The organism is Undibacterium sp. CY21W (assembly GCF_014284265.1).
Lineage (GTDB): Bacteria > Pseudomonadota > Gammaproteobacteria > Burkholderiales > Burkholderiaceae_D > Undibacterium > Undibacterium aquatile.
On the sequence record NZ_JACOGE010000004.1, the window covers coordinates 288,187 to 403,529 of the forward strand.

110 protein-coding genes and 1 tRNA gene (1 of these 111 running past the window's edge) are annotated in these 115,343 nt (G+C 50.4%); 62 read left to right on the forward strand and 49 right to left on the reverse strand.

Going from position 1 to position 115,343, the window contains the following annotated elements; all coding sequences use genetic code 11:
- The 3 genes in view from H8K29_RS11650 to ftsY are tightly spaced (at most 35 nt apart) and all read right to left on the reverse strand, a layout consistent with a single transcriptional unit that may run on beyond the window.
- A protein-coding gene (locus H8K29_RS11650; protein WP_186884470.1) for an ABC transporter permease crosses the window boundary here: on the reverse strand, positions 1-483 show its 5' portion. It extends 432 nt beyond the left edge of the window; only the first 483 of its 915 coding nucleotides appear in the window; it begins with the start codon at positions 481-483; the stop codon falls past the left edge of the window.
- Positions 484-518: 35 nt separating this feature from the next.
- Complete coding sequence (locus H8K29_RS11655; protein WP_186884471.1) at positions 519-1,193, reverse strand: cell division ATP-binding protein FtsE; 675 nt, start codon at positions 1,191-1,193, stop codon at positions 519-521.
- Positions 1,194-1,219: 26 nt separating this feature from the next.
- Positions 1,220-2,323, reverse strand: a complete 1,104-nt coding sequence (gene ftsY / locus H8K29_RS11660; RefSeq protein ID WP_186897729.1) for a signal recognition particle-docking protein FtsY — start codon at positions 2,321-2,323, stop codon at positions 1,220-1,222.
- A gap of 111 nt (positions 2,324-2,434) precedes the next feature.
- Here ftsY and rsmD point away from each other — a divergent pair, with 111 nt between their 5' ends.
- The 3 genes from rsmD to H8K29_RS11675 all read left to right on the forward strand — a co-directional run bounded on the left by rsmD (position 2,435) and on the right by H8K29_RS11675 (position 3,962).
- Positions 2,435-3,094: a 16S rRNA (guanine(966)-N(2))-methyltransferase RsmD gene (gene rsmD, locus H8K29_RS11665; protein WP_186897730.1), complete on the forward strand. Its 660-nt coding sequence runs from the start codon at positions 2,435-2,437 to the stop codon at positions 3,092-3,094.
- Between the two features lie 64 nt (positions 3,095-3,158).
- Positions 3,159-3,653: a pantetheine-phosphate adenylyltransferase gene (coaD, locus tag H8K29_RS11670; RefSeq protein ID WP_186884474.1), complete on the forward strand. Its 495-nt coding sequence runs from the start codon at positions 3,159-3,161 to the stop codon at positions 3,651-3,653.
- Positions 3,654-3,704: 51 nt separating this feature from the next.
- Complete coding sequence (locus H8K29_RS11675) at positions 3,705-3,962, forward strand: YfhL family 4Fe-4S dicluster ferredoxin (protein ID WP_186884475.1); 258 nt, start codon at positions 3,705-3,707, stop codon at positions 3,960-3,962.
- An 18-nt stretch (positions 3,963-3,980) separates the two neighbouring features.
- Here H8K29_RS11675 and H8K29_RS11680 read toward each other — a convergent pair whose 3' ends face one another.
- From H8K29_RS11680 to H8K29_RS11690, 3 genes are all read right to left on the reverse strand, one after another.
- Positions 3,981-5,111: a diguanylate cyclase gene (locus tag H8K29_RS11680; RefSeq protein ID WP_186897731.1), complete on the reverse strand. Its 1,131-nt coding sequence runs from the start codon at positions 5,109-5,111 to the stop codon at positions 3,981-3,983.
- A gap of 32 nt (positions 5,112-5,143) precedes the next feature.
- The gene (locus tag H8K29_RS11685) at positions 5,144-5,992 is read right to left on the reverse strand and encodes an MOSC domain-containing protein (protein WP_186897732.1); all 849 of its coding nucleotides are present in this window, start codon (positions 5,990-5,992) and stop codon (positions 5,144-5,146) included.
- 90 nt (positions 5,993-6,082) lie between these two features.
- Positions 6,083-7,099 carry a GlxA family transcriptional regulator gene (locus H8K29_RS11690; RefSeq protein WP_186897733.1) on the reverse strand — a complete coding sequence of 339 codons (1,017 nt, stop codon included), beginning with the start codon at positions 7,097-7,099 and terminating at the stop codon, positions 6,083-6,085.
- Positions 7,100-7,232: 133 nt separating this feature from the next.
- Between H8K29_RS11690 and H8K29_RS11695 the strand changes: the two genes are divergently transcribed.
- The gene (locus H8K29_RS11695; RefSeq protein WP_186897734.1) at positions 7,233-7,889 is read left to right on the forward strand and encodes a cysteine hydrolase family protein; all 657 of its coding nucleotides are present in this window, start codon (positions 7,233-7,235) and stop codon (positions 7,887-7,889) included.
- A gap of 92 nt (positions 7,890-7,981) precedes the next feature.
- Here H8K29_RS11695 and ychF read toward each other — a convergent pair whose 3' ends face one another.
- The 5 genes from ychF to uvrA all read right to left on the reverse strand — a co-directional run bounded on the left by ychF (position 7,982) and on the right by uvrA (position 15,286).
- On the reverse strand, positions 7,982-9,073 hold the full coding sequence (gene ychF / locus H8K29_RS11700) for a redox-regulated ATPase YchF (RefSeq protein WP_186897735.1): 1,092 nt from the start codon (positions 9,071-9,073) through the stop codon (positions 7,982-7,984).
- A 23-nt stretch (positions 9,074-9,096) separates the two neighbouring features.
- Positions 9,097-10,491 (reverse strand): MATE family efflux transporter, encoded by a 1,395-nt coding sequence (locus H8K29_RS11705; RefSeq protein ID WP_186897736.1) that lies wholly within the window; start codon positions 10,489-10,491, stop codon positions 9,097-9,099.
- A 215-nt stretch (positions 10,492-10,706) separates the two neighbouring features.
- Positions 10,707-11,819 (reverse strand): patatin-like phospholipase family protein, encoded by a 1,113-nt coding sequence (locus H8K29_RS11710; RefSeq protein ID WP_186897737.1) that lies wholly within the window; start codon positions 11,817-11,819, stop codon positions 10,707-10,709.
- A 16-nt stretch (positions 11,820-11,835) separates the two neighbouring features.
- Entirely contained in the window at positions 11,836-12,411 is a 576-nt protein-coding gene (pth, locus tag H8K29_RS11715; RefSeq protein ID WP_186897738.1) for an aminoacyl-tRNA hydrolase, read from the reverse strand.
- A gap of 7 nt (positions 12,412-12,418) precedes the next feature.
- Positions 12,419-15,286, reverse strand: a complete 2,868-nt coding sequence (uvrA, locus tag H8K29_RS11720; protein ID WP_186897831.1) for an excinuclease ABC subunit UvrA — start codon at positions 15,284-15,286, stop codon at positions 12,419-12,421.
- Positions 15,287-15,536: 250 nt separating this feature from the next.
- Here uvrA and H8K29_RS11725 point away from each other — a divergent pair, with 250 nt between their 5' ends.
- From H8K29_RS11725 to H8K29_RS11745, 5 genes are all read left to right on the forward strand, one after another.
- Positions 15,537-16,721 (forward strand): MFS transporter, encoded by a 1,185-nt coding sequence (locus H8K29_RS11725; protein ID WP_186897832.1) that lies wholly within the window; start codon positions 15,537-15,539, stop codon positions 16,719-16,721.
- Positions 16,722-16,760: 39 nt separating this feature from the next.
- Positions 16,761-17,252, forward strand: a complete 492-nt coding sequence (gene ssb / locus H8K29_RS11730) for a single-stranded DNA-binding protein (protein ID WP_186884484.1) — start codon at positions 16,761-16,763, stop codon at positions 17,250-17,252.
- Positions 17,253-17,991: 739 nt separating this feature from the next.
- Entirely contained in the window at positions 17,992-18,609 is a 618-nt protein-coding gene (locus H8K29_RS11735) for a hypothetical protein (RefSeq protein WP_186897739.1), read from the forward strand.
- A gap of 41 nt (positions 18,610-18,650) precedes the next feature.
- The gene (locus H8K29_RS11740) at positions 18,651-18,836 is read left to right on the forward strand and encodes a hypothetical protein (RefSeq protein ID WP_186897740.1); all 186 of its coding nucleotides are present in this window, start codon (positions 18,651-18,653) and stop codon (positions 18,834-18,836) included.
- Between the two features lie 492 nt (positions 18,837-19,328).
- A complete protein-coding gene (locus H8K29_RS11745) occupies positions 19,329-21,053 on the forward strand; it encodes a methyl-accepting chemotaxis protein (RefSeq protein WP_186897741.1) in 1,725 nt (574 codons plus the stop codon).
- A 139-nt stretch (positions 21,054-21,192) separates the two neighbouring features.
- Here the strand turns inward: H8K29_RS11745 and H8K29_RS11750 are convergent, their stop codons facing one another.
- Entirely contained in the window at positions 21,193-21,435 is a 243-nt protein-coding gene (locus tag H8K29_RS11750) for a DUF4148 domain-containing protein (RefSeq protein WP_186897742.1), read from the reverse strand.
- 288 nt (positions 21,436-21,723) lie between these two features.
- On the opposite strand from H8K29_RS11750, the gene H8K29_RS11755 reads away from it, so the two are divergent.
- The 6 genes from H8K29_RS11755 (at position 21,724) to H8K29_RS11780 (ending at position 30,051) form a co-directional block, all read left to right on the forward strand.
- Positions 21,724-22,653: a LysR family transcriptional regulator gene (locus tag H8K29_RS11755; protein WP_370527175.1), complete on the forward strand. Its 930-nt coding sequence runs from the start codon at positions 21,724-21,726 to the stop codon at positions 22,651-22,653.
- A 349-nt stretch (positions 22,654-23,002) separates the two neighbouring features.
- On the forward strand, positions 23,003-24,448 hold the full coding sequence (locus H8K29_RS11760; protein ID WP_186884490.1) for an efflux transporter outer membrane subunit: 1,446 nt from the start codon (positions 23,003-23,005) through the stop codon (positions 24,446-24,448).
- Positions 24,449-24,452: 4 nt separating this feature from the next.
- Positions 24,453-25,523, forward strand: coding sequence for an HlyD family secretion protein (locus H8K29_RS11765; RefSeq protein WP_186884491.1), 1,071 nt, complete (start codon positions 24,453-24,455; stop codon positions 25,521-25,523).
- Complete coding sequence (gene rbbA / locus H8K29_RS11770) at positions 25,520-28,297, forward strand: ribosome-associated ATPase/putative transporter RbbA (RefSeq protein WP_186897744.1); 2,778 nt, start codon at positions 25,520-25,522, stop codon at positions 28,295-28,297. Before H8K29_RS11765 ends, rbbA begins: the two co-directional genes overlap by 4 nt.
- A gap of 1 nt (position 28,298) precedes the next feature.
- Positions 28,299-29,426, forward strand: coding sequence for an ABC transporter permease (locus H8K29_RS11775; protein ID WP_186884492.1), 1,128 nt, complete (start codon positions 28,299-28,301; stop codon positions 29,424-29,426).
- Between the two features lie 280 nt (positions 29,427-29,706).
- Complete coding sequence (locus tag H8K29_RS11780; RefSeq protein ID WP_186897745.1) at positions 29,707-30,051, forward strand: hypothetical protein; 345 nt, start codon at positions 29,707-29,709, stop codon at positions 30,049-30,051.
- A 102-nt stretch (positions 30,052-30,153) separates the two neighbouring features.
- On the opposite strand, the gene H8K29_RS11785 is transcribed toward H8K29_RS11780, so the two are convergent.
- Together H8K29_RS11785 and H8K29_RS11790 are read right to left on the reverse strand one after the other, a co-directional pair.
- Positions 30,154-31,854 carry a methyl-accepting chemotaxis protein gene (locus H8K29_RS11785; RefSeq protein ID WP_186897746.1) on the reverse strand — a complete coding sequence of 567 codons (1,701 nt, stop codon included), beginning with the start codon at positions 31,852-31,854 and terminating at the stop codon, positions 30,154-30,156.
- Positions 31,855-32,320: 466 nt separating this feature from the next.
- Entirely contained in the window at positions 32,321-34,021 is a 1,701-nt protein-coding gene (locus H8K29_RS11790; RefSeq protein WP_186897747.1) for a methyl-accepting chemotaxis protein, read from the reverse strand.
- A gap of 304 nt (positions 34,022-34,325) precedes the next feature.
- Between H8K29_RS11790 and H8K29_RS11795 the strand changes: the two genes are divergently transcribed.
- The 27 genes from H8K29_RS11795 to tatC all read left to right on the forward strand — a co-directional run bounded on the left by H8K29_RS11795 (position 34,326) and on the right by tatC (position 58,814).
- On the forward strand, positions 34,326-35,030 hold the full coding sequence (locus tag H8K29_RS11795) for a transposase (RefSeq protein ID WP_186884496.1): 705 nt from the start codon (positions 34,326-34,328) through the stop codon (positions 35,028-35,030).
- Positions 35,031-35,214: 184 nt separating this feature from the next.
- Positions 35,215-39,903 (forward strand): glutamate synthase-related protein, encoded by a 4,689-nt coding sequence (locus H8K29_RS11800; protein WP_186897748.1) that lies wholly within the window; start codon positions 35,215-35,217, stop codon positions 39,901-39,903.
- 90 nt (positions 39,904-39,993) lie between these two features.
- Positions 39,994-41,457 (forward strand): glutamate synthase subunit beta, encoded by a 1,464-nt coding sequence (locus H8K29_RS11805; RefSeq protein ID WP_186897749.1) that lies wholly within the window; start codon positions 39,994-39,996, stop codon positions 41,455-41,457.
- Positions 41,458-41,742: 285 nt separating this feature from the next.
- On the forward strand, positions 41,743-42,546 hold the full coding sequence (locus tag H8K29_RS11810; protein ID WP_186884499.1) for an ABC transporter ATP-binding protein: 804 nt from the start codon (positions 41,743-41,745) through the stop codon (positions 42,544-42,546).
- Positions 42,543-43,313, forward strand: a complete 771-nt coding sequence (gene mlaE / locus H8K29_RS11815; RefSeq protein ID WP_222610808.1) for a lipid asymmetry maintenance ABC transporter permease subunit MlaE — start codon at positions 42,543-42,545, stop codon at positions 43,311-43,313. Before H8K29_RS11810 ends, mlaE begins: the two co-directional genes overlap by 4 nt.
- 132 nt (positions 43,314-43,445) lie before the next feature.
- Positions 43,446-43,922 (forward strand): outer membrane lipid asymmetry maintenance protein MlaD, encoded by a 477-nt coding sequence (gene mlaD / locus H8K29_RS11820; RefSeq protein ID WP_186884500.1) that lies wholly within the window; start codon positions 43,446-43,448, stop codon positions 43,920-43,922.
- Positions 43,919-44,689: a VacJ family lipoprotein gene (locus H8K29_RS11825; RefSeq protein WP_370527177.1), complete on the forward strand. Its 771-nt coding sequence runs from the start codon at positions 43,919-43,921 to the stop codon at positions 44,687-44,689. Before mlaD ends, H8K29_RS11825 begins: the two co-directional genes overlap by 4 nt.
- A gap of 109 nt (positions 44,690-44,798) precedes the next feature.
- Positions 44,799-45,452 (forward strand): phospholipid-binding protein MlaC, encoded by a 654-nt coding sequence (locus H8K29_RS11830; protein WP_186897750.1) that lies wholly within the window; start codon positions 44,799-44,801, stop codon positions 45,450-45,452.
- A 16-nt stretch (positions 45,453-45,468) separates the two neighbouring features.
- Entirely contained in the window at positions 45,469-45,747 is a 279-nt protein-coding gene (locus H8K29_RS11835; protein WP_370527183.1) for a lipid asymmetry maintenance protein MlaB, read from the forward strand.
- 149 nt (positions 45,748-45,896) lie between these two features.
- A complete protein-coding gene (locus tag H8K29_RS11840) occupies positions 45,897-46,817 on the forward strand; it encodes an ABC transporter ATP-binding protein (protein ID WP_186897751.1) in 921 nt (306 codons plus the stop codon).
- 5 nt (positions 46,818-46,822) lie between these two features.
- Positions 46,823-47,578: an ABC transporter permease gene (locus H8K29_RS11845; RefSeq protein WP_186884613.1), complete on the forward strand. Its 756-nt coding sequence runs from the start codon at positions 46,823-46,825 to the stop codon at positions 47,576-47,578.
- Between the two features lie 60 nt (positions 47,579-47,638).
- Entirely contained in the window at positions 47,639-47,875 is a 237-nt protein-coding gene (locus H8K29_RS11850) for a BolA family protein (protein ID WP_186884504.1), read from the forward strand.
- A complete protein-coding gene (gene murA / locus H8K29_RS11855; RefSeq protein ID WP_186897752.1) occupies positions 47,875-49,125 on the forward strand; it encodes a UDP-N-acetylglucosamine 1-carboxyvinyltransferase in 1,251 nt (416 codons plus the stop codon). Before H8K29_RS11850 ends, murA begins: the two co-directional genes overlap by 1 nt.
- On the forward strand, positions 49,125-49,778 hold the full coding sequence (hisG, locus tag H8K29_RS11860) for an ATP phosphoribosyltransferase (protein ID WP_186897753.1): 654 nt from the start codon (positions 49,125-49,127) through the stop codon (positions 49,776-49,778). Before murA ends, hisG begins: the two co-directional genes overlap by 1 nt.
- A gap of 15 nt (positions 49,779-49,793) precedes the next feature.
- Positions 49,794-51,116: a histidinol dehydrogenase gene (gene hisD, locus H8K29_RS11865; RefSeq protein ID WP_370527178.1), complete on the forward strand. Its 1,323-nt coding sequence runs from the start codon at positions 49,794-49,796 to the stop codon at positions 51,114-51,116.
- A gap of 21 nt (positions 51,117-51,137) precedes the next feature.
- On the forward strand, positions 51,138-51,902 hold the full coding sequence (locus H8K29_RS11870) for a site-specific DNA-methyltransferase (protein WP_186897755.1): 765 nt from the start codon (positions 51,138-51,140) through the stop codon (positions 51,900-51,902).
- 102 nt (positions 51,903-52,004) lie between these two features.
- On the forward strand, positions 52,005-53,084 hold the full coding sequence (gene hisC, locus H8K29_RS11875) for a histidinol-phosphate transaminase (RefSeq protein ID WP_186897834.1): 1,080 nt from the start codon (positions 52,005-52,007) through the stop codon (positions 53,082-53,084).
- Positions 53,081-53,698 (forward strand): imidazoleglycerol-phosphate dehydratase HisB, encoded by a 618-nt coding sequence (hisB, locus tag H8K29_RS11880; RefSeq protein ID WP_186897756.1) that lies wholly within the window; start codon positions 53,081-53,083, stop codon positions 53,696-53,698. Before hisC ends, hisB begins: the two co-directional genes overlap by 4 nt.
- A 45-nt stretch (positions 53,699-53,743) precedes the next feature.
- Positions 53,744-54,382, forward strand: coding sequence for an imidazole glycerol phosphate synthase subunit HisH (hisH, locus tag H8K29_RS11885; protein ID WP_186897757.1), 639 nt, complete (start codon positions 53,744-53,746; stop codon positions 54,380-54,382).
- A 116-nt stretch (positions 54,383-54,498) separates the two neighbouring features.
- Positions 54,499-55,293: a 1-(5-phosphoribosyl)-5-[(5-phosphoribosylamino)methylideneamino]imidazole-4-carboxamide isomerase gene (gene hisA / locus H8K29_RS11890; RefSeq protein ID WP_186897758.1), complete on the forward strand. Its 795-nt coding sequence runs from the start codon at positions 54,499-54,501 to the stop codon at positions 55,291-55,293.
- Positions 55,290-56,054 carry an imidazole glycerol phosphate synthase subunit HisF gene (gene hisF / locus H8K29_RS11895; RefSeq protein ID WP_186884512.1) on the forward strand — a complete coding sequence of 255 codons (765 nt, stop codon included), beginning with the start codon at positions 55,290-55,292 and terminating at the stop codon, positions 56,052-56,054. The genes hisA and hisF overlap by 4 nt, the downstream gene beginning before the upstream one ends.
- Positions 56,051-56,452, forward strand: coding sequence for a phosphoribosyl-AMP cyclohydrolase (gene hisI, locus H8K29_RS11900; RefSeq protein ID WP_186884513.1), 402 nt, complete (start codon positions 56,051-56,053; stop codon positions 56,450-56,452). The genes hisF and hisI overlap by 4 nt, the downstream gene beginning before the upstream one ends.
- Positions 56,449-56,796, forward strand: a complete 348-nt coding sequence (locus tag H8K29_RS11905) for a phosphoribosyl-ATP diphosphatase (RefSeq protein WP_186884514.1) — start codon at positions 56,449-56,451, stop codon at positions 56,794-56,796. The genes hisI and H8K29_RS11905 overlap by 4 nt, the downstream gene beginning before the upstream one ends.
- A gap of 56 nt (positions 56,797-56,852) precedes the next feature.
- Positions 56,853-57,224 carry a histidine triad nucleotide-binding protein gene (locus tag H8K29_RS11910; protein WP_186897759.1) on the forward strand — a complete coding sequence of 124 codons (372 nt, stop codon included), beginning with the start codon at positions 56,853-56,855 and terminating at the stop codon, positions 57,222-57,224.
- A 36-nt stretch (positions 57,225-57,260) separates the two neighbouring features.
- Positions 57,261-57,482 carry a Sec-independent protein translocase subunit TatA gene (gene tatA / locus H8K29_RS11915; protein WP_186884516.1) on the forward strand — a complete coding sequence of 74 codons (222 nt, stop codon included), beginning with the start codon at positions 57,261-57,263 and terminating at the stop codon, positions 57,480-57,482.
- Between the two features lie 33 nt (positions 57,483-57,515).
- Positions 57,516-58,007 carry a Sec-independent protein translocase protein TatB gene (gene tatB / locus H8K29_RS11920; RefSeq protein ID WP_186884517.1) on the forward strand — a complete coding sequence of 164 codons (492 nt, stop codon included), beginning with the start codon at positions 57,516-57,518 and terminating at the stop codon, positions 58,005-58,007.
- A gap of 45 nt (positions 58,008-58,052) precedes the next feature.
- On the forward strand, positions 58,053-58,814 hold the full coding sequence (tatC, locus tag H8K29_RS11925) for a twin-arginine translocase subunit TatC (RefSeq protein WP_186884518.1): 762 nt from the start codon (positions 58,053-58,055) through the stop codon (positions 58,812-58,814).
- Positions 58,815-58,844: 30 nt separating this feature from the next.
- Here tatC and H8K29_RS11930 read toward each other — a convergent pair whose 3' ends face one another.
- Positions 58,845-59,513 carry a DUF2461 domain-containing protein gene (locus H8K29_RS11930; protein WP_186897760.1) on the reverse strand — a complete coding sequence of 223 codons (669 nt, stop codon included), beginning with the start codon at positions 59,511-59,513 and terminating at the stop codon, positions 58,845-58,847.
- Between the two features lie 8 nt (positions 59,514-59,521).
- Complete coding sequence (locus tag H8K29_RS11935; RefSeq protein ID WP_186897761.1) at positions 59,522-60,688, reverse strand: Do family serine endopeptidase; 1,167 nt, start codon at positions 60,686-60,688, stop codon at positions 59,522-59,524.
- 25 nt (positions 60,689-60,713) lie between these two features.
- Between H8K29_RS11935 and H8K29_RS11940 the strand changes: the two genes are divergently transcribed.
- On the forward strand, positions 60,714-61,466 hold the full coding sequence (locus tag H8K29_RS11940; RefSeq protein ID WP_370527184.1) for a Nif3-like dinuclear metal center hexameric protein: 753 nt from the start codon (positions 60,714-60,716) through the stop codon (positions 61,464-61,466).
- A 54-nt stretch (positions 61,467-61,520) separates the two neighbouring features.
- Here H8K29_RS11940 and mscL read toward each other — a convergent pair whose 3' ends face one another.
- Entirely contained in the window at positions 61,521-61,940 is a 420-nt protein-coding gene (mscL, locus tag H8K29_RS11945) for a large conductance mechanosensitive channel protein MscL (protein ID WP_304941547.1), read from the reverse strand.
- Between the two features lie 321 nt (positions 61,941-62,261).
- On the opposite strand from mscL, the gene petA reads away from it, so the two are divergent.
- From petA to H8K29_RS11990, 9 genes are all read left to right on the forward strand, one after another.
- Positions 62,262-62,876 (forward strand): ubiquinol-cytochrome c reductase iron-sulfur subunit, encoded by a 615-nt coding sequence (gene petA / locus H8K29_RS11950; RefSeq protein ID WP_186884521.1) that lies wholly within the window; start codon positions 62,262-62,264, stop codon positions 62,874-62,876.
- Positions 62,876-64,288: a cytochrome bc complex cytochrome b subunit gene (locus H8K29_RS11955; protein ID WP_186884617.1), complete on the forward strand. Its 1,413-nt coding sequence runs from the start codon at positions 62,876-62,878 to the stop codon at positions 64,286-64,288. The genes petA and H8K29_RS11955 overlap by 1 nt, the downstream gene beginning before the upstream one ends.
- Before the next feature lie 25 nt (positions 64,289-64,313).
- The gene (locus H8K29_RS11960; protein ID WP_186897762.1) at positions 64,314-65,078 is read left to right on the forward strand and encodes a cytochrome c1; all 765 of its coding nucleotides are present in this window, start codon (positions 64,314-64,316) and stop codon (positions 65,076-65,078) included.
- A 157-nt stretch (positions 65,079-65,235) separates the two neighbouring features.
- Positions 65,236-65,847, forward strand: a complete 612-nt coding sequence (locus H8K29_RS11965; protein ID WP_186884523.1) for a glutathione S-transferase N-terminal domain-containing protein — start codon at positions 65,236-65,238, stop codon at positions 65,845-65,847.
- Positions 65,848-65,971: 124 nt separating this feature from the next.
- Positions 65,972-66,481 (forward strand): ClpXP protease specificity-enhancing factor, encoded by a 510-nt coding sequence (locus tag H8K29_RS11970; RefSeq protein WP_186897763.1) that lies wholly within the window; start codon positions 65,972-65,974, stop codon positions 66,479-66,481.
- Positions 66,482-66,539: 58 nt separating this feature from the next.
- Positions 66,540-66,615, forward strand: a tRNA-Thr gene (locus H8K29_RS11975).
- 219 nt (positions 66,616-66,834) lie between these two features.
- Positions 66,835-69,021, forward strand: a complete 2,187-nt coding sequence (locus tag H8K29_RS11980) for a S9 family peptidase (RefSeq protein WP_186897764.1) — start codon at positions 66,835-66,837, stop codon at positions 69,019-69,021.
- Between the two features lie 217 nt (positions 69,022-69,238).
- Positions 69,239-71,053, forward strand: a complete 1,815-nt coding sequence (locus H8K29_RS11985) for a PAS domain S-box protein (RefSeq protein ID WP_186897765.1) — start codon at positions 69,239-69,241, stop codon at positions 71,051-71,053.
- Positions 71,043-73,469 (forward strand): EAL domain-containing protein, encoded by a 2,427-nt coding sequence (locus H8K29_RS11990; RefSeq protein WP_186897766.1) that lies wholly within the window; start codon positions 71,043-71,045, stop codon positions 73,467-73,469. Before H8K29_RS11985 ends, H8K29_RS11990 begins: the two co-directional genes overlap by 11 nt.
- 68 nt (positions 73,470-73,537) lie before the next feature.
- Here the strand turns inward: H8K29_RS11990 and H8K29_RS11995 are convergent, their stop codons facing one another.
- From H8K29_RS11995 to H8K29_RS12050, 12 genes are all read right to left on the reverse strand, one after another.
- Positions 73,538-74,131: a UbiX family flavin prenyltransferase gene (locus H8K29_RS11995; RefSeq protein WP_186897767.1), complete on the reverse strand. Its 594-nt coding sequence runs from the start codon at positions 74,129-74,131 to the stop codon at positions 73,538-73,540.
- Positions 74,132-74,139: 8 nt separating this feature from the next.
- Positions 74,140-74,451 carry a Grx4 family monothiol glutaredoxin gene (gene grxD, locus H8K29_RS12000; protein WP_186884528.1) on the reverse strand — a complete coding sequence of 104 codons (312 nt, stop codon included), beginning with the start codon at positions 74,449-74,451 and terminating at the stop codon, positions 74,140-74,142.
- A gap of 274 nt (positions 74,452-74,725) precedes the next feature.
- Complete coding sequence (locus H8K29_RS12005) at positions 74,726-75,229, reverse strand: nuclear transport factor 2 family protein (RefSeq protein WP_186897768.1); 504 nt, start codon at positions 75,227-75,229, stop codon at positions 74,726-74,728.
- Positions 75,230-75,550: 321 nt separating this feature from the next.
- Positions 75,551-76,321, reverse strand: a complete 771-nt coding sequence (locus tag H8K29_RS12010) for a hypothetical protein (RefSeq protein ID WP_186897769.1) — start codon at positions 76,319-76,321, stop codon at positions 75,551-75,553.
- Positions 76,322-76,408: 87 nt separating this feature from the next.
- Complete coding sequence (locus H8K29_RS12015) at positions 76,409-76,651, reverse strand: hypothetical protein (RefSeq protein WP_222611471.1); 243 nt, start codon at positions 76,649-76,651, stop codon at positions 76,409-76,411.
- 151 nt (positions 76,652-76,802) lie between these two features.
- Complete coding sequence (locus H8K29_RS12020) at positions 76,803-77,288, reverse strand: hypothetical protein (protein ID WP_186897771.1); 486 nt, start codon at positions 77,286-77,288, stop codon at positions 76,803-76,805.
- Between the two features lie 99 nt (positions 77,289-77,387).
- Positions 77,388-78,002 carry a hypothetical protein gene (locus H8K29_RS12025; protein WP_186897772.1) on the reverse strand — a complete coding sequence of 205 codons (615 nt, stop codon included), beginning with the start codon at positions 78,000-78,002 and terminating at the stop codon, positions 77,388-77,390.
- 190 nt (positions 78,003-78,192) lie between these two features.
- Positions 78,193-78,528 carry a transposase gene (locus tag H8K29_RS12030; protein ID WP_186897773.1) on the reverse strand — a complete coding sequence of 112 codons (336 nt, stop codon included), beginning with the start codon at positions 78,526-78,528 and terminating at the stop codon, positions 78,193-78,195.
- 212 nt (positions 78,529-78,740) lie between these two features.
- Positions 78,741-79,316: a hypothetical protein gene (locus tag H8K29_RS12035; protein ID WP_186897774.1), complete on the reverse strand. Its 576-nt coding sequence runs from the start codon at positions 79,314-79,316 to the stop codon at positions 78,741-78,743.
- Positions 79,317-79,620: 304 nt separating this feature from the next.
- A complete protein-coding gene (locus H8K29_RS12040) occupies positions 79,621-79,875 on the reverse strand; it encodes a hypothetical protein (protein ID WP_186897775.1) in 255 nt (84 codons plus the stop codon).
- Positions 79,876-79,999: 124 nt separating this feature from the next.
- A complete protein-coding gene (locus H8K29_RS12045; RefSeq protein WP_186897776.1) occupies positions 80,000-80,440 on the reverse strand; it encodes a hypothetical protein in 441 nt (146 codons plus the stop codon).
- A 446-nt stretch (positions 80,441-80,886) separates the two neighbouring features.
- The gene (locus H8K29_RS12050; protein WP_186897777.1) at positions 80,887-83,238 is read right to left on the reverse strand and encodes a Tex family protein; all 2,352 of its coding nucleotides are present in this window, start codon (positions 83,236-83,238) and stop codon (positions 80,887-80,889) included.
- 277 nt (positions 83,239-83,515) lie between these two features.
- Between H8K29_RS12050 and H8K29_RS12055 the strand changes: the two genes are divergently transcribed.
- From H8K29_RS12055 to H8K29_RS17980, 7 genes are all read left to right on the forward strand, one after another.
- Positions 83,516-84,631, forward strand: coding sequence for a serine aminopeptidase domain-containing protein (locus H8K29_RS12055; RefSeq protein ID WP_186897778.1), 1,116 nt, complete (start codon positions 83,516-83,518; stop codon positions 84,629-84,631).
- A 263-nt stretch (positions 84,632-84,894) separates the two neighbouring features.
- Positions 84,895-86,388 (forward strand): hypothetical protein, encoded by a 1,494-nt coding sequence (locus tag H8K29_RS12060; protein ID WP_186897779.1) that lies wholly within the window; start codon positions 84,895-84,897, stop codon positions 86,386-86,388.
- 70 nt (positions 86,389-86,458) lie between these two features.
- A complete protein-coding gene (locus H8K29_RS12065) occupies positions 86,459-86,854 on the forward strand; it encodes a YcfL family protein (RefSeq protein ID WP_186884536.1) in 396 nt (131 codons plus the stop codon).
- Between the two features lie 45 nt (positions 86,855-86,899).
- On the forward strand, positions 86,900-87,514 hold the full coding sequence (lpoB, locus tag H8K29_RS12070) for a penicillin-binding protein activator LpoB (RefSeq protein WP_186897780.1): 615 nt from the start codon (positions 86,900-86,902) through the stop codon (positions 87,512-87,514).
- A 53-nt stretch (positions 87,515-87,567) separates the two neighbouring features.
- Positions 87,568-88,389 (forward strand): penicillin-binding protein activator LpoB, encoded by an 822-nt coding sequence (locus H8K29_RS12075; RefSeq protein WP_186897781.1) that lies wholly within the window; start codon positions 87,568-87,570, stop codon positions 88,387-88,389.
- Between the two features lie 311 nt (positions 88,390-88,700).
- Positions 88,701-89,153 carry a lysozyme inhibitor LprI family protein gene (locus H8K29_RS12080; RefSeq protein WP_186897782.1) on the forward strand — a complete coding sequence of 151 codons (453 nt, stop codon included), beginning with the start codon at positions 88,701-88,703 and terminating at the stop codon, positions 89,151-89,153.
- Between the two features lie 131 nt (positions 89,154-89,284).
- Positions 89,285-89,413, forward strand: coding sequence for a hypothetical protein (locus H8K29_RS17980; protein WP_255422883.1), 129 nt, complete (start codon positions 89,285-89,287; stop codon positions 89,411-89,413).
- Positions 89,414-89,503: 90 nt separating this feature from the next.
- On the opposite strand, the gene H8K29_RS12085 is transcribed toward H8K29_RS17980, so the two are convergent.
- The 19 genes from H8K29_RS12085 to H8K29_RS12175 form a co-directional block, all read right to left on the reverse strand.
- Entirely contained in the window at positions 89,504-89,917 is a 414-nt protein-coding gene (locus H8K29_RS12085; RefSeq protein WP_186897783.1) for a GNAT family N-acetyltransferase, read from the reverse strand.
- Positions 89,918-89,933: 16 nt separating this feature from the next.
- Complete coding sequence (gene prmC / locus H8K29_RS12090; RefSeq protein ID WP_186897784.1) at positions 89,934-90,761, reverse strand: peptide chain release factor N(5)-glutamine methyltransferase; 828 nt, start codon at positions 90,759-90,761, stop codon at positions 89,934-89,936.
- Positions 90,761-91,261 carry a disulfide bond formation protein B gene (locus H8K29_RS12095; RefSeq protein WP_186884542.1) on the reverse strand — a complete coding sequence of 167 codons (501 nt, stop codon included), beginning with the start codon at positions 91,259-91,261 and terminating at the stop codon, positions 90,761-90,763. The genes prmC and H8K29_RS12095 overlap by 1 nt, the downstream gene beginning before the upstream one ends.
- Positions 91,262-91,387: 126 nt before the next feature.
- On the reverse strand, positions 91,388-92,467 hold the full coding sequence (gene prfA, locus H8K29_RS12100; protein WP_186897836.1) for a peptide chain release factor 1: 1,080 nt from the start codon (positions 92,465-92,467) through the stop codon (positions 91,388-91,390).
- A 105-nt stretch (positions 92,468-92,572) separates the two neighbouring features.
- Positions 92,573-93,859, reverse strand: coding sequence for a glutamyl-tRNA reductase (gene hemA / locus H8K29_RS12105; protein WP_186897785.1), 1,287 nt, complete (start codon positions 93,857-93,859; stop codon positions 92,573-92,575).
- A 79-nt stretch (positions 93,860-93,938) separates the two neighbouring features.
- Entirely contained in the window at positions 93,939-96,347 is a 2,409-nt protein-coding gene (locus tag H8K29_RS12110) for a CHASE2 domain-containing protein (protein WP_186897786.1), read from the reverse strand.
- A gap of 10 nt (positions 96,348-96,357) precedes the next feature.
- On the reverse strand, positions 96,358-98,052 hold the full coding sequence (locus H8K29_RS12115; RefSeq protein ID WP_186897787.1) for a FecR domain-containing protein: 1,695 nt from the start codon (positions 98,050-98,052) through the stop codon (positions 96,358-96,360).
- Between the two features lie 70 nt (positions 98,053-98,122).
- The gene (locus H8K29_RS12120) at positions 98,123-98,815 is read right to left on the reverse strand and encodes a response regulator transcription factor (protein WP_186884547.1); all 693 of its coding nucleotides are present in this window, start codon (positions 98,813-98,815) and stop codon (positions 98,123-98,125) included.
- Positions 98,816-99,076: 261 nt separating this feature from the next.
- On the reverse strand, positions 99,077-99,340 hold the full coding sequence (gene minE, locus H8K29_RS12125; protein ID WP_186884548.1) for a cell division topological specificity factor MinE: 264 nt from the start codon (positions 99,338-99,340) through the stop codon (positions 99,077-99,079).
- A 2-nt stretch (positions 99,341-99,342) separates the two neighbouring features.
- Entirely contained in the window at positions 99,343-100,158 is an 816-nt protein-coding gene (gene minD, locus H8K29_RS12130; RefSeq protein ID WP_186884549.1) for a septum site-determining protein MinD, read from the reverse strand.
- A 43-nt stretch (positions 100,159-100,201) separates the two neighbouring features.
- Positions 100,202-100,948, reverse strand: coding sequence for a septum site-determining protein MinC (minC, locus tag H8K29_RS12135; RefSeq protein WP_186897788.1), 747 nt, complete (start codon positions 100,946-100,948; stop codon positions 100,202-100,204).
- Between the two features lie 280 nt (positions 100,949-101,228).
- Entirely contained in the window at positions 101,229-101,963 is a 735-nt protein-coding gene (locus H8K29_RS12140; RefSeq protein WP_186897789.1) for an ABC transporter ATP-binding protein, read from the reverse strand.
- Positions 101,960-102,796: an ABC transporter permease gene (locus H8K29_RS12145; protein ID WP_186897790.1), complete on the reverse strand. Its 837-nt coding sequence runs from the start codon at positions 102,794-102,796 to the stop codon at positions 101,960-101,962. The genes H8K29_RS12140 and H8K29_RS12145 overlap by 4 nt, the downstream gene beginning before the upstream one ends.
- A 5-nt stretch (positions 102,797-102,801) precedes the next feature.
- Complete coding sequence (locus H8K29_RS12150) at positions 102,802-103,785, reverse strand: aliphatic sulfonate ABC transporter substrate-binding protein (RefSeq protein ID WP_186897791.1); 984 nt, start codon at positions 103,783-103,785, stop codon at positions 102,802-102,804.
- A 26-nt stretch (positions 103,786-103,811) separates the two neighbouring features.
- Positions 103,812-105,203 (reverse strand): LLM class flavin-dependent oxidoreductase, encoded by a 1,392-nt coding sequence (locus H8K29_RS12155; protein WP_186897792.1) that lies wholly within the window; start codon positions 105,201-105,203, stop codon positions 103,812-103,814.
- A gap of 8 nt (positions 105,204-105,211) precedes the next feature.
- Positions 105,212-106,039 carry a MetQ/NlpA family ABC transporter substrate-binding protein gene (locus tag H8K29_RS12160; protein ID WP_186897793.1) on the reverse strand — a complete coding sequence of 276 codons (828 nt, stop codon included), beginning with the start codon at positions 106,037-106,039 and terminating at the stop codon, positions 105,212-105,214.
- Positions 106,040-106,110: 71 nt separating this feature from the next.
- Complete coding sequence (locus H8K29_RS12165) at positions 106,111-106,773, reverse strand: methionine ABC transporter permease (RefSeq protein WP_186897837.1); 663 nt, start codon at positions 106,771-106,773, stop codon at positions 106,111-106,113.
- The gene (locus tag H8K29_RS12170; protein ID WP_186897794.1) at positions 106,766-107,563 is read right to left on the reverse strand and encodes a methionine ABC transporter ATP-binding protein; all 798 of its coding nucleotides are present in this window, start codon (positions 107,561-107,563) and stop codon (positions 106,766-106,768) included. The genes H8K29_RS12165 and H8K29_RS12170 overlap by 8 nt, the downstream gene beginning before the upstream one ends.
- A gap of 13 nt (positions 107,564-107,576) precedes the next feature.
- A complete protein-coding gene (locus H8K29_RS12175; protein ID WP_186897795.1) occupies positions 107,577-108,788 on the reverse strand; it encodes an acyl-CoA dehydrogenase family protein in 1,212 nt (403 codons plus the stop codon).
- A 249-nt stretch (positions 108,789-109,037) separates the two neighbouring features.
- On the opposite strand from H8K29_RS12175, the gene H8K29_RS12180 reads away from it, so the two are divergent.
- The 3 genes from H8K29_RS12180 (at position 109,038) to H8K29_RS12190 (ending at position 114,350) form a co-directional block, all read left to right on the forward strand.
- The gene (locus tag H8K29_RS12180) at positions 109,038-110,309 is read left to right on the forward strand and encodes an O-acetylhomoserine aminocarboxypropyltransferase/cysteine synthase family protein (RefSeq protein ID WP_186897796.1); all 1,272 of its coding nucleotides are present in this window, start codon (positions 109,038-109,040) and stop codon (positions 110,307-110,309) included.
- A gap of 413 nt (positions 110,310-110,722) precedes the next feature.
- Positions 110,723-112,567, forward strand: coding sequence for a long-chain fatty acid--CoA ligase (locus tag H8K29_RS12185; protein WP_186897797.1), 1,845 nt, complete (start codon positions 110,723-110,725; stop codon positions 112,565-112,567).
- Between the two features lie 367 nt (positions 112,568-112,934).
- Positions 112,935-114,350 carry an MFS transporter gene (locus tag H8K29_RS12190; RefSeq protein ID WP_186897798.1) on the forward strand — a complete coding sequence of 472 codons (1,416 nt, stop codon included), beginning with the start codon at positions 112,935-112,937 and terminating at the stop codon, positions 114,348-114,350.
- Between the two features lie 13 nt (positions 114,351-114,363).
- On the opposite strand, the gene H8K29_RS12195 is transcribed toward H8K29_RS12190, so the two are convergent.
- Positions 114,364-115,311: a LysR family transcriptional regulator gene (locus tag H8K29_RS12195; RefSeq protein ID WP_186897799.1), complete on the reverse strand. Its 948-nt coding sequence runs from the start codon at positions 115,309-115,311 to the stop codon at positions 114,364-114,366.
- Positions 115,312-115,343 lie beyond the last annotated feature (32 nt).

Sequence of the window (115,343 nt, forward strand, 5' to 3'; positions counted from 1 at the left end):
GTCAACCTGAACCACTTCAACATCGGGCAAGGCCTGCAGTTGTTCGACCAGTTTATCGAGTTTTGCTGCATCATTATTCGATAGCGAAAGCACGTAAGCATCCGGCAGGGGATTGCCGCCCAGTGTTGATAGCACTTCTGCCAGACTCGATGCATCCTGCATCGCCGCCAGTGCTTTTTCTTTCGGCGTAAAGCTCAGTTTGCCGCTGATGTTGCTGTCTTTCAGCAGGCGCTTGATAGGTACTGACAATGCAGTTGCATTTTCACGCGCGGTGTCGGTCGTCAGAAAAATACTGATTTCCGGTTCTATCGATAACTGTGAAGAGATAGGGCGGATATTTTCAATCAGCGTGAGTCCGGCAATCGGCAGCGCCAGCGCGATGGCGACCACCAGCACATTGAAGATGAAATTTCCGGTGCCGGCGCGCAAGTGGGTGAATGCGCTTTTCAGTGCAAACAGATGTTCACGAAACCAGATGGTCATAGGGATTTCCTTGAAGGCGTAATAGCAGACGGAAGTCAGGCGGCAGCGCCTGTTGTCCATGAATCCGAGATTTGTCCATTGCTCAGATAGATCACGCGGTCGGCCTGATCCAGGAATTGCTCATCGTGACTGGATATGATGCAAGTGACGCCGGCGCTCTGGAATGCTTTCAATGCGCTCAGCACTTTGTTCGCATTGTCTCTGTCCAGAAAAGCGGTAGGTTCGTCAGCCAGAATAATTTTGGGGCGATTCACGATGGCGCGCGCAATCGCAACACGCTGCTGTTCACCACCGGAAAGCTCCAGCGGCAAGGCATTGGCTTTATCCAGCAATCCGACTTTTTCCAGTGCGACGCAGGCACGTGATTCTGCTTCACCCGAAGTAGCGCCGGTCACAATCAGTGGCAGCATGACGTTGTCGAGAACGCTGCGGTCGGTCAGTAATTTCTGATCCTGCAAAATTAATCCGAGCTTGCGGCGCAAATACGGCAGGCTGCCGGTTTTGAGTTTGCTGACATCCTGACCATTAACGATGACATGGCCGCTGGTCGGCTTTTCTATGCCTGCGATCATTTTTAATAAAGTCGATTTTCCGGCACCAGAGGGGCCCGCCAGAAAAATGAGTTCTCCATCCTGGATGGTCAGAGAGATATCGCGCAAAGCGTAGGCATCACGCGAATATTGTTTAGTGACGTTATCGAATTCGATCATGATCGTTGCACTGACTGTCTGTGATTTTAATTAAACAAGGCGTCGACGAATTCCTGCGCGTTGAATGGTTGCAGATCCTCGATCTGCTCACCGATGCCAATGAAATAGACTGGTATCGGGCGTGTCTTCGCAATTGCAGCCAGAACGCCGCCTTTTGCTGTGCCATCTAATTTGGTGATGATCAAACCGGTCAGTTGCAATGCATCGTCAAACGCCCTGACTTGTGCCAGCGCGTTTTGTCCGGTGTTGCCATCAATGATCAGCAACACTTCCTGCGGTGCGCCTTCCATGCCTTTGGCAATCACACGTTTGATCTTTTTCAGTTCTTCCATCAGATGCAATTGAGTCGGCAAACGCCCTGCGGTATCAACCATCACCACATCGGTGCCGCGCGCGCGCGCGGAGGCAACAGCGTCAAACGCCACCGCTGCCGGATCGCCGGATTCCTGCGAAATCACCGTCACATCATTGCGCTCGCCCCAGATCGATAATTGCTCGCGCGCTGCAGCACGGAAAGTATCGCCAGCCGCCAGCAACACGGACTGATGGTGAACCTGCATGTGCTTCGCGAGTTTGCCTATGGTGGTGGTTTTTCCTGCGCCGTTAACGCCGGCAATCATCATGACCAGCGGTTGATGACGACCCAGTTCCAGCGGCTTTTGCAAAGGTGTGAGCAATTCCAGCAACAACGCTTTGAGCGCTGTTTTGACTTGTTCTGCTTCGGTTAATTTTTCTTCTTTGACTTTCTTTTTCAGCGTATCGAGCAAAAACAGCGTCGCTTCGACGCCCGCGTCGGATGTCAATAAAGCCGCTTCGAGTTCGTCGTATAGCTCATCATCAATACGCGCGCCGATAAACAGCGTGGTCAGATTCGATGAGGTTTTGGCCAGACCAGCTTTCAGACGGCTCAGCCATGAACGCTTTTGTTCAGGTTGTGGCGCAGGCGCTGATACCGTTTCTACGGCTGCTGTTACTGGCGCCGCCGCAGCGAGCGGTTGTATTGCTGGTTCGGCAATTGTCTGCGGCAGCTCGGCAGGCGTAGTCGGTATTGCCGCAGAAGCAGGCGTAGCAACGACTTCTGGCGTTACTACCGGTTCTTCTTTGGGTTTTCTTTTGAAAAAACTAAACATCGGATGATTTTGTCGGAGAGGGGAAGCTGCAAACTGCTGACCCAAGTATTAGAATGCAGCCATTCTAACAGACCGCGCCGGGTAATTTGACTTACCAGTGTCATTCAACTAATGAAAACCAAGACTAAAAAACCCGTATCTCCTCAAAGAGTCGCCCATCAGGTGCGAATCATCGGCGGCCAGTGGAAGCGCAGCTTGTTAAGCGTGATTGAGGCCGATGGCCTGAGACCAACGCCAGACCGTGTCCGTGAAACGACATTTAATTGGTTGAACCATCTTTTTAACGCGAATTGGGCGCAAGTCAGTTGCCTGGACTTATTTGCCGGCAGCGGCGCGCTGGGATTTGAAGCCGCCAGCCGTGGCGCGCGTCTGGTCACGATGGTGGAGTCGCATACGCCGGCGTTCAAGCAGCTCGAACAGGTTAAAGCTAAACTCGAAGCGCATCAGTGCCAGGTGCTCAGGGGCGATGCCGGTAAAGTGATCACGAGCGCTGCGGCCGAAGGGAAAAAATTTGACCTGATCTTGCTGGACCCGCCTTTCGAACAAGGCTGGCTGGCAAAAATTTTGCCTGTTTGCCGCGAAGCGCTGAGTAATGATGGGTATGTTTACGTCGAAGCAGAATTCCCGCTCGACGAGCAAAGTAGTGACCCGGATATGCTGGAATTGCTGAGCGGATGGCAGGTGATACGGGCGGATAAAGCCGGAAGTGTGTATTTCCATATTCTGCAACGCAACATTTTGCAGCATAATGCGCACGAAAATCAGGCATAATGCCAGATCAATTTAGTGCATATCATTATGCAAACAGCGCAAATAGCGAAAATAAGGAGTCAAGATGGTCACAGCCGTTTATCCGGGAACATTTGATCCGCTGACCCGCGGTCACGAAGATCTGGTGCGTCGCGCCTCAGGTCTTTTTGATACTTTGGTGGTTGGTGTTGCCGACAGTAAAAATAAACGGCCATTTTTCTCTCTGGAAGAACGCCTGAGCATTGCGAATGAAGTGCTGGGACATTATCCGAATGTGCGGGTGGAGAGTTTTTCTGGCTTGCTCAAGGATTTCGTCAGGAAGAATGATGCCCGCGTGATCGTGCGTGGTCTGCGGGCCGTGTCGGATTTTGAGTATGAGTTTCAGATGGCAGGGATGAACCGTTATCTGTTGCCGGATGTGGAAACGCTGTTTCTGACGCCGTCTGACCAGTATCAGTTTATCTCAGGCACGATCGTGCGTGAAATCGCGATGTTTGGCGGTGATGTATCCAAGTTCGTTTTTCCTTCGGTTGATCGTTGGCTCAAGCAGAAGGTTGACGCGCTGAACGAAAGTAAATAAAGCGTTACTGCCATGCCGCAGATGCGCAGATGAAATGAAAGTGAAGTAAGTATGGCCCTGATGATTACCGACGATTGCATTAACTGCGACGTGTGTGAACCCGAATGCCCGAATGACGCGATTTTTATGGGGCCGGAGATTTATGAAATCGACCCGCATAAATGTACGGAATGTGTTGGTCACTACAAAGAACCGCAATGCAAGCAGGTTTGTCCGGTGAACTGCATTCCATTCAATCCTGAATGGCGTGAGACGCCAGCGCAGTTGCAGGCGAAATACGAACATTTACAAGCGGCACAAGTTAAATAATTTCGTTGCCGCTACCGGTTATTCGCAACGCACCTGATTTCTGCCGGAACGTTTAGCATCATACAAAGCGCGGTCGGCGCGAGAGATCATTTCTCTTGCCACCGCAGTCGCCTCACCCAGATTGTGTTTCTCCGACACGGTCGTCAATCCGATAGAAATCGTGGTGGAACAATGTCCCTTATCTGACAGTGTAAATGGTTTGCCTGCGATGCTGCGACGTATGCGTTCTGCTACCAGCATGGCGTCCTGCAGATTGGCGTTAATCAGTAAAACTACAAATTCCTCACCACCGAAACGCCCCAGCGTATCGCTGAGCCGTAATTCTGCTTTGATCCGCTTTGCCACCTCGCACAAGACATCATCACCGCCCTGATGACCATGCTGGTCATTAATTTTCTTGAAAAAATCGATGTCCAGATACATACAGGCGATGCCGTAAGACTGGCGACGGGCGCGGGCAATTTCCTCCAGCGTGCGTTGTTCGACATAGCGGCGATTACTGACATTCGTCAGTGGGTCTGTCAGACCGATATAAACGAGTCGTTCATTATTCAGAACATTTTCTAAACAGATCGCAATGATGGAACCCAGGCGCTCAATGAAATCGGTTGCCATCGTTGTCAGAAAACGCTCTGCACTGAAGCTGCCCAGATTCAGATAGCCGATCAGGCGGTTTTGCCGCACCAGCGGAATGACCGCAACGCTGGCGGGTTTTTTTGCGCAGCTGCGATATAAGTTACCGTACAGATGACCCTGATATTTGCCTAACAAAGGTTTGTAAGACAGCAGTGCTTTGGTCTGTAATTCGTGTTCGTGGCGGACAAAGAGCAGGCCGGGAAACTCTTGCAGGTCAATGCGCAGATCGTTCAGCATTTGTTGTAAATCCTGACGCGGATCGACCAGCGCGAGGGTAACGATATCAAGATCGGAAGTGTTTGCCAGTTCGCTGAAAATATAGCTGATCAGTTCTTTGAAATGACTCGCACCGATGATTTTCAATTCAAAACTCTGATGACGCGCGAGTATGCTTTGATTCCTGTGAGCCAGTTCCAGGATATCGTCGAGCTGTGTGCGGAGGGCGTGATTCTCCACCCGGAGATTTTCCAGACTTTGTGCCTGACGTCTGGCGTTCACATTGGCTCTGTCCATACTTCCTTATTTTTTTCGAGAGAATGCGGTATTCAAAACGCAATCGGCATCTCAACTTCATCGCCGACGCGTAGCACTAAACCCGCACCTTGTTCGAGGATGACGTTCATGCCAAATGTAATTTCGCCGTCAACAATCGGGTTGGCGCGATAGCTTTGTAAAATATCGACGGGGCTTGCGCCGACTTCACCCGTCAATTGATCGACCGCCGGAATCGGGCAGCGCGGGCAGGGTTTAACAGGACGCAGCTGTATGCCATTCTTCAACAGATAACTGGCAGCGTAGTCTTCCTCGAATGCCTCAACGCCATCAATGACGATGTTTGGGCGGAAGCGGTTCATGGGGACGGCCTGACGTCCTTGTGCAATGGCTCTGCGATTCAGATCTTCGAGTGAGGCCTGCGCAATCAATAGTAAAGGGTAACCATCCGCAAAGCGGGTCGGTGCCAGTGTGTCGCCGGTCCATTTGGTATTGGCGTAACGCTGTGCCTGTGGCGAGAAACGCACCAGCCGGCATCGCGTACCTAAGGCTTGGCTAAACCAGATCGCCGCTTCTTCACCGGCATCATCTGCGATGACTTCCGTTTCCCATATCTGGACAGTAATTTTTTGCGCATCGGCATTCGCTTTGAGCAAAATACTCAGCGTTGCCATCGCATCGGTATCGACGCGTAAGGTGTCACCAGCAATCGTTATCCGCAGACAGGCCATACGGGGATATTCACGTTGCGTCAGAAAAAGACCGCTCTCGTCGACCAGCATCCATTCACGGTCGCAGACCCCAGCGTAGCTCAATCCACTCGCGGTTATCACTGCTTCTGTCAGCGCAATGCCAGCACAGGATTTGATTGGATACATCGTGAGTTCGGAAATGGAGGGCATGCGGTAAATCTGAGAGTAAATGCGGTCAGGTCAAGTATTTTAATGCCTTATGGCAAAACGGGTGAGTTTAAATTGTCAATCACATCACTTTTAAGGTGCATCAGCGGTGCCACGGAATTGCAGACGATAGGCGGAGGGCGAAATTTTCAGCACTTGTGCAAAATACCGTCGCATCAGTAAGGCGGAGCCGAAACCGGCAGCGGATGCAATCTCTTCGATAGTCTGCCGGCTCGATTCCAATTGCCGTTGCGCATAGTTCAGTCTTTGATGCAGCAGCCACTTGCCAACCGTGGTTCCTGTCAGTTGCTGAAAATGACGGGTAAATGTTCTGCGACTCATCAGCGCTTTATTGGCCAGCATATCCAGCGTTTGCGTCTGATCTAAATGAATGTGCATCCAATGTAAGACTTTCCCTAAGCGGTCGTCGCTGGCAAGTACCGGTATGGGTTGTTCTATGTATTGCGCTTGCCCGCCCTGACGATGGGGGGCTACCACCAGCCTGCGTGCAACCTGATTCGCTAACCCGGCACCAAAGTAGGTGCGCAGCAGATGAAGGCAGCAATCAATACCCGCTGCGGTTCCTGCCGAGGTCGTGATTTTGTCCTGATCAACGTACAGGACATCCGGCTTGACATGGACTTGCGGATAGCGACTCGCAAACTCCTGCGCCAGTGCCCAATGGGTCGTTGCCTCGCGTTGATTCAGCAAACCCGCATCGGCTAATACGAAAGCGCCGAGGCAAAGGCCAACGATATGTGTCCCGTTTTTGTTAGCCAAGCGCAGCAATTTGATTAACTCGCCCGGCGTCGTCCGTAAATCTTCGTGCCACGATGGAATGATAATGATGTCGGCTCGCCTGAGTGTTGACAGGCCATATTTGGTTTCCAGCGTATAGCCTGCGCTGGTTCTGATTTTGTGATTTCCCGCTGTGCCCGCCTGCGAGCAGACACGTAAGCGTATTTCAGGGGTGTCAGCGTATTTATGTAGGTCACCGAATACCAGACTGGGTACCGATAAATGAAACGGGCTGATGCCATCAAACGCCAGCACACCAATCGTGAGCGGTGATGCAGCGGATTTTATTAATGTGGCAGATGGATTCGGCATGGCCTGATTGTATCTAAATATGTCAATCGGGTCACTCTGAAAAATAGCGAATTTCACGCAAAATATTCATTCACACAGCACCGCTTTTGTTGCTGATACTGAGTTGCCTCGCTTATCTGAAAAAGGAAAATATATGTCTGCTCCCGCATTAAGCCCATCCGCACCGCGCCGTGCCCTGATTGTGATTGACGTGCAGAATGAATACTTCAGTGGTCAGATGCACATCAGTTATCCCGATCCGCAATCGTCTTTGCAGCAGATAGGCAGGGCGATGGATGCTGCGCATCAGGCCGGTATTCCGATTTTCCTTATTCAGCATTCTGCGCCGGAAACTTCCCCGGTGTTTGCCCGCGGCTCCGAAACCTGGGCATTGCATGACGAGCTTATGCAACGACCGTTTGATGTGTTGATAGAAAAAAACAAGGCCAGTGCATTTAGCGAAACAACACTGGATGCGCAATTGCAGGCCTTACAGATCGACACGCTGAGCATCGTTGGCTATATGACGCATAACTGCAATGCCAGCACCGTATTTGAGGCTGCGCATCGTGGCTATCAGGTCGAAATCCTGAGCGATGCCAGCGGCTCGCTGCCGTACCGCAATGCTGCTGGCGCTGCCAGTGCGGAAGAAATCCACCGCGTATTTCAGGTGGTATTTCATTCAAATTTTGCCAGCTCCTGTACGACAGACCAGTGGTTAACTGCACTTGAGCAACAAGTCCCGCTCAGTCGCAGCAATGTCTATACATCGCACCAGGACGCAATCAGCAAACCGTCAGCAAGTCTTTAGCACTGACGCCAATAAAAAAGCGGAGCCCGGTTATGGGCTCCGCTTGATAGTGCGAAATCAGGCCTGAACAGATCTGACTTCTATCGTTCGACTCAGACGTTAAACAGGAAGTTCAGTACGTCGCCATCTTTCACAACGTATTCCTTGCCTTCGGCGCGCATTTTGCCGGCTTCTTTGGCACCAGCTTCGCCTTTGTGGGCGATGTAGTCATCAAATGCGATGGTTTGGGCGCGGATGAAGCCGCGTTCAAAATCGGTGTGAATCACACCTGCTGCTTGCGGTGCGGTGTCGCCGATGTGGATAGTCCATGCGCGGACTTCTTTAACACCTGCGGTGAAATAAGTTTGCAGGCCGAGTAATTTGTAAGCTGCGCGGATCAGACGATCGAGACCCGGTTCTTCCATACCCATATCGGCCAGGAAGTCAGCTTTGTCGGCGTCGTCCAGATCGGCAATTTCAGATTCGATCGCAGCGCAGATGGCCACGATAGGCGCATTCTGGGATGCGGCAAAGGCGGTCAGTTGATCCAGCAATGGATTATTCGTGAAGCCGTCGTCGGAGACGTTGGCGACATACATCGCAGGCTTGGCGGTGATCAGGCACAGCGGTTTGATCAGTGCCATTTCGTCGGCATCCAGACCCAGTGCGCGTACTGGCTTGGCTTCGTTCAGTGCTGGCATGATGCGTTCCAGCAAAGCGACCAGCTTGGCAGCATCTTTGTCGCCGGAACGGGCTTTTTTGTTTTCGCGGTGAATCGCTTTTTCCACGCTGCTCATATCAGCCAGCGCGAGTTCGGTCTGAATGACTTCGATGTCATCCAGCGGGCTGACTTTACCGGCAACGTGAATCACATTGTCATCTTCAAAGCAGCGTACGACGTTGACGATGGCGTCTGTTTCACGGATGTGTGCGAGGAACTGGTTGCCCAGACCTTCGCCTTTGGATGCGCCAGCGACCAGACCGGCGATATCGACAAATTCCACAATCGCATTTTGTATGCGTTCAGGTTTGACGATTTCCGACAATTGTTTCAGGCGTGGATCGGGCACTTCCACTACGCCGACGTTAGGCTCAATGGTGCAGAAAGGATAGTTTTCTGCCGGGATGCCCGCTTTAGTCAGTGCATTGAATAAGGTGGATTTGCCGACGTTAGGCAGGCCGACGATGCCGCATTGGAGACTCATAGTGTTTTGCCGATCAGATTGAATTAACCCGCTATTTTACCGGATTTGACTGCCATTCTGACCCGGATACTGCTGATACGCTGCAAATAAGCGAGTAACAGACCGCCGGCAATGGTTAATCCGAGGATCAGCCCTATCCAGAATCCTTGCGATGCCATCGGTGACGATGGCCGCCACGGCATCCATTCCGGCGCTAATCCCAGCAGGCAGCCTATCGGCAGGGCAAAACCATAAAACGCCATCAGATGAATCAGCATCGGGGTACGGGTGATTTTATAGCCACGGATCGCGCAGGATGCCGTAACCTGCGCCGCATCGGATAACTGGAAAATAGCGGCGAACAACAGCAGATCCGCCGCTAGTTTTTGCACTTCCGGGTCTGAGGTATATGCTGCCGCGATACTGTCGCGGAACACGGTAATGCCGGTTGCAGAGACAAATGAAAAGGCAAGCGAGAGGCCGACCCCGACCCAGGATACAAAGCGCGCGCGCAGCTCATCGCCTTCGCCGAGTGCCTGACCGACGCGGGTCGTCATGGCGATGCCTAAACTCATCGGCACCATGAATACCAGCGAAGAAAAGTTCAGCGCAATCTGATTCGCCGCGACTTCAATCACACCGAAACGGGCGATCAGCAAACCGACCGAGGCAAATGCCGATACTTCCGCAAAATACGTGACACCGATAGGCAGACCCAGCTTGAGCGTGGAGCGAATTTCAGCCCAGTGCGGCGGCTCGACATGCGAAAACGGATTGGTCGCACGATACGCCGGAGCGCGTCGCATCCACCAGATCATCGTACCGAACATCAACCAGATACCGACGCCGGTCGCGACCGCGCAGCCGCTGGCGCCGAGTTGCGGCAGGCCGAAATGGCCGTAGATCAGCAGCCAGTTCATGACGACATTAAACAGCAGCCCGCCTAATGCCATCACCATCACAGGCTTGGTCTGATTCAGGCTGGTGGTGTAGCCATACAAGGCGCGGTACATCGCAAAAGCAGGCATGCCTATGCTGATGATATGCACAAAGCGGCTCGCTTTTTCCTGCACTTCCGGCTGCAGTTGCAGATATGAAAATACTAATGTGGACGCATTCAGTAACAGGCAGGCGATTAAACCGACGCCAAGACCCAACCACAGCGATTGCCTGACGATATGCGGGACTCGCTCGTATTGTTCAGCGCCGACTTCATGCGAAACGACAGCATTGACCGCCATCATGATGCCCATCACCGTCACCAGCACGATAGTCCAGAGTGAAGTGCCGAGCGAGACGGCGGCCAGCTCTTCGGCATTGAAATGCCCGGTCATCGCAACGTCGGCGACACCCATGCCCACTGTGGCAAGCTGGCCGATTAAAACAGGCCAGGCAATTTGCCAGAGAGCGGCGGCTTCGGTACGGATGCGGGTTTTCATGCTGAACTTCTGTCTTTCTTGAAAGGATCAGCATCTTAACCGATCACTGTGACAGACTCAAAAAATCTGCACCAAAATTGGGATGACCGGGCCAGTTTTATTTCATCACCAAGTAAATATGCGCCGTACAGAGCATTTATCTCTTGTAAGGCGCATATTGATTGGGACTATGTATTTGAAATTCAGTTCAGCTAAGTCAGTTCAACTAAGTCAGTTCAGTGATTCAGGAGACGAACTTGTGACATGTCCGGTTGCGCGATGAAAGCAGCGAGATCATCGCGCATACGGGCGCTGTCGGCGATCGCGATTTTCCATTGCTGAACGCGCAGCGCATGATTCAGCCCGTAATGAAAGAAATCCTGACGATCCGGCAGTTTGCCGCGCGGTAACTGGCGTACAAATTCAGCCGAAGGCGAAATCATGATCACATTATCGACCCAACTGCGATGGCGGCCTTGGCCTGCACGCCGCCACGGCAGCGCTTTATCGAGCCAGCCGGGGATGATGCGATCAGTGAAATGTGGATATAACACCAGCCCGGCATCACCCTTGTCTGCATTGCTTAGTATGCGCTCGTAAGGCAGGGCCAGATGGTAATCGATCATGCCGCCATCCCAGTAGGTGCCAGCCGGTGCGCCGGGAATCTGCCTGACCGGTTCCATCACCAGCGGCAATGTGCCAGACGCCAGTAATGCGGGCGCAAGATTGTCGGTGCTTAAGTCGCACAAATGGGTAGGGAAATGATCGAATGGCTTTTCCAGCCAGGCGCTAACTGCGGCGCGATTGCCGATGACGACACGTTCTATGTGCCGCGCCAGAAAATCGCGTGACAGCAGATTGGCGAATGCGGCGCTGGCGAAACCGGCTTTCGCCTGCATCGCCGTGGTGGGCGACTGCAACAGACCACGCCCGCGATTCGTCAGTATCTGCAAATGCTGTAAAGGGTTAGTGACGATTTCATGCTCGTAGCCGCTGATGAAACGCTGCAGTAATTGCGTGATCTCTTGCGTCACCAGCGCGGCGGGTGGCTTTTCCGGATACTGTTGTTCGCAATACAGATCGGCCAGCCTTTGAAATGCCGCGACAGGATCTGCACAACTTGCCGCCGCCATGCGCCACGCACCGATGGATGCGCCGATCAGCGTGCGTTGGCGCGGTGCTGCAGGCAGCCACTCACCGAACAACCATTGATCCAGACCTTGCAGTATCAGGCCTTTGGGGCCACCGGCAGCGGCGGGAATCAGCGCGATATCTGCTGCCTGCAAGCCATTTTTCTGCAAATGTGCAAAGGCCGTTTTCCCGGCAAAAATCTGTATGGAAGAAGGCATGTCCAGGTTGTCCCGCTTACTTTGCGTTGGTATGCAGACGGGTCATCGCTTCGGCGGTCTGACCTTCGACCATCAGCGGTAACACATCTAAACTTTTTGCTATCGCTTCGTCGATCAGCGGCTGTTCTTCTTTACGCGGCCGATGCAGTACAAAATCGGCGACGCCCTGATTCAGATTCAGCGTGCGCGGATGGCCGATACCAATCCTTAGCCGCCAGTAATCCTGCGTGCCCAGCGCTGCCGTAATATCTTTGAGCCCGTTATGGCCGCCCGAAGATCCGCCTTTTTTCAGTTTGGCGACACCGGGCAGCATATCGAGTTCATCGTGCACCACCAGCACCTGATCCGGCGTGATTTTATAAAAGCGGCAGATCGCACCGACAGATTGCCCGGATCGGTTCATAAACGTTTGCGGTTCCAGCAGCCAGACTTCCTCTCCCGCAATACGTGTTTTGCCGACCAGCGCATTAAAATTTTTATCCCGCTGCAAGCTGACCCGCAGCTGATCGATCAGCCAGAAACCAGCATTGTGGCGGGTTTGTTCATACTCAGGCCCCGGATTACCGAGGCCGACAATCAGACGAATAGACATGGTGAGACTACTTCTTGCGTTTCTTTAAAAGAGGTAACAGGTATTTGCCGGTCACGCTGTCGGGATTGGCGGCAACTTGTTCCGGCGTGCCAGTGGCGATGATGCGGCCACCGCCAGCGCCGCCTTCGGGGCCCAGATCAATCAGCCAGTCAGCGGTTTTAATCACGTCCAGATTATGCTCGATGATGACCAGCGTATTGCCCTGATCGCGCAGTCTGTGTATCACTTTCAGCAACAGGGCAATATCGTGGAAATGCAGACCTGTCGTTGGTTCATCGAGTATATACAGCGTGCGGCCGGTATCACGTTTCGATAATTCCAGCGACAATTTTACGCGTTGCGCTTCACCGCCGGACAAGGTGGTCGCGCTTTGTCCGAGGCGGACATAACCCAGACCGACATCCAGCAAGGTCTGTAATTTACGCGCAATCACAGGCACAGGTTTAAAGAATTCATGCGCATCTTCGACGGTCATTTCCAGCACCTGATGGATGTTTTTTCCTTTGTACTGTACTTCCAGCGTTTCGCGGTTATAGCGCTTGCCGTGGCAAACATCGCATGGCACATACACATCCGGCAGGAAATGCATTTCGACTTTGATCACGCCGTCGCCCTGACAGGCTTCGCAGCGACCGCCCTTGACGTTGAATGAAAAACGGCCTGCGCTGTAGCCGCGTTCTTTGGCTGTTGGCACGGTCGAAAACAAATCGCGTATCGGTGTGAATAAACCGGTGTAAGTCGCCGGATTAGAACGTGGTGTGCGTCCGATAGGAGCCTGATCAACCGAGATCACTTTATCGAAATGTTCCAACCCGCTGACATGATCAAATGGTGCCGGTTCGGTTTGCGAGCCATACAGATGGCGCGCCGCGACGTGATACAGCGTGTCGTTCACCAGTGTGGATTTGCCTGAGCCAGAGACACCAGTGACGCAGGTCAGCAAACCAACCGGCAAATGCATGGTCTCATTTTTGAGATTATTGCCACGCGCACCGGCGATGACTAATTGCTTGTCCGGATGGCTTTCATGACGCTTGGCCGGTACCGAAATTTCCAGCTCACCGCTCAGGTATTTTGCGGTCAGCGAGCGTGTATTTTGCATGATGTCGTCAAGCGAACCCTGCGCGATCACTTCGCCACCATGCACGCCAGCACCGATGCCCATGTCGACCACAAAATCGGCGCAGCGTATCGCATCTTCATCATGTTCCACCACCAGCACGCTGTTACCAATGTCGCGCAGATGTTTGAGCGTGTCGATCAGTCTGTCGTTATCGCGCTGATGTAAGCCGATAGATGGTTCATCCAGTACGTACATCACGCCAGTCAGCCCGGAGCCTATTTGTGAGGCGAGACGGATGCGCTGGGCTTCACCGCCGGAGAGTGTATCGGCGCTGCGTTCGAGCGACAGATAATCGAGGCCGACGTTATTCAGGAAAGTCAGACGTGCCGTGATTTCTTTGATGATACGGTCGGCAATATCGCGTTTCGCACCGTGCAAGGTCAGATGTTCAAAGAAATGCAAAGTCTCGCGCAAAGGCATGGCGCTGATATCGTAAATTGCTTTTTCCTGTTTGCCTGTGCCAACTTTGACATTGCGTGCCTCTACCCGCAGACGCGCACCGTCACACGATGGGCATTGTTTTTCATTGATGAATTTCGCCAGCTCTTCTTTCACCGCCATCGAGTCGGTTTCACGATAGCGGCGTTGCAGGTTGGTCACCACGCCTTCAAACGTGTGCTCTTTGATGACGGTACGGCCTTTTTCGTTGATGTAGGTAAACGGTATGGTTTGTTTGCCGGAGCCGTACAAAATGATTTGCTGCGCTGATTCCGGTAATTGCTCAAACGGCGTATCAATATCAAATTCATAGAATGCCGCCAGATTTGACAGCATCTGGAAATAAAACTGATTGCGGCGATCCCAGCCTTTGACCGCGCCGCTCGCTAATGACAGATTCGGGAAAGCGACGATGCGTTTAGGATCGAAAAATTCGATATGACCCAGCCCATCACATTCCGGACACGCGCCCATAGGATTGTTGAACGAAAACAGGCGTGGTTCCAGCTCTTGCAAGGAATAGCCGCAGATAGGGCAAGCAAATTTATTCGAAAATAACTGCTCCTGCTGACTATCCATATCCACGATCAGTGCGCGGCCATTCGCAATCCGCAGGCAGGTTTCAAAAGACTCCGCCAGACGTTGCTTGATTTCTTCTTTGACTTTAACGCGATCAACGACAACATCGATCGTATGCTTTTCAGTTTTCTTCAGCTTCGGCAAATCATCGACTTCATAAATCTTTGCTTCATGCGTGCCGCTTTGCACGCGGAAACGTACGAAACCTTGCGCCTGCATTTGCTCGAACAGATCCACATGCTCGCCCTTACGGTTGGATACTACAGGTGCCAATATCATCAGCTTGGTATCTTCCGGCATTGCCAGCACGGTATCGACCATTTGCGATACCGATTGCGCGGCCAGCGGGTTTTCCGGATGATCCGGGCAATATGGCGTGCCGACGCGGGCGTACAGCAGGCGCAGATAATCGTGAATTTCGGTGACGGTACCGACGGTGGAACGCGGATTATGCGAAGTCGCTTTCTGCTCAATAGAAATCGCAGGTGACAGACCTTCGATCAGATCGACATCCGGTTTTTCCATCAGCTGCAAAAACTGCCGTGCGTAGGCCGACAGCGATTCCACATAACGACGCTGGCCTTCAGCGTACAACGTGTCAAACGCCAGCGACGATTTGCCTGAGCCCGATAAGCCAGTAATCACGACCAGCTTATTGCGCGGCAAATCGATGTTGATGTTTTTCAGGTTATGCGTACGCGCGCCGCGTACGCGGATCAGCTCGCGCTTCTGCATACGGGCAATATCGTCCGCATCGAACTCGATTTCGGCTGGTTTTGGTGCTTTAGCGGCTTTTGGTCGTGTCGTCATGGTATTTGATCTGAATTTGGGCTGAGGCAAGCAACCTGCTACTATAACGGGTTTTTGAACATTACCGCAGGCTCGTCTTTGCTTTGCGCAAATTACCTCACGTGGGCGAGTTTTTAATATGACTATGGCAACAAAATCCGATAGCACTGGTGCAATACAAAGTGAATCATCCGGGATGAGCCGCGATGAAATCCGTTCCGCCACATCATTAGCGTCGATCTTCGCCTTGCGCATGCTCGGTTTGTTTCTGATTTTGCCAGTCTTTGCGATACACGCAAAAACGCTGCCGGACGGCGATAACGCCTTGCTGGTCGGGCTGGCGATGGGGATTTATGGTCTGAGCCAGGCATTTGGTCAGATTCCATTTGGTATTGCATCGGATAAATTTGGCCGCAAACGTATCATCGTCATCGGTCTGATTTTATTTGCGGTCGGTGCGTTTGTCGCCGCATCCGCCACCACTGTCATGGGGGTTCTGATCGGCCGGGCGATTCAAGGCGCAGGTGCAATTTCTGCCGCCATTACCGCCTTGATCGCTGACTCGACACGTGACGAGCACAGAACCAAAGCGATGGCGATGGTGGGCGGCTCTATCGGCTTGACGTTTGCCTTGTCGCTGGTGATCGCCCCCTTGTTGTATCAGAGCATAGGTATGGGCGGCATTTTTGCGCTGACTGGGGTACTCTCGCTGATCGCGATAGTTGTCGTTTTGTATGTCACACCGGATGCCCCAGCCTTGCAGCACGAGCCTGTGCCCTTATCCGTTGTCTTGAAAAACCGCGAACTGATGCGCTTAAATTATGGCGTGTTTGTGCTGCATCTGTCGCAGATGGCGATGTTTGTCGTCGTACCATCAGTGTTGGTTCAGTTTCTCGATTTGCCGGTTGCGTCGCACTGGAAAATCTATTTACCGATTATGTTTGCGTCGTTTATTGCGATGCTGCCAGCGATTTTTATCGGTGAAAAATATGGCAAGATGAAACAGGTGTTTGTCGGTGCAATTGCCTTACTGTTGTTGGTGCAGCTGGGTTTCTGGCAGTTCCTGCAACAGCCTTTTGCTTTGGTCAGTTTATTGTTTGCCTTTTTTGTGGCTTTCAATATTTTAGAAGCGAGTCAGCCATCATTAGTCTCGCGTATTGCGCCGCCTGCAGCGAAAGGTGCGGCACTGGGCGTGTATAACACCTTGCAAGCGATAGGCTTGTTTTGTGGCGGCGCTGTGGGTGGGTGGATCAAACAAAATCTTAGCGGATCAAGCGTCTTCATTGTGTGCGCAATAATGACGGTGCTGTGGCTTATAATCGCGATCAACATGCCCGACATTGCTAAACGCACGAAAGCAGCGCCCGCAGTGCAGGCTTAATTAATACACATTTGAATTACAGAAAAACAGGAGAATTACATGGCATCCGTGAATAAAGTCATCATCGTCGGCAATCTTGGCCGCGACCCTGAAACACGCTACATGCCAAGTGGTGACGCGATGACCAGCATTACCGTCGCGACAACCGATAGCTGGAAAGATAAAGCGACCGGCGAAAAGAAAGAGCAGACCGAATGGCACCGCATTACCTTTTTTGGCAAGCTCGCTGAAATCGCTGGTCAGTATCTGAAAAAAGGCTCACAAGTCTACGTCGAAGGCAGCTTACGCACTCGCAAATACACAGACAAAGACGGCGTCGAAAAATATGCGACCGATATCAAGGCAGACAGCATGCAGATGCTGGGCGGTCGTCAGGGCATGGGCGGCGGCGCAGCCATGGATGACAGCGGTTACGGCGGCGGAGCACCTGCTCCCGCTCCACGCCAGGCCGCAGCGCCTGCGCCACGTCAGGCTCCAGCTTCTCGCCCGGCACCGAACTTCTCAGATATGGATGACGATATTCCGTTTTAGAGTGTACCTACGATACCAAATGTAAAGTTTTAATTTAAGGCCTTGATTTATCAAGGCTTTTTTTTATTTGCAGAGAAAAATAAATACAAATTTTTTTTATAAGATGTTTGCGATTTGATTAGCAAAAAGAAATATGTTGAATAACGATAAGTCTTTGATATATATGGAATTGTTTTCTTCAGAAATAAAGAAAATTTATATCTTTAAAAGAAATGTAAATCAATGTAATTGTTAAAAAATAATTTCTTATATTGCACTATGATTTTCACGCATTAATCCGTCTCATTTTTTGGATAAATCGTCGGAGATTGATGACTGTATCCAAAAAATCATATCGGTCGCCGGCATCGTACTCAAGGGCAATGCCGCGTAAATTGATCGTAAAAATAAGCGCTGATCTCTATTCCGGTGGTAGCGGCGTATACGCAGTGGCGACACGTGTTTCTGTCATTTGATCGCCCTTATCGATCTCTGCGACTCGATGGAAAAGAAGAGTATCCGGGTTTATTTACTCCTCGCTGGCGAACATCGTTGTTGCCAGCAATGGGTTGATCTCAATTTCAAATTTATTAGGTGAGGATTCCACATGTGGTCAGGAAATAAAACGCCGTATCTCAAGCAAAGTATTGCTCTGACACTTTTGATATGCACAACTGCTTGTGGGAATAGTTCCGGCAGTTCAGCCAATCCGGATAGCAATAACAGTAGCTCAACGGGATCGGGTTACGAGGTGGTAACGGTGACAAAACCTGAGAACCTTGCGCAGTATCGCGACTGGTATAAAAATGGGTATGACGCCTGCGTCGGTTTCGCGCAAATAAGAAATCTGCCAGTCAAGCCGTTTATTGATATTCCTGCTGATTTTATTATCGATAAAGATACATACGTCAGCGATGGAAAAAATTACTCGCATACAACGGTCAGTAGCGTCATCAAGGTCGACATGACTCCGGAAAGCGGCTGTGCCTCGTCGATCGCAAAAACGGAAACATTACGTGTTGTGAACAACGGAAACAGCTATCACATTGATGTTCAGGAAAATGGCGAGCGTGTCTCGCAGCCTGTGCAAGCAGAGATTAAAGGTGGCGAGGAAAATAGCGCAATCTATACCGATGCCAAGGTGGTCAATGGCATCCCATTGAAATGCTTGCCAGAAAATGCGACGACGCAAATTGCAGGTCAGGTTTGCATGATTGAAACTCAGGGTTCTACCAAATTTATCGGCTACGACGGTAAATACGTGGCAGGTTATGTCAGGGCATTGACTGCAAAAGATCAGTTCGGTGTCGTCATTACTGAACCGGTTTCGGTGAAAGTCAGCGCGTCCATAGACCCCAAGGTTTTCAATATCAAATAATGGCACAGTTGGCGCACAGTCGATTTCAACAAGGACAAGCCATGATGGAATTTCTGGTATTTGTCGGCGTTGCAATCAGCCTTTTTTTAGGTATCTTATATCTTGGTAAATTCCATGATATTCAGGCGAATACGATCCAGGCCGCTCGCTACGCGGCATGGGAACGGACTGTGCACGATAACGCCAACTTATCAGGATTCCTGATTCGACAGCGGCTTCTGAAGTAAAGAAATTTCAGCAATACGGATGCTAAAAAATCGGTGTGATCCGATAAAAATTTTGGCACAAATACATTGTAAAAATTTAACAAATATTTACTTAAGTTAAATCTTGTGTGCTGATGTTTTTTTATGAAAATATCAGCATATTATTCCGCCTGTTCTGGCATGAATAAATAAACATCCTGTGTTTCTTTGAATCAGTTTTTTTGGACAGAACATGCCTGCTGACAATGAACTAGTGTTCATTATTTTTTTATGTGGCAGGTTGCTCTCGCGGAAATAAATGGGGGGCGTAGCGCCGGAGTTTGCGCTAATGCATAAAAAAATGAATCTGGAATATGGTACTGAAATGAAAGACATATCCAGCTTGCACAGATAGGCACAACTTGATATCGGTCAATATCGATCGCAGTGCGTCAGTCCTAGAATTGGATATGACATGCGCAAACAGTGTGTTTGTCTGACCGATCAAATTCAACAAGAAAAAGAGTCTACATTATGAAATGGTTTAACAACTTAAAAATTGCCTCCAAGTTATTGCTGTCATTTTCGATCGCAATCGTGCTGAGCATTTTTCTCGGTGTTTTTTCCATCGTCCAGTTAAGTAAGGTCAATGAAGCTGCAACTGCGGTTGCGACTAACTGGCTGCCAAGCATACAAGTCTTGGGGCGGGTAAAAATGGCGATGGCACGCATCCGCAGTTTTGAACAACAGCATATTCTGGCAACGACGCCGGAGGATATGCAGACCGCAGAAAAAAATGCTGCAAAGCAGGTCGACGATTTGATCTCTTTACAAAAAAAATATGAGTCGCTGATCAGTGAAGAAGAAGAGAAAAAGATTTATCCGGAAGTAGCAAAAAGCATTACTGTATTTCTGGCGGAGCACACCAAGATCATTGAGTATTCTTCTAAGCGGACGAAAGAAGAAGCCATTACCCTAATGCGCGGTGAATCGACAAAGGTTTATCGTGCCATGCTGGCCGAGGTGGATAAGTTGGCAGATATCAATGATGCCGGTGCTGAGAAGTCGAGTGAATTTGCTGGAAAAACTTATAGCGATTCCAGAACCTGGATCGTCGTACTGATTATCGTGATTGCGGTTCTGTCATTTACGTTCGCTTATTGGATTGCACGCTTAATCTCAGTGAAGCTGAATGAGGCTGTGACGATTGCAAATACGATTGCAGGCGGCAATCTGAATCAGCAAATTCACGTTACTTCACAAGACGAAACAGGTCTCTTGCTGCAGGCGTTAAAAGAAATGAACGGTAGTTTGCAGAATATTGTCGGCCAGGTGCGCGATGGAACAGACACGATTGCGACGGCATCGGCGCAGATCGCCAGTGGTAATCTGGATTTGTCTTCGCGTACAGAACAACAAGCAAGCTCGCTTGAAGAAACCGCATCGTCCATGGAAGAACTGACCTCCACCGTAAAACAAAACGTGGACAATGCCCGTCAGGCCAATGTGCTTGCGGTGGCAGCTTCTGAAGTTGCGGTCAAAGGTGGTGCTGTTGTTTCGCAGGTGGTCGATACGATGGGGGCGATCGATACGTCGTCTAAGAAAATTGTCGATATCATCAGCGTTATTGACGGCATCGCTTTTCAGACAAATATTCTGGCACTGAATGCCGCCGTTGAGGCCGCGCGTGCAGGTGAGCAGGGGCGGGGTTTTGCTGTCGTTGCCAGTGAGGTGCGTAGTCTCGCACATCGCTCCGCCAGTGCTGCGAAGGAAATCAAGCAGTTGATTGATGATTCCGTTAGTAAAGTTGATACCGGTAGCCGTCTGGTGGACCAGGCTGGTGTGATGATGGAAGAAATCGTTAACAGTGTGAAACGTGTCACTGACATCATGGGAGAAATTACCTCAGCCAGTATTGAACAGGAAGCCGGAATCGAACAAATTAATCAGGCGATTACGGAAATGGATACTGTTACCCAGCAGAATGCCGCACTGGTGGAAGAGGCTGCCGCTGCTGCTGCTTCTTTACAGGATCAGGCTGCAGATCTGGCGCAAGTGGTCAGCGTGTTTCAGTTGTCCGGTGGCAGTGCTATTAATCTGAAAAACACAGTAAAAGAAGTGAGAGATGCGAAGACCCAGAGCCGCATCAGCCAGGCAAAACACGAGCCTGCATTGAAGAAAAGTAAAAAGGCGACACCACAACTGACCAGCGTAAGCGCGGCTAAACCTGTCAGAAATGATGAGTGGGAAGAGTTCTGAGTTTTAAGTTCAGAATAACGATATTAAGATAAAAAATGCACTCGACATAAAATCGAGTGCATTTTTCATTTTGGCAGAGCGCTGAGAGAGCAGGCCAGTCTGGCCATTTTTCCGGTACCGGAAAAATCATGTTCGGTGCTTATTTTTTGTCAGCTTTGGCAGTTTCTTTTTTGGCTGCGTTGGCTTTTGCTAATTCAGTTTTTTGCGCTTCGTACCAAATCATTCCTTCCATACCAACTTCTTCACCCTGAGCGCGCGCCTGCACCAGTTCAGCGACAACTTCGGCACGGGTTTTAGGGGCTGGTGTTGTTGTTTCTGCTGCAAAGACTGCACTTGTGCTGAGGCTGATCAGGCCAGCAATGAATAAATATGTCGTTTTCATTTAAGTTTCCAATTCAGTTATCAAGAGTCAAAACGCCCTATCCCTGATGCTTATGCTGCCGATAGCATTGCGGCCTACATACAACCCGGTAAAAGTGGTCTTTGAGTGTGCCGAATGACGATCTATAAGGTGGGGATCTGGCTTTGTTGAATAAGCGTATTGTGTAAAAGGCTTATTGACGGACGAAGTGTAGGCTTTTCTTTTTAATCAAAAAAGACGAGTATCGGGAATATACTATTGCTTATAGCGGAACAATAAGGGGCTTGAAAAATGGACAGGCTACAATCAATGCGCATATTTTCCAAGGTCGTTGAGTTGGGCGGATTTGCCAGAGCCGCAGTTGCTCTGGAGATGTCAAATGCCGTTGTGACCCGCTACGTCGCAGACCTTGAATCACATCTCGGTACGCGCTTATTAAACCGGACTACGCGCAAATTATCGCTGACTGAAACCGGGCATGTTTATCTCGAACGCGTCCGCCAGATTTTGGCTGATATCGAAGACGCTGATGCGATTGCTGCAACATCAGCAAAAAAGCCGAGTGGCACCTTGCGGATTTATTCGGTGCCGGGCTTTGGCGTGTCACAACTGGCCCCTTTGTTGCCACTTTTTGCAAAAAAATTCCCCGATATTATTCTGGACATCAAAATTTCTTCGCATTCTATCGATATGGTGGAAGAGGGGATTGATGTTGGTTTTTTTCTTGATTTACAAAAAATCGATAGCAGCATGATCGCCCGTCAACTGGCAGCACCGGAAGTCATGTTGTGCGCGACACCTGAATATCTGCGCGTCAACGGTACACCGCAAACTTTAGACGATATCTCTCAACATCGGTGCCTGAATTATGGCTTTGATTTTATGCGTCACAATTGGATGATTCACGAGCGGGATGCGGAAGAGTTCTCTTATCCCGGGAAATCAAAACAAGCGTTAAAGCAGATACCAGTCAATAGCCGGGTTGTTTCGAATAACACAGATATTCTCCGGGAATGCGCTCTTGCTGATATGGGCCTGGTCTTGTTGCCATCCTATTCGTTGGAAAATGATATCCGCAGCGGTCGCCTGATCCGGCTGCTTCCTGATCACTTGTTTGGTAGTGTCACTATTTTCATGGCTTACCCCAGTCGTCGTTTGCTTTCTGCAAAAGTCCGAAGTTTTATTAATTTCATTGTTGAAAAATTTCCGCACGCTGGCATGACGCAGCAGACACTTTGATCTGCCATAAAAAAATTGCATGTACCCTGAGCTTGAACAGTCTGTGAAGTGATGATTTCACTTATTATTAGTTTGGCATCCTGAAGGTAGGTGTTTTAACACTGGTGTTGTATTACTTGACTCACTTGTTAAGTCAGGGGTGATGATTTTAGTCGCCGTATGTTCAGGGTATCGTTGTCAGCGAAGTTGAACCGGTATTGATCTGAGAATCAATAGTGCGGCAGAGGGAATTTCCAATAGACGTCAGGAACAAAGGTGATGAAGTATGTTGCATGGATATCGGTATCAAAAATCCCGAAATGATCGCTCTGACGATGTATCTGCCGGACTTCTTGGGCAGCTGATATCAATGACGTCAGCGACGCTGCTGCTTGCGTTGCTGGCAGGCTGTACGTTATCTGCACCGGCACCTCAATCGTCTGCATCGCCTGTTGCTGAGGTTTATACCGAGGCACCGGCGCACGATGCAGGTATTCCTGCCACTCAGATCAGTTGGCAAACGTATTTCACTGATCCGGCTCTGCGTCATCTCATTGAGCTGGCCTTAGCCAATAATCGTGACGTGCGCAGTGCCTTGTTGCGTGTGCAGGAAATGCGCGCGGCTTACGGCATACAACGTGCAGATCGTTTGCCTACGATCGCTGGCAGTCTGGATGCGACGCGTACTGCTGTGCCCGGTGATCTGAATGTATCGGGTCGGCCGGTGGTCGGTAATCAGTTTCAGCTTGGTGTTGGCTTCAGTAGCTGGGAGATTGATTTTTGGGGGCGTGTCAGCAGTCTGAATGCGGCTGCATTAGAAACGTATCTTGCCAGCGATGCGACCCGCCGTGCGACGGCGCTGAGTCTGATCACACAAGTAGCGAACAATTATCTTGCTTTGCGCGAAACGGATGAGCGTCTGATGCTGGCACAACGCACTGTCGCGAGTCGCGCCGAATCCTTGCGTATATTTCGTCGTCGTGTCGATCTGGGGGCAACTTCCAGACTTGAACTGACGCAGGTCGAGTTGTTGTCGCAACAGGCAATGGCATTGCAGGCGCAACTCGAACATACGCGTGCGACCCAGATCAATGCATTGACCTTGTTGGTGGGGCTACCACTGCAACTGCCGCCTGCGTCCGGGCAATTCAATGCTCTGCCGCCATTACCTGAATTGAAGGCTGGGTTGCCCTCAGATCTGTTATTGCAGCGACCGGACATACTCGCTACCGAGCATGCGCTGCGAGCAGCACAAGCGAATATGGCTGTCGCCCGAGCCGCATTTTTCCCCCGAATTGCCTTAACCGCATTTGCTGGCACGGCAAGTGCTGAGTTAAACGGATTATTCAGCAGTGGCAGTCAGGCATGGACTTTTTCACCGAGCATTACCTTACCGATTTTTGACAGTGGCAGACGCGAGGCAGTTACTGAAGTCGCCCGGTTGCGGCGCGAGCAGGCTGTTGCCCATTACGAGCAAACAGTGCAGGCTGCTTTCAGGGATGTTGCTGATGCTTTAGCTGCGCGCCACTGGTTGGCAGCACAGGAAGGAATCGCGCGCGAGACCCTGAAAGTACAGGCTGAGCGTGCACGGTTGGCGAAGCTACGCTATGACCATGGTTCGGCACGCTATCTGGAAGTGTTGGATGCAGAACGTGATTTGCTGTCGAGCGAGCAGCAACTGGTACAAATACATCGCGCCAACCTTTCAGCACAGGTCGCACTTTTCGCAGCACTTGGCGGCGGCAGTCAGTTTGCTGATGAATTATCTGTGTCTATTGTCGATCCCGTATCGGTGCCCAAAAACAATCAGGAATAAACGCATGAATCCGACTATCAAAAAAATCGTCTTGCTTGTTACAGTAGTTGCCATCGTAATCACTGCCTATGTTGTTTATCAGCGCCGGAACGGGGCGGATCCTAGTGACAGCGTGGTGAGCGGTAATGGTCGTATTGAAGCGACTGAAATCGATGTCGCGACCAAGCTCGGTGGGCGGGTGCAGGAGATTCTTGTTGCCGAGGGTGAGTTTGTCAAAGCAGGGCAATTGCTGGCGCGTATGCAAATCGATAGTTTGCAGGCGCAAAGAGATGAAGCCGTAGCACGTCAGCAGCAAGCTGAATATGCGGTGAAAGGTGCCGAAGCACAGGTTGCCTTACGCGAGAGTGATTTGCAGGCGACACAGGCGTTGGTGGTGCAGCGCGAAAGTGAACTCGATGCGGCACAACGGCGACTGGCCCGCTCGGAAACCCTGTTCAAAGAAGGTGCCTCATCCGGACAGGAACTCGACGACGATCGTGCACGTGTCAGCAGTGCAGCCGCCGCTCTTGCCGCCACCAAGGCACAGGTCAGGGCGGCAAATGCAGCGGTGACAGCGGCCGTGACACAAGTCACAGGAGCGCAGTCGAGCGTCCGGGCTGCCGCCGCGACCACTGCCCGCGTCGATGTTGAACTGGCTGACAGCGAATTGAAAGCGCCGCGTGCCGGGCGGGTTCAGTATCGCGTTGCGCAGCCGGGTGAAATTCTGGGCGGTGGTGGCAAGGTGCTGAATCTGGTTGATCTCTCAGATGTCTATATGACGTTTTTTGTGCCGGAAAGCGTTGCGGGGAAAGTTGCGCTGGGCAGCGAAGTACGTATTGTTCTGGATGCGGCACCGCAGTTTGTGATTCCGGCCAAAGTGTCGTTTGTCGCCAGCACGGCGCAGTTCACTCCGAAGACCGTTGAAACTGCCAGCGAACGTCAGAAATTGATGTTTCGTGTGAAAGCGAGAATTGATCGTGATTTATTGCTCAAGTACCTGCAACAGGTAAAAACGGGTTTACCTGGCGTGGCATGGATTAAGCCAGATACGCAGGCTGCATGGCCAGCATCGCTTAATTTGAAAGCGCTGCCGTGAGCCTGTCTGCTTCAACATCAACTGTCGTGCGTGGTCAAAACCTGCGGCTGAATTACGCCAAGGTTTGTGCGCTGGATGATATTACGCTGGATATCCCAGCGAATTGTATGGTGGGGATTATTGGCCCCGATGGTGTTGGTAAATCCAGCTTGTTATCGCTGATTTCCGGCGCGCGCGCCTTGCAGTATGGGCATCTTGACGTGCTCGGCGGCGATATGGCCAGCCGTCACCATCGTGAGCAGGTCTGCCCCCGCATTGCATATATGCCGCAGGGGCTCGGTAAGAATCTTTCCCCGACTTTGTCGGTTGAAGAAAACCTGCAATTCTTTGCGAGTCTGTTTGGACATGATGCGACTGAGAGCCGTCGTCGCATTGATGAATTGACGCGCAGTACCGGCTTGTCTCCTTTTCTGGATAGGCCAGCGAGCAAATTATCCGGCGGTATGAAGCAGAAACTTGGTTTGTGTTGTGCGCTGATTCACGATCCGGATTTACTTATTCTGGATGAGCCGACTACCGGTGTCGATCCGCTGGCTCGTGCGCAGTTCTGGGATCTGATTGCGCGTATTCGCGTCAGTCGTCCGGGTATGAGTGTCATCGTTGCGACGGCGTATATGGATGAAGCGGAAGGGTTTGACTGGTTGGTGGCGATGGATGATGGTCAGGTGCTGGCGACCGGAACACCTGCCGAACTGATGCAGAAAACGGCGACCCTCTCGCTGGAGGCAGCCTTCATTGGTTTGCTGCCGGAGATCAAGCGGCGTGGACACCAGCGAGTCGAAATCCCGCCGCTGACGATGGCCGACAGCGCTGCTGTCGCAATTGAGGCACAAAATCTGACGATGCGTTTTGGTGATTTTGTGGCGGTTGACCATGTCAGTTTTCGTATCCGGCGCGGCGAAATATTTGGCTTTCTCGGTTCCAATGGTTGCGGTAAATCGACCACGATGAAAATGTTGACAGGTTTGCTGCCTGCGACTGAAGGTGATGCCTGGTTGTTTGGTCAGAAAGTGAATCCACACGATATCGCGATTCGTCGTCGTGTCGGTTATATGTCGCAGTCATTTTCCTTGTATGCCGAGCTGAATGTGCAACAGAATCTGATATTGCATGCGCGCTTATTCCATGTGCCGGAATCGGAGGTAGCAGAGCGTGTGGCGGATATGGTGGCACGTTTTGATTTGCAGGATGTTGTTGACATGCTGCCGGATAAACTGCCACTCGGCATACGGCAACGTCTGTCACTGGCCGTTGCGATGGTGCATCAACCTGAATTGCTGATTCTGGATGAACCGACGTCTGGCGTTGATCCTGTCGCACGTGATAATTTCTGGCGATTGATGATAGAGCTGGCGCGGCGCGACCACGTCACTATTTTTATTTCGACTCATTTCATGAATGAGGCTGAACGCTGCGACCGTATTTCGCTAATGCATGCGGGACGCGTACTTGCCAGCGATGCACCGGCAGCATTAGTTGCACAACGGGGTGCAGCAACACTGGAACAAGCATTTATCGATTATCTGCTTGAAGCCGATGGAGGCGATGTTCCGCAACCTGTTTCTGATGCTAACGCGGTGGATAGTGTCAACAACGCCGTAATGCCTGCGTCTTCCTCCACATCAGCATCCAGCTTCAGACAACGTTGCCGGCGCAGCCTTGGACGTATCTACACCTATACCTGGCGTGAAGCACTGGAATTAAAGCGCGATCCGGTTCGCAGCACGCTGGCCTTGCTGGGATCTTTGCTGCTGATGTTTGTGATGGGGTATGGCATCAGCATGGACGTTGAAAACTTACGCTTTGCCGTACTCGACCGGGATCAAACTGTATTAAGCCAGAATTACATACTCAATCTTGCGGGATCCCGTTATTTTGTTGAGCATGCGCCGATTGCTGACTACGCAGAGCTTGACCGGCGCATGCGTAGCGGTGAGTTGTCACTGGCGATAGAAATTCCACCTGGCTTTGCCCGCGATGTAGAGCGAGGTATATCTGTGCAGATTGGTGCCTGGGTGGATGGCGCAATGCCACAACGCGCAGAAACGGTGAATGGCTATGTGCAAGGCATGCACCAGCAATGGTTCTTACAGCAGGTGCATGAACGTACCGGATCAACTTTGTCTGGCGTCACCAGTGTGGAGACCCGTTATCGGTACAACCCGGATGTGAAGAGTTTGCCATCAATGGTGCCAGCGGTGATTCCGTTATTGTTGTTGATGTTGCCTGCAATGCTGACGGCACTGGCGGTTGTGCGCGAAAAGGAGTTGGGTTCGATTATTAATTTTTATGTGACTCCGACAACGCGCAGCGAATTTTTGCTTGGCAAGCAAGTGCCGTATGTCGCGTTGGCAATGCTGAATTTTCTTTTAATGAGCCTTGCTGCCGTCACGATATTCGACGTACCCGTAAAGGGAAATTTCTTTGTTTTATTGCTTGCCGCGTGGTTGTTCAGCATTTGTTCAACGGGAATGGGGTTATTAGCTTCAGCATTGACTCGCAGCCAGATTGCAGCCATGTTTTTTACCATGATAGGAACGATGATTCCGGCTGTTCAGTTTGCCGGCCTGATCAATCCTGTTTCGTCGCTGGAAGGTATCGGGCGTCTGGTCGGACAGATTTATCCGGCAACGTATATGTTTAATATCAGCCGCGGCGTCTTTAGCAAGGCACTGGGTTTTGATGATTTGCACGCGGCATTCTGGCCCTTGTTACTGGCAATTCCCGTTATTCTCGGCGCGGCGATTGCCTTACTGAAAAAACAGGAGCGCTGATATGCAACGTCATCTGGCAAATATCTATCGTCTGGGCGTCAAAGAGTTATGGAGTCTCTGGCGTGATCCCATGATGCTGGCGCTGATTATTTATACGTTCACTGCGGCGATTTATGTGGCCGGGACGGCGATGCCGGAAACCCTGAACCGCGCACCGATTGCGATTGTGGATGAAGATGATTCTGCTTTATCAGTGCGGATCATCTCTGCATTTTATCCACCGCAATTTACCAAACCAGTACGTATCAACCAGGCTCAGGTTGACCCCGGGCTTGATGCCGGACTCTACACATTTGTTCTGATCATTCCACCTGATTTTCAGCGCGATGTTATTGCCGGGAAGGCACCTCAGCTTCAGTTGAATGTCGATGCGACGCGCATGAGCCAGGCATTTTCCGGCAACGGTGCGATACAGCAAATAATCATGGGGGAAGTCAATGAATTTGTGCAACGTTATCGTGACACGCCCATACAGCCCGTAGAACTTGCACTACGTTCGCGCTTCAATCCGGCACTCAATCCATCCTGGTTTGGCTCATTGATGGAGCTGGTGAATAACATTACGATGCTCTCAATTATTCTGACGGGCGCGGCGCTTATTCGTGAACGCGAGCATGGTACGGTAGAACATTTATTGGTGATGCCTGTGACACCGACTGAAATCATGTTGGCAAAAGTCTGGTCGATGGCATTGGTTGTGCTCGTTGCCGTGTTGGTCTCGCTGACCGTTATTATTCAAGGCGCCTTGCGTGTTCCGATTGATGGCTCCATCCCCTTATTCCTCATTGGTGTGACTTTGCATCTGTTTGCAACAACATCTATGGGAATTTTTATGGCAACTCTGGCACGGAGCATGCCGCAGTTTGGGTTGTTGATGATGCTGACGATGATGCCGCTGGAAATGTTGTCCGGTGGTATGACGCCACGCGAAAGTATGCCCGTTTTTGTTCAATGGCTGATGTCTCTGGCGCCAACGACGCATTTTACCGAGTTGAGTCAGGCCATTTTGTATCGCGGTGCCGGGTTTGAAGTTGTGTGGCGGGCTTTTTTTGCATTGTTAGTAATTGGTTCGGTGTTGTTCATGCTCTCGTTGGCGCGTTTCCGCAAAACCTTAGGGCAGATGGCTTAAATCGAAAACTAAAAAATTATTAAAACGATAAATAATAGGCTGTATTAACAAGCGTAAGCGTTGACCAAATTTAAAATTTTAAAATTAAAAAAAACGATGAAATTCAGTTTTTTTAAGAAAATAATAAATTTTTTATAATTTCAATGAAAAAAAAGTATAGTTTTTTTTAGTTTCGTAACATTACGTGTCAACCGAAGTGGCTTCCGGCTCGTTTTTCGACTCATAGAATCTTTGCCCGTACTTTTAACGCAGCGGAGATTCCCCAACAGGAGTCTGAAAAATGATTTACGAAATTTTGGTTCGCCCTTCCGATAATAAAAAGATGACGTCTGACAATCTGATCTGGATTGAGACCGATATGCCTTCCCGTTCCTTTGAAAAATGGATGCGTGATCGTGCATTGTTAGATGGAAGTGGACATGCGCCTATCGTTCGCTGGAGTATCGTACAGACTCAGCGTCCAGCGCATTTCAAATTGGCGACCCAGGCTAAAGCGTTGAAAAGCCGTATTTCAGAATTAATGAGCGGCATCGCGGAAGTAACAGCGGTTCCAGATGCGACGAAAGCATTGAGTGCGTTCCGCCTGAAAGCAAAAACACCAGAATTGGCTGGCGCGTTCCACTAAGTACGATGCCGCATAAAAAAAGCACGACAGACAGCAATGTCGATCGTGCTTTTTGTGTTTTGACAGTATTAACGCGGAACGTTCAGCGTTAATACATGCCGGTCAGAATTCTTCCCAGTCCTGATTTGAGTTTGATGCCGTCGTGATTTGTTTGCGAGGTGCAGGTGCAGCTTTGACCGGACGCACCGCCGCAGTGGCTGGTTTCAGCGCACGTGCCGGTGTTTTGACCGGTGTGCTGGCCGTTTGCAGCTGCGCCGCAATTTTGAACTGCGCCACGACTTGCGTCAGATTATCAGATTGTTCACGCATACTTTCCGCCGCAGCAGCCGCTTCCTCAACCAGCGCAGCATTCTGTTGCGTCATCTCATCCATTTGATTGATCGCCATATTCACTTGCTCAATACCAGCGCTCTGTTCCTGACTGGCAGAACTGATTTCCGACATGATGTCAGCGACACGCTGCACGCTGGTCACGATTTCCTGCATCGTGCTACCGGCGTTATCCACCAGACGACTACCGTGCTCCACTTTACTGACAGAGTCATCAATCAACTGCTTAATCTCTTTCGCTGCCGAAGCACTACGCTGTGCCAGATTACGCACTTCCGATGCAACCACTGCGAAACCACGACCCTGTTCACCCGCACGAGCGGCCTCGACGGCTGCATTCAACGCCAGAATATTCGTCTGAAAGGCAATCCCATCAATCACCGCAATAATATCGACAATCTTATTCGAGCTGGCCTTGATTGAACCCATCGTTTCGACGACCTGATCAACGACTTCTCCCCCTTTAATCGCCACACCCGTTGCCGTCACCACCAACTGATTTGCCTGACGCGCATTGTCCGCATTTTGTTTCACTGTTGAAGTCAGCTCTTCCATCGAAGATGCCGTCTCTTCGAGCGAACTGGCCTGAGATTCAGTTCTGGACGATAAATCAGCATTACCGGAAGCGATTTCAGCAGCGGCAACATTAATCGCGTCGGTGCCATTACGCACATCGGCAATCACATGACTCAGACCGCTGCTGACACCGTTAATGGCAGTGATCAAGGTACCGATTTCATCGTTACGGTGAACGTCAACGACCTCCGTCAAATCGCCCATCGCCATTTTCTGAGCGACATTCGTTGCCTGAATCAAGGGTTCTGTAATCGAACGGGTGAGCAGCCAGCCGGTGACGATAGCCAGAGTGGTGGTGAGAAGAATCAAAACGATGAGTAAAGTACGGCTGCGTTCGTAATTCGCCTGAATCTCTGCGGCCATTGCGTCGATCTGTGAGCGTTGCAGTGCCTGCATTTCTTCTACTTTTTTCACATAGCTTAGCGCAGTCGGCATGAATGTCTTTTCAAGTAACTGGTTCGCTTCGTCGGTATTTCCCTCTTTTTTCAGTGCCACGACTTTATTACGTGTGGACAAATAGGCTTCACGAAGTTTTTCAACTTCTTTCAATAGTTTAATTTCTTGATCACTTTGAAGTTGTTTTACGATCAATTTGAATAAGTCGGCTGATACTTTAGTTGACTCAGCCCCTTCTGCCTCAAAAAAAGCGGCTAAAGAAGGGTCACTACTTTTCGCGATTGCGGCTGTCCTGCGGATTGCTGTGTGTATATAGCGATACCAATCGCTGATCAGGCGTTCGGTTGCAAGAGGTTCTTCTAATAAGGTTTTGGTCGATGTGGCAACTGTGTTGAGTTGTGTTAAGCCGACCAACGTAGCGAAAATAGAAAAGACGAGGATAAGGGCGAAGCCCAGGCCTAGTCGTTTTCCGACGGAGAGCTGTTTGAGCAGTGAGTTCATATATATTCCATTTCTCTAATGCATGAGGTGCACTGATTGAGGATTGTTGTAATGTGATGATTGCGAGGGTATTCGGATATGAAAGAAAAAACATTGCCGCAATTGCTGCGGTTTCATATGTCCCGCATTATATTCGTTAACCAGCGAAGGACATAGGACGTTTTTTTGTTCCAAAGCAACATCGTGATCTATATAGTTTTGTGTAGGTTTTTACTTCACCGGGGCTTTGCTGGATTGTTGAAAAATATTATTGAGCCTTTTTAATTTAGCTGTTCTCTTCAGCTTAGCAAGCTCTGATGCACTGATGGCCTGACGTATATTCAGTCAGTGATCGGCGTTGTTAACGAATGCGCTTTCATATTTTTCCACGATGCCGCATAAAAAAGCACGACAGACAGCAATGTCGATCGTGCTTTTTGTGTTTTGACAGTATTAACGCGGAACGTTCAGCGTTAATACATGCCGGTCAGAATTCTTCCCAGTCCTGATTTGAGTTTGATGCCGTCGTGATTTGTTTGCGAGGTGCAGGTGCAGCTTTGACCGGACGCACCGCCGCAGTGGCTGGTTTCAGCGCACGTGCCGGTGTTTTGACCGGTGTGCTGGCCGTTTGCAGCTGCGCCGCAATTTTGAACTGCGCCACGACTTGCGTCAGATTATCAGATTGTTCACGCATACTTTCCGCCGCAGCAGCCGCTTCCTCAACCAGCGCAGCATTCTGTTGCGTCATCTCATCCATTTGATTGATCGCCATATTCACTTGCTCAATACCAGCGCTCTGTTCCTGACTGGCAGAACTGATTTCCGACATGATGTCAGCGACACGCTGCACGCTGGTCACGATTTCCTGCATCGTGCTACCGGCGTTATCCACCAGACGACTACCGTGCTCCACTTTACTGACAGAGTCATCAATCAACTGCTTAATCTCTTTCGCTGCCGAAGCACTACGCTGTGCCAGATTACGCACTTCCGATGCAACCACTGCGAAACCACGACCCTGTTCACCCGCACGAGCGGCCTCGACGGCTGCATTCAACGCCAGAATATTCGTCTGAAAGGCAATCCCATCAATCACCGCAATAATATCGACAATCTTATTCGAGCTGGCCTTGATTGAACCCATCGTTTCGACGACCTGATCAACGACTTCTCCCCCTTTAATCGCCACACCCGTTGCCGTCACCACCAACTGATTTGCCTGACGCGCATTGTCCGCATTTTGTTTCACTGTTGAAGTCAGCTCTTCCATCGAAGATGCCGTCTCTTCGAGCGAACTGGCCTGAGATTCAGTTCTGGACGATAAATCAGCATTACCGGAAGCGATTTCAGCAGCGGCAACATTAATCGCGTCGGTGCCATTACGCACATCGGCAATCACATGACTCAGACCGCTGCTGACACCGTTAATGGCAGTGATCAAGGTACCGATTTCATCGTTACGGTGAACGTCAACGACCTCCGTCAAATCGCCCATCGCCATTTTCTGAGCGACATTCGTTGCCTGAATCAAGGGTTCTGTAATCGAACGGGTGAGCAGCCAGCCGGTGACGATAGCCAGAGTGGTGGTGAGAAGAATCAAAACGATGAGTAAAGTACGGCTGCGTTCGTAATTCGCCTGAATCTCTGCGGCCATTGCGTCGATCTGTGAGCGTTGCAGTGCCTGCATTTCTTCTACTTTTTTAATGAAGGTGGCCGACGCAGGTATAAACACTTTTTCCAGAACTTTGCTTGCTTCTTCTGCATTGCCTGCTTTTTTTAATGCACTTATCTGATCCCGTGACGATAAATAGCCAGCTCGCAATTGCTCAACTTCTTTCAGCATTTTTTTCTCTTGCTCGCTTTGGAATTTTTCTGTAATTCCCTTAAGTAGTGCCGACGAGTTCTTAGTGGACTCTGCTTGTTCTTCTGCAAAAAAAGCAGCTAGAGAAGGATCGCTGCTTTTCGCGATCGCTGTTGCACGACGTATGCCGGAGTGGATATTACGGTACCAGTCGCTGATCATACGTTCGGCAGCAAGGGGCTCTTCCAGTAAGGTCTTCGTTGAGGTCGCGACATTGTGCAATTGTGTTAAGCCGACCAACGTGGCGAAAATGGAAAAGACGAGGATAAGGGCGAAGCCTACGCCTAGTCGTTTTCCGACGGAGAGCTGTTTGAATAGTGAGTTCATATGTATTCCATTTTTCTAATGCAAGAGACGCATTGATTGAGGATTCTTTTATTTGGGTATGATGAAAATCGGATATGAAAAAAGCAGTGATACGAACACTGCAGCGTCATACGAGATCAAATTATATGGGGGAACTACTTACGTAATTGCACTGATTTTTTGTTTCGGCGCAATTCCAATGTAGATAAAAGAAATTGTGTCTCTATTTATCCGCATTGTCTTATCCGGCTTCTTCAATTCAAATCAGTCATAAGATTTATGCGGCCTTGTTTTACAATGAGTTTTTTGAGCACAGATAACTGTTATGGCAAGGCTACCCCGTTTAGTAATTCCTCAGACTTTGCATCACGTATTACAGCGGAGCCATGAAGGGATACTGTTATTCAGGGATAACGAGGATTACACGACTTTTCTGAGTTGGCTTGCGCAGGCGGCAAAGCAGTTTCAAGTTGCGATCCACGCTTATATTTTGATGCCGGATCATTTTCATCTTTTACTGACACCCTCAGATGAACAGGGTTTGAGTAAATTTATGCAATGGGTGGGGCGTTACTACGTACCTTATTTCAACCGGAAATATCAGCGATCCGGGAGTCTGTGGCAGGGACGATATAAAGCGACCGTGTTGGAGGCAGAGCGGCATTTCCTGCAGTGCAGTTTGTATGTGGAGGGCAGCCCCCTGCGTAGTGGATTGGTTACCGATGCGAGTGAGTATCCGTGGTCAAGTTACCAGCATCATATCGGACAGAGGACAGATCCTCTGGTATCAGATCATCCCATATTTTGGGCTTTGGGAAATACACCCTTTCAACGGGAAGCAAATTACAAGGAAATGATGAGCCAATCCTTATCTGTCGCGGATATGGCACAGTTAGACAATGCTGTGCAAAAAGGATGGTTGCTGGGATCAGCGTCGTTTCAGAAAGAAATCAGCAAGTTGACTGAGCGGCGCGTCGCTCCGGCGAAGCGTGGACGACCAAGAAAAATGCCAAAGGCCCCGATAGACTGACGTTGTGTGAAATCGACTCGGATTAAGACAAAAGTTCGAATTAAATAACTCTGACCCTATTAAAAAATAGGGTAATTTAATTCTTATTTTATTCGTCTCTGACCCTAATTATTTAGATTGAACTTTCTTTTGCGCTGCACTATTCTCATCACCAGACTTTCAATTTTTCCATCTGGAGATCGCTATGCATGCCCAAGGTTTATACGACCCATCCAATGAACATGATGCCTGTGGCGTCGGTTTTATTGCACACATTAAAGGCAAGAAAAATCACGCTATCGTCGAACAGGGTTTGCTGATCCTGAAAAATCTCGATCACCGCGGTGCTGTCGGTGCCGATCCTTTGATGGGCGATGGTGCCGGTATCCTGATTCAGATTCCTGACCAGTATTATCGTGAAGAGATGGCAAAGCAGAACATCCAGTTGCCGCCGCCAGGTGAGTATGGTGTTGGTATGATCTTTTTGCCAAAAGAGCATGCGTCCCGTCTGGCCTGTGAGCAGGAAATCGAGCGCGCAGTCCGAGCAGAAGGCCAGGTTGTTCTGGGCTGGCGCGATGTTCCGGTAGATCGCGAGATGCCGATGTCGCCAACAGTGCGTGACAAAGAGCCTGTGATTCGCCAGATATTCATCGGACGTGGCGCGGACATCATGGTGACTGATGCGCTCGAGCGTAAGCTGTACGTGATCCGTAAATCTGCCGTACATGCGATTGAAGCATTACATTTGCTGCATGGTAAAGAATATTTTGTACCGTCGATGTCGGCACGTACGATAGTGTACAAAGGTCTGTTGTTGGCAGATCAGGTTGGCGTTTATTACAAAGATTTGCAAGATGAGCGCTGTGTTTCTGCGCTGGCTCTGGTGCATCAACGGTTTTCTACCAACACTTTCCCGGAATGGCCACTGGCTCACCCATACCGCATGATTGCGCACAATGGCGAAATCAATACCGTCAAAGGTAACTTCAACTGGATGCGTGCGCGTGAAGGTGTAATGAAATCTGCGGTACTGGGCGATGATTTGCAAAAGCTCTACCCGTTGATTTTCGAAGGTCAATCCGATACCGCGAGCTTTGATAACGCGCTTGAATTGCTGGTCATGGCAGGGTATCCGATCGCGCAGGCAATGATGATGATGATTCCTGAAGCATGGGAAAATCACACTCTGATGGACGACAATCGCCGCGCATTCTACGAATACCACGCTGCGATGATGGAACCATGGGATGGCCCTGCCGCGATGGCGTTTACTGATGGCCGTCAGATTGGCGGTACGCTGGATCGTAATGGTCTGCGTCCTGCGCGTTATATCGTGACTGACGATGATCTGGTGGTGATGGCGTCGGAATCCGGCGTATTGCCTATTCCTGAATCAAAAATTATTCAGAAGTGGCGTTTGCAGCCAGGAAAAATGTTCCTGATCGATCTGGAAGCGGGTCGCATTATCGACGACAAAGAAATCAAAGATACCTACGCCAACGCGAAACCCTATAAGCAGTGGATACAATCTGTCCGCATTAAACTCAGCAGCCTGAATGCTGAGCTGGACGTCGCGCCGGAAGCGGCAACTTTGCTGGATCGCCAGCAAGCCTTTGGTTATACACAGGAAGATATTAAGTTCCTCATGGCACCGATGGCGACCAATGGTGAAGAGGCAATCGGTTCTATGGGGAACGATTCCTCATTGGCCGTGATGTCGAACAAGCTCAAGCCGCTCTATAACTATTTCAAACAGTTGTTTGCTCAGGTAACGAATCCGCCGATTGATCCTATCCGCGAAGCAATGGTGATGTCGCTGGTATCGTTTATCGGGCCGAAGCCTAATTTACTCGATACGAATAACATCAATCCTCCGATGCGTTTAGAAGTTTCGCAGCCGGTATTGGATTTCGCAGATATCGCCAAATTGCGCAACATCAGCGCAAATACCGGTGGTAAGTTCAAATCGTATGAACTGGATATCTGCTACCCGATCGCCTGGGGGAAAGATGGTATTGAAGCGCGTCTCGCTTCCATCTGCGCAGAAGTGGTCGATGCGGTGAAATCCGGTCATAACATCATGATCATCACCGACCGCAAAATGAACGCTGATTTCGTGGCGATTCCAGCATTGCTGGCAACTTCTACCGTTCATCAGCACTTGGTCAGCAAGGGCTTGCGTACGACGACCGGTCTGGTCGTTGAAACCGGCTCGGCACGCGAAACACACCACTTTGCGCTGCTTGCTGGATATGGTGCAGAAGCGGTACATCCGTATCTGGCGATGCAGACGCTGGCAGATATGGCGAAAGATTTCTCCGGCGATTTATCGGCAGAAAAAGCCATTTACAACTACACCAAAGCGATTGGTAAGGGTTTGATGAAAGTGATGTCCAAAATGGGCATCTCTACCTATATGTCTTACTGCGGTGCGCAGATTTTTGAAGCCATCGGTCTGAATAAATCTCTGGTGGATAAATACTTCAAAGGCACAGCGTCCAATGTAGAAGGCATCGGTGTTTTTGAAGTGGCAGAAGAAGCACTGCGCCTGCATAAACTGGCGTTTGGCAAAGATCCGGTATTAGCCAATGCACTCGATGCCGGTGGTGAATATGCGTACCGTGTCCGTGGTGAAGACCATATGTGGACGCCGGATGCGATTGCAAAACTGCAGCACTCGACCCGCGCGAATAACTACAATTCGTACAAAGAGTACGCGCAGATCATCAATGATCAGTCGAAACGCCACATGACTTTACGTGGCCTGTTCGAATTCAAAATAGACCCATCCAAAGCGATTCCTGTGGAGCAGGTCGAGCCAGCAAAAGAAATCGTTAAACGTTTTGCGACTGGGGCGATGTCTCTTGGTTCCATCAGCACCGAGGCGCATGCAACATTGGCGGTGGCGATGAACCGCATCGGCGGCAAATCAAATACCGGCGAGGGCGGTGAAGACCCGGCGCGTTATCAGCAAGAGCTCAAAGGAATACCTATCAAGCAGGGTGCAACACTCGCTTCGGTGATTGGTAAAGAACAGATAGAAGTGGATATCCCTTTGCAGGATGGCGACTCCCTGCGCTCCCGTATTAAACAGGTCGCATCCGGTCGTTTTGGTGTGACTGCGGAATACCTGACATCGGCTGATCAGATACAGATCAAGATGGCGCAAGGTGCGAAGCCGGGTGAAGGCGGGCAGTTACCTGGTCATAAAGTATCTGAGTACATTGCGAAATTGCGCTTCTCAGTACCAGGCGTGGGCTTGATTTCTCCGCCTCCGCACCATGATATTTACTCGATTGAAGATCTGGCGCAGTTGATTCATGACCTGAAAAACGTCAATCCGCATGCATCGATTTCCGTCAAGCTGGTATCTGAAGTGGGTGTCGGTACGATTGCCGCTGGTGTGTCGAAAGCCAAGGCAGATCATCTGGTGATCGCAGGTCACGATGGTGGTACCGGCGCTTCACCGTTGTCATCGATCAAACATGCTGGCACACCGTGGGAACTCGGCTTGTCCGAAACCCAGCAAACGCTGGTACTCAACGGCTTGCGTGGACGTGTTCGCGTACAGGCAGACGGTCAGATGAAAACCGGGCGTGACGTTGCAATAGCTGCGATGCTGGGTGCAGACGAAATCGGATTCGCAACTGCGCCGCTGGTTGTGGAAGGTTGCATCATGATGCGTAAGTGTCACCTGAATACCTGCCCGGTCGGCGTCGCAACACAAGATCCGGTACTGCGGGCGAAATTCTCAGGTAAGCCTGAATATGTCGTGAACTATTTCTTCTTTGTTGCGGAAGAATTACGTCAGATCATGGCGCAACTGGGTGTGCGTACTTACGATGAGCTGATCGGGCGGGTTGACCTGTTGGATAAATCCAAAGCCGTATCGCACTGGAAAGCCAAAGGTCTGGACTTCAGCCGTATCTTCCATCAGCCAGAACTGGCCGATGGAGCAGCAGTCCGTCATGTTGATGTGCAGGATCATGGCCTCGAAAAAGCACTTGATAACAAACTGATTGCGCAAGCAAAACATGCGCTGGAAACTGGTGAGAAAGTTTCCTTCATTTCTCCGGTGAAAAATCTGAATCGTACTGTCGGTGCGATGCTGTCCGGTGAAGTGGCGAAGAAATATGGTCACACTGGCTTGCCTGACGACACCATCCATATTCAGTTGCAAGGAACGGCAGGACAATCTGCCGGCGCATTCCTCGCGCATGGTGTGACGCTTGATCTGGTCGGTGAAGGCAATGACTATGTCGGTAAAGGTTTATCCGGTGGTCGCATCATCATTCGTCCGAATACCGAGTTCCGTGGCTGGGCCGTCGATAACATCATTTGCGGCAACACCGTGTTGTACGGTGCGATCTCTGGTGAGGCGTTTATTAATGGCGTCGCTGGTGAACGTTTCGCTGTACGTAATTCAGGCGCAGTTACTGTGGTGGAAGGAACTGGCGATCATGGTTGCGAATACATGACTGGCGGTACGGTTGTCGTGTTGGGCAATACTGGACGTAACTTTGCTGCCGGTATGTCTGGTGGTATTGCGTATGTTTATGACCCGGAAGGGACGTTTGAAAGTAAATGCAATATGTCTATGGTGACCCTGGAACCTGTGCTGGCAGGCGATATTCAGGCGACTTCAATCGATAAATCGATCTGGCACAGTATGTTGCGTGGCGGTGAAGGTGATACCGATGAGGCGATTTTGCGTCAGCTGATTGAGCGTCATTTCAAACACACCGGCAGTACCCGCGCCCGTAACTTGCTGGATAACTGGGCAAGCAGCCGCGCTAAGTTCGTCAAAGTATTCCCGACCGAGTACAAACGTGCGCTGGCTGAAATGTACGCTGCCAGAAACGCTGCCAATGAAAAAGACAAAGTCGTTGCATAGTTGAGATGAGGTGCCCCTTGCCGGGGTACCTGCTCCTGTGCGATTCACGATAGATAGGGCAACAGCCCGCAACGATATTGAGGTTAAAAAATGGGTAAAGTCACCGGCTTCATGGAATATCAGCGCTTGCAGGAAGCAAGCGAAGCGCCACAATCACGTAAAAAACACTACAAAGAGTTTTTAGTCCATCTGGGCGATGCCCAGGCAAAGACGCAAGCGGCGCGCTGCATGGATTGCGGCATTCCGTTTTGTAATAACGGTTGCCCTGTGAATAACATCATCCCTGACTGGAATGATCTGGTGTATCACGGAAATTATCAGCAAGCTCTGGAAGTACTGCATTCAACCAATAATTTCCCGGAATTTACCGGACGCATCTGCCCGGCACCTTGCGAATCCGCGTGTACTTTGGGTATCAATAATGATGCCGTTGGTATCAAATCGATTGAGCATTTCATCATCGATAAAGGCTGGGAAAATAACTGGGTAGTGCCGCAGATTTCCAGCGTTAAAACCGGTAAGAAAATTGCGGTTGTCGGCTCTGGTCCTGCCGGGCTGGCGGCCGCACAACAACTCGCACGTGTCGGGCACGATGTCACCGTGTTTGAAAAAAATGACCGTGTCGGTGGCTTATTGCGCTACGGTATTCCTGACTTCAAAATGGAAAAATCCCATATTGATCGTCGTGTCGAGCAAATGAAAGCGGAAGGCGTTACTTTCCGTACCGGCGTCTTCGTCGGTAAAGATTTTCCTGCCACAGTGACTAACTGGTCGAAAGAAACGATGTCACCGGAACAGCTGCAAAAAGATTTCGATGCGGTGATTATTGCCGGTGGTGCAGAAACTCCGCGTGATCTGCCAGTACCAGGGCGTGAACTCAAAGGAGTGCATTTTGCAATGGACTTTTTGCCCGTGCAAAACAAGGTCAATGCCGGTGATAAAGTGAAAGATCAGATTCTGGCGACCGGTAAGCATGTGGTTGTCATCGGTGGTGGTGACACTGGTTCAGATTGCGTCGGGACCTCGAATCGTCATGGCGCCAAATCTGTGACGCAATTTGAATTAATGCCACAACCGCCGGAGCAGGAAAATAAACCTCTGGTGTGGCCATACTGGCCAACGAAGTTGCGTACATCATCTTCTCACGAAGAGGGTTGCGAGCGTGACTGGGCGGTTGCGACCAAGCGTCTTGAAGGCAAAGGCGGCAAAGTTGAAAAACTGATCGCCTGTCGCGTTGAATGGAAAGACGGCAAAATGCAGGAAGTGGCCGATTCCGAGTTTGAAATGAAAGCCGATCTGGTGTTGCTGGCAATGGGCTTTGTCTCACCAGTGCAGCAGGTACTGGACGCGTTTGGTGTTGATAAAGATGCGCGCGGCAATGCTAAGGCGACCACCGAGGGGGACGCTTGCTACAAAACCAATGTACCTAAAGTGTATGCTGCAGGCGATATGCGTCGCGGACAGTCATTAGTGGTCTGGGCTATTCGCGAAGGGCGTCAATGTGCGCGCGAAGTAGATGCGTTTCTGATGGGCGAGTCCGTCCTTCCACGCTGATAAAAACGACTGATTTCTCTTGAAAAAGGAGAAATCAGTCAGTTTTTTTGATGAATCCAGTCAAATTTTTAAAATTAATGACTTCAAATTCATTAATTTTTGTCTTAATTTATTCTCGATTTTGAATTAAATATCGATTTAAATTTTATTTCGGAATTTAATTCAAAAATTGTTTTCTATTTCAAATAATAATTAATTTGTTATTTTTTTGCTTATACTTGCCGATACAACTTCATTTCCAGTTCTGCATTACAATCTAGCCTTTGCAAAACTTAATCCCTCGTTGTGTCAAATCTCGTTGAAATTCGCGATGTTCATTTCGGATATGGAGAACGGACAATTTTATCCGGACTTCATATGGACTTCCCGCGCGGTAAAGTGATTGCCGTTATGGGGGGCTCCGGCTCCGGTAAAACCACTATCCTGCGTTTGATAGGCGGACAAATTCGTCCGCAGCGTGGCAGTGTCAGCGTCAATGGTCAGCACGTGCAGGATCTTGCCAGTGACGATTTATATGCGATGCGGCGCAAAATGGGTATGTTGTTTCAGCACGGCGCATTATTCACCGATCTGAGCGTTTTTGATAATGTTGCTTTTCCTATGCGCGAGCATACGGATTTGAGCGAAGCGATGATACGCGACCTGGTGATGCTCAAACTCGAAGCAGTAGGATTAAGAAATGCTGCATATCTGATGCCGGCAGAAATTTCCGGCGGTATGGCGCGCCGGGTTGCGCTTGCGCGGGCGGTTGCTCTGGATCCGCAGCTAATGATGTACGACGAGCCGTTTGCTGGGCTTGATCCGATTTCTATGGGCGTGGCTGCAAATCTGATCCGGAACTTGAATGATGCCTTGGGGTCTACATCAATACTGGTCTCACACGATGTTCACGAGTCGTTTGCGATTGCAGACTACATTTACTTCCTGTCACAGGGAAAAATCGTGGCTGATGGCACGCCTGAGCAGATGATGGCATCGGAAGATCCGTATGTCAGACAGTTTGTACATGCCCAGGCGGATGGTCCCGTACCTTTCCATTATCCCGGCAAAACTTTGCTGGATGATCTGGGTCTGAAAGGGGCATTATGATCATTGAATCTGTCGGTAAGTGGACGCGCGGAATGTCCAGTGATCTGGGGTATGCCACGCGCAGCTTTTTCTCAATTTTGTTCAGCGGCTTTGGTTTGTGGCGGCGGCCGCGCCTGATTACCGATCAGATTCATTTCATCGGTAATTATTCGCTGGTCATTATTGCAGTATCCGGTTTGTTTGTTGGATTTGTACTGGGTTATCAGGGCTATTACACCTTGAACCGCTTCGGCTCAGGTGAGTCACTTGGTTTGTTGGTGACAATTTCTCTGGTGCGTGAGCTTGGTCCGGTCGTCGCTGCCTTGTTATTTGCTGGTCGGGCCGGTACTTCTCTGACAGCAGAAATTGGTCTGATGAAGGCGGGTGAGCAACTGGCTGCGATGGAAATGATGGCAGTTAATCCGATACAACGGGTATTAGCGCCACGTTTTATCGCTGGTTTGATTTCCTTGCCGATTCTGACTGCCATTTTCAATGCCATGGGTGTGATTGGCGGATATATCGTTGGCGTCCAGTTGATCGGCGTGGATAACGGCGCGTTCTGGTCGCAGATGCAGGCCGGTGTGGAAATCGGTCAGGATATCGGTAACGGTGTATTGAAAAGCATCGTCTTTGGTTTTGCTGTGACGTTTGTGGCTTTATTTCAGGGCTATGAAGCGCAGCCAACACCGGAAGGGGTGGCCAGAGCAACAACGCGTACCGTTGTGATTTCCTCTTTGCTGGTGTTGTGGCTGGATTTCCTGATGACAGCCTGGATGTTCCAATAAACGTGGCCTTGCACATACTCCGGGGGAGTATGTTGATCTGTGCGGCGGAAGTCTTTTTAAATAAACGGCAAATTAAGAATAAATGCAGATACTCCCTGATATACGGGAGTTTGAAATAGGTAAGGATTGATGATGCAAAAAAAATCTCTGGACTTCTGGGTTGGACTTTTTGTTTTACTTGGTGCTGCCGCTTTACTATTTCTGGCATTGAAAGCTGGCAATATGAGTTCGCTTTCACTAGAGAAAACGTATGAAGTGGTAACGCGTTTTGACAATATCGGCGGATTGAAACCACGCGCAGCAGTAAAAAGTGCGGGTGTCGTCGTTGGACGGGTTTCGGAAGTCAGATTTGACGATAAAACCTTTCAGGCAACGGTGATACTGCAATTAGAAACACGCTATAAGTTTCCGAAGGATACATCTGCCAAGATTCTGACGGCAGGATTATTGGGTGAGCAATATATTGGCCTGGAAGCCGGTGGTGACACCGCGAATCTGGTTGCCGGTGACAGGATAAAAATGACGCAGTCGGCGGTCGTTCTGGAAAATCTGATCAGTCAGTTTCTTTTCAGTAAGGCCGCAGACAGCAATGCGGAAGAGAAAAAATGAAAAATACATTCAAGCAGCTAAACGCGCGCTTTTGCGCCGTACTGGTACTGGGCATGACTGTGTTGCTGACAGGTTGTAGCACCGTCTCAGTCGATAAAATCAAAGACAAAGCAGACCGTACGCTGGACGTGATCAGTACCAAAACCAATATCGGTAAAAATCCACGCGATCCTCTTGAGGGGTTTAATCGCGCAATGTTCAATTTCAATGATTCGCTGGATCAGGCGGTATTGAAACCGGTCGCGCAAACGTATCGCGATGTGACGCCATCGTTTGTTCAGACCGGTGTCGGTAACTTTTTCAGCAATATCGGCGATGTCTGGAATGCGGTCAACAATCTGTTGCAAGGCAAAGTTGCTGAAGGTAGCTCCGACGTAATGCGTTTTGCGTTTAACTCAACATTTGGTCTGGCTGGTTTACTTGATATCGCTTCGCCGGCAGGATTGCCTAAACACCGCGAAGATTTCGGTCAGACGCTGGGTCGCTGGGGTGTCCGTTCCGGGCCTTATCTGGTTTTGCCACTATTGGGTTCGTCTACCGTACGTGATGCGTTGGCAACGCCGGTCGATATGAAAGGTAATTTGTGGTCGTATAAAGAGCCTGTCTATGTTCGCAATATCGGTACTGCTGTGCGTCTGGTGGATGCCCGTGCATCGGTGCTGGATGCCGGTTCGCTGATAGAAGAAGCAGCTCTGGATAAATATGTGTTTATCCGTGATGCATATTTGCAGCGTCGCGCCAGTCAGATCGCTCCGGACGAGGATTAATTCCCGCAGGGATTTGTAAAACAATATAACAACAGTCAACCCATCAACACCCCGATGAGTTAACTGGCGACACAGACGTCGCAATCAGATGGATATGAAGGATAAAGAAATGAAAACAATCATGACCCGATTTTTATTAACGATGTTTGCCACTCTGGCATTTGCCAACACCGGTTTTGCCGCAGCTGCTGCTCAGGAAGCGCCTGATCAGTTGGTCAAACGCATCAGTCTTGAAATTATTGATCTGGCGAAAGCGGACAAAGAAATTCAGGCCGGCAATCAAAAGCGTGTTTATGACCTGGTCGACAGCAAAATTTTGCCTTACATCGATTTTCAGCGCATGACTTCGCTGGCAGCAGGTAAAAGCTGGAGAGATGCGACACCGGAACAGCAAAAGCAACTGATTAACGAATTCCGTACTTTGTTGGTATTTACTTACTCTGGTGCTATCGCTCAGATTAAAGACCAACGCGTTGAATTTAAACCGCTTCGTGGAGTAACACCGGAAGATACGGAAGTCGAAGTCCGTTCGCAGATTATTCAGACCCGTGGCGAGCCTATCCAGTTAAATTACCGTCTTGAAAAATTGCCAGCAGGCTGGAAAATCTATGACATCAACGTACTGGGTGCATGGCTGGTCGAAACATATAAAGGCAGTTTTTCTGCTGAAATCAGCAAGTCTGGCATTGATGGTCTGATCAAAACTTTGACTGAAAAAAATAAAAAGCTCGCATCTGCACCAATCAAAGCGGCATCCAAATAAGTCTGACAAAGGATTTATTGTGTACAAACTAGCAGGCGAACTTTCTCAGAAGAATGCCCGTACCGCGCTGGCAGAAGGGAATGCTGCCATATCGCAGGGACAGTCCGACTTCGACTTGTCTGGTCTGGAGCGGATAGATTCTGCCGCCGTTGCCGTTATGATTGAATGGCAGCGACAGGCGCTGGCAAAAAAACAAACTCTGCAATTTCATGCGTTGCCAGCCAGCCTGATCAGTCTGATCAGGCTTTACGGTCTGAGTGAGCAGTTTATTACCCCATCCTCCGAGCGACATTGACGCTCACCCCGGGAATGCGTCGGTTTCCTGCACGCAGTTTCAGCCTCCACGCTGAAAATCCCCTATAATCAAGGGTTCGCCCAGCGGGTGAACCCTTAGATTTTCTCCGTATCCGATTTCTCTTACGCACGTAAGTGCAAGCATGCCAGATGGCCGCCATACAAATTAGTAATATTCAAAAACGCTACCAGTCTTTGCAAGCTCTGGGCGGCGTATCGCTTTCTATCGAAGAAGGCGAATTTTTCGGCCTGCTCGGCCCAAATGGTGCGGGTAAAACGACATTGATTTCTATCATCGCTGGCTTGAACCGCGCCGATGCCGGTCACGTTACAGTGCAAGGACATGACGTTGTCAGCGACTACAGGAATGCGCGCAGGAATCTGGGCGTCGTACCGCAAGAATTAGTTTTTGATCCATTTTTTACTGTACGCGAAACCTTGCGTATGCAGTCCGGTTATTTCGGCCTCAGAAACAACGATAAATGGATAGACGAGGTTATGGAAAACCTTGATCTGACCAATAAGGCCGATACCAATATGCGCGCTTTGTCGGGTGGCATGAAGCGTCGCGTGCTGGTTGCGCAGGCGCTTGTGCACAAGCCGCCCGTGATCGTGCTTGACGAGCCAACTGCAGGCGTTGACGTTGAATTGCGTCAGACTTTGTGGCAATTCATTGCGCGTCTGAACCGCGAAGGTCACACCATCGTGCTGACCACACATTATCTCGAAGAAGCGCAGGCTCTTTGTAATCGTATTGCAATGCTGAAATTGGGGAAGGTTGTTGCCCTCGATAGCACTGCCGCGCTGATTAAGCGTATCTCAGGATCGCAATTGCGGGTAACTCTGGCCGCATCCGGTAATACGACTTTACCTGTAACGTTACGCGACAAGATTATCAGCCATGAAACCCTGGCCGATCCACGTCAGTTTGCTTTACGTGTCACCGACTATGGTCAGGTTGAAGGAATCTTAGGTGAGCTCCGCATGGGTGGATGTGTGATTGAGGATATGCAATTGTTGCAAGCCGATCTGGAAGATGTCTTCCTGCAAATTATGGAGGGCAAGCAATGAGTAATATGACCGGTTTTAACACCCTTTTTTACAAAGAAGTACTGCGCTTCTGGAAAGTCGCGACGCAAACGATCACAGCACCTATCATGACCGCGTTGTTGTATTTGCTGATTTTTGGACATGTGCTGGATGCTCATGTGCAGGTGTATCCGGGTGTGCGTTACACCGCGTTTCTGGTGCCAGGATTGGTGATGATGAGTGTGTTGCAAAATGCTTTTGCGAATTCATCGTCGTCACTGATACAGTCGAAAATTACCGGCAATCTGGTGTTTGTACTGTTGCCGCCTTTATCGCACTGGGAGCTTTTCGGTGGTTATGTACTGGCGGCGATATTACGTGGTGTCACAGTCGGTGCGGGTGTGTTTATTGTGACGGTGTGGTTCACTGACCTGCATTTTGAAGCGCCAGGGTGGATTGCTCTGTTTGCGTTGCTGGGCGCGGCGATGCTGGGAACGATGGGACTGATCGCCGGCATCTGGGCAGAAAAATTCGATCAGCTTGCTGCATTCCAGAATTTTTTAATCATGCCGGCGACGTTTTTATCCGGCGTGTTTTATTCGATACATTCTTTGCCGCCGTTCTGGCAAACCGTGTCGCACTTTAATCCATTCTTTTACATGATCGATGGATTCCGGTTTGGCTTCTTCGGTAAATCAGACGTGGCACCGTTGTATAGTTTAGCGATTGTTTCTGTTTTCTTTGTTTTACTGTCAGCGATTGCGGTGCAGATGCTGAAGCGTGGTTATAAGTTGCGTGATTGATTGATGCCAGGTATCAGTCCTTCAGCGTGTTACTAATTGAGTTTGAAAGAGATATACGCCGTGTTTCCTACCCCTGAACAAATTAAAAACTACATTGCTGCTGGTCTTGAATGCAGCCATCTGGAAGTTGAAGGTGATGGTCAGCACTTTAATGCCGTCATCGTTTCCACCGCATTCGCTGGCAAACGTCCGATACAACGTCACCAGATCGTCTATGCGGTTCTGGGCGACCGTATGCGTGAAGAAATTCATGCTTTGTCGATGAAAACACTGACACCTGAAGAGTACCAGGCATAATGGATAAGTTACTGATTACCGGCGGTCACCGCCTGAACGGAGACATCGTTATCTCCGGAGCAAAAAATGCCGCGTTACCGATTCTGTGCGCAGGTTTGCTGAGTGCCGATGATGTCGTGCTGAGCAATGTTCCATCGCTGCAGGATGTCAACACCATGCTGAAATTGCTGCGTCAGATGGGTTTGCGCGTCACGCAGGAAAATGGCGTCACCACGCTCAATGGGCAGGGTATTGATAAACTCGAAGCACCTTACGACATGGTGAAAACCATGCGTGCCTCGATACTGGTACTCGGCCCTTTACTGGCGCGTTTCGGTGAAGCGAAAGTCTCATTGCCGGGCGGCTGTGCGATTGGCTCGCGTCCGGTGGATCAGCATATCAAAGGCTTGCGTGCGATGGGTGCCGAGATCACGATCGAGGCCGGTTATATCCATGCCAAAGCCAAGCGCCTCAAAGGTGCGCGTATCGTGACCGATATGATTACGGTCACTGGCACCGAAAATCTGTTGATGGCCGCGACGCTGGCGGAAGGCGAGACTGTGCTGGAAAACGCCGCGCGTGAACCGGAAGTGACCGATCTGGCGAATCTGCTGGTGGCAATGGGAGCGAAGATCGAAGGCATAGGCACTGATAGACTGGTGATACAGGGTTGCGATAGTTTGCATGGCGCTGCCCATACTGTGATCGCGGATCGCATTGAAACCGCGACTTTCCTGTGTGCAGTGGCGGCAACCGGTGGCGATATCACCTTGAAAAATACCCGCAGCGATATTCTTGATGTGGCACTCGATAAGTTGCGTGAAGCTGGCGTCGTTCTGACGACCGGCCCGGACTGGATACGTGCGCAAATGAGTAGCCGTCCGAAGGCAGTCAGTTTCCGCACCACCGAATACCCGGGTTTCCCTACCGATATGCAGGCGCAATTCATGGCGCTCGATTGTGTTGCGTCTGGTAGTAGCCGCGTCACAGAAACGATATTTGAAAATCGTTTCATGCATGTGCAGGAAATGAATCGTCTTGGCGCAAAAATTGAAATCGATGGACATACAGCGATCATCAATGGCGTCGATAAACTGGTCGGTGCACCAGTCATGGCAACCGATTTACGCGCTTCAGCTTCTCTGGTGATTGCCGGCATGGCAGCGGAAGGCGAAACACTGATAGACCGGATTTATCACCTCGATCGTGGTTACGACCGCATGGAAGTGAAATTGTCAGCGGTCGGCGCACAAATACAAAGGCTCAAGTAATGACTGCACAACTCACTCTGGCTTTATCCAAAGGGCGGATTTTTGAAGAAACTCTGCCTTTGCTGGAAGCCGCCGGTATTCGCGTGACCGAAGATCCGGAAAAATCCCGTAAGCTGATTCTGGCAACGAATGATCCGGGTGTGCGCGTGATCATTGTTCGTGCTTCCGATGTGCCGACGTATGTGCAGTATGGCGCCGCTGATTTCGGCGTTGCCGGTAAAGACGTGTTGCACGAACATGGTGGCGAAGGTTTGTATCAGCCTATCGATCTGAACATTGCAAAATGCCGCATGTCGGTGGCAGTCTCGACCGGATTTGATTATCAGAGCGCTGTACATCAGGGCGCTCGTCTGCGCGTGGCTACCAAGTACACCGAAACTGCACGCGAGCATTTTGCCAGCAAAGGTGTGCACGTCGATCTGATCAAGCTGTATGGTTCTATGGAGCTCGCGCCGCTGGTTGGTCTGTCGGATGCGATTGTCGATCTGGTTAGCACCGGCAGCACTCTGCGCGCGAATAATCTGGTTGAAGTCGAACACATCATGGATATTTCCTCGCGTCTGGTGGTGAATCAGGCAGCATTGAAATTGAAGCGTGAACGTTTGCAACCGATACTTGAAGCTTTCGAGCGCGCCACCAGTTTAAAAGCATAATTAAAGAGAATGAGCATGGCATCCCCCGCATCCCTGATTACCCGGCTGGACTCAACTGAGGCAGATTTTTCCGCAAAGCTCTCTGCCTTGCTGGCTTTTGAAGCGAGTGAAGATGAAGCGATTGATCGTGCTGCCGCACAAATTTTAGCCAGCGTGAAAGCGCAAGGTGACCGTGCTGTGCTGGACGCGACCAATCGTTTTGACCGCCTCAGTGCGGACAGTGTGGCGGCGCTGGAATTGTCGCAACAAGAGATGCAGGATGCGCTGAATTCACTCAGTGCCGAACGTCGCCATGCGCTGAAAACTGCAGCACAGCGAGTGCGTGCGTATCACGAAATACAAAAGAAAGAATGCGGCTCCGAAGGCTTCAGCTATACCGAAGCAGACGGCACTGTGCTTGGTCAGAAGGTCACGCCACTCGATCGCGTCGGCATCTATGTGCCAGGCGGTAAGGCGGCTTACCCTTCCTCGGTATTGATGAATGCGATTCCAGCCAAGGTTGCCGGTGTGCAGGAAATCATCATGGTGGTGCCGACTCCGGATGGCGTGAAGAATCCGCTGGTGTTGGCGGCGGCGGCGATTGCTGGTGTCGATAGAGTCTTCACCATCGGCGGTGCGCAGGCAGTCGGTGCGCTGGCGTATGGCACCGCGACGATTCCGCAAGTCGATAAGATAGTCGGGCCAGGTAACGCCTATGTCGCGGCGGCAAAACGCCGCGTGTTTGGTACGGTCGGTATCGACATGATCGCTGGTCCATCAGAAATTCTGGTGTTGTGCGATGGCACGACGAATCCGGATTGGGTTGCGATGGATTTATTTTCGCAGGCAGAACATGATGAGCTCGCGCAGTCGATTTTATTGTGCCCCGATGCAGCGTATATCGAAGCGGTGCTGGCCAGCATCGCCCGTTTGCTGCCAGAGATGCCGCGCCACGAAGTAATCCGCACGTCGCTGGCGAATCGCGGTGCGCTGATTAAAGTGCGCGACATGGACGAAGCCTGTGCGATTGCGAATAGCATCGCCGCAGAACATCTGGAAATTTCGGCTGAACAGCCGCAGCAATGGGCGGACAAAATCCGCCACGCCGGTGCGATGTTCCTCGGTCGTTATTCGTCGGAAGCCTTGGGCGATTATTGCGCGGGCCCGAATCATGTGTTGCCGACTTCCCGCACCGCGCGTTTCTCGTCGCCGCTGGGTGTGTATGATTTCCAGAAACGCTCATCCATGATCCATGTCAGTGAGTTAGGTGCGCAGACACTGGGCAAAGTGGCTGCCGAGCTCGCTTATGGCGAAGGCTTGCAAGCCCATGCGCGTAGTGCCGAATTCCGCCTGAAGTGACTTTCGACATGAATTCCTAGCATGGCAGCCGATTGGCGGAATCAGATATTTTGCGAGGACGCGCTGCAAGGGCTGGCGCGTCTGCCCGATGCCAGCGTTGATTTGTTGCTGGCCGATCCGCCGTATGGCCTGGGCAAGGATTACGGCAACGACTCCGACAAAATGGAAGCCGCCGCCTACCTTGACTGGATGACGGCGTGGGTCGATCTGGCCTTACCCAAGCTCAAGGTGAATGGAAGTCTGTATATTTTTCTGACCTGGCGTTACTCGCCGGAAGTGTTCGTGATGCTGAAACAGCGCATGAGCATGATGAATGAAATCATTTGGGACCGGCGTGTGCCTTCGATGGGCGGAACGGTACGTAAATATTCTTCTGTGCATGACACCATCGGTTTTTTTGTCAAAGCGCGGGATTATTATTTTGATCTGGATGCGATCCGCATTCCGTATGATGCGGCGACCAAAAAAGCGCGCAGCCGTAAGATTTTTGAAGGCGCCAAATGGCTGGAGCTGGGCTTTAATCCCAAAGATGTGTGGAGTGTTTCGCGTCTGCATCGTGAACACGCCGAGCGTGAAGAGCACCCGACACAAAAGCCCTTAGAAATTATCGAACGCATGATCAAGGCATCCTGCCCACCCGGCGGCGTCGTCCTTGATCCATTTATGGGCAGCGGTACCACCGCTGTCGCCGCACAACGTTGCGGGCGCGATTTCGTTGGTTTTGAACTGAATCCTGATTATTGCGAGATGATACAAAAACGCCTCGCTCAGGCGCATCCCGTATAACTCTCCGGCGTGCAGTTTTGGGGGAGTATATGAACAACGTCTCGTACAACCTAATTAAATAGCGGATGTTTTGGTGTTAATCGAACATACTGCCTGGAGTATATAGTGAGTATCACGGATATTATCCGCCCTGAAATCAGCAGTTTAGCGGCTTACCATGTGCCCGATGCGGCAGGTTTGCTGAAACTCGATGCGATGGAAAATCCTTATCTGTTGCCAGCGGAAATGCAGCAGGCGCTGGCGCAGCATCTGGCGCAGGTGGCGCTGAATCGCTATCCGGTGCCATCGTATTCCAGCCTGAAGCAGTTGATTGCCGACAAGCTGGGCGTGCCCGCTGATCGCGAGATCGTGCTCGGCAATGGTTCCGACGAGCTGATCGCCATGATCTCGGTGGCATGCGCCAAACCGGGCGCGAAAGTGCTGGCGCCGGTGCCCGGATTTGTGATGTATGCGATGTCAGCGAAATTTGCCAGTCTGGAATTCATCGGTGTGCCGCTGCAGGCAGATCTGACGCTCGATACAGCCGCAATGCTGGCCGCCATCCGCACACATCGCCCGGCGATCACTTATCTTGCGTATCCGAATAATCCTACCGGCACTTTGTATGATGCCGACGATATCGTTGCCATTACGCATGCCGTTGGCGACAGCGGCGTGGTGGTGGTGGATGAAGCGTATCAGCCTTTTGCGCCGTCGAGTTTCATGCCGCGTCTGACGGAATTCAATAATCTGGTGGTCATGCGCACGGTGTCAAAACTAGGTCTGGCAGGCATCCGTCTTGGTTATATGGCTGGCAATAACGCACTGATGCATGAGTTTGAAAAGGTGCGCCCGCCATACAATATCAATGTCTTGACGCAGGCGGCGGCAGAATTTGTCTTGCAGCGGGTCGAAGTGCTGGATGCGCAGGCAGCCGAATTACGCGCGCAGCGTAGCCAATTGGCAATGGCATTAAGTGCCTTGCCCGGCGTGCAGGTTTTCCCCTCCGCTGCGAATTTCCTGCTGATCCGTGTGGCGAATGCTGAACAAGTCTTTGCTAAATTGTTGGATCACAAAATTTTAGTCAAAAATGTAGGTAAAATGCACTCTCTGCTTGAGAACTGTCTGCGCATCACCGTCAGCACTCAGGAAGAAAATGCTCTTTTTATGGCTGCGCTTGCAGCATCTCTGACATCAAAATGAATAAGCCAACGCAAAATGAATATCAGCCGCGCATTGCGGCGGTATCCCGCAATACCAATGAAACGCAAATCCGCGTCGCGATCAACCTCGATGGCACCGGTCAGCAAAAGCTCAATACCGGCGTGCCGTTTCTGGATCACATGCTCGATCAGATTGCCCGTCACGGATTGATCGATCTTGAGATAGAAGCGGTCGGCGATCTGCACATCGATGCGCACCATACCGTCGAAGATGTCGGTATTACGCTGGGTCAGGCATTTGCGCAGGCGGTCGGCGACAAAAAAGGCATCCGTCGCTATGGCCATGCTTACGTGCCACTGGATGAAGCATTGTCACGCGTGGTGGTCGATTTTTCCGGTCGTCCCGGGCTGGAATATCACATTCCGTTCACCCGTGCGATGATAGGTCAGTTTGACGTTGATCTGACGCGTGAGTTTTTTCAGGGTTTCGTGAATCACGCATTGGTTACGCTGCATATCGATAATTTGCGTGGCGATAATTCGCATCATCAATGCGAAACCGTGTTCAAGGCGTTTGGCCGTGCATTACGGATGGCCATCGAGCTGGACCCGCGTGCCGCCGGTATGATTCCGTCGACCAAAGGTTGTCTTTAATATTGTCAGTCGTATCCCGATCCCGGCGACAGTCGGGCGATCATTATGAATAAAATTGTTGTTGTTGATTACGGTATGGGAAATTTGCGCTCAGTAGCGCAAGCCCTGCGTGCCGTTGCACCTGAAGCGAATGTACTGATTTCGGGCGAGGTGGCCGATATTCAGAGTGCTGACCGTATTGTGTTGCCAGGGCAGGGCGCGATGCCCGACTGCATGAGTAGTCTGCGTGATTCCGGTGTGCAGGAAGCTGTACTCAATGCCAGCCGTAACAAACCCTTGTTCGGCGTGTGTGTTGGCGAACAAATGTTGTTTGACCTGAGTGAAGAAGGCAATACGCCTGGTCTGGGACTATTGCCGGGCAAGGTTGTACGCTTTGATCTGGATGGTCAGCTGCAAGGTGATGGTTCGCGTTTTAAAGTGCCGCAGATGGGCTGGAATCGTGTGCAGCAATCCCGCCCTCACGCTTTGTGGCAAGATATACCTGATCAGGAATATTTTTATTTTGTGCACAGCTATTATGCACAGCCTGACAATGCGGAGCATATTGTGGGTATGACGGATTATGGTCAGTTTTTCGCCTGTGCCGTTGCCCGCGATAATATTTTTGCGACGCAATTTCACCCTGAAAAGAGTGCGCATGCTGGTTTGCAGTTGTATAAGAACTTTGTCCACTGGAATCCTTGAGTCACTGTTTGGGCAAGATTTTGTTGCTGCGCCGGATAGTCTGATTTTCTGTTGTACTTTCGTTTCTTTTTTGTCCCTTTTTTGTCTGATACCGACACCTTAATTTCTTTTACATCATGTTGCTCATCCCTGCTATCGACCTGAAAGATGGTCACTGTGTACGCCTGAAACAAGGTGATATGGAACAAGCCACCGTGTTCTCCGAAGACCCGGCTGAAACTGCCCGTCACTGGCTGAAACAAGGAGCGCGTCGGCTGCATCTGGTCGATCTGAATGGGGCTTTTGCCGGTAAGCCAAAAAATGAAGGCGCGGTGAAATCCATTCTGAAAGCGGTGCGTGAATATGCCGAAGAAACCGGCACTGAGGAGATCCCGGTTCAGCTCGGCGGCGGTATCCGTGACCTCGATACCATCGAACGCTATCTTGATGGCGGCCTGTCTTACATCATCATCGGCACGGCAGCGGTGCGTAACCCCGGCTTCCTGGCGGATGCCTGCAGCGCATTTCCCGGTCAGATTATCGTTGGCATTGACGCTAAAGACGGTAAGGTGGCAACCGATGGCTGGAGTAAATTATCCGGTCACGAAGTGATTGATCTGGCGAAAAAATTTGAAGATTACGGCGTGGAATCCATTATCTATACCGACATCGGTCGTGATGGCATGATGGGCGGCGTCAATATTGAAGCGACAGTCAGACTGGCGCAGGCGGTCAGCATTCCGGTCATTGCTTCCGGCGGCGTACATAATCTCGCCGACGTGGAAGCCTTGTGTGCGGTACAGGACGAAGGTATTGAGGGCGTCATTTGTGGCCGCTCTATTTACGAAGGCACGCTGGATCTCGCCTCGGCACAGGATCGCGCTGACGAACTCAGTGGTGAGCCGCTTTTGGATGAAGAAGACGCTGAATGACATTAGCTAAACGCATTATTCCTTGTCTGGATGTGACCGCAGGTCGCGTCGTCAAAGGAATTAATTTTCAAGAGTTGCGCGATGCCGGTGATCCGGTGGAGATCGCCCGTCGTTACGATGCGCAGGGTGCCGATGAAATTACTTTCCTCGATATCACCGCATCATCTGATGGGCGTGATCTGATACTGCCGATTATCGAAGCCGTGGCATCTCAGGTATTCATTCCTTTGACGGTTGGCGGCGGCGTGCGTACTGTTGCCGATGTGCGACGCTTGCTGAATGCGGGTGCCGACAAGGTTGGCATCAATACGTCTGCGGTGACCAATCCGCAATTGGTGGCAGATGCTGCGCATAAATACGGCTCGCAATGTATCGTGGTCGCGATTGATGCAAAGAATGTCGCACCGGGAAAATGGGAAGTGTTCACCCACGGCGGCCGCAATGCGACTGGCTTGGATGCGGTAGAGTGGGCGCAAAATATGGCGCGTCTTGGTGCCGGTGAAATTCTTCTGACCAGCATGGATAAAGATGGTACCCGTTCCGGTTTTGATCTCGGCCTGACCCGTGCTGTATCTGACGCGGTGTCCATTCCGGTAATCGCTTCTGGTGGTGTCGGTGGTTTGCAGGATCTTGCTGACGGTATCAAAGTCGGTGGTGCAGATGCGGTATTGGCCGCCAGCATTTTCCATTACGGCCATCACACGGTCGGAGAAGCGAAGCAATTCATGGCAGCGCAAAATATTCCTATGAGGTTGGTATGAGTGCCGCGACGTGGTTAAACAAAGTGAAGTGGGATGATCAGGGGTTGGTACCCGTGATCGCACAAGAGGCGAGTAGTAACGACGTGTTGATGTTCGCCTGGATGAACCGCGATGCGTTAAGCAAAACAGTTGAGATCGGCGAAGCCGTTTACTGGAGCCGTTCACGTAAAAAGTTATGGCATAAGGGCGAGGAGTCCGGTCATGTGCAGAAAGTAAAAGAAATCCGTCTCGATTGTGATCAGGACGTGGTGCTGATTAAAGTTGAGCAGGCAGACAGCATTGCCTGTCACACTGGGCGTCATTCTTGTTTTTTTCAGAAATTTGAAGGCAGCCTGAATGAAGGTGATTGGCAGGCAGTGGATCCGGTATTGAAAGACCCTGAGAGTATTTATAAATGAGTACACAAGTACAAGTGCTGGAACGTTTGGCAGAGATTATTGAAAGTCGCAAACTGGCCAATGGCGGCGACCCTGATAAATCTTATGTCGCGCGTTTGTTTTCCAAAGGCGACGATGCGATTTTGAAAAAAATCGGCGAAGAAGCAACCGAAACTGTGATGGCCGCAAAAGATGCGCGTGTCTCAGGTGATGCCAGCAAAGTGTTATACGAATGTGCTGACTTATGGTTTCATTCGCTTGTCATGTTGGCCCAGTATGATTTGCGCCCTCAGCAAGTATTAGATGAGCTGGCAAGGCGCGAGGGCATCTCCGGTATCGAAGAAAAGGCAGCACGTCAGGAGTAAGGCGTGCGGCTTTGGTTCTGAGAATTACTTCCCTTGTTTAATTTGATCGGATAAACGTGGATAATTGTATCTTCTGTAAAATTGTTGCCAAGCAAATTCCATCAACGATAGTGTATGAAGATGAGAGCTTACTGGCGTTTAAGGATATTCATCCTGCTGCACCGGTGCACTTATTGATTATTCCAAAAAAGCACATAGATACCTTGTCTTCCGCACAGTCAGAGCATACGGAATTGCTGGGAAAAATGCTGGCGCTGGTGCCTAAGCTTGCGATTGAGCATGGTTGTGCACCAACGGTGATGGCAGATGGAAGTTTATCGGGCGGTTATAAAACCCTGATTAACACAGGGCCGGATGGCGGGCAGGAAGTGTATCATCTGCACACGCATCTGATCGGTGGTCCGCAGCCTTGGCGCGGACAACGCTAATTTTTTTAGAGAGCATTGCTCTCCTGGGAGTCAAACATGGGTTCATTCAGTATCTGGCACTGGCTAATCGTTTTAGTCGTGGTTATATTAGTTTTCGGCACCAAAAAACTTGGTAACGTTGGCGCTGATCTTGGTAAGGCTGTCAAAGGATTCAAAGACGGTGTTAAAGGTGAAGAAGAAAAATCATCCACTGCGACTCAGCAAGTGGCAGATAAAAGCACGATTGATGTTGACGCCAAAGAAAAATCGAAACAGTGAAGCAAGTGTTGCTGACTTCTGTGGGATGCGGCCATGATTGATCTTGGTATCAGCAAACTGGCATTGATCGGTGTCGTTGCCTTGATCGTCATCGGTCCGGAAAAATTACCGAAAGTTGCCCGCATGGCGGGCACTTTGCTTGGGCGTGCCCAGCGTTACATCAGTGACGTGAAAGCCGAAGTCAGTAAAGAAATTGAACTCGAAGAGTTGCGCAAAATGCAGAAAGATGTGCAGGAAGCAGCTCAGAATGTAGAGCAATCTGTCAGCGCTTCACTGCAGGAAGCAGAGAATGAGCTGCGTTCGATTGAACGCGATGCTCAAGATGATTTGCAGACGCCATTCACCGTTACGCATGCTCAAGTGAGCGAGAAAGCGAAAGATTTCCGTCGCAAGCGTCTGGCGAAAACATCGGCAGTTCCTGGCTGGTACAAAAGCCGTCATGGCCAGCGCAGCCATATCGTGTCCGGCTCCGCGCGGATGGCAAGACACAGGGCAAAAGCCCGTCCACCTGTCAGTTTTTTTTGATTCCTCTTTTATGTCCCTGCGCTCTTTATTTTGGGTGGTATTCGCATGAGCGATAAGATTGAACACGGCGCTGAGGAAACCTTCATTTCTCATCTTGTTGAGTTACGTGACCGTCTGGTGAAGGCGGTCTACGGTCTCGCCGCTGCATGTATTGTGTTGATGCTGTGGCCGGGGCCGGCAGCCATTTATGATTTTCTCGCCCGGCCCATGCTGGCGTCGTTGCCCGCCGGATCGAAAATGATCGCGACGGGCGTGATATCGCCATTTCTGGTGCCGATGAAGGTGACCTTGTTGCTGGCATTTATGCTGGCATTACCGTGGATACTGTATCAGGTCTGGGCCTTTGTCGCGCCAGGCTTGTACACCCATGAAAAGCGACTGGTTGCTCCACTGGTCATTTCCTCATCTCTGCTGTTTCTGGGCGGCGTCGCGTTTTGTTATTTCCTGGTGTTTGGCCGGGTATTTAAATTCATCAACGAATTTTCGCCAGCGTCGATCAGCATCGCACCGGATATCGAAAATTATTTAGATTTTATAATGTCGATGTGCCTAGCGTTTGGCGTGACCTTCGAAGTGCCCGTCGTCGTCGTTGTTTTGGTGCGCATGGGCCTGGTGACAGTTGAGAAACTCAAAGCGATACGACCTTATGTCGTGGTTGGGGCGTTTGTGATTGCGGCTATTGTGACGCCACCGGACATTGTCAGTCAGTTTTCACTGGCGTTGCCAATGTGGTTTTTGTATGAGCTTGGTTTGCTCATTGCGCCACTGTTTGTTCGCGTAACGCAGTCACCCGACACGGCCGAGTAGATGCTGCGGGACAGAACGTGTCCCGTAGAATTATGCGGCGCGCAGCCATTGAACCAATGGCAATGCACTTTGGAAGCCTTGTAACAAGGTGTGCTTAACCTCGTCACTGTCCATGCCTTTGAGCGGACATTCTGTCCACACCATGAAATTTTTGAGTTTGATGTACTCGATGTGTTTCAGTTCCGCATCAAACCCTTTCGGTGGACGACTCAGTTTTCCTTCTTCTTGCAGTGCCCCGAAAGCCTGTTTGAGTTTTTTATCTTTCAGCACTTTTTCAAATCCTGCTGCGTCATCAATGATGTGCTGACGGATTGCCCGCAGCCGATCAGATGGCGGCATATATTCGCCCACGGCAAAGAATAATCTGCCCGTAGCGTCCATTTGAAAATAATAAGCTGGCCCGCCGCCTTCGCTGGGCTTCTTGCGCCCGCTCGGCAGAATCGACGAGGAAAACGTCGTTTTGTATGGCGATTTATCTTTGGCAAAACGGACGTCGCGATTAATCCGGAACAGGGCCTTCTTTGGTTCGCAACCGGCGATTGCGGGGTCGAATTTTTGTATGCCTTGTATGAGTTCTGTCACCATCTGTAAGAACTCAGCGCGCAAAATATCGTAACGCGGCTTGTTCATGACGAACCACGCGCGATTATTGTTTTCAGATAACTCAGATAAAAAAGCTTGCAGATCAATCAGGTGCATATATCAGCCTATTCTTCGCGTCGGCTTGGTGGACGTTTGCCGACGGTGACTTCTAAAGTGGGTTCCTGTTTATTTCTCACCACGGTAATTTTTGCGGTATTCCCTGGTTTGAGTTGTGCAACCAGATTCAGCATTTCGGTCGTATCTCTGACCGGCTTTCCTGCAATGGAGACCAGAATATCACCCGGCTTCATTCCTGCTTTGTCTGCTGGCCCACCGCGGATCACACCGGCAATAATTGCCCCCGATTTCTGTTTCAGTCCAAAGCTTTCAGCCAGCTCTGGCGTAATGTCCTGAGGCTCTACACCGATCCAGCCGCGTACCACTTGTCCCTGGCTGATAATTTGTTCCATGACCGCTTTGACAGTCGAGACCGGGGTGGCAAAGCCAATGCCGACCGAGCCACCGCTCTGAGAGTAGATCGCTGTATTGATTCCAAGCAGGTTGCCATTGATATCAACCAGTGCGCCACCGGAATTACCAGGATTAATCGCTGCGTCGGTTTGTATGAAATTCTGGAACGCGTTGTCGGTCAGATTATTGCGTCCCAGTGCAGAAATAATACCCATCGTTACCGTTTGTCCGACACCGAAAGGATTACCAATCGCCAGTACAACGTCGCCGACCTTGGTGTCGTCGGGTTGTCCGAGTGTGATGGCAGGAATATTCGGCAGATTAATTTTAATGACCGCCAGATCGGTTTCCGGATCGGTACCGACGACTTTTGCCGCAGCAGTGCGTCCGTCGGCAAGGGCGACATCAATTTCATCCGCCGATTCGACTACGTGGTTATTAGTCAGGATATAACCTTCAGCACTAACGATGACGCCTGAACCCAGGCTGGATTGTCGCTCAGTTCTCTGATTTGATTGCTCGCCAAAAAAACGACGCAGAAACGGATCATTTAATAATGGATTGCGCGCACGTTGGATTTCTTTCGAGGTGTAGATGTTGACCACCGACGGCATGGCTTTCTGTGCCGCACCGCGATAAGAGCTTTGCGCACCGACACTGTTTGCCGGTGCTTCTTTCAGGCTGAGTGCCGACCCCATCGGGTCGCCCTGCGCTGCGCTGAACGGCTGATTTACCCAGCCTGGTTTTAAGGTGGTTACAATAAACCAAATCGCCAGACCAACTGTTACAGTCTGGGCAAACAATAACCAAAGACGTCGCATAAGGTAAATGATGAAAGTAAATTCAATAAGTAGGGATGAACTTGCCCAATTTCTAGAGACAGAATTGCAGCTTGCCCGTGTTCGTGATTATTGCCCAAATGGCGTACAGGTGGAAGGACGAAATGAAATTAAGCGCATTGTTACTGGTGTTACGGCAAGTCTGGCGCTGCTGAATAAGGCTGTCAGCCTGCAGGCTGACGCTGTACTGGTACATCATGGCTATTTCTGGCGCGGCGAGGATATGCGCGTCATCGGGCAGAAACAAAAGCGCTTAAAACTTTTGCTGCAACATGATATCTCTTTATTTGCCTATCACTTACCGCTCGATATGCATCCGCTGATAGGAAATAACGCACGTCTGGCGCATGAACTCGGTTTGCAGGCAAAGGGAAGATTTGGTGACGATGACCTTGGTTGGATCGGTCATTCAGTTGTGCCGGAGATCGTTACTGTAGGGCAATTTGCCCGGCATATCGAGACGTGCCTCGGACGGCAGCCATTGTTGATCGGTGAGTCGGACGAGCCTCTGGGCAAAATTGCATGGTGTACCGGCGCGGCACAAGGCATGTTAGACGCGGCGATCGCGGCAGGAGCAAGCGTTTATCTGAGTGGTGAGATATCGGAACCAACAGTGCATCTCGCGAGAGAGTCCGGCGTCGCTTACCTGGCGTGTGGTCATCATGCGACCGAACGTTATGGTATTCAGGCGTTGGGCGGGTTGCTTGCAGAAAAGTTCGGAATCGAACACTTATTTGTAGATATTGATAATCCGGTTTGATATCCGTTGGGATTGCCGGCGTCGTCAGGCAATCCCTTTGAGGTTGCGTTATTGTTATTTTTTCAGTGAGTCGCGAATTTCTCTGAGCAACAACACATCTTCCGGCGTTACAACTGGTGCTGGAGCGGGGGCAGGTTCTGCCTTTTTCATTTTATTAAACAGACGCACCATCTGAAAAATGATAAAGGCCAGAATCAGGAAGTTGACCGCAACTGTAATGAAACTGCCGTAAGCAAGCACGCCGCCGGCTTTTTTCGCCTCGATCAGCGTCAATGTGGTTCCTTGTCCATTCAGCGGCAGATAATAGTTGGAAAAATCCAGACCGCCAAAGATACGCCCGATGATAGGCATGACAACATCTCCCACCAGAGAGTCAACGATTTTGCCGAAAGCACCACCGATAATGACACCAACCGCCAGATCGACGACGTTGCCCTTGCTTGCGAAAGCTTTAAATTCCTGCATCATGCTCATTATTTTTCTCCGTAAATATATTGATTAATATATTGGCAAACGCTGCCAAGATAGTTAGATTGTATTTTAAGGCCGAAAGTAGCCTGAATAATCAGGATGCTTTGTTAATTATCTTTTCGTAAATTTTTTGCTTTAATCACAAAGTACAGGAAAAGATCTGAAGTAAATCAAAAAGTGTGTAAGTTGTTGAAAAAAAGCCTTGAAACGGGCGTTTCGGGTATCTTTTGCTTTAAAAGCATATCCAGCTACTTTATAATTTAATGTTGCTAGAAGTTGGATTGAGCTTCATCGGGTTTTGATTTTTGACAGATTGGGGTTGGTATGAGTAACGAAAAGCAGGTCGATTCTGGCCGTCGCGGTTTGCTCGTCGCCACTTGCGCGGCGGGTGGTGTGGCAGGTTTGGCAACAGCAGGAGCACTGGTGAGCACTTTCCAGCCATCTGAGCGAGCCAAAGCAGCTGGTGCTCCGGTGGAAGTTGATATTTCAGCTTTGAAACCGGGTGAGATGACAACAGTCGAGTGGCGCGGTAAGCCAGTCTGGATTCTGAAACGTACTCCGGAAATGCTGGCGAGTCTGGCAAAAACCGAAGATAAGGTGGCGGATCCTACCTCCAAAAAGCCTTACACGATGGATATGCCTGAGTACTGCGACAAACAAAGCCGCTCACGCAAAGAACATCCTGAGCTGTTAATCACCGTTGGTATTTGCTCACATCTGGGTTGCTCTCCGAGTTCCAAATTCCAGGCAGGTGCGCAACCATCGTTGCCGGATGACTGGCAAGGTGGTTTTCTGTGCCCATGCCACGGATCTACTTTCGATCTGGCTGGTCGTGTTTATAAAAATAAACCAGCCCCTCAAAATCTGGATGTGCCGCGTCACATGTTTTTGTCAGATACCAAAATTGTCATCGGTAAAGATGAGAAAGGCGAGGCTTAATCATGGCATTTGTTGAGAAAAAACTCCCGGCGGACGCTCCTGTCGTGGATAAAGCCTTGAACTGGGTTGATTCGCGCTTTCCGTTAACGAAATTGTGGAATGACCAGTGGGGCAAATACTACGCGCCTAAGAATTTCAATTTCTGGTACATCTTCGGTTCGCTGGCGATGCTCGTGCTGGTGATCCAGATCGTGACCGGTATTTTCCTGGTTATGCATTACAAACCAGATGCGAATCTGGCGTTTGCGTCCGTTGAATACATCATGCGTGATGTGCCGTGGGGTTGGCTGGTGCGCTACATGCACTCGACTGGCGCTTCTGCATTCTTCATCATTGTTTATCTGCACATGACCCGTGCTTTCCTGTATGGCTCATATCGTAAGCCACGTGAGCTGATCTGGCTGTTCGGCTTTGCGATTTTCCTGTGTCTGATGGCGGAAGCTTTCTTCGGTTACCTGCTGCCATGGGGACAAATGTCTTACTGGGGTGCTCAGGTTATTGTGAATCTGTTTGGTGCGATTCCTTTCATCGGCCCTGATCTTTCCCTGTGGATCCGTGGTGACTATGTGGTGTCAGATGCGACATTGAATCGTTTCTTCTCTTTCCACGTGATCGCGATTCCTCTGGTGTTGCTGGGCTTGGTCGCTGCGCATCTGATTGCTTTGCATGAAGTGGGCTCTAACAATCCTGATGGCATTGAGATCAAAGAAAATCTTGGCCCTGATGGTCACCCTGTTGATGGTGTTCCATCACATCCTTATTACACTTTCCACGACATTTTCGGCGTGACAGTGTTCCTGACGATCTTTAGCGCAGTGGTGTTCTTTGCTCCTGAAATGGGCGGTTATTTCCTCGAATATAACAACTTCATTCCAGCCGATTCTCTGAAAACGCCGCTGCATATTGCGCCGACCTGGTATTTCACGCCTTTCTATTCGATCTTGCGTGCGACAACATCTGAATTCTTGTACGTGGTTCAGGCTGGTGTTGCTGCTTATGTCGCCTTGATCTGGCTGACAACCAAGTTACCGCAAATCGTCAAAATGGCGATCGCCGGTGTCGCATTGCTGGCAATTATCGGCATGCTGCCATTTGGTCTGGATGCGAAATTCTGGGGTGTTGTATTGTTTGGCGGCTCTGTTGTGATTCTGGGTTTCCTGCCTTGGCTGGATCTGTCTCCTGTGAAATCGATACGCTATCGTCCTCACTGGCATAAGTATGTCTATATCGTGTTTGGTATTGCGTTTGTTGTCCTCGGTTATCTCGGGGTACAGCCACCATCCCCAACCGGCGAACGTGTTTCCCAGGTTTGCGCTGTGATCTATTTCGGCTTCTTCCTGCTGATGCCTTGGTGGAGTGCAATGGGTACATTTAAGCCAGTGCCGAAGCGCGTTACATTTTCGGCACACTGAGCGAACTAAGCGAGGAAGAATAAGCATGAAATTACTTAAAAAGATAATCGCTGTCCTAGCGTTTGTTCCTGCATTAGCGATGGCTAGTGGCGCAACATTCCCTCTGGATCGTGCTCCCGACCGTTCTACAGATATGGCGGCATTACAGAATGGCGCGAAGCTGTTCGTCAATTACTGCCTGAACTGTCACTCGGCCTCAGCAATGCGTTATAACCGTCTGAAAGATATCGGTTTGACTGATGATCAGATCAAACAAAACTTGCTGTTTACTGGCGAGAAAGTTGGCGATCTGATGAAAAATACGATGTCAGCCAAGGATGCTAAAACCTGGTTTGGTGCGGTGCCGCCGGATTTGTCCGTGATTGCTCGTGCCCGTGCTTCTGAAGCCGGCTCTGGCGCGGACTGGTTGTACACCTATCTGCGTACTTACTACAAAGATGATTCCCGCCCTACAGGCTGGAATAACATGGTTTTCCCGAACGTAGGTATGCCACATGTCTTGTGGGAGCTGCAAGGCGTTCGCGATGCCAAATTTGTGGAAGAAAAAGACCCGCATGATGCTTCTAAAACCGTACACAAATTTGTCGGATTTGAAAAAGTAACAGATGGCTCACTTGATCAGGCCGCTTACGATAATCAGGTTGGCGATCTGGTGGCCTACTTGCAATGGATGGGTGAACCAGCGCAAAATACGCGCAAACGTCTTGGTGTTGTTGTTCTGATTTTCATGGCATTGCTGGCAACACTTGCATGGCGTTTGAATGCTTCTTACTGGAAAGAAGTAAAATAAGGTATTGTTTCCTGTTTTGCGTCTGCGATTCATTAAATCGTAAGGCAGGAATTTCTAAGATCGTCCGTTTCTATCCGTCGTAAACGGACGAGTAATCCTTGGGGTGAGGCGCGCAAAATTGGCTCCTCGCCCTGATTGTTTCTAAGGAACTATAAAAATGATGGTTCTCTATTCGGGTACAACCTGCCCATTTTCTCAACGTTGCCGTTTAGTGCTGTTTGAAAAAGGCATGGATTTTGAAATCCGTGATGTTGATCTGTTTAATAAACCGGAAGATATTTCGACCATGAATCCTTATGGTCAGGTACCTATCTTGGTTGAACGTGAATTGATTCTGTATGAATCCAATATCATCAACGAATATATCGATGAACGCTTCCCGCATCCGCAACTGATGCCGGCAGACCCGCTGCAGCGTGCACGTGCACGTCTGATGCTGTTTAACTTTGAAAAAGAATTGTTCGTTCACGTACATACGCTGGAAAATGACAAGAGCAGCAGTTCCGCTAAAATTCAGGACAAAGCACGCGCTGAAATTCGTGATCGCCTGACGCAATTGGCGCCTTTATTTATCAAAAATAAATATATGCTGGGCGACGAGTTTTCCATGCTCGACGTAGCGATTGCACCTTTGTTGTGGCGTCTGGATCACTACGGTATCGAATTGTCGAAAACCGCTGCACCTATCATGAAATATGCTGAGCGCATTTTCTCCCGCCCAGCCTACATTGAAGCGTTGACACCTTCCGAGAAAGTGATGCGTCGCTAAGCTCTAAGCGATACGTCTTCTGTATCAACGGTATTTCAACAAGGCTGACTTATTCCATCAAGTCAGCCTTGTTGTTTTTATCGGTCCCATCTATTCTTAAACTTTGATCTGTTGAGTAAGCATCATGCAAGAAACATCGACGAAACCTTATTTCATGCGTGCCATTTACGAATGGTGTACTGATAATGGCTATACACCTTATATGGCGGTGAAAGTGCAGGGCGGTGCGCGGGTGCCTATGGAATTTGTCCGGAATGGCGAAATCGTACTGAACATCAGTTTTGGCGCGACCAGTGGCCTGAAAATGGATAACGAAGCCGTGACATTCAAAGCCAGATTCGGCGGCGTTTCCCGCGAGATTTACGTTCCTGTCGCGAATGTGATGGCAATTTACGCGAGTGAAAATGGTCAGGGAATGGCGTTTGAGCTGGATTTTGCCGAGCTGGAAGAAACGCAGGAAACAGTGCGATCCGCAGAGGAAAAAGAAATACTTGAAAATGAAGCGCCGCCAAGAAAATTAGGTTTGGCCGCAGTCAGTTCCAAACCGGAGAGCGAAGAAAAAGCGGATTTATCCACTGAACAAAAAAAATCAGAAAAAAAATCAGAAAAGCCCTCGCTAAAAATAATAAAGTAGCCTATAATCTTGGACTTCGGGAATGCAACGGCAACGAAGCAAACACGATAAGATTTTCGCCGGCTTAGCTCACTTGGTAGAGCAGTTGACTTGTAATCATCAGGTAGCCAGTTCGATTCCGGCAGCCGGCACCAATTAAAAACCCATCGTTAGCAATAACGGTGGGTTTTTTCTTTTCCGACGTATTTTCTATCCCCGGTGTGGTTCTGATTTCCATCGGTTTTATCCTTATTAATTTCCAGTCTTTCAACTGCAACAGTGAACTGTGCACAGCTCTGCATGGTCATACTGCGCAAGCGCGTGCTGATGAGTCAGTGTTGGCGGCACGGAATAAAAATACACAGAGGAGTTTCATGAAAAAAATAATCAACAGTGGCTTGTGTTTATTTCTCGCCGCCAGCGCAGTGATGGCGAATGCTGACGATGGCAAGCTGAGTCTGGAGATGCTGTATCACCCGCTGAAGAAAGAGAAATTCGATACCCGCCCGCTGACCCGTTTGTCGTGGGACCAGCAAAATCGTCTGATCGAGTCGGAAGTGAAAGACGGTGTCGTCAAGCTTTCGGTTGTTAATACCGGTACCTGGGAAAAGCAGTCGCTGACGGTTGATGGGAATATTCTGCGCTATCTAAAATCTGCAGGGATAGACGATAAAACGGCGCTGACTCTGGCGGAAAAGCTGGGACAACAGGTGCAAGCTGAAGTGAAGTCGTATTTGTTCACCTATAAAAATGATTTGTGGCTGCTCGATCTGCAAAATGCACACGCACGCGAATTGACGCATACGCCGGATCAGGCCGAAGATGAAGCGATACTCTCGCCGGACGCGAAATCGGTGGCGTACCTGAAAGGGAATGACCTGTATCTGACCGACATCGCCAGCGCGACAGAGAAACGTCTGACAACCGGCGGCAGCGAGACGAATCTGAATGGTCGTCTCGACTGGGTCTATATGGAAGAAATTTACGGACGTGGCAAATTGCGGGCATTCTGGTGGGCGCCGGATTCGCAGAAACTCGCCTTCCTGAATTTCGATGAAAGCAAAGTGCCGGTCTACACCCTCAGCGGTGATCATACGCAGCCTTTAAAAACGAATCTGACCCGCTATCCGAAAGCGGGCGACCCGAATCCCATAGTCAAATTAGGCATCGTTGATAAAGAAGGCAAACTGAGCTGGACAGTCAATCCTTATCCCGAAAAAGAAACCTTGATCGTGCAAGTCGGTTGGACGCCGGACGGCAAGTTGCTGGCCGGTTGGCAGGATAGAGTGCAGACCTGGCTCGATCTGCGTTTGTATGATGCGCAATTACTGCAGAGTAAAGTGATCGTGCGCGAGACCAGCCCGGCATGGACTGAGCGTCTGCCATTTCCGGTGTTTCTGAAAGACGGCGGTTTTATCTGGGAATCGGATCGCAGCGGGCATCGTCATTTGTATCGTTATGATCAGCATTATCAGCTGCAAAAAGTGATCACCAGCGGCGACTGGGATGTGCGCAGCGTGTTTGGTGTGGATGAAGCGCGGCAGCGGATATTGTTTGCCGCGAATCAGCGCAACCCTATCGGTAACGATGTCTACAGCGTGAATCTGAATGGTGAAGGCTTGCAGCGCCTGACTGAAGAATCCGGTACTCACTCGGTTCGCTGGAACAAAACCTTTACCCAATTCCTCGATAGTTGGAGCAGCCTCAAACAAACGCCGAAACAGGCCTTGTTTAACGACGAAGGAAAACAGCTCAGACTGATCGACGACGTTGGCATGCCAGAGAAAATGCGTACTCTGCGTCTGGCCAAAGTCAGCCAGCAACAAATCCGCGCGCGTGATGGATTTTTGCTGGAAAGCCTGTTGTACCTGCCGCCGGATTTCGATCCTGCAAAAAAATATCCGGTGTATCAGCATCTGTATGCGGGGCCGATGGCACCGCAGGTGAATGACCGCTGGTCGAATGATTTGTACCATCACTTCCTCGCGCAGCAAGGCTATATCGTGTGGGTGCTGGATAATCGCAGCGCCAGCAATAAAGGCGTGGCAAGCGCCTGGCCTATTCATAAAAAACTGGGGCAGCTCGAATTGCAGGATCAGCTCGATGGCCTGGATTGGTTGCGTCAGCAGGGCTGGGCGGACATGAACAGAATTGCGCTGAACGGCTGGAGTTTCGGCGGCTATTTCACCTCGTATGCGATGACGCACAGCAAAGCCTGGAAGATCGGTTTTGTCGGTGCGCCGGTGACCGACTGGCGTTTGTATGACAGCGTGTACACCGAGCGTTACATGGGCTTGCCGCAAGAAAATGCGAGCGGTTACGATCAGGGCAGTGTGCTGAAAGCGGCGAAAGATTTGCATGGCGAGATCCTGATCATGCACGGCACGATGGATGACAATGTGCATCCGCAAAATACCGTGATGCTGATCGACGAGCTGATCAAAGGCGGCAAGGATTACAGCCTGCAACTGTATCCGGGAGCAGGTCACGGCCCGCGCGGTGACTGGACGATCTGGTCTTTGCAAAAGGCAAAATGGAATTTCTTAAAGAGCAATCTATAATTTTTTCGGTTGTCTTTAATAAAAAAGGATGCTTTGGCATCCTTTTTTATTTCCCCCAGACATCTTATCTATTGATGCCTGGGCTTGCACATTCTGGTTATTGTCTATTTGTTGTTTTATAAGGCGGAGGCGGTATTTCTGGCTGAATAAAGCGATTGAAGGTCTGGTATTTTCAGGTATATTATTTTAGCAATAATGCATTCTCCCGGGAGCTACTGTGCACAGTCTTACCGAGCAAGAGATACATCAGATATTTCCTTTGCTAATGGAGGTGATGCCATTAGGTATTGCGGTTCTCGATAGAAATTTATATCTGAGATACATTAATTCCCGGCACGCTGAGCTCAATCACCTGACGGTTGATGAGCAGATTGGTAAGCATTTGCGTGAGTTTTTGCCACATGCCGCCGATGTGATTGAGCCTAAATTGCAATTTGTGATCAGCAATGGACGTCCGCTGATTAATCAGGAAATCCGTGGGTCTATTCCGCGCTCAGATGGCAGTTATCTTTATCGTCTGGCGTCTTACTACCCAGTCATATCGAATCAGCAGCAGGTCAGTCATGTCGTCGCTGTTATTCAGGATTCGACTATCGATCAGTTTCAACATCAGATATATAACGAGACTCAGCAGCGCTTATTGCGTGTGTTGGATAATTTATTCGCATTTGTAGCGGTACTGGATCTGGATGGTACGCTGATAAATGCTAACCGTGCTCCGCTGGACGCGGCGGGAATCACGTCAGCAGATGTGATTGGAAAAAAATTCTGGGATTGCTATTGGTGGTCTTATTCCCCAGAGATACAACAGCAACTGAAAGGCGCTATAGCAGATTGTCTTGAGGGGAAAACATCGCGTTTCGACGTACCTGTCCGTATGCTGGCTGGCGAGCTGATGTGGATAGATTTTATGCTGGCACCACTCAGGAACGCGCGCGGCGAGATCACGCATCTGATTCCGTCTGGCATGGACATCACGAAACGACATCAGAGTGACGCGGCGTTACATCAATCGGAAGAAAGATGGCGCTCAGTTATTGAATCATCTGATGATGCGATCATCACCAAGTCGCTGACGAGTATTGTTACCAGTTGGAATCCTGCTGCAGAGCGATTGTTAGGCTATACCAGTGAGGAAATAATAGGGAAGTCTATTACGATTTTGTTTCCTCAAGAAAAAATAAGCGAGGAAAAGCAACTCATCAGACGTATAGCGGCGGGTGAGCAGATCGCACCATTTGAAACGGAACGCATACATCGTTCCGGGCGGATTGTGCACGTCTCTGTGACGATTTCACCTCTCAGGGATCGTATGGGGAAAGTGATAGGCGCATGTAAGCTGGCGCGGGATGTCTCCCAGCAAAAGCAGCAAATGCAGATGCTGGAACACGCGGTGGAAGAAAAAACAGCTTTGCTGCACGAGGTACACCACCGGGTAAAAAATAATTTGCAGATCGTATCGAGTCTGCTCAATCTGCAGGCACGTAAGGCGACCAAAGAAGTGGCCGACGCCTTGTCTGAAAGTCAGGGCAGAATTAAGGCGATGGCACTGGTTCATCAGTTGTTGTACGAATCCAGTGATATGTCCGAAGTAGTCTTGTCAGATTTTTTAAAAAATCTGACCAGCTTATCGGTGTCGATGTATGGCATAGATAAGAAGGGCATACAGCTCAGGTTGGAGGATGATTCCCAGGGCGTCAGTCTGGATGTACAGAGAATGATTCCTTGTGGTCTTGCTGTGAACGAATTAATTATGAATGCAGTAAAGCACGCATTTACAGACAGAGTGTCCGGACTCATTATTATTCGGGTTGCGCTGTTGAATCGCAGTATTCAGATACAGGTTAAAGACGACGGCTGTGGCCTGCCTGCCGGATTCCAATGGAAAGCCAGTTATGGCCTCGGTAGTCAGCTCATTCCGATGTTTGTACACCAATTTCACGGTGAACTGATTACGGATACAGACCAATCAGGAACATGCGTTACTATCATTGTTCCTGGCGGAATCCAAGAGGGACAATATGCAAGCTGAACGTATTCTGATTGTCGAGGATGAACCGGTAGTTGCATTGGATCTGCAGCAAACGCTGATGGAAATGGGGCACCAGGTTGTATCGATCGCCACCAGTTTTAGTGAAGCTATAGCCGCAGTGCATCAGGATCAGCCCAGTCTGGTTCTGATGGATATTCACATCGATGGTGATACGGATGGAATTGATGCTTGCGAGGCGATTTATCAGCGCTGGAAATTGCCGGTGATATTTCTGACTGCGTATGCAGATGATCTGACCGTCACTCGTGCAGCCAATACCAAGCCGTTTGGCTATGTGATGAAACCGTTTGAATCCAAGGAATTGCTGGCAGTGATACAAGTGGCACGTGCACGCCACGATACCGAAGTCATGCTGGCCACATCTGAAGAGCGCCTGGCGATGGCACTCGATGCTGCACAACTGGGTACCTGGGAGTTATCACATCAGTGCGGAAAACTGGATGGGGACGAACGTTTTTATCAAATTGTCTGTGGAGGTTTGCGTCCGTTCCAGAACACGCTTGACGAGTTGCTGAATCAGGTGACGGACCACGACAGGAATAGGGTCAGCGCCTTGTTTCAGCAGACCGGTTTTTTCAGTGATACCTTTCGCATCCGTCGTTCTGGAAAAGAGGTGGCATGGATAGAAATTTACGGCAAACTGATTTGTAATCTGCGTGGCGAACAGGTGTTGATTGGTGCTGTGCGCGATGTCAGCTTGCGTAAGTCGATGGAAGAACATCTGCGTCAGGCCAGCGTTGTATTCAGTACAGCAGTCGAAGGCATGCTGATTGTCGATGCCAACGGTCAGATCGTGAATGCCAATCCTGCTTTTTTTCAGATGACCGGATTTCAGGAGACAGAAATCATCGGCGTACGCCCGGATGATTTTCTCCTGATCCGACGCGAAAGTGACCCCTTGTATTCGGTGATCGCCGCCAGTGAGGCCGGTTTTTGGACAGGAGAAGCGCGTTGTAAGCGTCACGATGGCACGTTGATCTCCATCCTGCAGCATGTATGTGTTGTCAGGAATGACGAGGGCGAGACAGAGCAGATTGTCGTCTCTATTTCTGATATCAGCTTTATCCGTGAAGCGGAGCAGCGACTGGAACATCTGGCTTTCCATGATCCTCTGACAGGTATGGGAAATCGCTATCTGCTTGATCAGCGGTTGGCGCAGGAAATGTCTTTGAGCCAGGTAAGTGGTGGCAATGTCGCTATTATTTTTATCGACCTCGATGGATTTAAAGCGATCAACGATTCGATGGGGCACCACATTGGCGATCGGCTGTTGCAAGAGGCGGCGCGACGCATTTCCGGGCAGATCCGGCGCTATGACGAAGCCATCCGACTGGGTGGCGATGAATTCGTGGTAATCGTACCGCACCTGACTCAGCACGGTGACGGCAGACTGGTCGCTGAGAAGATACTTCATGCCCTGGCGGTGCCTGTCAAGATTGATGAGCAGCAGTTCAGGATAGGTGCCAGCATCGGCATCGCCACCTTCCCACATGATGGCTGCGGCTTAAGTGAAATACTCAGTGCGGCAGATAGTGCAATGTATGAGGCTAAACGCCAAGGCAAAGGACGGATTTGCGAATACTCCAGTGACATGACAGAAACCGTGCGTACCCGGTTGAGTCTTGAGCAGGATTTGCACCAGGCGATAGAGCAGCAAGAACTGGAAGTGTATTATCAGCCGGTGATCCGTTTGTCTGACGGTGCGCTGCTGGGTTTTGAAGCTTTAGTGCGCTGGAACCATCCCATTTCCGGATTGGTAATGCCGGATCAGTTTATCCGGATTGCAGAAGAATGTGGCTTGATCGAAAGTATAGGAACTTGGGTCTTAGATGCAGCCTTGCGTCAGCTCAGTCTCTGGACCGAAGCCAGCGGAACCGCATTGGTGATGGCTGTGAATGTCTCGCCTAAACAATTTCTGCAAGAGGAATTTGTATCCATACTGGATGCCGCATTGAAACGCTACAATCTGCCCGCGCACCAGTTGGAAATCGAAATCACCGAATCCACTTTGCAGGATTTTCAACGTAGCCGTCGTATTGTCAGCGCCGTGCGGGCGCTCGGCGCCAGTGTCGCGATTGATGATTTCGGCACCGGTTATTCCTCACTCGCCTTGCTCAAGCATTTGGCGGTGTCCCGTATCAAAATTGACCGCTCCTTCGTCATCGCTTTACCCGACAACGCCCGTGATTACGGCCTTGTCGCCGCCATGATGAATATGGCAACCAGCCTGGAACTGGATGTGACTGCAGAAGGCGTAGAAACCCAGCAACAGGCAGTAGCCTTACACACACTCGGTTGCCCCGTGGTGCAGGGATATCTTTATGGCAGACCTCAGCCTGCAGGTCGCTATACAGACGCGATTCTGCTTTCACGAAATAATGCGGCAGACCAGTAGCTAATAAAATTTACCGATTCAGTATTCCAACGGTTTTGCAACTTTTATCAACAACCGAGAGATTACTTTCAGCTTTTCAGCCCAGCCCAGCGCGGTGTCAGCTCGTGCGGTAATGCGAACATATCGAGTACACGCCCGACCGTGTGGTCGACCATTTCCTGTATCGATTGCGGGCGGTGGTAGAAACCGGGGAGAGGGGGAAAGATGATGCCGCCCATTTCGGTGACGGCGGTCATGTTGCGCAGATGTGCCAGGTTGAACGGCGTTTCTCGTACCATCAATATCAGGCGGCGGCGTTCTTTCAGCACGACATCGGCAGCGCGCGTGATCAGATTATCTGACATGCCATGCGCCACCGAGGCCAGCGTTTTCATCGAGCACGGTGCAATCACCATACCGTCTGATTGAAACGAACCGCTGGCGATGCTGGCGCCGACATCACGCACATGATGCACGACATCAGCGAAGGCCTCGACATCCTTACGCTTCATATCGAGTTCCTGATGCAGATTCAAGACCCCGGCTTCAGAAATCAGCAGATGCGTTTCGACATCCGGGTTAGCCTGTAATACTTGCAGCAAGCGCACGCCATACACTGAGCCGGTCGCGCCGGTGATGGCGATGATCAGGCGTTGTTTCGGTTGTGCGCCGGTGCTCGTCATGACTGTGCTCAGTCTTTCAACAAAGTTTGCAGTTCGCCGTTTTCAAACATCTCGTTCATGATGTCAGAGCCGCCGATGAATTCGCCTTTGATGTACAACTGCGGTACGGTCGGCCAGTTAGAAAAATCTTTGATGCCCTGACGTACTTCCGGGTCTTCCAGCACATTGACTGTCACCAGATTCTGTACGCCGCAGGCTTTCAATACCTGCACCGCACGACCGGAAAATCCGCATTGCGGGAATTGGGCAGTCCCTTTCATGAACAACACAACAGGGTTTTGGGTAACGGTTTCTTTGATCCAGCTTTGAACGTCGCTCATGGCTTTTCCTTGGTTAATAATGTGCCGCCATTATAAAGGAAACTCCGGTAGCGCTCCCGCGCGCCAACAGCGTGGCTACAGGCGCTGTTCTGCACTAGAGGAATAAATATACTCCCCAGGAGTATATTTTTAACACCCAATGAATATAAGGAGATCAGTATCTTTTTGTAAAAATATGGGGGGAGTATATGCTTTTAACCAGGATTGACCTAACTCAAGGATTTCCAATCCGGCCCGCGCAATACCGACGGAGCGGGGCGCGTTTTAACAGGCGCTAAGAACCCGCACCGACAGAACCAAGTCCTGAACTGTGCAGTAACAGCACCTTGCCGTTGCGACGAACCAGCGTATCCGTGCTGCGTGAGCGTATATGCATCAGCGTGCCTGCAACGTCCAGCGAACTGCTGACATCCACCGTCGCAGTTTTGCCGTCCGGTGACAGCGCGATGCTGTGTATCGTGTATTGAGAATCCAGTTGCAGCATGCCGCCCATTTTCTCGCCCAGTTTTTCCCAGGTCGCATACAAGTCATGATAGGCGTCGCAGGCTTGCTGCTTGTTTTGGTTCACCGTTTGCCTGTTTCCGGCTGTGCTGACGGTGCCGGTGGAGTGAAAATCCGGCGCCAGCAACGCGCATATTGCGTCAGGCTGACGCTGCAGCGTCGCGATTTCAAGATCGCGGTAAAAGCCATTGACATGTTCGTCCGACAGCTTGCGCCCGCCGATGAAATACCACCAGCCGCCAACAATAATCAGAACAAGGAGTAATACTTTTCGCACTAGGTGTTCATCCAGATATCGGGGTTGCAATGCCCGCCGCAGCGGGTGAAACGAGCGCGTGACCATTTTGAATCAAAAGAGTAATACCTGTATTCCCATTCATCTTCGAGAATTGCATCAACCATTGCGAGCGCTTGTAATAATTGACGAAGGTCTTCGGGTTTTGGCAGGTTCGAAAGATTGCGAGTGGAGATCATAAGTTGAGCTATAACGTTGAGGTACCCGGAACTGCGCACGATGCACACAAACTGCAGAGAAAATGATTAAAAAATGTTGCACATGGAAGAAACAACATGAGCAGTTTCCGAGTTGAGCGACCTGTTATACATTCGGTGTCCACGTATCGAAAATATAGTAAAGATATACTCCTTCTTCTGTTTCAAGAATATATCCACCACGAGAAGAGCCGACAACATGCTTTAAGTGTTGTAGCGGCAAATTCTCATTCAGTCCAAGCGTAGAAAAACTAAACCCAGTCCCAGATATCCATCCACTAAACAAATAACCAACGAGTGTCGTTTGAACTTTAGGTTCACGTTTTCGTCGTTCGACATCAGGGTTCTCGTTTGCTGTTTTTGCGTAAGCGATTTTCCAATCTACTCCACTATCGAGTGCAACCTTGAGATCTGTAAGTTCGTCCACCGCTCTAGTTTTTTGCATTTCTTTTTTTTCGATGAATGCAACTTCCAATCGAGAAAATGGTGACTGAAGTGCCTGTTTAAGAGTCTGAATTTCCCATCTTAAAGATTTACGCTCATCGAGTTTCTGAGCGACCCACTTCAGCCCTTTCCGTTCTCCTAATCGCATAAGTGCAGCTTGCAATGAGGCACTGTCACTTCTCGAATCAAAAACAATTTCTTCAGTTAACTCGTCGTTTTCTATCTGATCTATATATGATCGAACTGATCTTAGATACTCACCAATACCAAAGTCTAAATCATCTTTTTTTGACACTTTCCCGCTCGGGAAGGAAAGTAATTTATGTGGAACTTCACGCCCTAATTTCCATGCTTTTATCTCCTTACTGAGATTGTCTGCGTCAGCTAATCCGCAAAAGTAAATGCTAAAAAGTAAGGTAAATATTATTTTCATGTTTTTGTTTAACGTAGAAATGACCAGACCACAACAATTTGCGGCGAAGCCGTCTCCTGCAGTTGTGGGTCCAAATCGATTGATATGTTAAAGCTCAACAAGCTGAACCTCTCCAGCATATTCATTCGATAGCGATCGCGCAAATTCTAAGGCATCGTCAATTGTCTCGCCTGCGTGAGATGACGTAAGGATATAGCGGTTGTCGTCAGTGCCATCGCCTACGATCAACTCATCGATGATGTCCTCGACGCGCGAACAGTCTTCGCCAACAACACCCACAAACGCGACGCCATCGGCCAGGAATTGTTCAACCATGCTATCGAGTTCCATTCGATAGCCTCTCGGACAGTGCAAAACGATCTTACGCAAGTAAGGCATAGAGCTTTAACGTGGAAGTGAGGGGCAGCCGGAGCGAAGCGCAGGGAACCACAAGCGCAGCTTGTGGCTGTCCCTCTCGACTGCAGTGTTAGAGGCTAAGGTGCTACTGTTTTTCTGCATAGCGCTCCACCATTGATTTCATTTTGCCAATATCCTCGCGAACTCCAACAGATAGCTCTTTGTACGATTTGCGATACTGCTCTCTGTCCGCGGGAACCTTATCAAATGCGTCCGGCTTCATTGGCGATGGATGATTCTTGCGGTAGTTGGCTAGACGTACAGCATATTGTTCGTACTCGGGATAAAAATTGAAATCCCATACGGGGCCAACGATGTTTCTTAGTGGATGCATAAAAAGATCGTGCCCAAAGATCAGGCCGTTGTCGATCTCGCACTCTAACATGGCGGTCACGGGCTTTATGTTTCCCGCACGCAGTGCATTTAGCTCACCAGCAGCGATAACACCGCGCGGCAGGAAATCCGCGGCCACGCCAAAGAACAAGCCCTCTCGAAAGCCGAACCAGTAGCCCGCAGTGGCCGATAGAAGACAGCTGAATGTGAGCACCAGAGTGAGTCGCCAACTCGTCATGTGGCCTCTAACGCAGAATTGTGCGGCGCTCGCACTGATTATTAAAATATGGCAAAACGCTGATTCGTGCGTCCGCTACCAATGTCATGTTATGCATCTTTATCGATTCCAACGATGGTTGCCCCAAACTAACGTACCGTCGACGATAAGCCGCCCAGCACACTGCGGATAACCGGGTGGATTGGTTTTAACATTTTGCATTATCGATCTAATTCCGATTTTCTTAAAGTCATCTAGAACTTGTAAAGGCACTGGATTCAAGTCTGGCAACGAATAATAGATAAATTCGCCGAGTGACATAAATAGCCAATCTTCAACTGATTGATCTTCTTCTAGAGGCCTGAAATGACTAGTAGAGTTGGCCATTTCGACAAAGCGCGCGGAGTCTCGTAAACTCCAACCACAATACTCTAAAACCTCACTCCTATTTAATCCCATACAGTTGGAAAGCCAATCTACATTTTCTGGGCTCAACAATTTTTCATTTTCATCTGTTAGTTGTTCAAGGATAAAACTGGCGACAAGCACCTCAAGTCGATGAATAACTAACGCTGGATGCTCACCACCGCCGCCGCCAAGTATTAGATTTTGCGGTGAGCAAGAAAACTCATCGTTACCCCATTTTCCGCAAATTTCAGTAACCAGCGGGTGGTAAATCGGGAGATATCCAAGATTCCCAAGATATTCATGGTCAAAGGTGTCGATATAGCTCATTTGAAAGATGCGTTACGAAGCGGTATAAAAAAACCAACCACACGCACCAAAGTCCGTGCGCATCGGAAGTTTTCAGTAAATGAATGAGAATAAAAATTCATGCAGAGAGTGTGCCGTATTTATGGTTTAAAAGGCAAGCCTTTTACTCCTTGTCGCTTAGCATTGAGGGATGAAGATATCTTGTTATTTCTTATCCTCTCACCTCATATCCACCATGCGCCAGCTTTTCGCTGTTGTGCACTAAGCAGAATTTATTCCACTGCGTGTTGACTTTGATGTGGCTGGGGATGGTGAATCTGTGCAGGCGTTTGTTGTAGCGCAGATTGCCAAACACAGGTTCGACTATACCCATGCGTTGAATGTACTGTCGTCGCCCCGCAGAGCTATCGATCCTGTGTTTCATTTTCTCAATCAGCGTGACCTGTTGCGCTTGTTCTTTGATCAGAAACGAGACTGGTCTCACTTCTGTCTTGTCAGGTGACGTCATTTTTTGAATGTGAATCAAAGCGGGAGAGATCGAGTTCATGATCTATCAAATAGTCCCGAGCGTATTCAAAACTGCCTGCGATCAATTGTGCGTCGAGGACGACAGGAATGATCCTGGGACTACGATCGATGAGTTTGTAACGCGCCATGGAAATCTCTGAATTGGGGACATGGAGATGGAACGTTGACTTTCAGAATCCGTTTGCTTGTCTCTGTGGTTTTTGGAGTTTTTTATACAGTCTCAACGTAGACCTAAGGGACACGCTTAAGCGCAGGGTTATGTTTCGCCTTTGACGGTGAATCGTCAGCGATAAAAGTTTTTTGCAGGTTAAGAACGGCACCAGCATTGTCATCTCGAACTTGCGCCATGACGGTGTAGCGCCCTCGTTGTTCGTGCGGTTCAATAACAACCTTGAGATAGTCCACACTTAACCTCAAGGAGCGACCAGTGGGCGCGGGTTTGTCGTTCCAGACTTCCATAGCAGGTGTTTCTGAGTAGACCTTTCCATCCGGCTGAATGATCCTGAAACGCATAGAAACATTACAGTTGCCAGCTAAATTAGTTTTGCAGCCAGAAAAGATGACGAAGGCACTTACCGGTTGATTGATTTTGACACTCTCGACTGTGTCGAAATATACAGATTCAGAGGGAGTCGCCCAATTCTTGAATAGAGCTTCCTCGTTGGTTGTAAAAATAAGCAGAGCACCAAAGTCGCCATTGGCCTTTGCGTCTTCCGTCTCATGAAGTGGCTTGCCTTGCTTGTCTATCCATCCAGCTTGCGCATTGCTGGCGAGCAGACAAGCCAATAGCAGATTTATTAATTTCATGCGCTGATTACCTTCTCCGAGAAATCTAGCATGTTAGCTCACCTGCACTGCAGGTAGCAGTGTGCAGCGGCATGTTATGAGTCATTCTCAGCCCCCTTTGTGCTTTGCTGGCATGGTTACAACACCTGTCTTTAAGTCAATTGAAATAACGTTGCCAATCCAATCTTCGAAAGCGAACGCAGAGGTGCGTTGGTCGAGCACTGGGGGAGGATTGCAACGCCACCAAACTGACGACACTGAACGCGTGAACTTCTTTATCTCCTCGGGCTAATAGATGCCCTTCAGATCGTAACTACGGCGTAGGTCACCAGATGGGGTATAAATTACGATTGCATCGTCCAATGCCCATGTTGTGCCAATTATCCAGCGTGACCAATTCGCCAGCATCAGAAACCGCAAAATCAACCGGAGCAATTGGGTTAAGCAATTCAACCTCTTGAAACTTAACGTAGTTGTCGGTTTCTGTTATCCGGTAATAAACCGCACGCGCAGGCTGCCCCTTTTTTTCGCCCGAAAAACCAGATACTTCTCCTAGATTTTTGCCTGGGATGACTCTCACAATAATATTTCCGCTAGGGCTGACTACTCCGCGTGTAACTGCACGTACCCAAGAGTCTGCGTATGCCGCCGAGCTTATACATATCAGCAAAAAAAATGAATAGACGACTCATTCCATATAACGTTCAAGGTAACCGGCCTGCGCGGCTTTTCGCGCAGGTCCGGTTGACCGCAGGGTTAGGTTGCGGTGTGGTTTGAGGCGCCAAGGCACAGTTACCATCCTGATAGCTGCCCCCTAATGCTTGGCATTGCTCTTGAGTTGGCCTTTGAATGCACCCGAGTTCTTGATGAAATACACCACCAAGTGCTTTGCATTCGCTTTCAGAGACTTTTGCCAAACAACCGTGCTCTTTATGCCAACGCCCACCTTGGCAGTTGCATTCCTCCTCACCCGGCATGTAAATATCTTTGCCCGAATATTTCGTTTTCCCAGCATCGCCAAGAATCAAGCATCCGGCTTTGGTGTATGTACCACCAATTTTCTCGCATTGAGCTTTTGTTAAGTCTTCCGCAAATGAATTACGACAGAAAACAAAAAGTAATATGCAGGACAGGACGTAGCGCATAGCAATCTAACTTGTTTTAAAGTGCAAATCGGCAAAATATCAGATAGATGTAAAATAAGCAATAAGTTCCAATGCGTTGCAAGTCCTTGTCTGGTATAGTTTTTTTTCGTTATACTGATTAAATGAACAGTGTAACAACTGGAACCTGACATGAACGCGCATCTCCCTCAATTCCTCGGTTAAGTCCGGCATAGCTTGCCGTGCCAGTACGACGTTCTTGCCACTGAAAAACGGTAACTGTATTGAGGTAGGGTTGGGTTGGTTTGTGTTGTTCTGGTCGACGTCATCTGCCGGAAATACGGGGAAGCTTGAATGGTGGGCGCGGGCGGTTTGGATGTCGCAGAGCATTTGCGTGCGGTGACTGGATCGCGCAAAAAAACACCCCGGTAAAAACCGGGGCGCTTAGTTATTTTACTGCTGTATTTTCTTTCGCAGAATTGTTAATCTCAACCACGTAATTTCGCAAACGCTGCTGCCATCGCATTCCCTGCGGGGGCGGCTTCTTGTTTGCGTTGTTGCTGGTGCTGGCCGAGGCGTTTGGCGTCGTTGCGGTCGCCGCGTTGTTCCGGTTTGCTGCCGGGTTCCGGTGCGCTGTCGGTGAGTCGCATGGTGAGGGCGATGCGCTGGCGTTTGACATCGACTTCCATGACTTTGACTTTGACTACCTGACCGGCTTTGACGACGGTGTGTGGGTCTTTGACAAAGGTGTTCGACAGCGCGGAAATATGTACCAGGCCATCCTGATGTACGCCGATATCGACGAACGCACCAAACGCGGCAACGTTGGTGACGACGCCTTCTAAAATCATATCGGGCTGCAAATCTTTGATGTCTTCCACGCCGTCTTTAAAGGTGGCGGTGGTGAATTCAGGGCGCGGATCGCGGCCCGGTTTTTCCAGTTCTTTGATGATGTCGGTGATGGTCGGCACACCGAATTTGTCATCGGCGTATTTGCCCGGGTTCAGCGATTTCAATAAGCCGCTGTCGCCGATGACGCCTTTCACATCTTTCTTGATGTCGGCCAGAATTTTTTCGACCAGCGGATACGATTCCGGATGCACTGCGGATGCATCGAGCGGATTGCTGCCATTCATCACGCGCAAAAAGCCAGCGGCTTGTTCAAATGTTTTGTCGCCGAGGCGCGGTACTGCGCGCAGATCGGCGCGTGAACTGAACATGCCTTTGGCATCGCGGAAATTGACGATGCTTTGCGCGACGCTGGCAGACAAGCCGGACACCCGCGCCAGCAGAGGCGCAGAGGCGGTATTCACATCAACGCCCACCGCATTCACGCAGTCTTCGACCACCGCATCGAGCGAGCGTGCGAGCTGGGTCTGGCTGACATCATGCTGATACTGACCAACGCCGATGGACTTAGGATCGATCTTCACCAACTCGGCCAGCGGGTCTTGCAGACGACGTGCAATCGAGACCGCACCACGGATGGATACATCCAGATCCGGCAATTCTTTAGACGCGAATTCTGAAGCGGAATACACCGATGCACCAGCTTCAGAGACGACGATTTTGGTCAGCTTCAATTCTGGTTTGAGTTTGATTAAATCCTGCGCCAGTTTGTCGGTTTCGCGTGAGGCGGTGCCGTTACCAATCGAGATTAATGACACCTGATGTTTCTCAGCGAGCTTCGCCAGCGTATGCAGCGAACCATCCCAATCATTGCGCGGCTGATGCGGGTAAATCGTGGCGTGTTCCATCACCTTGCCAGTCGCATCAACGATGGCGACTTTGACGCCGGTGCGCAGGCCAGGATCGAGGCCCATCGTGGCGCGCGGGCCTGCCGGTGCGGCCAGCAATAAATCTTTGAGGTTGCGCGCAAACACATTGATGGCTTCGATTTCTGCACTCTCGCGCAGCTTGCCCATGAGCTCGGTTTCCAGATGCATGAAGACTTTGACGCGCCATGCCCAGCGTACGGTATCGGCCAGCCATTTATCGGCCGGGCGATCTTTCTGACTGACACCGAAACGTGCGGCGATGCGGCTTTCGCATGGGTTCAGCGGCGCATCCCATTTTGGTTTTTCTTCTTCGCTGTCGAGCCGCAAAGTGACGGTCAGCATTTCTTCGCGGCGACCACGGAACAAGGCCAGCGCGCGGTGCGATGGAATCGTGCCGAGGGTTTCTGAGTAATCGAAATAATCGGCAAATTTTTCACCGGCATCTTCTTTGCCTGCGACGACTTTGGATTCGACGATGCCGTGGTCGTTCAGATATTCGCGCAGCGCTTGCAACAGGCTCGCATCTTCGGCAAAACGTTCCATCAGAATCTGACGTGCACCATCGAGTGCGGCCTTGGTATCGGGCACGCCGGGGTTGTCGCCGTTGTCGGTGCTGAACGCGGGTTTCAGATAATTGGCAGCTTCGGTTTCCGGCGTCAGCATCGGGTCGGCCAGCAAGGCATCAGCCAGCGGCAGCAAACCTGCTTCAACGGCGATCTGCGCTTTGGTGCGGCGTTTCGGTTTGTACGGCAGATATAAATCTTCGAGACGGGTTTTGTCTTCGGCGTGCGTAATCGCATCGAGCAAGACCGGCGTCATCTTGCCTTGTTCATCGATCGAGGCGATGATGGCGGCGCGGCGGTCTTCGAGTTCGCGCAGATAACGCAGACGTTCTTCGAGCAGACGCAATTGCGTATCATCAAGCCCGCCGGTGACTTCTTTACGGTAACGGGCGATAAACGGTACGGTCGCGCCTTCATCCAGCAAGGCAACGGCAGCGGCCACCTGTACCGGCTTGGCGGCGAGTTCTACGGCGAGTCTTTGTTCAATCGAAGGCAGCATAAATCCAGAATCCAGACATTAAAAAAGCAATGAAGGCGCAGATGATACGCAATTTGCAGCGTTGCGCCAGTCTTGACAGTCTTTCTGACTGCGGTTAATAGTCGGCTGGGTGGCGTGACTTGGTTCCCGCAGCATCCCGGAAGGATGACCCGCAACGCCGCACAAATGCTGCTCAGGAAGTAAAAAAAGGGGGAGTATGTGGCGATTTACGCTTATTCTCTTAATGAAATGAAGGGTGTTTACATATACTGGGGGGAGTATTTTAAGGGTGATTTTCATGTTTTTCAGCCTTCCAAAACAGATCAGACATGCCGTTGTATGGCTGGCGGCGGGCTTGCTGATTTGGCTGATGTCGCTGTCGTTGGTGATACGCCCGGCGCTGGCGGCTCTCGCGCCTGCTGACAACAGCCGTGTTGTTCCTGCTGCTGCCATCGCCGCAATCACATCGGCAGTTTCAGCTTCGGCGGCAACTGCAAGCTTGAAATTGCAGCCATCAACGTTCACCTTTGCCGATGGCGGCGTTGCCCTGTTTTATCAATGGGATAAACAGCCGTGGCAGGCGGAAACTACGGCGTCTGCATCGACGATTTCCGTGGCAGCACCCGTGAATCTGATCTTCGTTGTCGCCGGCGCCGGTTGCGGCAGCATGGGGCGATACTTGCCGCAGTATTTCACCGGATTAGAAGGCGAATCAGGGGCGACCCGCATCAGCGTTTTGCAGAAGCGCCATATCAGCGATCAGGCCAGCGGCGATGAATGCAGCGAGGCATTTATCCGCGCCGATCATCTGAGTCAGTGGCGCGCCGATCAACTGGCGTTTATACAAACGCAGTTACGCCAATTCAAACAACAAGGCGTGCAGCCACGCCGCGTGATTTTGTTGGGCATTTCTGAAGGTGCAGAGCTGGTGCCGCTGCTGGCGCACGATCTGCCGCAAATCACGCATCTGGCCTTGCTGGCGAATGCGGGAAACAGCGCGATTCCCACGTACCGCGCACTCGCTGGTATCTATCCGCATATGCAGCAGGGCTGGAATGTTTTATCCCGCGCATTGGCAAGTTCCCCTGCCGACCCTGAGCAGTCACGTATTCATGGGCGCAGCTGGCGCTACTGGTCGGAAATCGCTGGTGTTGATCAGACGCGTAATCTGATCGCCGCTCGCTTGCCGGTGTTCGTTGGTATCGGTGAGGCGGACACCTTAATTCCGCCGGGCGCGGCAAACGCCTTGAGAAAAGCCTTCAGCGATGCCGGGCGCAGCAATCTGCAATTGCGTGTTTATCCCGGTGCCGATCACGGCTTGCGTGGTGAGCATAAAAATTATCTGCCAGATTTTATGTGGCAACTGGATCAGTGGTTGCTGGATGAAGAGAATCCGAAGCCCAGCTTCCGGTGATGGAGTTTGATTAAAAGCAAAGTTTATTTGCTGCAAAAATAATAATTTTGAAAAAGTGTTGTTTTGTATGTTTTGCTAACAATTTTAAGCATTACAAAAACAAACGCGCTCTTTATAATTTCCCGCTTCAATGCTGGTAATACCTTGGTAATACCTTATTTTGCAGGGCAGCATTTATCACTTTGTACGATGTGTACCTGATCGTTACAAAAATGATGTTGCTAGTCCGGCCGCCTTTTTCAACACTCAAATAAATAAGCTAAATGCGCCTCTCTTCCTTCTCGCTCACACCTCTGGTTGCTGCTCTGGTTCTCACTGGTTGCGTTACGACGCAAACCCACGACAGCAAAGTCTCTAACTCACTTGCAGTTGTTAAAACCGGGCAGATCGAGGATGCGATCCGTCAGGTTGAAGAGCAGACTAAAGGTGCTAATCAGAATGATTTGTTGCTGAATCTGGAAAAAGGCGAACTGATGCGTATCGGTAAGCGTTATCAGGACAGCTTGAATGCGCTGACGATTGCCGACACCAAGGTCAAAGAGTGGGAAGAAAACGCTAGAAGTAATCCGCAGAAATTGATGGGCCAGATCGGCGCCACGATCATGGGCGATGCCAGCCGCGATTACGAAGGACAGGATTACGAAAAAGTGATGCTGACCGTACGGATGGCGATGGATCGTATCAATCTGGGTGATCTCGATACTGCCCGCGTCGATATCAAACGTACGCATGAGCGTGAAGCAGTGATTGCTGAATTCCGTTCCAAAGAAACAGAGGCTGCCGAAAAGGAAGCGAAAGAAAAAGGTGTAACAAGCAGTAACAAGGAAATTAACGGTTATCCGGTTGAAACCCTGAATGACCCTGAAGTGCTGAAACTGAAGAACGGTTATCAGAATGCACTGAGTCATTACCTCGCAGGTTTTGTATACGAAGCCCTGAATGAACCAGGTCTGGCGGCACCAGGCTATCGCAAGGCGATAGAATTGCGTCCTGATTTACCAGTACTGGAAGATGGCTTGAAAGGCCTTGATCAACGCACCAGTTTCCGTCGCAAAAAAGGCGTGACGGATGTCTTGTTCGTGGTTGAAACCGGTAATGCACCAGCCCGTCAGTCGCAGAAATTTGCGTTGCCTTTGCCAACCTCACGCGGTCTGGTGACCGTGTCGCTGACTTTCCCTGTGATACAGCCAGATAAAGAAGCGACAGTCATCCGCTCGGTGAATATCGCGAATCAATCTTTGCCAACAGCATTGATCACTGACTTCAACGTGATGGCGCGTCGTGCATTGAAAGATGAAATGCCAGGTATTTATACACGTGCTGCGATCCGCGCGATTACTAAAGGCGTGGTGCAGGATCAGGTCAATAAAAACTTCGGCGCACTCGCTGGTCTGGCTGCTAATATTGCCGTGGTAGCGACTGAAGGCCCGGCAGATGATCGTATGTGGCGTAGTTTGCCAGAGCGCGTCTTTATTGCTCGTGCGTTTTTACCACCGGGCGAATATGATGTGAATTTTTCGGGTCGTCCTGGCGAAAGCACCAAGCTGAGTATTGATGGTCGTTACATGGTGGTGCCGGTGCGTTTGTATCCGAATAAAACTTATGTCGGTGATCTGGCAAAATTCGGTGCTGTGACGCCGGCAGCGCAGATCGCGGCAGAAACGCCAGCGGTAAAAACCGCACCGACGAAGCCAGCGAACAGAAAAGCAGCGCAGAAGCAGGTGAAACCAGCTGCTGCAACTGCAGGCGCTAACTAAGTAAAACTGGCAAGACGACAGAAACCAGTCGATTTAATTGATGTACAAAGTTATTAAGGAAAAATCATCCATGATGTCTAAAAAAATTGCCGTTTGTGCGGCTGTCATCGCAGCCTGCTTTGCTGCACCGGTCATGGCCGAAGATGTGCCAAATGCAGTTTCTCCTGGCATTGCTGCGAAATTAATGGTGCGTGGCACGCTCGAAGGTGTGCAGGTGACTGATCTGCGCGGTCAGCGTCGCAACGATGTGCTGGTCGTGCAGGCCGAAATGTATAACACCACAGCGAAAGATGTGCGCGTGTATTATCGTTTCCGCTGGACAGATGCGGCCGGTATGCAGGTTGGCGACGGTGAAGTCTGGAAACCATTGATGATACTGGGTAAGCAAAGCCAGCTCGTCAAAGGCACAGCCTATGGCCCGCAAGCGACAGATTTCAAAATCGAAATGAGTGCTGAGCCACGTTAATCACAGATTTGTTTTAAAAAAATTGTACAGAACTACGGAGTTATTATGAAACGCATTTCCTCTTTATCCACCACTTTGTGCCTGATGATTCTGGCCGTGACTTCTCTGTCTGCCTGCCAGACAAAATTATCGCAGCCGACAGTCAGCCTCGCGCGTCAGGTCAATTATGGCGACAACAAAGCGGTAGAAACAGTGACGAATGAATTCGGTTCGACTGATCTGCAAATGATTGCAGAAAAAATGGTAGGTTCCTTGCTCGAAGATCCGGCACTGGCAAATCGCCCGACACTGACATTGGCTGGCGTGCGCAATAAAACCAGCGAATACATCGACACTAAATCGATCATGAACAGTATTCAGACTGCGCTGGTGAAAAGTAAAAAAGTGAAATTCACACGTAGCGCTGATGAAATGCAGCAAGGCGTGGATGAGTTGCAACGTCAGAATCAAAGTGGCTTGTACAAATCCCAGGGTAAAGCAAAAGTGGGCAACATGACGGCAGCAAAATATTCACTCGAAGGTGAAATCGTTTCTATCGTCAAACAAAATTCCACGACCAAAGATGTGTTCTACAAGATGACATTGAAACTGTATGACATCGAAGATGGTTCCATCGAATGGCAGGATGAAAAAGAAATCCGTAAAACATCGAAAAAATAATCAGCCCTGATCAATCTTTAACCGGTTTTTAACCGGCTCCTGAAGGACGCAAGATGTTGAATATGAAAAAAATTCTGGCAGGCGTTTTCTGCTCCGCAGCGGCATGCAGCGCGCTGGCAGCAGAACCGAAAATTGCCGTGACCGATCTGACTTACGAAGAAAAAGTCAGCGAGTATTTCCGTGTCGTTTCTGCCAGCAGCAAAAGCAGTGTCAAAGGTAGCTACAGCGAACGCGAAACCGATCGCAGCTATTCACAACGCGGCAAAATTGATGCCAAGAGCGAAAGCAATTACTACGAAGCGGAAGGTTTTTATACCTATATCGATCGTGGCGAATTAAAAACCTACACGGCTGATTTAAAAGGCGCGATGATCAAAGGCGGTGGTGTGCATCTGATTCAGGCGCGTCCGTATGTTGGTAAACCGATGGAAAAAATTTACGACATCATCGGTCGTATCAAACAAGGCATGTATCCCGGCGCGGATTATGTGTTGTTCGGCACAGTCAGCAATATCCAGTTCCGTCAGGAAAGCAATCAACTTCAATACGGGAATTCGATGACAGCCAGCCTGTCACTCGATCTGGTCGCCGATTTCAGCCTGATCAATACCAAAACCTATGAAGTCAAAGCGGCTTTCAGCGCGAGTGGTTCCGGTGTCGATACCAAGATCATCAGCCGTGCCGGTGATCGCGTTGTCTTCAATCGCGGTAAGGTCATGCAGGAAACTTCACGCAGTCTGGCTGATGCAGCCTACGGCGAGCTGATGGTGCAGTTCGGCCTGCCTCGCGGTGCGAACCGTCCGGCCAACTCGAATGTCAATGGTCAGCCTGTGGTACCTGTACAAAATACAGAACCAGTGACGGTGTATCGTTAATCAGCCGTCGCTGTTTTAGTAACTGAAAAGCCAGCAGCAATGCTGGCTTTTTTATGTCAGTTCCATCCGCGAAACTGCGTAATATTTTGTGTGAAATTGCATTTCATGGGGAGTATAAGCAAAAAATGCCATCATCTCCTTATGAAATAAGGGCTTTAAAATATACTCCGGGGAGTATATTTGTGCCAAATTGCAGACTGGTGCCGTCACTGAGCACTTTGCCGGTCGCATAGCTGATCTGCGCGAGATATTTATTTATGCGCCGTGTTGTCGGAAATGTCTGCCTGAATTCTTTTTGAATAGGTGATTGAATGATGAAACATAAACCGTTTGCGCAGTTGTTCTTCGCCGCTATTTTTGCGCTTGCCGCGAATCCCGGGAATGCTGCGAATGCCGCTGGGGCAGATCGATATGTCCCTGTATGCGTTGATATGAAGGGCTATCAGGCAGAAGCTGAGTGCTTCAGTCATCAGCTTGATTTGAAAGAGGCTCAATTTAAAAAGTACTATCTGGCAGCGCAGAAGCAGGATATAAAAATATACGGCGGCAACGCAGAGGAATTGGCTGAATCACAGCAGCTATGGGAACAGTATCTGAGAAAGCATTGTGATTATCTGTATCGCCGTGAGCAAGGTACTGCCAGGATACGCGATTCTGCCGAGTGCCAGTTGCGGCTGTATGACGAGCGCATTGACGAAATATGGGTTTCGTATTTAAGGTATTTTGGTTCTGCTGAGCCGGTTCTTCCCGATCCCCGGAAATAATGTCTCTTCATGGCGCAGATGCTTTGCAGCGATTGTAGTCGCGCCATACATGAAATAGGCAACGTGCGTGGTAATGATGGCCTATACTGAATCCTCACTTGCATACGCGGGTGCTTATCCGGAGTCAGATTATGAGCAAAGTTACCAAGAGCAATAAAGAAACCAAGAAGCAGGCCTCATCCACTCCTAAAGAAAAAAAGGCAGCAAAGGAAGCGAAGAAAGTAGCGAATGCTGTTATTCCCTGGACACCGCGCGCATAACCGCGTTGACTTGAGCAAAAAAAACGATGCGTTGAACAGCATCGTTTTTTTTCGCCGGTCAATGTTAGCGATCAATATCCGCGATATATATCAGCGATAAATATCCGGCCGATGAATTTCCATAAAATTTTCTGGTGTTGCCGGTGAGCGGAAACCAAATTTTTCATACAGGCCACGGGCAGAACTGCTGACCAGTATGAAGCGGCGTATGTTTTGCAGATCAGGATGATCTTGTATCACTTCCAGCAGATGGCGGCTATGACCTTGGCCGCGGAAATCTGGCAAGACAAACACATCCATCAGATAGGCAAATGTGGCATGGTCTGTGACTACCCTGGCAAACGCGATTTGTTTGCCATCAATAAATCCGCCAAAGCACAGGGAATGCTCAATTGAACGTTGCACCGTTTCCAGTGGAATCCCTTGCGCCCACGGTGATGTCGTGGATAAAAAATCGTGTATCAGCGCAATGTTGAGCGCGGTTTTATCTGTCGTAATGTGCATAAAAATCCTTTTCCGATCAGCTGCGTTGTCCGCCTGTGACACGTTCTATGCCAGCGAGGTCGTGCCAGCTTTGTACTTGCGTGTAGCCCGCGCCGTTTAACAAAGCACGCACATCCCCGGCCTGATGATAACCATGTTCCATCAGCAGCCAGCCTTGTGGCGCAAGATGCGTATGCGCGCCGCTGACGATGTGCCGGTAAGCGCTGAGGCCGTCTGCGTGATCGGTGAGGGCATTAATGGGTTCAAAGCGCAGATCGCCCTGGCTCAGATGTGGGTCATCTTTGACGATGTAGGGCGGGTTGCTGACGATGGTCTGAAATACCTTGCCCGTAAGCGCACTGTACCAGTCGCTGTGCAGCAGTTGCAGGCGATCAGGCGGCAGTAAACGCGCGGCATTTTTGTTTGCTACCGTGAGTGCCTCAGTGCTGATATCGACCGCGCAGACATCCAGATCCTGGCGTTCGTGGGCAATCGCAATCGCAATCGCACCGGAACCGGTGCCGAGATCGAGTAGGCTGGAGTTTTGCGGTGCGAATTGTAAACCGAGTTCCACCAGCAATTCTGTGTCCGGCCGAGGAATCAATACCGCTGGCGATGTATAAAAAGGCAGACCGAAAAATTCACGTTCACCGGTCAGATACGCGATGGGCTCGCCAGCTAAACGACGTCGCTGCAATTCGGCAAACTGAGACATTTGCTGAGCGCTGAGCTGATAGTCCGAGCGGGTAATCAGCTGTATGCGGCTAAAGCCAGTCACATGCATGAGCAACATGCGTGTTTCCAGCTTGTCCAGCGGCGACAAGCGCTCATGATCGGCAATACTGAGCGGCTGTCCTGCTGTCATCAGTGACGTTTTCCGAACATGCCGGTTTTTTGTTTTTGAAAAAACAGTACGATCAGTGTGAGACTGAAAATAACAAACCAGATCATGGCCCAGGTCGGAATCGCCAGACCGAAGATCGGTGGATATGGTGTTTCACACAAACCGTCTGCGCGGAACAGGATAGGAAACCATTCCGACAAGAAGATTTTATTGAGCCCGGTTTCCAGCGGATCGATACCGCAGGAAAGCGTAGGATTCGACAAGACATACAGATGTTTGCCTGCGATGCCGATGCCGCCGAATGCTGATAAACCTGCGAGACCTATGCCGTAACGGCGCGCATCGGCAGGAAGAAACGCAGCGATCAGGCTGAACAGCGCGATGGCAAGGAATGCGTAACGCTGGAAGACGCATAAGGGACAAGGCAGCATCAGCTCAACGATTTGCAGATAGAGGGCAACCGCTATCAGTAGCAGGCAGGTGGCAGAGATGCCGAGTAAGACGAATTTAGAGGAACGCATGTAGGTCATTCGTAAAATGAAAGCGGATGCCAGCTTACACGCTATTTAAAGCCTCATGTTTATAAGAAACTAAATAGTATGGAATGCTGGTGTTGCTGGCGCTGTTGGTACCTTGACTTGGATAGATTAATCGTCTCCAAGTTCCGCCAGAAGTTCAGCCTGGTGTTCGGCGATCAGGGCATTGCTCAGTTCGGTCAGATCACCATCCATAATGAAATCGAGTTTATACAAGGTCAGATTGATGCGGTGATCGGTCATGCGGCCTTGCGGATAATTGTAAGTGCGTATGCGCTCACTGCGGTCACCGGAACCGATCAGGCTCTTACGGGTTGCTGCCTCTTTCGCCTGTTTTTCTCTTAACTGACCATCCATGATCCTGGTGGCCAGCACCCGCATCGCCTGCGCCTTATTCTGATGTTGGCTGCGGCCATCCTGACATTCGACCACGATACCGGTAGGAATATGCGTCAGGCGCACCGCAGAATCGGTTTTATTAATGTGCTGCCCGCCGGCACCGCTGGCGCGGAAGGTATCGATGCGCAGATCGGCATTGTTGATGATTACGTCGGCGAGCTCATCGGCTTCCGGCATCACGGCGACCGTGCAGGCGGAAGTATGGATGCGGCCTTGCGTTTCTGTCGCCGGAACGCGTTGCACACGATGACCGCCGGATTCAAATTTCAGCTTGGAATACGCACCCAGACCGGCGATACGCACGATCACTTCTTTGTAGCCGCCAAGCTCGGAAGCTGACTCCGACATCATCTCTACTTGCCAGCGGTTACGTTCAGCGAAACGGGTGTACATGCGCAATAAATCACCGGCAAACAAGGCAGCTTCGTCACCGCCGGTGCCGGCGCGGATTTCCAACAGGATGTTACGTTCATCGTTGGGGTCTTTCGGCAGCAGCATTTTTTGCAGATCGGCTTCCAGCGTCTGCATTTTCTCTTTTGCGGCTTCTATCTCATCTTGCGCAAAGGCTTTCATGTCGGGATCGTTGAGCATTTCCTGCGCTTCGTCCAGATCGGCTTGTGCCTGCTGATAGTTTTTGTAGAGAGCGACGAGGGGATCTAATTCTGCATGCTCGCGATTGAGTTTGCGGTAATTGTCCATGTCGTTGGTGGCGCCTTCCTGCATCAGCAGGTGACCAACTTCGTCGAGACGTTCAGCCAGCTGATCCAGCTTGGAGAGCATTGATGGTTTCATACGGGAAGAGTAGTAGGTGAATCCGGAGGGAACTGCTTCAGGCTTGAAAACAGTCACAGAGAAGTTGACGCAGAGATTCTGCATCAGAAAGAAATGCAGAATCCGCTAACGCTTGGTGCGGAATAATTGTGGCAACAAGCTCGCCAGACGAGCCCGTTCATCGCCACTGGCCTGATGCAATGCCTGTTGCGGGCCATGCAGGAATTTGGCTGTAATACCTTTGGAAAGCGCTTCCAGCACAGCGTCGATGTCATCACCGCGCGCCAGCATTTTGCGTGCACGTTCGAGTTCCATCAGGCGGAGCTGTTCGCTGCTTTCATGCAAGTCCTGAATCACGGGCACCACCGCACGGCCATCGATCCAGTGCATAAAAGACTGCACCCGCGTTTCGATAATCGCTTCTGCCTGCGCAACGGCTGCCTGACGGCTTTCTATTCCGGTCTGCACCACGCTGCCGAGATCATCCACAGTGTATAAAAACACGTCATCGAGTTTGCCGACTTCCGGTTCAATATCGCGTGGCACGGCCAGATCAACCATGAATACAGGACGATGTTTGCGCGCTTTGACAACACGCTCGACCAGCCCTAATCCTATGATTGGTAACGAAGATGCAGTGCAGGAGACGATGATGTCGAACTGTGCCAGTTGTTGCGGTAAGTCTGCAAGGCGAATCGCTTTACCATTGAAACGATGGGCAAGAGCTTCACCACGTTCTAAGGTGCGGTTGGCGATGGTCAGCGATTTCGGATTTTGCGCTGCGAAATGCGTGGCACAAAGTTCTATCATTTCACCAGCGCCGATAAACAGCACATGTTGATCGGCAATTTTGTCAAAAATACGCTGCGATAAACGGACCGCCGCTGCAGCCATAGAGACGCTATGCGCACCGATTTCTGTGGTGCTGCGAACTTCTTTGGCGACCGCAAAAGTGCGTTGAAACATCTGATGCAGATAGGTGCCAAGACCACCGGCAGCTTCTGCCTGACGTACCGCATCTTTCATTTGCCCCAGAATCTGCGGCTCGCCCAGCACCATGGAGTCCAGGCCGGAAGCAACGCGGAACGCATGACGGACAGCATTGTCTTGTGGCAGCGTGTAGAGATGCGGGCGTAAATCCGCGTAAGGCAACTGATGAAAATCTGCCAGAAAATGTGCAGTAGCGTCGACCGGATTTGCTGCTGCACAAGCCGCATACAACTCAGTGCGGTTGCAGGTCGATAAGATCGCCGCTTCATTGCCATACGAATGCGTGGTGTTTGCTGCGTTGTTGCCAAACCAAGCACGTGCAGCCACCACCGCCTGACCTATCTGTTCAGGCGAGAAGGCGACTTTTTCGCGCAGCGAGAGCGGCGCAGTCGTGTGGTTGAGTCCAACAGCAGTCAGTTGCATGCGATGTGGGGCGTAAGATCAGACCATCATTATAACGCGTTGGCGGCATTAATTTCCGTCCGGATGGGCTTGATGTAGCTCAAATGGTGCTTGATGGCAATCTGATATTGAAAGTGGTGCCTTCGTTCGGTGCGCTGCTAAAATCGATCTGTGCATGATGGCGATCGAGAACCGCTTTCACAAACACCATGCCCAGTCCTATTCCATCATTTTTGGGTTGATCGGTGCTGTTGAAGCGTTGAAAGCGTTGAAATAGCTTGCTTTGTTCCGCGCGCGGTATGCCGTAACCCTGATCGCTGATGCTGCAGACGATATTTGCCCCAGCCAGCTGTTGTTCATAGGCCAGTGTGCAGCTAATGATGGTGTCGCGCGGGCTGTATTTGACGGCGTTCGACAGCAGATTCGTCAGAACCCGCGTGAACAGTGAGCGATCGGCGCGAATCGGATATTCTCCATCCGGTATCGTGCACTTGATGCGTATGTTTTTACTCTTGGCCAGCGACCACATTTCTTCCGTCGCATCCAGCAGCACCGTCTGTAAATCAAGCTCTTCAAAACGGTAATCCTGCGATTCGGCGCGAGCCAGCTGGACGAAATTATCGGCCAGCCCCAGTGTGATGCGTGAGGCTTTTTCAATCCGGGAAATAAATTCCGCTTGCGGCAATGCAGTTGCTACATCCTGCTGCATTTCCAGCAAAGCAAGTATTGATGCTTGCGGCGCGCGCATGTCGTGCGAGATGAAATGCAGGGTTTCATCGCGGCTGCGCTCGGCGGCGCGGATGGCGGTGATATTGATAATACTGACTATCCAGCCTACCAGTTGCTGGCTGGCGCTGTAACAAGGGGCGCTTTTGATCAGTAAATCCTGACCTTGCGGATCCCTGACTTCGACGCCTTGCTTCATGCGTGCCGTATGTTTGAGATCCAGCAGATTCCACCAACTGAAACTACCCGTCTGATTTTCGTCAGACTCCATTGGCGCAGACATTCGGGCGAATAAATACGGCAGCAGGGAATCGTTCACTTTGGGTAATCCCTGACTGGCAAAATAACTGAGTGCCGGCGGATTAGAGAGTAAAACATTGCCATCGGTGGTGGTCACCAGTGTCGCATCTGGCAAGCTGGCCAGACTGTCGCTGACGAATTGGCGTAAGTCACGAACTCTGTCGGCAGCGACGCGCACGGCATTGATACTTTGTTCCAGCGTATCTGTCAGAACCGGCGCGCTTTTTTCTTCTTCGTCATCAATAAATTCTGGCAGCAGATGAGGCTCTTTTTCCAGAAGCGTAAATTCTTCGCCCAGATACTTAATCGCTGCTTCCAGCCTGCGCCAGCTCCACACCGGGTAGGCAATGATTAAGGCCAGCAATGAAGTTGACGGTGATATCCATTTTCCTGCATAGCGCATGGCAAGGAAACTGCCTGCAGCAGCACCGAAGATAAACAGAATAGTCAGTAGCAAGGCTTTTCTTGGTGACAGCAACTGATAAGAGATCAGTGCCACCAGCAGCAACAACAGGTTGTATAAAGCCACCTGCCAGGCTGGAGCAAAATCAATGGTACGTTCATCCAGCAGGCTGGCCAGAATATTGGCGTTAATTTCAATTCCAGAGATGGTGCCATCATTACCGGACACTGGCGTCGGAAATGAGTCGGCCATGCCCAATGCCGTTGGACCAATCAGAACATACTTATTTTTTAAGAACTCTGCGGGAACTTCGCCGCGTAGCACTGATACATACGGCACGGATTTAAAGTGTCCGCTGCTGCCGTAAAACGGAATATGCATCTGGTAATCACGTTGCCACAGGTCGGCCTGATTATTTTCTTTGCGCAACCGCACGGGCAGTCTTTCTCCTGGCAGATATTTTTCGGTACCGTAAGCAGTATTTTGCGCAACATCTTTCAACGCTAGTGCAAAGTGAGGCCACCATTCACCTCTTGATCCTTCACGCAGAAAGACACTGCGTGCCACACCATCTTTGTCGAGTTCGATATGGATGTGGCTGATCTGCCGTGCCGCATTTGCCAGCAGGGGAATGGGGCGCGCAGCTACCAAACCTTTTCCGCTATTTTGTGAGACCAAGGGTAAAACGACCTTGTTGCTCTGAGCGATAGCATCCGCCAGCAGTTGGTCGCCGTTGATCTGATTGCTGGCCTGTGCTGATTCTGCTTCCGTCAACAGAATATCCATACCAATAGCTGCCGGGGTTGCCGCATTGATGTGCTTTAACAGTTCCGCATGCCGTTGCCGTGGCCAGGGCCATTTCCCCAGCTCACTCAGGCTGTAATCATCAATCGCCACAATCAGAATGTCGTCACGCGCTTCGCGGCTGTTGAGCTGCATGTAGCGATCATAGACAACCATATCCAGCCGTTCCAGGCTTTTAAAGTTAACCATAGCAACAGTCAGAATACAAAGCAGCAGACTTAGTATCAGCCACTCGCGAAACGCGATGCGCTCCACCTGTATATATCTGGTTGCCATACCTTAGCCGTTAAAATCCACTGCGAATGGCGCCGCTGCCACTATTGATTGCCTCGCCATCACTTGTCGTCCAGCGCGACTGGATGGTGATCTTCTGTGTGGCGGAGAAGGCACCAACGTAGCCATCGGCATCCGTCGCACGGACACGGATATAGTATTCACCGGCCGTCGGGCGTGGAATTTTCAGCTCAGCCTGATCTGATTCCTGTGATAAATACAGTCGTTTAAATTCTGCATCAAGTGCGATTTGAATCAGGAATTTTTGCCCCGGTTCTGCTGTCCAGTTGAAAGAAATTTGCTTGCTCTGAGAATCGCTGAAAGAGGCTGCTGCTTGTGGCGGCAATTTTTGGAAGCTCTGTATATCGCCGTACGGCCCCTGATCAAATTGGCCATTTTTTTGTATGACAGTCGCAATGCGCCAGAAATATTCTCCTTGTGGCAATGCGCTGGAGAATTGCACATCCTTGATGTCTGCCTGATCCAGAATAATGTTTTTGAACGCTGCGTCTTTCGCGACTTGCAAATGGTAAGCGTAGGCGTGCGCCGCTTCTGTCCATGTGAAGTCAACACTGGCCGCCCGCACTTTATTTTTGGGTTGTATCGAGAATGGTGGCTCTGGTCTTGCTTTCAGAGTGAAAGCTGTAGTGAGTGGCAAGCCCTCCAGCCCCAGTGCATCAATTGCCGTCAGGCGGACAAAATACTGGCCGTCTTCCAGTCCATCAAATTTGAAGCGATTTTCTTTGAAACGGTTCTCTGCGAGGACATCCAAGGCCTGTGCATCTCTGGCAATCTGCACCCGATACGCGGCGGTCACCGCGGATTTCTGCGCGATGAACTGCACGGTGGGGCGCGTTTGAATTGCATAACCAGCTTCTAATACCGGCGGCGGCAGCAAATCAACGGCTTTTCCGACACCATTTGCGCCGACGATGTTTCCTTTGCCCGCTGGCAGTATCAGTTCGTTCGTCTTTTTGTTACCCGTTCCGACCGCAACACCACCTTCCAGAACTTCATTCGCCGTACCGTCAGGATTGATGCCAACGCGGAAATGCGTACCGCGCACACCCGCAACCGCCAGAGGCGAGCGTACTTCAAAACGTCCTTTGTTACTTGAAAGACTGGTAACGCGGGATTCGACTTTTCCTTCAGATAAAGAAATCTCAGTTCTGGGACTGGCGACGTACTTTGTTTTGCGTAATTTACTCAAGCTGACCTGGCTATTCGACGGAATGGACACGCGCGATTCGTCTGGAAATGCCAGCGTTAAAAATCCGTTTTTTCCGGTGGTGATGCTGGTTCCTTCTTTCACCACAGTCCCGATGGACAAGGCTGTTTCTGCACCATCGACTGTTTTAAACGTCGGGTTGCCTGCCAATGCAACAACACGGGCTTCACTTGCTTCTTCCGGTAACAGATCCGCCGGGATCAGGATCGCTGTGCCGATGGGGATGGCCCTGTCATTGGCAATATGATTGCGTTTGCTGAGCACTTCCCAGTTTTGGGATTTATTAGTAAATCGTTTTGCGATGCCAGTTAAGGTGTCGCCTTGTAAAGCGTAATAGGTCATGTCCGGCGGTGTGGCCACGATGCTGCCTGGTTCGCCGGTGAATTTTGCCGCCAGCAACAGCGGGGAGTAGGTAAGAAAAACCGCAAGCAGAGTGCAGACTGATAATTGCCGACGGAGTGTAGGTGAGCCTGAACTCATGCGCATATCCTATGTATCAAAATTCTGTGCATTAAATGCAAACCGGGTCAGACTATGCTGACCCGGAAATTTATTCTGCTGTAACCTGTTCTAGTCTGTAGCCATAACTATAAACAGGTGCCAGCCTGTAGCCGTTTTCAGGCCTCAATTCCAGTTTGCTGCGCACCCTGGAGATATGAGTGTCCATGGTTCTGGACGGAATATCGACATCGCGCGACCAGACCGCTTCCAGTATGTATGCGCGGGATAAGGGGCGACCGAGATTGCGGAATAACAGCAGCGCGAGATCGAACTCTTTTTGCGTCATTTCTACCGGCTGATCGTTAACGCTGACACGACCAGCGCGCGTCTCAAACTTGTAGATGCCGAATTGCAGATGTTCTGATGCCGTCTGTGTCGGATATGCCCGGCGCAACAGCGCCTGCACCCTGGCCACCAGTTCACTGCGGCGGATAGGTTTGATCATGTAGTCATCCGCACCAGCAGCGAGGCCAGCGACGATGTCGTCTTCACCGGAGCGGCTGGTCATAAACAAAACCGGCAGCGTTGGTGAGAGCTTTTCCCGCACCCAGTGCAGAATTTCAGTGCCATTCAGATCGGGAACCTGCCAGTCCAGTATCAGCATGTCGTAGCTTTCGCGACGCAGCTGATGCAGCATTTCTTTGCCGCTTAAAAAAGGATGACATGTATGACCAGCCGCATTCAAAATAGTGCAGACCAGCTCCAGCAGATTATTGTCGTCGTCAAGTACAGCGATTCTCATGGATAGTTATCGTTAATGTCTGGCAATTGAACAGGGTCTTATCATTATATCGAAAGCAAGTAAGAAAAATGAAATTTGTTAAAAAATGTAACCCGTAAAAATAACATTTGCAACGAAATTTATTTATTTATTACCGCATCGATCATTCTTCTTTAAGCATTACCTCGTTAAGTGATGTGAAACACCGATCTGATTCATTCAAGGCGAACGCATTGCAGACTTGTCCGCCTCAGTTGCTCATCCAGTTGCTGACTCAACTGTTTAATTACGTAGTTCTAATTCAGGCAAAACAACATTCACGTCCAGAACTTCAAGATTCCCTTGCTTATCAAGAGAGACGGTAATGTCCTCCGGACTGACTTTGGTGTATTTTGAAATGACAGCGATCAGCTCCTCGCGCAACGCGGGTAAAAAATCGTAACCTTCACGACCTGTGCGTTCACGGGCGATGATGATCTGTAAGCGTTCTTTTGCCACATTGGCAGTTTTTGGTTTGCTATTAAATAAAAAAGAAAGCAAGGCCATGTTTATTTACCTCCGAAAATACGCTGCAGTAAGCCTGGCTTTTCGTAAGTGATGAAGCGCAACGGAACTTCCTGACCGAGGAAGCGGGTGACCACATCTTCATAAGCATCAGAGACATCGCTGCCTTTCATGTGTATAGCAGGGTTACCCTGATTCGATGCATGTAATACAGCCTCTGATTCCGGGATCACACCAATCAGAGGGATACGCAAAATTTCCTGTACATCGGTATACGACAGCATTTCACCGGCTTCAACACGTTTTGGTGAATAGCGTGTGATCAGTAAATGTTCTTTGACTGGCTCGCCGCCTGCTTGTGCGCGTTTAGACTTCGCCTGAATGATGCCGAGAATACGGTCAGAATCACGTACTGAGGACACTTCAGGGTTGGTAACAACGATTGCTTCGTCAGCAAATGTCAGCGCCATGACGGCACCGCGTTCGATACCCGCCGGTGAGTCGCAGACGATGAATTCAAAGTCCATTTTTGCCAGATCATTCAGCACGCGCTCAACACCTTCTTCTGTCAGTGCATCTTTATCCCGGGTCTGTGAGGCGGGCAGTATGAACAGGTTATCGCAATGCTTGTCCTTGATTAATGCCTGATTCAGGGTTGCTTCACCGCTGATGACATTCACCAGATCATAGACCACACGGCGTTCGCAACCCATGATCAGATCCAGATTGCGCAGACCGACGTCAAAATCCAGTACGGCTGTTTTATGCCCGCGCATTGCCAGACCTGAGGCAAAACTTGCGCTGGAGGTGGTTTTTCCTACGCCGCCCTTGCCGGATGTTACAACAATGATTCTTGCCACAAAAAACTCCTTTTTCTATTCGAAATAACTGAAATATAGGGCGTTATCCGACCGTTTTTACCGATGATACTTCAATACTGTCACCAATCAGCCTTACTTGTGCGGGATGTTGTGCCTGCAAATCCGGGAAACCATTTTCAAATGTCCGGTAGATGCCGGCAATCGACACCAGTTCCGGTTCCATTTGCAGTGCAAAAATTCGTGCTTCTGTATTGCCGGTAGCGCCAGCTAATGCGCGTCCGCGCAGCGTAGAGTAAATATGGATGCTGCCGTCGGCGATAACTTCCGCGCCGTTATTGACTGAGGCTGTAATAATCAGGTCTGCGCCGCGGGCATAAATACGCTGACCAGCGCGGACCGGTGTATCGATCACCATTGCCGGATTATTGCGGATAATCACTTGTGGTTCAGCTTTTGCTGCCGGTGCTGGTACTTCGGCTTGCGCTGCGATCACTTCTGGTTCGTGGCGTGGTTTGCTTACCACATCAATACTTAAACCATGTGAGCGGATGGCTGCGTAATCTTCTTCGCGCGCATTGCGAACCGCAACCGGATGCAGGCCATGCGCTTTGAACAGCGCGATCAGCGCGTCCCAGTCAACGGTTTCTGCTGCGATGCTTTCAACGTCAATCACGGCGAATTCATCGTCAAAAAAATCCGGTGAACCAGCAGTCATTTCCTTTAAGGCAGCTTCCAGCGCAGGAGTGGACGCTTCATGCAGCAATACAGCGACAGCGACAACGGTGGAAATTTTTATTTCTATGGGCTTACGCGTCAGACTGTTTTGCATGGCATTCATCAGAAAAGGAAAGGCAGTCGCCAGCGTATCATTATTTTGTGGCCAGGAAATCATCCGCAGGATATTGAAACGCGTTTCGGCAGGTAAGCTTGATACCTGCTAAAAGGACCCATCCTACCAATTGACAGAAAAGATTGCAAAAATAAGCAAGGTTTTCTTGCGCCAAGCGGCAAATCCACGACGCTTATCTGTAAAATTTTCCATATGGAAAATTTATGTAACAGACGTAAGCGGATATAACCGGAAATCATCTCTATTGATGAAACGAGGTCTAGAACGCATGCGCAGCATGCAAATTGTCCAGGATTTCTGCTTTTAACGGTGAGAGCGTCGCTTGTGCACGATTTCTTGGTTGTTGAAGCCCGGGACGGAAGATGGATCTGACATTGCCTGCATCGCGATCCAGCAGAATAATACGGTCGCTCAGATATAGTGCCTCATCAATATCGTGTGTGACCATGATTATCGTCAGTCCATGCTCTTGCGCCACGCTGAGCAGCAAATCCTGTAATTTCATGCGGGTGAACGCATCCACCGCAGAAAATGGTTCATCCAGCAGCAGTAACTTCGGGCGAGAGTACAATCCCCGGGCGATTGCTACGCGTTGTGCCTGTCCGCCGGATAACTGTTTGGGCAGCGCATTTTCATATCCGGACAAGCCGACTTCTGACAGCAGATGTGACACCGATGAGCGTTCTGTGGCTGATTGCGCCGGGTCGAAGGCAATATTGGCGGCGACGCTCAGCCACGGAAACAAGCGGGGCTCCTGAAATATAAAGCCGATGTCCTGGCTGACACCATATAGTCGCTTACCTTCGAGTTGTATTTGTCCACGGTAATCACGATCAAGCCCGGCAATGATGGAGAGCAGGGTGCTTTTGCCGCAACCGCTGGCACCGATCAGGCTGACGATCTCGCCGCGTTGTATATCGATGTGCAGGGAGCGCAATACCTGGCGGCTGCCGTAGTGTTTGTCGTCGATACTGACATGCAGGAAATCGCTCATGCGGATGTTCCTTCTGCCTGATAAGTATCGCGCCACGCAAGCAGGTGCTGCTCCAGTTGCTGCATACCCCAGTCACTGATTTTGCCCAGCAAGGCGAGTAAGGCGATGGCGGCCAGAACAATGTCGGCACGGCTGGTTTCGCGCCCATCGGTCAGCAGATAGCCCAGCCCCTGGCTTGCGGCAATCAATTCAGCAGCGACCATAAACATCCACGCCAGACTCAGTCCGTTACGCAAACCAGTCAGAATCGCCGGCAAGGCAGCCGGTAGCAAGATGCGGCGCGTCATCGCATAGGGTGTCAGACGATATAGTTTACCCACTTCCGTGAGTCGCCGGTCAACGCCGCGAATGCCGGACACAACGCCCATATACACCGGAAAAAAAGCGCCGATCGCGATCAATACCAATTTCGGTGCTTCATCAATACCCAGCCACAACAGCAATAAAGGAACCCATGCCAACGAGGGAATCGCACGCAATGCCTGAAAGCTGGGATCGAGCAATGCGTCCAGACGTCCGCTGAGCGCAACCATAGAACCGGTGGTGATTGCCAGCATCGCACCGATGATAAATCCCGCTGCAACCCGTGCGCTGCTGATACCGATGTGGCTGAGCAGATCATGCTGCCAGAGATAAAAGATCGTACTGAAAATATCAGATGGTGCTGGCAGCAGATTAGACGGAATCAGTGCAAAGCGGACACTGATTTCCGCCAGCAGTAAAACAGTCAGCGGCAAGAGCAGACCCCACAATGCCCGTGGTAACACCGAGCTCTTTTTTTGCGCTGCCGGATTTGTGCTGGCAGCAGTCATCGCAATGGCAGACGTGTTCATGATATTCAACTGCGGCTAATCAGTGGTTGGGAAAAACGCGTATCGATCAGTGCATGAATCACGGCTTTCAGATCGGTGCCTGGTTTGACCAGCCCTTCCTCCAGCAGAATAGGCGCGGCAGTTTGCAAAGCCTGGATATGTTCATTCGTAGGCAAAGGCTGGCTGAAGTCGCTGCGTAATTTGATTTGTAATAAAGCAACTGGCAACGTGACTTTGGCTTCTTCTGACAATATCTTTGCGGCCTCCGATGGATTATTGATAATCCACAGGCGTGCTTTTTCATAGGCGCGGATGACACGCGCGACCTCGGTCGGGCGACTGCTCAGAAATTCTTCGCGCACATTCAAAAAGCCATAGGTGTTGAATGCCACATTACGGTAGATCAATCTGGAATGTGACTCCAGTTCGCTGGCGGCCATGTGTGGATCTAGTCCTGCCCATGCATCCACTTTACCTTGCTCCAGTGCAGCACGGCCATCGGCGTGTTGCAGGCTGACGTGTTCTATGTCGCTACGTTTTAATCCTGCCGTTTTCAGCGCACGCAACAAAAACAGATAAGGATCTGTGCCCTTGGTAGCCGCTACTTTTTTCCCTCTCAGGTCGGCGAGATTGCGGATGGGAGAGTCTTTCCGCACCAGCAGCGCCGTCCATTCGGGGCGTGAAAAAATATATGGCGTCCTGATCGGGTTGCCGTTGGCTTTGGCGAGCAAGGCCGCCAGCCCGGCGCTCGAACCGATATCAATACTGTTGGCGTTCAGATATTCGAGTGCACGATTGCTGCCTGCACTCAGCACCCACTTGATACTGGTACCGTCGGCTTTGAATTCATCTTCCAGCCAGCCGAAACGGCGTAATACCAGACTGGTGGGGGAGTAATACGCGTAGTCCAGCCGCAATTCTTTGAGCGGTGTCGCAGCGTGAGCCAATGTGGGTAATAAAGCCGCGGTTGCAGAAGCGGAAGCAAGTTCGAGGAAATGGCGACGTTTCATGAGACGCTTTCAAAAAAAAGAAATAATCAGGCTGCAGCTGTAGCTGCGACCGGGGGCGTGATGCTGACCCGGCGTCCGGCATGATTTGTAGGTAAATAAGGGCCTTTGCCGAACAGCTGATGTCGCAAGCTGCCGCTGGCATACCTGGTCTTGTAGCGTTTGCGGCGCTGTAATTCGGGAACGATCAGATTCACGACATCGCGCATCGTTTCGTGGGCGATGGCAAACGCAAGGTTAAAACCGTCGATACCTGTTTCATCGACCCAGGCTTCTAACTGGGTAGCGATTTGTTGCGGGTCACCGATGAAGACCGGCCCGCGACCACCGAGCGCAATGAATTCTGCCGCTTCCCTAACCGTCCATTTTTTTGAGGGATCTGCTGCACTGAACGAGGCCAGCGCCGATCTGCCTGCATCTGACTCGATGTAGTCTATCGTGGCATCGAGTGGGAATTGTGAAAAGTCGACACCGGTCCAGCCAGATAACAAGGTCAGCGATGCTTCTATATCGAGGTACTGCCGATAATCCAGATATTTGGCTTGCGCTTCTTTTTCGGTTTCGGCGGTGATGATCAGTGCTTGCGCATAAATCAGAATGTCGGACGGCTGGCGGCCAGCGGCAACGACCGCCTGCCGAATATCATCGACATAGCGTTTGACGACTTGTTTGCTGGGGCCGCTGACAAACGTGCATTCAGCATGTCTGGCGGCAAATGCAGTACCGCGCTTGGAAGTGCCAGCCTGAAACAAGAGTGGCGTTCTTTGTGGTGACGGTTCAGATAAGTGAATACCCGGTACTTTGAAATACCGGCCTTCGTGCGCAATCGCATGCACATGTGCCGGGTCGGCATAAATACCGCGCAATTTGTCGCGCTGAAGCGCTTGCTCATCCCAGCTTTTTTCCCACAATTTATAGACGACCTCCAGATATTCATCTGCCAGGTCATAGCGTTCGTCGTGACCGAGTTGCTGCTGCAGACCCAGATTGCGGGCGGCGCTGTCGAGATAGCCAGTGACGATATTCCAACCTATGCGTCCTTCGGTCAGATGATCGAGTGTCGATAAGCGACGCGCAAACGGATAGGGATGTTCACTGGTTAATGCACATGTCACGCCAAAGCCCAGATGTTTGGTTACGCTCGCCATGATGGGCACCAAGGTCAGCGGGTCGTTTAAAGGAATTTGTATCGCATGTTTCAGTGCCGCATCCACCTTGCCCTCAAAGACGTCATACACACCCAGCACATCGGCCAGGAATACGGCGTCAAATAAACCGTATTCCAGTAAGCGTGCGAGCTCGGTCCAGTGCCGGGCGCTGGTGTATTGATGGCTTTGATCGCTGGGATGTCGCCACAGCCCCGGCGACTGATGGCCGACGGTATTCATCTGAAACGCATTGAAGCGGATGACTTTGCTCATGGCCTGATTTATTTTCCGCTGTTTTCCAGCGCTTGCTGATAATCCGGTTTGGAGAACCCGGCGAAATGTTTATTCGTGATATCCAGAAACTCGCGTGAACGATAAGCGGCTTCCAGATCTTTCACCCAGGCTTTGCCTTTATCTGCAGTGCGGATCGCGACCAGGTTTTGATAATTGGCAGAGATTTTTTCACGCGCCAACGCTTCGCTCAGTTTCAAGCCAGACGCCAGCGCGAAATTGCCATTCACAAACGAGTAATCTGTGTCTTGCAACGAGCGTGGTAACTGCGCTGCTTCCAGCGGAATCAGTTTGATTTTTTTGATGTTGTCGGCAATATCTTTTTCCGAGGCACGGATAGGATCGAAATTTGCCCGCAGTTTGATCCATCCTAACTGGTCGAGCAGCACCAGTGCTCTGGCCTGATTGGTCGGATCATTTGGTAAGGCGACGGTCGTGCCTTCTTTAACTTGGTTCAGTGAAGTATGTTTTTTGCTGTAGATCGCAATCGGTGCCGTGGGGACTTTAATCAGCTCGCTTAATGGCAATTTGTTTTCAGTCGAAAACTTGGTCAGATAGATGATGTGTTGAAACGCATTCGCATCGAGTGAGCCTTCGGCGAGGGCAAAATTCGGTTGTATATAGTCGTTAAATTCGACGACTTTAACTTTGTATCCCTGCTTTTCCAGTACAGGCTTAATGCCTAATTTCACCTGATCGGCATACGGGCCTGCGCTTGTACCGATGACTAATTCTTTCGGGTCTTTCGCCAATGCCGGAACGGAAACGGCGAGCGCTAAGCTCGTCAACAGGGTAGTCAAAAATTTACGACGCAGCATAGAAATTCCTTCAGAAAGTTGAGTATGAAAGTGAATGCAGTAAAGGTAACGGTAGCGGTGACGGTAACGAATCAGCGATGATCAATTTTTCTGGCGATACGGCTGCCGGTGAACTGAATCAACTGCACCAGAACAATCAGAATGGCAACAGTAAAAAACATGACATCGGTCTGAAAGCGGTAGTAGCCGTAACGGATCGCAAGATCACCGATGCCACCGCCGCCGACCACACCAGCAATGGCGGAATAACTCAGAAAGCTGATGGCCAATACCGTCAGGGCGAGCACCAGACCGGAACGGGCTTCGACCAGCAAGACCCGCCAGACGATTTGAAATTCGGTTGCGCCCATCGCATGGGCAGCTTCGATGACGCCGCGTGGCACTTCTTTGCAGTTTTGTTCAACCAGCCTTGCGAAATAAGGAATCGCGGCAAACGACAGCGGCACTGTTGCTGCCAACGGGCCGATGGAGGTGCCGACGAGCCAGCGTGTGAATGGCACCAGTGCGACCAGCAAAATGATGAAAGGAAATGAGCGTACAGTATTGACCAGCCAGCCGAGCGCCAGTGCGAGGGGGCGGTGCTGTAGCGATTGCCCTTCGCCAACCAGAAACAACAGAATACCGAGTGGCCCGCCGATGATGACGGCGGCTGACAAGCCTATACCCAACATGGTCAGCGTTTGCAGCAGAGCCGTTCCGAGTTCAGGTAACAGTGAGATCAGATTTTCAAACATGGGCAAGATCTTTCCACTGTCCGGCGCTGCTTTCTTCGCGGCTGTAATACGCCAGTTCACGCCCTAATGCGGTTTGGCGTGGGATGTCGGTATCGGCCAGCGCAAAGCTTTCGGCGACTTCCCCATCGACGATCACCGCGACATGATTGCAAATACTGCTGAGGACGGATAATTCATGACTGACGATCACAATCGTGACTCCTAAACGTTGATTAATATCGCGCAAAGTGTCCAGCACTTCGCGTGTTGTTTCTGCATCGAGAGATGAGGTCGGTTCATCGCACAACAGCACTTGCGGTCTGCTCGCCAGCGCGCGTGCGATTGCAACGCGTTGCTTCTGCCCGCCGGATAACTGCGCCGGGTAGCTGTTGGCTTTATTCGTCAGGCCGACGATATTCAGACATTCCTCTACACGTTCACGGATCTCGTGTTTGCTCAGATGGGTGTGTATCTTCAGCGGGAACGCGACGTTGTCGAACACGCTGGCATTTTGTAAAAGATTGAACTGCTGAAAAATCATGCCTATGTTCTGGCGTGCTTCACGCAATTGTTTTTTGTTGAGTCGCGTCAGTTCGTTACCGGCGACAGTGATGCTGCCGGTGTCTGGCCGCTCCAGTAAATTGAACAGACGCAGCAGCGTTGATTTTCCTGCGCCGCTTTTTCCTATCAGACCAAAAATATCGCCTTTTGCAATGTCCAGACTGACGTTGTTGACCGCCTGAAAAATGTCGCCGTGCGGCAGCACAAAGGATTTGCTGGCAGACTGTATTCGTATGATGTTGTCGCTCATGATGGGCTCCGTATCACGAATAGGCGGTCGGTTCAGGCGCGCTGCCGTTCAGTGCATAGCGCCCCAGATCACGTAGTTTGTAATCAATCGGGTCGTGCAGCGTATGTACCCGGACATTGCGCCAGAAACGGTCGTAGCCATAGCGGCTGGATGTTGAGCTGGCGCCGGTCAGTTCAAACATTTGTGAGCTCACCTCAATACCTGCGCGGTGCGCAAGGCATTTTGCCTCCGCAACCGAGATCGCAAGCGCACCTCGCTCTGCGGCAGTGACCAGCGCCCCTTTTCTGAAAGTGCGCTCCAGTTCTTGTGCCGCCAGATCGGCAAGTGCCGTCGCCGGGCGCAGCAATAACCAGAGTTCACCATAACGATGCTGAATGTAAGGGTCTTCTGTGGCGGCGCTGACTCCTGAGGAAAACCAGGCTCTGGCCTTATCCCGCGTGTAGTTGCGGGCGGCATCAAACGCACCGGACGCGATGCCCAGATACAGGTTTGCCATCATCAGTTGGGCAATTTGCGAGCGCAGTGTGGCTTGCGCCGTTGGTACTTGTCCCGGCGCCTGCAACACCAGATCGTCAGGAAGGAAGACATGATCGAAATGCACGTTGCCGCTATCTGTCTGGCGCTGGCCGAAGGCATCCCAGTCTGCCTGTATGCGTATGCCGGGTTGGGTGCTTGGTATGGCCGCAATCAGCGCGCTTTGCGTTGCTTCATCCCAAGCTGAAATGGTCAGCCAGTCCGAACCCACTGAGCCAGACGAAAAACTTTTAATACCGTTGAGCAGATAGCCATCTTGAGTACGCGTCGCAATCGTGCGTTTATCTAAAGGATTCAGCGCATTACCCCAGAATAATTTCTGTGCGACGGTGGCGCTGTAAAGCCGACGGCGTTGCTGCGCGTTGCCATACAACTCTATGCCTGCAATTTGCAAGTGGTGAAATGCAAACACATGCGCGAGTGCGCTATCAGCTTTGGCGAGCAATCGTACGATCTGCAATATCGTTGCCCAGCTCGCGCCCTGACCGCCAAATTCCTCAGGAATGGATAAGGTCAACAAGCCGGATTCACGTATCCATGCGCGTTCTGTTGCCGCATGACCACCAGCCTGATCACGTTCGACTGCGCTTTGCGCCAGACGATCAGCCAGGTTGGTGGCGATGGCAATCACCTCGTTTTCAGGAGATGGAAAATCGATGGCGTCACTTAATGTTTGTAGTCGTCGGGACATGCGAATACCTGATGGATGAGCAATATGTTGGGTCAGTATTGCATCTGGCTTTATTGCGGTACACGAAGATATTTCGCCTTGCTTATGCGGAATTTTCCTATGTTGAAAATCAGATGCTGATAGTTGAAATCTGTTGTTTTTTTAATTTTCAACTATAGAAATATGAAATGCTTCCTTGTCAGGTGTTCTGGCGCTTTTTATGATCATCACAGCTTTTTTCAAACCATCTCAAACGACAGGAAACCATCAATGAAACTGGAAACTATTGCTGTTCACGGCGGTTATTCGCCAGACCCGACGACACGTGCAGTTGCGGTGCCGATTTATCAGACCGTTGCCTATGCTTTCGATAACACCCAGCATGGCGCAGATTTATTTGATCTGAAGGTGCAGGGGAATATTTATTCACGGATCATGAATCCGACCAATGATGTGCTGGAAAAACGCGTTGCGGCACTTGAAGGCGGCATCGCTGGACTGGCATTGGCATCCGGGCAAGCCGCTATCACGTATGCAATACAGACGATTGCTGAGGCTGGCGACAACATCGTTTCGGCATCGACGTTATATGGCGGTACCTATAATCTTTTTGCGCATACCTTGCCACAATTCGGCATAGAAACCCGCTTCGCGGATTATCGTGACCCGGAGTCGTTTTCCAAGCTGATTGATGATAAAACCAAAGCAGTGTTTGTTGAATCGATTGGTAATCCGCTGGGTAATATCACCGATATCGAAGCGATTGCTGCCGTTGCGCACAGACATGGTGTGCCGCTGATTGTCGATAACACGGTGCCATCGCCGTATCTGTTGCGCCCGATTGAGTTTGGTGCCGATATCGTGGTGCATTCGCTGACCAAATATCTGGGCGGGCATGGCACGACGATAGGTGGCATCATCGTTGATTCCGGCAAGTTTCCTTGGGCAGAACACAAGCAACGTTTTAAACGTCTGAATGAGCCTGATGTCTCATATCACGGTGTCGTTTATACCGAAGCTTTAGGCCCTGCCGCCTACATAGGCCGTGCGCGCGTGGTGCCATTGCGTAATACGGGCGCTGCCTTGTCGCCGTTCAATGCCTTCCTGATTTTGCAGGGCATAGAAACGCTGGCGTTAAGACTGGATCGTATTACCGACAATACACGCAAGATTGCCGAATATCTGCAACAGCACGCGAAAGTGAAGTGGGTGAATTATGCTGGTTTGCCAGATCATAAAGATCATGCGCTGGCGCAGAAATATCTGGGTGGTAAGCCATCAGGAATACTGACTTTTGGTCTGCAAGGTGGACGTGAAGCTGGCGGGCGCTTTCAGGATGCCTTGCAACTCTTTACTCGTTTAGTAAATATCGGCGACGCTAAATCTCTCGCATGCCATCCTGCGACGACGACGCACCGGCAATTAAATCCGGAAGAACTCGCCAAAGCAGGCGTGACCGAAGACACCGTGCGCTTGTCGATCGGTATTGAACATATCGACGATCTGATCGCTGATCTCGAACAGGCATTAGCCGCTTCATAACATAATATGTCGCCCTGATCGCAGGCTTTGCGTCAGGGCGCATCTCACTGATTGTCATCCGCAGTAAGGAATAGCAATTTTTTGCTCATTCTGTCAATGACCCAAGTCAATGCCCCGGCCTGATGGCGTCCTATAATTCGTTTGCCCTGAATTCCGCACGGATGTGCTATTTTCAGCCGACTGTTCTGCGCCGATATGCTGTCATAGTAGTAATATAAACATATGCTGTCTGAGTGAATCAGGTATTGCATGCGTCGCATATGCCGCATGTTTCACATGTGGCGTATTTGTTCATACGCAGCCTCTTACTTGCCAGAAGCAAATTATTTTCCTGAACATGTTGTCTGAGCTGCAGTCTCATCCGGCGCCCAGCCTACCGTCACAGAGCGGTGCTTAACGAAAACTTAAAAATCATGTCAAACCAACAGAGACCATTGCAAGAGCGCGCATTGACAGACCTCCGGACCCTCGCTGAACTTTTCACATGGCGCGTAGCGAAAACGCCGTCCGCAGAAGCTTATCGGCAGTTTAATGAACAAAATGGTCAATGGATCAGTTACACATGGGAAGAAACCCATCAGCGTGTGATGGGCTGCGTGCGGGCGCTGTCGTTGTTGAATCTGGAGCGTGGTGCGCGTATCGCGATTTTGTTGCCGAATGGTTTGCAGGCGGTGTGCATCGATCAGGCGGCGTTGCAGATGGCGTGCGTGCCGGTTCCTATGCATGCGCTTGATAATCCTGAAAGTATTGCTTACATCATCGGTGACAGTGATGCTTCCGTTCTGATCGCAACAACTGATCAACAATGGAAAGACATAGGCAATGCCGGGATTGCGCTGCCTGCTTTACGTCAGGTCGTGGTGCTGGAAAAAAATCTGACAGCGGCTGATTATCCCGCCGGTGTTCCTGTCGTTTCAAGCGAAGAATGGCTGTCTGCGGCGGCGAGTGTGAATGCTGCCGGGGGGCTGGCCGAGGCTGCGGCGGATGATCTTGCCGCCTTGGTTTACACCTCAGGTACCACAGGTAAGCCCAAGGGCGTGATGCTGACGCACAATAATGTCATGTCGAATGTGAAAGCCGTGGTTGCACGTGTGGCGCCGGTAATTAGCGATGTATTTCTGTCGTTCCTGCCTTTGTCGCATACCTTTGAGCGTACCGCTGGTTATTACCTGCCAGTGGCGGCCGGTGCCTGTGTTGCGTTCTCGCATTCGGTCAAGCAGTTGCCAGAAGAGTTGGTCACGATTAAGCCGACGATTTTGATTTCTGTGCCGAGGATTTACGAGCGTGTGTACAGCGTGATTCAGACCAGGCTGGCTCAGTCAAAAGTACAGTCGTTTTTGTTTAATGCTGCGATCGCAGTGGGCTGGCGACGCTTTACACGCGCGCAGCATTTATCATCAGATGGTGCGTTACAACGTCTTGGCGATGCTATCGTCTGGCGTGTGCTGGAGCCTGTAGTTGCCAGCAAATTAAAAAATCAGTTTGGTGGTCGCCTGCGCGTTGCAGTGAGTGGCGGAGCTGCACTTTCCACGTCGATCTCGCGTTGCTTCCTCGGCCTCGGAATTCCTATTGTGCAGGGATACGGCATGACAGAAACCGCGCCGGTTGTGGCATTCAACGCACCGGACGACAATAATCCTTCCACCGTCGGGCGAATTCTTGAAGGTGTTGAGGTAAGGGTAGGTGAAAACGCTGAGCTGCAGGTGCGCGGTCCGAATGTGATGCGCGGTTACTGGAAGCGTGAAGAAGATACCGCCAAAGCATTTATTGATGGCTGGCTGCGTACCGGTGATCAGGCGGAAGTCGTCGATGGTCGCGTGCGCATACTCGGCCGCGTCAAAGAGATTATCGTGACATCGACTGGTGAAAAAATTGCGCCTGTCGATCTGGAAATCGCAATTTCCACCGATCCGGCATTTGAGCAGGTGTACGCTTTTGGTGAGAATGCGCCTTTCATCGGTTGCGTCGTTGTACTGAGTCAGTCTTACTGGGCGCAGTTAGCGCAAACGTTAGGGTTAGATGCCACGGATCTGAACAATTTAAAATCCCCCGCTGCAACTGACGTGGTGTTGAAGCGTGTGCGTGAACTGACCAGCAGCTTTCCGTTTTACGCCCAGCCTAAAGGCGTGATTTTATCGACCGAGCCGTGGACGATAGAAAGTACCTTGATCACACCAACGCTGAAGTTGAAACGTCTGAATTTGCAAAAGCACTTTGCAGAAGACATGGCACGTATTTACGCTCCACGAAAAAAATAAACCTGCCATCGTCGGACACCAGTCTCTGCAATGTTTATCCAGATAATGCAGGGACTGGTGTCCGTTATTCCTGCGCGTTCTGGTGCATGCTTGAGCATTCCGCGATTTTGTTTTCCCCGCCTTTGTATCGTTCCCGATCAACGGTACAGGGGAGGTTTTTCTATTTTCGGTTTGATGGCGACCTTACGTAAGGTCGCGCATCCAGCGATCTGCATATTTCGTGCAGAAAATTCTGATGGCGTACCGATTCATCTGCATACGGCAGCGTGACGCGTTACCGTCTTAGGGTTACACTGGCAAGCTTGTTTCAAATCGCCTCACGTTATGCCAGGTATTTTCACTTTCTCACAATGTCAGCGCACTTACGATGAATGATCTCAAGGTCAAATCTTATCTGCCATGGGTCGTCGCGATTGCTCTATTCATGGAACAGCTCGACGCGACTATTCTGAATACCGCGATTCCTTCTATGGCGGCGAGCTTGCAGGTGACGCCTTTAAGTTTGAAGGCCGCAGTAACCAGTTATATTCTGAGTCTGGCCGTTGGTATTCCTGTCAGTGGTTGGATTGCAGATCGCTTTGGGACACGCCGGGTATTTGGTTTTGCCGTCGCAATTTTTACCGTCGCTTCGGTTCTGAGTGGTCTGGCAGTCAGTGTTCCTATGCTCGTCGCAACCCGCATTTTGCAGGGCATCGGAGCCGCCATGATGATGCCCGTCGGCCGGCTGGCGATTATCCGTACTTTCCCAAAAACAGAATTACTGACTGCGATGAATTTTGTGATCATCCCTGCACTGATAGGCCCGTTATTGGGGCCGACCGTTGGTGGACTGATTGTGCACTGGTTGTCGTGGCGTGTGATTTTCTTTATCAATGTGCCGGTTGGCATCATTGCGCTGTGGCTGGCGTATCGCCACATGCCGGATTATTACGGGAATGAGGAGCGCCCGCTGGACGTGGTTGGATTGGTCTTATTCGGCACCGGAACTGCTTTGCTGTCATGGCTGCTGGAAATCTTTGGTGAGCACCGCCTTGATATTACGTCGGAGTCAGTTCTGTTTTTGATCTCGCTGATATTACTGGCAGCTTATGGATGGCATTCGCAACATACGCCATATCCGTTGTTACGCTTAAATCTGTTTCAGATACGCACGTTCCGAGTGTCTATTGTCGGTGGTTTTGTTACGCGCTTAGGTATAGGTGGGCTGCCGTTTTTACTGCCTTTGTTGTATCAGTTGGGGCTGGGCTTACCTGCATGGCAGTCCGGATTACTGATGATGCCAGCGGCCGCAGCCGCGATGGGTATGAAACTGATCGCCCGGCATTTGCTGCGTCAATTTGGTTATCGCAAAATTCTGATTACAAATACGTTCATGATAGGCGTGACGATCTGCTTGTTTGCCCGTGTTTCCTCTTCCGCACCGTTGATATTGATTGTGGCGCTGAGTCTGGCGCAGGGATTTTTTAACTCACTGCAGTTTTCCAGTATCAACTCGATGACGTATGCCGATATTGAGCCCGTCGATTCCAGCATGGCCAGCACAATAGGCAGTTCTTTGCAGCAGATGGCCTTGAGTTTCGGGCTGGCTTGCGGCTCACTGGTCGCAGCATGGTATCTCGGCGCGCTTCCGCAGAGCGATCAACTGGCGGTAACCAGTGCGTTACACCACGCCTTCCTCACATTAGGTGTGGTCACGATGTTGTCGTCGATATTTTTCTGGACCTTAAAAAATGAGGACGGTGAAAACGTCACGAAGGGCGTCGTTGCAGATAAGGAGTCGTAGCAGCTTTGCCGCATCAGAGATGGCGCTGTCGGCGTACTCCCAGTAATGCTGCGCGGGTGACTGGCGCTTGCAGTTGATCCAGCCACCATTGCAGCGCACGTCCTTGCATGGCTTTACTGCTTTGACGCCACGCGTAACTTGACTGTACCTGCTGCTGTGCCCGTTCCACTTTTCTGACGACCAGTTTTCCGCTGTCTATACATGGGTTAGCAAGGCAGGTCGGTAAAAATCCTGCTCCCAGCCCTCGCACCTGCGCCTCCAGTTTGGCGGACATATCGGCAACGGTGAACACATCTTGCCCTGTCAGCAAACCTATCGACATGCTGGTTCCTTGTTTGACTGAGTCGGCAATAGCAACCGCACGATACTGGCGTATCACCTTGTCAGACAAGGGTTCTGTCGCGGTTGCCAACGGGTGATGCGGCGCGACGGCGAAGGCAAAATCGACAGTGCCCAGGTGTTCGCGTTGTAAGCCGGTTTTCGTATTGCTGTCCATCACGACACCGATAGCCAGATCGGCTTGTCCTGATGTCAGCGCCTCCAAGGTGCCGGATAAGGTTTCCGCCCTTAGTTTAAGCCGCGTTGGTGGATTCATCTGAAAGAACTGTTCACACAATTCCATGATCGTTGTGCGATCAATGATGCTGTCAACGGCGATGGTGAATTGTGGCTCCCAGCCGGTAGCAACGCGTTTCACACGATTGGCGATGGCGTCGATTTCTTCCAGCAGACTGTTTCCCTCGCGTAGTAATTCCATCCCTGCAGCCGTTAATTGTGCCTGACGGGAACTGCGATCAAACAGCAATACATCGAGCGCTTCTTCGATCTGACGCACGCGATAGGTCAGGGCACTTGGCACCATATTGCTGGCGCGCGCCGCCGCGGCAAAGCTGCCGGTATCAGCGATGACTTGCAACATCGCCAGTACCGCTGGCGTCAGGACATCACGGGGAGTATTCATAGTGTATTTATTCGTTCATTTATTCAGAATCA

Bases quoted from the DNA above. Each gene is read 5' to 3' on its own strand.
- murA (WP_186897752.1), top strand. From the start codon at position 47,875: ATGGATAAGTTACTGATTACCGGCGGTCACCGCCTGAACGGAGACATC.
- H8K29_RS12175 (WP_186897795.1), bottom strand. From the start codon at position 108,788: ATGTCCCGACGACTACAAACATTAAGTGACGCCATCGATTTTCCATCT.
- hisH (WP_186897757.1), top strand. From the start codon at position 53,744: ATGAATAAAATTGTTGTTGTTGATTACGGTATGGGAAATTTGCGCTCA.
- H8K29_RS11980 (WP_186897764.1), top strand. From the start codon at position 66,835: ATGAAAAAAATAATCAACAGTGGCTTGTGTTTATTTCTCGCCGCCAGC.
- H8K29_RS11870 (WP_186897755.1), top strand. From the start codon at position 51,138: ATGGCAGCCGATTGGCGGAATCAGATATTTTGCGAGGACGCGCTGCAA.
- H8K29_RS12095 (WP_186884542.1), bottom strand. From the start codon at position 91,261: ATGCGTTCCTCTAAATTCGTCTTACTCGGCATCTCTGCCACCTGCCTG.
- H8K29_RS12190 (WP_186897798.1), top strand. From the start codon at position 112,935: ATGAATGATCTCAAGGTCAAATCTTATCTGCCATGGGTCGTCGCGATT.
- H8K29_RS12050 (WP_186897777.1), bottom strand. From the start codon at position 83,238: ATGCTGCCTTCGATTGAACAAAGACTCGCCGTAGAACTCGCCGCCAAG.
- H8K29_RS11840 (WP_186897751.1), top strand. From the start codon at position 45,897: ATGGCCGCCATACAAATTAGTAATATTCAAAAACGCTACCAGTCTTTG.
- H8K29_RS11710 (WP_186897737.1), bottom strand. From the start codon at position 11,819: ATGCCTTCTTCCATACAGATTTTTGCCGGGAAAACGGCCTTTGCACAT.
- H8K29_RS12155 (WP_186897792.1), bottom strand. From the start codon at position 105,203: ATGAGCAAAGTCATCCGCTTCAATGCGTTTCAGATGAATACCGTCGGC.
- petA (WP_186884521.1), top strand. From the start codon at position 62,262: ATGAGTAACGAAAAGCAGGTCGATTCTGGCCGTCGCGGTTTGCTCGTC.
- hisF (WP_186884512.1), top strand. From the start codon at position 55,290: ATGACATTAGCTAAACGCATTATTCCTTGTCTGGATGTGACCGCAGGT.
- coaD (WP_186884474.1), top strand. From the start codon at position 3,159: ATGGTCACAGCCGTTTATCCGGGAACATTTGATCCGCTGACCCGCGGT.
- H8K29_RS11685 (WP_186897732.1), bottom strand. From the start codon at position 5,992: ATGCCCTCCATTTCCGAACTCACGATGTATCCAATCAAATCCTGTGCT.
- H8K29_RS12120 (WP_186884547.1), bottom strand. From the start codon at position 98,815: ATGAGAATCGCTGTACTTGACGACGACAATAATCTGCTGGAGCTGGTC.
- pth (WP_186897738.1), bottom strand. From the start codon at position 12,411: ATGTCTATTCGTCTGATTGTCGGCCTCGGTAATCCGGGGCCTGAGTAT.
- mscL (WP_304941547.1), bottom strand. From the start codon at position 61,940: ATGAGCATGATGCAGGAATTTAAAGCTTTCGCAAGCAAGGGCAACGTC.
- H8K29_RS11785 (WP_186897746.1), bottom strand. From the start codon at position 31,854: ATGAACTCACTGCTCAAACAGCTCTCCGTCGGAAAACGACTAGGCCTG.
- H8K29_RS12150 (WP_186897791.1), bottom strand. From the start codon at position 103,785: ATGAAACGTCGCCATTTCCTCGAACTTGCTTCCGCTTCTGCAACCGCG.
- tatC (WP_186884518.1), top strand. From the start codon at position 58,053: ATGAGCGATAAGATTGAACACGGCGCTGAGGAAACCTTCATTTCTCAT.
- H8K29_RS11755 (WP_370527175.1), top strand. From the start codon at position 21,724: ATGCGCATATTTTCCAAGGTCGTTGAGTTGGGCGGATTTGCCAGAGCC.
- H8K29_RS12055 (WP_186897778.1), top strand. From the start codon at position 83,516: ATGTTTTTCAGCCTTCCAAAACAGATCAGACATGCCGTTGTATGGCTG.
- H8K29_RS12065 (WP_186884536.1), top strand. From the start codon at position 86,459: ATGATGTCTAAAAAAATTGCCGTTTGTGCGGCTGTCATCGCAGCCTGC.
- mlaE (WP_222610808.1), top strand. From the start codon at position 42,543: ATGATCATTGAATCTGTCGGTAAGTGGACGCGCGGAATGTCCAGTGAT.
- H8K29_RS11960 (WP_186897762.1), top strand. From the start codon at position 64,314: ATGAAATTACTTAAAAAGATAATCGCTGTCCTAGCGTTTGTTCCTGCA.
- hisI (WP_186884513.1), top strand. From the start codon at position 56,051: ATGAGTGCCGCGACGTGGTTAAACAAAGTGAAGTGGGATGATCAGGGG.
- H8K29_RS12085 (WP_186897783.1), bottom strand. From the start codon at position 89,917: ATGCACATTACGACAGATAAAACCGCGCTCAACATTGCGCTGATACAC.
- H8K29_RS11930 (WP_186897760.1), bottom strand. From the start codon at position 59,513: ATGCACCTGATTGATCTGCAAGCTTTTTTATCTGAGTTATCTGAAAAC.
- H8K29_RS11745 (WP_186897741.1), top strand. From the start codon at position 19,329: ATGAAATGGTTTAACAACTTAAAAATTGCCTCCAAGTTATTGCTGTCA.
- H8K29_RS12030 (WP_186897773.1), bottom strand. From the start codon at position 78,528: ATGAACTCGATCTCTCCCGCTTTGATTCACATTCAAAAAATGACGTCA.
- minE (WP_186884548.1), bottom strand. From the start codon at position 99,340: ATGGCCTTGCTTTCTTTTTTATTTAATAGCAAACCAAAAACTGCCAAT.
- hisD (WP_370527178.1), top strand. From the start codon at position 49,794: ATGGCATCCCCCGCATCCCTGATTACCCGGCTGGACTCAACTGAGGCA.
- ychF (WP_186897735.1), bottom strand. From the start codon at position 9,073: ATGAGTCTCCAATGCGGCATCGTCGGCCTGCCTAACGTCGGCAAATCC.
- hemA (WP_186897785.1), bottom strand. From the start codon at position 93,859: ATGCAACTGACTGCTGTTGGACTCAACCACACGACTGCGCCGCTCTCG.
- tatB (WP_186884517.1), top strand. From the start codon at position 57,516: ATGATTGATCTTGGTATCAGCAAACTGGCATTGATCGGTGTCGTTGCC.
- H8K29_RS12180 (WP_186897796.1), top strand. From the start codon at position 109,038: ATGAAACTGGAAACTATTGCTGTTCACGGCGGTTATTCGCCAGACCCG.
- H8K29_RS12015 (WP_222611471.1), bottom strand. From the start codon at position 76,651: ATGGAACTCGATAGCATGGTTGAACAATTCCTGGCCGATGGCGTCGCG.
- H8K29_RS12165 (WP_186897837.1), bottom strand. From the start codon at position 106,773: ATGTTTGAAAATCTGATCTCACTGTTACCTGAACTCGGAACGGCTCTG.
- H8K29_RS11790 (WP_186897747.1), bottom strand. From the start codon at position 34,021: ATGAACTCACTATTCAAACAGCTCTCCGTCGGAAAACGACTAGGCGTA.
- H8K29_RS11845 (WP_186884613.1), top strand. From the start codon at position 46,823: ATGACCGGTTTTAACACCCTTTTTTACAAAGAAGTACTGCGCTTCTGG.
- mlaD (WP_186884500.1), top strand. From the start codon at position 43,446: ATGCAAAAAAAATCTCTGGACTTCTGGGTTGGACTTTTTGTTTTACTT.
- H8K29_RS11800 (WP_186897748.1), top strand. From the start codon at position 35,215: ATGCATGCCCAAGGTTTATACGACCCATCCAATGAACATGATGCCTGT.
- H8K29_RS12160 (WP_186897793.1), bottom strand. From the start codon at position 106,039: ATGCTGCGTCGTAAATTTTTGACTACCCTGTTGACGAGCTTAGCGCTC.
- H8K29_RS12080 (WP_186897782.1), top strand. From the start codon at position 88,701: ATGATGAAACATAAACCGTTTGCGCAGTTGTTCTTCGCCGCTATTTTT.
- H8K29_RS11935 (WP_186897761.1), bottom strand. From the start codon at position 60,688: ATGCGACGTCTTTGGTTATTGTTTGCCCAGACTGTAACAGTTGGTCTG.
- H8K29_RS12185 (WP_186897797.1), top strand. From the start codon at position 110,723: ATGTCAAACCAACAGAGACCATTGCAAGAGCGCGCATTGACAGACCTC.
- H8K29_RS12010 (WP_186897769.1), bottom strand. From the start codon at position 76,321: ATGAAAATAATATTTACCTTACTTTTTAGCATTTACTTTTGCGGATTA.
- hisG (WP_186897753.1), top strand. From the start codon at position 49,125: ATGACTGCACAACTCACTCTGGCTTTATCCAAAGGGCGGATTTTTGAA.
- rsmD (WP_186897730.1), top strand. From the start codon at position 2,435: ATGAAAACCAAGACTAAAAAACCCGTATCTCCTCAAAGAGTCGCCCAT.
- H8K29_RS12115 (WP_186897787.1), bottom strand. From the start codon at position 98,052: ATGAGTTCAGGCTCACCTACACTCCGTCGGCAATTATCAGTCTGCACT.
- H8K29_RS11680 (WP_186897731.1), bottom strand. From the start codon at position 5,111: ATGGACAGAGCCAATGTGAACGCCAGACGTCAGGCACAAAGTCTGGAA.
- H8K29_RS12170 (WP_186897794.1), bottom strand. From the start codon at position 107,563: ATGAGCGACAACATCATACGAATACAGTCTGCCAGCAAATCCTTTGTG.
- H8K29_RS12195 (WP_186897799.1), bottom strand. From the start codon at position 115,311: ATGAATACTCCCCGTGATGTCCTGACGCCAGCGGTACTGGCGATGTTG.
- H8K29_RS11705 (WP_186897736.1), bottom strand. From the start codon at position 10,491: ATGAAAACCCGCATCCGTACCGAAGCCGCCGCTCTCTGGCAAATTGCC.
- H8K29_RS12110 (WP_186897786.1), bottom strand. From the start codon at position 96,347: ATGGCAACCAGATATATACAGGTGGAGCGCATCGCGTTTCGCGAGTGG.
- hisB (WP_186897756.1), top strand. From the start codon at position 53,081: ATGAATAAGCCAACGCAAAATGAATATCAGCCGCGCATTGCGGCGGTA.
- H8K29_RS12035 (WP_186897774.1), bottom strand. From the start codon at position 79,316: ATGAAATTAATAAATCTGCTATTGGCTTGTCTGCTCGCCAGCAATGCG.
- H8K29_RS11805 (WP_186897749.1), top strand. From the start codon at position 39,994: ATGGGTAAAGTCACCGGCTTCATGGAATATCAGCGCTTGCAGGAAGCA.
- H8K29_RS11695 (WP_186897734.1), top strand. From the start codon at position 7,233: ATGTCTGCTCCCGCATTAAGCCCATCCGCACCGCGCCGTGCCCTGATT.
- ssb (WP_186884484.1), top strand. From the start codon at position 16,761: ATGGCATCCGTGAATAAAGTCATCATCGTCGGCAATCTTGGCCGCGAC.
- minC (WP_186897788.1), bottom strand. From the start codon at position 100,948: ATGCAAAACAGTCTGACGCGTAAGCCCATAGAAATAAAAATTTCCACC.
- H8K29_RS11970 (WP_186897763.1), top strand. From the start codon at position 65,972: ATGCAAGAAACATCGACGAAACCTTATTTCATGCGTGCCATTTACGAA.
- prmC (WP_186897784.1), bottom strand. From the start codon at position 90,761: ATGACAGCAGGACAGCCGCTCAGTATTGCCGATCATGAGCGCTTGTCG.
- H8K29_RS12020 (WP_186897771.1), bottom strand. From the start codon at position 77,288: ATGACGAGTTGGCGACTCACTCTGGTGCTCACATTCAGCTGTCTTCTA.
- H8K29_RS11765 (WP_186884491.1), top strand. From the start codon at position 24,453: ATGAATCCGACTATCAAAAAAATCGTCTTGCTTGTTACAGTAGTTGCC.
- grxD (WP_186884528.1), bottom strand. From the start codon at position 74,451: ATGAGCGACGTTCAAAGCTGGATCAAAGAAACCGTTACCCAAAACCCT.
- H8K29_RS11725 (WP_186897832.1), top strand. From the start codon at position 15,537: ATGAGCCGCGATGAAATCCGTTCCGCCACATCATTAGCGTCGATCTTC.
- H8K29_RS12145 (WP_186897790.1), bottom strand. From the start codon at position 102,796: ATGAACACGTCTGCCATTGCGATGACTGCTGCCAGCACAAATCCGGCA.
- prfA (WP_186897836.1), bottom strand. From the start codon at position 92,467: ATGAAACCATCAATGCTCTCCAAGCTGGATCAGCTGGCTGAACGTCTC.
- H8K29_RS12045 (WP_186897776.1), bottom strand. From the start codon at position 80,440: ATGCGCTACGTCCTGTCCTGCATATTACTTTTTGTTTTCTGTCGTAAT.
- H8K29_RS11690 (WP_186897733.1), bottom strand. From the start codon at position 7,099: ATGCCGAATCCATCTGCCACATTAATAAAATCCGCTGCATCACCGCTC.
- H8K29_RS12060 (WP_186897779.1), top strand. From the start codon at position 84,895: ATGCGCCTCTCTTCCTTCTCGCTCACACCTCTGGTTGCTGCTCTGGTT.
- H8K29_RS11795 (WP_186884496.1), top strand. From the start codon at position 34,326: ATGGCAAGGCTACCCCGTTTAGTAATTCCTCAGACTTTGCATCACGTA.
- H8K29_RS12025 (WP_186897772.1), bottom strand. From the start codon at position 78,002: ATGAGCTATATCGACACCTTTGACCATGAATATCTTGGGAATCTTGGA.
- H8K29_RS11905 (WP_186884514.1), top strand. From the start codon at position 56,449: ATGAGTACACAAGTACAAGTGCTGGAACGTTTGGCAGAGATTATTGAA.
- H8K29_RS11675 (WP_186884475.1), top strand. From the start codon at position 3,705: ATGGCCCTGATGATTACCGACGATTGCATTAACTGCGACGTGTGTGAA.
- uvrA (WP_186897831.1), bottom strand. From the start codon at position 15,286: ATGCAGAAGCGCGAGCTGATCCGCGTACGCGGCGCGCGTACGCATAAC.
- H8K29_RS11760 (WP_186884490.1), top strand. From the start codon at position 23,003: ATGACGTCAGCGACGCTGCTGCTTGCGTTGCTGGCAGGCTGTACGTTA.
- H8K29_RS11830 (WP_186897750.1), top strand. From the start codon at position 44,799: ATGAAAACAATCATGACCCGATTTTTATTAACGATGTTTGCCACTCTG.
- H8K29_RS11775 (WP_186884492.1), top strand. From the start codon at position 28,299: ATGCAACGTCATCTGGCAAATATCTATCGTCTGGGCGTCAAAGAGTTA.
- H8K29_RS11825 (WP_370527177.1), top strand. From the start codon at position 43,919: ATGAAAAATACATTCAAGCAGCTAAACGCGCGCTTTTGCGCCGTACTG.
- H8K29_RS11995 (WP_186897767.1), bottom strand. From the start codon at position 74,131: ATGACGAGCACCGGCGCACAACCGAAACAACGCCTGATCATCGCCATC.
- ftsY (WP_186897729.1), bottom strand. From the start codon at position 2,323: ATGTTTAGTTTTTTCAAAAGAAAACCCAAAGAAGAACCGGTAGTAACG.
- H8K29_RS11780 (WP_186897745.1), top strand. From the start codon at position 29,707: ATGATTTACGAAATTTTGGTTCGCCCTTCCGATAATAAAAAGATGACG.
- H8K29_RS11655 (WP_186884471.1), bottom strand. From the start codon at position 1,193: ATGATCGAATTCGATAACGTCACTAAACAATATTCGCGTGATGCCTAC.
- H8K29_RS11965 (WP_186884523.1), top strand. From the start codon at position 65,236: ATGATGGTTCTCTATTCGGGTACAACCTGCCCATTTTCTCAACGTTGC.
- H8K29_RS11990 (WP_186897766.1), top strand. From the start codon at position 71,043: ATGCAAGCTGAACGTATTCTGATTGTCGAGGATGAACCGGTAGTTGCA.
- H8K29_RS12140 (WP_186897789.1), bottom strand. From the start codon at position 101,963: ATGAGCGATTTCCTGCATGTCAGTATCGACGACAAACACTACGGCAGC.
- tatA (WP_186884516.1), top strand. From the start codon at position 57,261: ATGGGTTCATTCAGTATCTGGCACTGGCTAATCGTTTTAGTCGTGGTT.
- hisA (WP_186897758.1), top strand. From the start codon at position 54,499: ATGTTGCTCATCCCTGCTATCGACCTGAAAGATGGTCACTGTGTACGC.
- lpoB (WP_186897780.1), top strand. From the start codon at position 86,900: ATGAAACGCATTTCCTCTTTATCCACCACTTTGTGCCTGATGATTCTG.
- H8K29_RS17980 (WP_255422883.1), top strand. From the start codon at position 89,285: ATGAGCAAAGTTACCAAGAGCAATAAAGAAACCAAGAAGCAGGCCTCA.
- H8K29_RS11750 (WP_186897742.1), bottom strand. From the start codon at position 21,435: ATGAAAACGACATATTTATTCATTGCTGGCCTGATCAGCCTCAGCACA.
- H8K29_RS12075 (WP_186897781.1), top strand. From the start codon at position 87,568: ATGTTGAATATGAAAAAAATTCTGGCAGGCGTTTTCTGCTCCGCAGCG.
- H8K29_RS11740 (WP_186897740.1), top strand. From the start codon at position 18,651: ATGATGGAATTTCTGGTATTTGTCGGCGTTGCAATCAGCCTTTTTTTA.